This window comes from Kocuria sp. KD4 (assembly GCF_011769905.1).
GTDB lineage: Bacteria > Actinomycetota > Actinomycetes > Actinomycetales > Micrococcaceae > Kocuria > Kocuria marina.
The window spans coordinates 284,211-398,850 of the sequence record NZ_CP050449.1; the positions used below are offsets into that span (position 1 = coordinate 284,211).

102 protein-coding genes, 3 tRNA genes, 1 other RNA gene, 1 pseudogene and 3 riboswitches (2 of these 110 only partly in view) are annotated in these 114,640 nt (G+C 68.7%); of the genes and pseudogenes, 45 read left to right on the top strand and 62 right to left on the bottom strand.

Annotated elements, in window-relative coordinates; translation table 11 throughout:
* Positions 1–61: the 3' end of a 3-hydroxybutyrate dehydrogenase gene (locus HBK84_RS01275; RefSeq protein WP_131332202.1), read on the top strand. It extends 689 nt beyond the left edge of the window; the window shows 61 of its 750 coding nt (coding positions 690–750); its start codon lies beyond the left edge, outside the window; it ends in the stop codon at positions 59–61.
* 212 nt (positions 62–273) lie between these two features.
* Here the strand turns inward: HBK84_RS01275 and HBK84_RS01280 are convergent, their stop codons facing one another.
* On the bottom strand, positions 274–1,077 hold the full coding sequence (locus HBK84_RS01280; protein WP_085107962.1) for an IclR family transcriptional regulator: 804 nt from the start codon (positions 1,075–1,077) through the stop codon (positions 274–276).
* A 152-nt stretch (positions 1,078–1,229) separates the two neighbouring features.
* On the opposite strand from HBK84_RS01280, the gene HBK84_RS01285 reads away from it, so the two are divergent.
* The 6 genes from HBK84_RS01285 to HBK84_RS01310 all read left to right on the top strand — a co-directional run bounded on the left by HBK84_RS01285 (position 1,230) and on the right by HBK84_RS01310 (position 6,832).
* Positions 1,230–2,024: a CoA transferase subunit A gene (locus HBK84_RS01285; protein ID WP_085107960.1), complete on the top strand. Its 795-nt coding sequence runs from the start codon at positions 1,230–1,232 to the stop codon at positions 2,022–2,024.
* Positions 2,021–2,698 carry a CoA transferase subunit B gene (locus HBK84_RS01290; protein ID WP_085107957.1) on the top strand — a complete coding sequence of 226 codons (678 nt, stop codon included), beginning with the start codon at positions 2,021–2,023 and terminating at the stop codon, positions 2,696–2,698. Before HBK84_RS01285 ends, HBK84_RS01290 begins: the two co-directional genes overlap by 4 nt.
* On the top strand, positions 2,695–3,885 hold the full coding sequence (locus tag HBK84_RS01295) for an acetyl-CoA C-acetyltransferase (protein WP_085107954.1): 1,191 nt from the start codon (positions 2,695–2,697) through the stop codon (positions 3,883–3,885). Before HBK84_RS01290 ends, HBK84_RS01295 begins: the two co-directional genes overlap by 4 nt.
* A gap of 150 nt (positions 3,886–4,035) precedes the next feature.
* Positions 4,036–4,560, top strand: a complete 525-nt coding sequence (locus tag HBK84_RS01300; protein ID WP_085107952.1) for a DUF2243 domain-containing protein — start codon at positions 4,036–4,038, stop codon at positions 4,558–4,560.
* Entirely contained in the window at positions 4,560–5,441 is an 882-nt protein-coding gene (locus tag HBK84_RS01305; RefSeq protein ID WP_085107949.1) for a cytochrome c oxidase assembly protein, read from the top strand. Before HBK84_RS01300 ends, HBK84_RS01305 begins: the two co-directional genes overlap by 1 nt.
* Entirely contained in the window at positions 5,438–6,832 is a 1,395-nt protein-coding gene (locus HBK84_RS01310) for a short-chain fatty acid transporter (RefSeq protein ID WP_167317995.1), read from the top strand. The genes HBK84_RS01305 and HBK84_RS01310 overlap by 4 nt, the downstream gene beginning before the upstream one ends.
* A gap of 79 nt (positions 6,833–6,911) precedes the next feature.
* Here the strand turns inward: HBK84_RS01310 and mmsB are convergent, their stop codons facing one another.
* Positions 6,912–7,832, bottom strand: a complete 921-nt coding sequence (gene mmsB / locus HBK84_RS01315; protein ID WP_167317996.1) for a 3-hydroxyisobutyrate dehydrogenase — start codon at positions 7,830–7,832, stop codon at positions 6,912–6,914.
* A gap of 55 nt (positions 7,833–7,887) precedes the next feature.
* On the bottom strand, positions 7,888–9,288 hold the full coding sequence (locus tag HBK84_RS01320; protein ID WP_167317997.1) for an MFS transporter: 1,401 nt from the start codon (positions 9,286–9,288) through the stop codon (positions 7,888–7,890).
* A gap of 158 nt (positions 9,289–9,446) precedes the next feature.
* On the opposite strand from HBK84_RS01320, the gene HBK84_RS12770 reads away from it, so the two are divergent.
* Together HBK84_RS12770 and HBK84_RS01325 are read left to right on the top strand one after the other, a co-directional pair.
* A complete protein-coding gene (locus tag HBK84_RS12770; RefSeq protein ID WP_240919047.1) occupies positions 9,447–9,641 on the top strand; it encodes a LysR family transcriptional regulator in 195 nt (64 codons plus the stop codon).
* Between the two features lie 3 nt (positions 9,642–9,644).
* Complete coding sequence (locus tag HBK84_RS01325; protein ID WP_240919048.1) at positions 9,645–10,409, top strand: LysR substrate-binding domain-containing protein; 765 nt, start codon at positions 9,645–9,647, stop codon at positions 10,407–10,409.
* Here the strand turns inward: HBK84_RS01325 and HBK84_RS01330 are convergent.
* Both HBK84_RS01330 and HBK84_RS01335 read right to left on the bottom strand, forming a co-directional pair.
* On the bottom strand, positions 10,406–10,900 hold the full coding sequence (locus HBK84_RS01330; protein WP_144997074.1) for a GNAT family N-acetyltransferase: 495 nt from the start codon (positions 10,898–10,900) through the stop codon (positions 10,406–10,408). The two genes, HBK84_RS01325 and HBK84_RS01330, sit on opposite strands and share 4 nt — an antisense overlap.
* Positions 10,897–11,526 (bottom strand): TetR/AcrR family transcriptional regulator C-terminal domain-containing protein, encoded by a 630-nt coding sequence (locus HBK84_RS01335; RefSeq protein ID WP_167317998.1) that lies wholly within the window; start codon positions 11,524–11,526, stop codon positions 10,897–10,899. Before HBK84_RS01335 ends, HBK84_RS01330 begins: the two co-directional genes overlap by 4 nt.
* A gap of 117 nt (positions 11,527–11,643) precedes the next feature.
* Here HBK84_RS01335 and bioB point away from each other — a divergent pair, with 117 nt between their 5' ends.
* From bioB to bioD, 4 genes are all read left to right on the top strand, one after another.
* Positions 11,644–13,041 carry a biotin synthase BioB gene (gene bioB / locus HBK84_RS01340; protein ID WP_144997078.1) on the top strand — a complete coding sequence of 466 codons (1,398 nt, stop codon included), beginning with the start codon at positions 11,644–11,646 and terminating at the stop codon, positions 13,039–13,041.
* Between the two features lie 76 nt (positions 13,042–13,117).
* A complete protein-coding gene (bioA, locus tag HBK84_RS01345; RefSeq protein ID WP_240919049.1) occupies positions 13,118–14,485 on the top strand; it encodes an adenosylmethionine--8-amino-7-oxononanoate transaminase in 1,368 nt (455 codons plus the stop codon).
* On the top strand, positions 14,482–15,492 hold the full coding sequence (locus tag HBK84_RS01350) for an 8-amino-7-oxononanoate synthase (protein ID WP_370520565.1): 1,011 nt from the start codon (positions 14,482–14,484) through the stop codon (positions 15,490–15,492). The genes bioA and HBK84_RS01350 overlap by 4 nt, the downstream gene beginning before the upstream one ends.
* Positions 15,493–15,750: 258 nt before the next feature.
* Positions 15,751–16,467, top strand: coding sequence for a dethiobiotin synthase (gene bioD, locus HBK84_RS01355; protein WP_167317999.1), 717 nt, complete (start codon positions 15,751–15,753; stop codon positions 16,465–16,467).
* 20 nt (positions 16,468–16,487) lie between these two features.
* On the opposite strand, the gene HBK84_RS01360 is transcribed toward bioD, so the two are convergent.
* The gene (locus tag HBK84_RS01360; protein ID WP_167318000.1) at positions 16,488–18,014 is read right to left on the bottom strand and encodes a gluconokinase; all 1,527 of its coding nucleotides are present in this window, start codon (positions 18,012–18,014) and stop codon (positions 16,488–16,490) included.
* Between the two features lie 265 nt (positions 18,015–18,279).
* Here HBK84_RS01360 and ilvD point away from each other — a divergent pair, with 265 nt between their 5' ends.
* The 3 genes from ilvD to HBK84_RS01375 all read left to right on the top strand — a co-directional run bounded on the left by ilvD (position 18,280) and on the right by HBK84_RS01375 (position 23,444).
* The gene (gene ilvD, locus HBK84_RS01365; RefSeq protein ID WP_167318001.1) at positions 18,280–20,118 is read left to right on the top strand and encodes a dihydroxy-acid dehydratase; all 1,839 of its coding nucleotides are present in this window, start codon (positions 18,280–18,282) and stop codon (positions 20,116–20,118) included.
* A gap of 40 nt (positions 20,119–20,158) precedes the next feature.
* Complete coding sequence (locus HBK84_RS01370) at positions 20,159–21,823, top strand: amino acid permease (protein ID WP_167318002.1); 1,665 nt, start codon at positions 20,159–20,161, stop codon at positions 21,821–21,823.
* 130 nt (positions 21,824–21,953) lie between these two features.
* A complete protein-coding gene (locus HBK84_RS01375) occupies positions 21,954–23,444 on the top strand; it encodes a sodium:alanine symporter family protein (protein WP_167318003.1) in 1,491 nt (496 codons plus the stop codon).
* A gap of 138 nt (positions 23,445–23,582) precedes the next feature.
* Here HBK84_RS01375 and HBK84_RS01380 read toward each other — a convergent pair whose 3' ends face one another.
* The 10 genes from HBK84_RS01380 to HBK84_RS01425 form a co-directional block, all read right to left on the bottom strand.
* Positions 23,583–24,857: a hypothetical protein gene (locus HBK84_RS01380; protein ID WP_064846521.1), complete on the bottom strand. Its 1,275-nt coding sequence runs from the start codon at positions 24,855–24,857 to the stop codon at positions 23,583–23,585.
* Positions 24,858–25,146: 289 nt separating this feature from the next.
* On the bottom strand, positions 25,147–25,638 hold the full coding sequence (locus HBK84_RS01385) for a CoA-binding protein (RefSeq protein ID WP_167318004.1): 492 nt from the start codon (positions 25,636–25,638) through the stop codon (positions 25,147–25,149).
* The gene (locus HBK84_RS01390) at positions 25,635–27,059 is read right to left on the bottom strand and encodes an O-acetylhomoserine aminocarboxypropyltransferase/cysteine synthase family protein (RefSeq protein WP_167318005.1); all 1,425 of its coding nucleotides are present in this window, start codon (positions 27,057–27,059) and stop codon (positions 25,635–25,637) included. The genes HBK84_RS01385 and HBK84_RS01390 overlap by 4 nt, the downstream gene beginning before the upstream one ends.
* Positions 27,060–27,120: 61 nt before the next feature.
* Positions 27,121–27,218: riboswitch (SAM riboswitch) on the bottom strand.
* A gap of 370 nt (positions 27,219–27,588) precedes the next feature.
* On the bottom strand, positions 27,589–28,284 hold the full coding sequence (locus tag HBK84_RS01395) for a succinate dehydrogenase/fumarate reductase iron-sulfur subunit (protein ID WP_035960806.1): 696 nt from the start codon (positions 28,282–28,284) through the stop codon (positions 27,589–27,591).
* The gene (locus HBK84_RS01400) at positions 28,284–29,258 is read right to left on the bottom strand and encodes a succinate dehydrogenase cytochrome b subunit (protein WP_167319078.1); all 975 of its coding nucleotides are present in this window, start codon (positions 29,256–29,258) and stop codon (positions 28,284–28,286) included. Before HBK84_RS01400 ends, HBK84_RS01395 begins: the two co-directional genes overlap by 1 nt.
* Positions 29,259–29,403: 145 nt before the next feature.
* On the bottom strand, positions 29,404–29,922 hold the full coding sequence (locus HBK84_RS01405; RefSeq protein ID WP_064846526.1) for a DUF3995 domain-containing protein: 519 nt from the start codon (positions 29,920–29,922) through the stop codon (positions 29,404–29,406).
* A gap of 9 nt (positions 29,923–29,931) precedes the next feature.
* Positions 29,932–32,064, bottom strand: coding sequence for an AMP-binding protein (locus HBK84_RS01410; RefSeq protein ID WP_206069173.1), 2,133 nt, complete (start codon positions 32,062–32,064; stop codon positions 29,932–29,934).
* A gap of 112 nt (positions 32,065–32,176) precedes the next feature.
* Positions 32,177–33,142 (bottom strand): ABC transporter permease, encoded by a 966-nt coding sequence (locus HBK84_RS01415; RefSeq protein ID WP_240919050.1) that lies wholly within the window; start codon positions 33,140–33,142, stop codon positions 32,177–32,179.
* On the bottom strand, positions 33,139–34,188 hold the full coding sequence (locus tag HBK84_RS01420) for an aliphatic sulfonate ABC transporter substrate-binding protein (protein WP_167318006.1): 1,050 nt from the start codon (positions 34,186–34,188) through the stop codon (positions 33,139–33,141). Before HBK84_RS01420 ends, HBK84_RS01415 begins: the two co-directional genes overlap by 4 nt.
* A gap of 4 nt (positions 34,189–34,192) precedes the next feature.
* Positions 34,193–34,996: an ABC transporter ATP-binding protein gene (locus HBK84_RS01425; RefSeq protein ID WP_167318007.1), complete on the bottom strand. Its 804-nt coding sequence runs from the start codon at positions 34,994–34,996 to the stop codon at positions 34,193–34,195.
* A 7-nt stretch (positions 34,997–35,003) separates the two neighbouring features.
* A riboswitch (SAM riboswitch) is annotated at positions 35,004–35,095 on the bottom strand.
* 128 nt (positions 35,096–35,223) lie between these two features.
* Positions 35,224–35,338: riboswitch (SAM riboswitch) on the top strand.
* Positions 35,339–35,415: 77 nt separating this feature from the next.
* Between HBK84_RS01425 and HBK84_RS01430 the strand changes: the two genes are divergently transcribed.
* Together HBK84_RS01430 and HBK84_RS01435 are read left to right on the top strand one after the other, a co-directional pair.
* Positions 35,416–36,843, top strand: coding sequence for an LLM class flavin-dependent oxidoreductase (locus tag HBK84_RS01430; RefSeq protein ID WP_167319081.1), 1,428 nt, complete (start codon positions 35,416–35,418; stop codon positions 36,841–36,843).
* Positions 36,844–36,945: 102 nt separating this feature from the next.
* Entirely contained in the window at positions 36,946–37,584 is a 639-nt protein-coding gene (locus HBK84_RS01435; protein ID WP_206069174.1) for a class I SAM-dependent methyltransferase, read from the top strand.
* 12 nt (positions 37,585–37,596) lie between these two features.
* On the opposite strand, the gene HBK84_RS01440 is transcribed toward HBK84_RS01435, so the two are convergent.
* Positions 37,597–38,169, bottom strand: a complete 573-nt coding sequence (locus HBK84_RS01440) for a DinB family protein (protein ID WP_167318008.1) — start codon at positions 38,167–38,169, stop codon at positions 37,597–37,599.
* Between the two features lie 81 nt (positions 38,170–38,250).
* Between HBK84_RS01440 and HBK84_RS01445 the strand changes: the two genes are divergently transcribed.
* On the top strand, positions 38,251–38,643 hold the full coding sequence (locus HBK84_RS01445) for an SdpI family protein (protein WP_035960800.1): 393 nt from the start codon (positions 38,251–38,253) through the stop codon (positions 38,641–38,643).
* A gap of 123 nt (positions 38,644–38,766) precedes the next feature.
* Here HBK84_RS01445 and HBK84_RS01450 read toward each other — a convergent pair whose 3' ends face one another.
* Entirely contained in the window at positions 38,767–39,012 is a 246-nt protein-coding gene (locus tag HBK84_RS01450; protein ID WP_370520566.1) for a multidrug efflux SMR transporter, read from the bottom strand.
* A gap of 286 nt (positions 39,013–39,298) precedes the next feature.
* Between HBK84_RS01450 and HBK84_RS01455 the strand changes: the two genes are divergently transcribed.
* Positions 39,299–40,363: an alcohol dehydrogenase gene (locus HBK84_RS01455; RefSeq protein ID WP_098053518.1), complete on the top strand. Its 1,065-nt coding sequence runs from the start codon at positions 39,299–39,301 to the stop codon at positions 40,361–40,363.
* 181 nt (positions 40,364–40,544) lie between these two features.
* On the opposite strand, the gene cls is transcribed toward HBK84_RS01455, so the two are convergent.
* The 5 genes from cls to purS all read right to left on the bottom strand — a co-directional run bounded on the left by cls (position 40,545) and on the right by purS (position 46,113).
* Positions 40,545–42,035, bottom strand: coding sequence for a cardiolipin synthase (gene cls / locus HBK84_RS01460; RefSeq protein WP_167318009.1), 1,491 nt, complete (start codon positions 42,033–42,035; stop codon positions 40,545–40,547).
* Between the two features lie 13 nt (positions 42,036–42,048).
* Entirely contained in the window at positions 42,049–42,564 is a 516-nt protein-coding gene (locus tag HBK84_RS01465; protein ID WP_167318010.1) for a GNAT family N-acetyltransferase, read from the bottom strand.
* Positions 42,565–42,603: 39 nt separating this feature from the next.
* On the bottom strand, positions 42,604–44,901 hold the full coding sequence (gene purL, locus HBK84_RS01470; RefSeq protein WP_167318011.1) for a phosphoribosylformylglycinamidine synthase subunit PurL: 2,298 nt from the start codon (positions 44,899–44,901) through the stop codon (positions 42,604–42,606).
* 160 nt (positions 44,902–45,061) lie between these two features.
* Complete coding sequence (purQ, locus tag HBK84_RS01475; protein ID WP_064846534.1) at positions 45,062–45,853, bottom strand: phosphoribosylformylglycinamidine synthase subunit PurQ; 792 nt, start codon at positions 45,851–45,853, stop codon at positions 45,062–45,064.
* A 2-nt stretch (positions 45,854–45,855) separates the two neighbouring features.
* On the bottom strand, positions 45,856–46,113 hold the full coding sequence (gene purS, locus HBK84_RS01480) for a phosphoribosylformylglycinamidine synthase subunit PurS (RefSeq protein WP_035960791.1): 258 nt from the start codon (positions 46,111–46,113) through the stop codon (positions 45,856–45,858).
* A 234-nt stretch (positions 46,114–46,347) separates the two neighbouring features.
* Here purS and HBK84_RS01485 point away from each other — a divergent pair, with 234 nt between their 5' ends.
* Both HBK84_RS01485 and HBK84_RS01490 read left to right on the top strand, forming a co-directional pair.
* Complete coding sequence (locus tag HBK84_RS01485) at positions 46,348–47,190, top strand: SDR family oxidoreductase (RefSeq protein ID WP_064846535.1); 843 nt, start codon at positions 46,348–46,350, stop codon at positions 47,188–47,190.
* 104 nt (positions 47,191–47,294) lie between these two features.
* Positions 47,295–49,112: a glycoside hydrolase family 15 protein gene (locus HBK84_RS01490; RefSeq protein ID WP_240919051.1), complete on the top strand. Its 1,818-nt coding sequence runs from the start codon at positions 47,295–47,297 to the stop codon at positions 49,110–49,112.
* Between the two features lie 39 nt (positions 49,113–49,151).
* Here HBK84_RS01490 and HBK84_RS01495 read toward each other — a convergent pair whose 3' ends face one another.
* The 9 genes and pseudogenes from HBK84_RS01495 to HBK84_RS12780 all read right to left on the bottom strand — a co-directional run bounded on the left by HBK84_RS01495 (position 49,152) and on the right by HBK84_RS12780 (position 58,085).
* Positions 49,152–49,523 carry a Rieske 2Fe-2S domain-containing protein gene (locus tag HBK84_RS01495; RefSeq protein ID WP_085107873.1) on the bottom strand — a complete coding sequence of 124 codons (372 nt, stop codon included), beginning with the start codon at positions 49,521–49,523 and terminating at the stop codon, positions 49,152–49,154.
* 173 nt (positions 49,524–49,696) lie between these two features.
* Positions 49,697–50,593 (bottom strand): annotated as a pseudogene (locus HBK84_RS01500) (3-methyladenine DNA glycosylase); the annotation flags it as partial.
* The gene (locus HBK84_RS01505; RefSeq protein WP_206069175.1) at positions 50,586–51,107 is read right to left on the bottom strand and encodes a MarR family winged helix-turn-helix transcriptional regulator; all 522 of its coding nucleotides are present in this window, start codon (positions 51,105–51,107) and stop codon (positions 50,586–50,588) included. The pseudogene HBK84_RS01500 and the gene HBK84_RS01505, both read right to left, overlap by 8 nt.
* A gap of 14 nt (positions 51,108–51,121) precedes the next feature.
* Positions 51,122–52,408 (bottom strand): aspartate kinase, encoded by a 1,287-nt coding sequence (locus HBK84_RS01510; RefSeq protein WP_144997114.1) that lies wholly within the window; start codon positions 52,406–52,408, stop codon positions 51,122–51,124.
* Between the two features lie 143 nt (positions 52,409–52,551).
* On the bottom strand, positions 52,552–53,157 hold the full coding sequence (gene recR / locus HBK84_RS01515) for a recombination mediator RecR (RefSeq protein ID WP_064846538.1): 606 nt from the start codon (positions 53,155–53,157) through the stop codon (positions 52,552–52,554).
* 48 nt (positions 53,158–53,205) lie between these two features.
* A complete protein-coding gene (locus tag HBK84_RS01520) occupies positions 53,206–56,844 on the bottom strand; it encodes a DNA polymerase III subunit gamma and tau (protein ID WP_167318013.1) in 3,639 nt (1,212 codons plus the stop codon).
* Between the two features lie 64 nt (positions 56,845–56,908).
* Positions 56,909–57,005: signal recognition particle sRNA small type (gene ffs / locus HBK84_RS01525), an RNA gene on the bottom strand.
* Between the two features lie 12 nt (positions 57,006–57,017).
* Positions 57,018–57,668, bottom strand: a complete 651-nt coding sequence (locus tag HBK84_RS12775) for a LacI family DNA-binding transcriptional regulator (protein ID WP_370520567.1) — start codon at positions 57,666–57,668, stop codon at positions 57,018–57,020.
* The gene (locus HBK84_RS12780; protein WP_240919053.1) at positions 57,669–58,085 is read right to left on the bottom strand and encodes a LacI family DNA-binding transcriptional regulator; all 417 of its coding nucleotides are present in this window, start codon (positions 58,083–58,085) and stop codon (positions 57,669–57,671) included. It lies immediately after the preceding gene.
* A gap of 374 nt (positions 58,086–58,459) precedes the next feature.
* On the opposite strand from HBK84_RS12780, the gene HBK84_RS01535 reads away from it, so the two are divergent.
* The 5 genes from HBK84_RS01535 (at position 58,460) to HBK84_RS01555 (ending at position 63,680) form a co-directional block, all read left to right on the top strand.
* Positions 58,460–59,626: an ABC transporter ATP-binding protein gene (locus HBK84_RS01535; protein ID WP_167318014.1), complete on the top strand. Its 1,167-nt coding sequence runs from the start codon at positions 58,460–58,462 to the stop codon at positions 59,624–59,626.
* 62 nt (positions 59,627–59,688) lie between these two features.
* Positions 59,689–60,921 (top strand): extracellular solute-binding protein, encoded by a 1,233-nt coding sequence (locus tag HBK84_RS01540; RefSeq protein WP_167318015.1) that lies wholly within the window; start codon positions 59,689–59,691, stop codon positions 60,919–60,921.
* A gap of 110 nt (positions 60,922–61,031) precedes the next feature.
* Complete coding sequence (locus HBK84_RS01545) at positions 61,032–62,549, top strand: ABC transporter permease subunit (protein WP_240919054.1); 1,518 nt, start codon at positions 61,032–61,034, stop codon at positions 62,547–62,549.
* 100 nt (positions 62,550–62,649) lie between these two features.
* Positions 62,650–63,465: a sugar ABC transporter permease gene (locus HBK84_RS01550; RefSeq protein ID WP_167318016.1), complete on the top strand. Its 816-nt coding sequence runs from the start codon at positions 62,650–62,652 to the stop codon at positions 63,463–63,465.
* 130 nt (positions 63,466–63,595) lie between these two features.
* Positions 63,596–63,680: transfer RNA gene (locus HBK84_RS01555), tRNA-Ser, on the top strand.
* A gap of 204 nt (positions 63,681–63,884) precedes the next feature.
* Here the strand turns inward: HBK84_RS01555 and HBK84_RS01560 are convergent.
* The 7 genes from HBK84_RS01560 to HBK84_RS01590 form a co-directional block, all read right to left on the bottom strand.
* Positions 63,885–64,277, bottom strand: a complete 393-nt coding sequence (locus tag HBK84_RS01560; protein WP_167318017.1) for a hypothetical protein — start codon at positions 64,275–64,277, stop codon at positions 63,885–63,887.
* A 98-nt stretch (positions 64,278–64,375) separates the two neighbouring features.
* Complete coding sequence (locus HBK84_RS01565) at positions 64,376–64,819, bottom strand: hypothetical protein (protein ID WP_167318018.1); 444 nt, start codon at positions 64,817–64,819, stop codon at positions 64,376–64,378.
* 63 nt (positions 64,820–64,882) lie between these two features.
* Positions 64,883–66,703: an ExeM/NucH family extracellular endonuclease gene (locus HBK84_RS01570; protein WP_240919055.1), complete on the bottom strand. Its 1,821-nt coding sequence runs from the start codon at positions 66,701–66,703 to the stop codon at positions 64,883–64,885.
* Between the two features lie 313 nt (positions 66,704–67,016).
* Positions 67,017–68,270, bottom strand: coding sequence for an endonuclease/exonuclease/phosphatase family protein (locus tag HBK84_RS01575; RefSeq protein WP_206069176.1), 1,254 nt, complete (start codon positions 68,268–68,270; stop codon positions 67,017–67,019).
* A gap of 126 nt (positions 68,271–68,396) precedes the next feature.
* Complete coding sequence (locus HBK84_RS01580) at positions 68,397–68,690, bottom strand: type II toxin-antitoxin system VapB family antitoxin (protein WP_098053504.1); 294 nt, start codon at positions 68,688–68,690, stop codon at positions 68,397–68,399.
* Between the two features lie 153 nt (positions 68,691–68,843).
* Entirely contained in the window at positions 68,844–69,509 is a 666-nt protein-coding gene (locus HBK84_RS01585) for a TetR/AcrR family transcriptional regulator (protein WP_064846550.1), read from the bottom strand.
* Positions 69,510–69,660: 151 nt separating this feature from the next.
* Positions 69,661–70,488: a hydroxymethylpyrimidine/phosphomethylpyrimidine kinase gene (locus HBK84_RS01590; RefSeq protein ID WP_144932425.1), complete on the bottom strand. Its 828-nt coding sequence runs from the start codon at positions 70,486–70,488 to the stop codon at positions 69,661–69,663.
* A 121-nt stretch (positions 70,489–70,609) separates the two neighbouring features.
* On the opposite strand from HBK84_RS01590, the gene HBK84_RS01595 reads away from it, so the two are divergent.
* The gene (locus HBK84_RS01595; RefSeq protein WP_370520568.1) at positions 70,610–71,356 is read left to right on the top strand and encodes a queuosine precursor transporter; all 747 of its coding nucleotides are present in this window, start codon (positions 70,610–70,612) and stop codon (positions 71,354–71,356) included.
* Between the two features lie 64 nt (positions 71,357–71,420).
* Here the strand turns inward: HBK84_RS01595 and HBK84_RS01600 are convergent, their stop codons facing one another.
* Both HBK84_RS01600 and tgt read right to left on the bottom strand, forming a co-directional pair.
* Entirely contained in the window at positions 71,421–72,281 is an 861-nt protein-coding gene (locus HBK84_RS01600) for an MBL fold metallo-hydrolase (protein ID WP_085108765.1), read from the bottom strand.
* Positions 72,278–73,588, bottom strand: coding sequence for a tRNA guanosine(34) transglycosylase Tgt (tgt, locus tag HBK84_RS01605; protein ID WP_167318019.1), 1,311 nt, complete (start codon positions 73,586–73,588; stop codon positions 72,278–72,280). The genes HBK84_RS01600 and tgt overlap by 4 nt, the downstream gene beginning before the upstream one ends.
* 57 nt (positions 73,589–73,645) lie before the next feature.
* On the opposite strand from tgt, the gene HBK84_RS01610 reads away from it, so the two are divergent.
* The gene (locus HBK84_RS01610; protein WP_167318020.1) at positions 73,646–74,038 is read left to right on the top strand and encodes a hypothetical protein; all 393 of its coding nucleotides are present in this window, start codon (positions 73,646–73,648) and stop codon (positions 74,036–74,038) included.
* A 26-nt stretch (positions 74,039–74,064) separates the two neighbouring features.
* Here the strand turns inward: HBK84_RS01610 and HBK84_RS01615 are convergent, their stop codons facing one another.
* The 3 genes from HBK84_RS01615 to HBK84_RS01625 form a co-directional block, all read right to left on the bottom strand.
* A complete protein-coding gene (locus HBK84_RS01615; RefSeq protein ID WP_085108758.1) occupies positions 74,065–74,607 on the bottom strand; it encodes an NUDIX hydrolase family protein in 543 nt (180 codons plus the stop codon).
* 62 nt (positions 74,608–74,669) lie between these two features.
* Positions 74,670–75,848, bottom strand: a complete 1,179-nt coding sequence (locus HBK84_RS01620; RefSeq protein ID WP_167318021.1) for a glycoside hydrolase family 76 protein — start codon at positions 75,846–75,848, stop codon at positions 74,670–74,672.
* A gap of 190 nt (positions 75,849–76,038) precedes the next feature.
* The gene (locus tag HBK84_RS01625) at positions 76,039–76,617 is read right to left on the bottom strand and encodes a GNAT family N-acetyltransferase (protein ID WP_206069178.1); all 579 of its coding nucleotides are present in this window, start codon (positions 76,615–76,617) and stop codon (positions 76,039–76,041) included.
* Positions 76,618–77,492: 875 nt separating this feature from the next.
* On the opposite strand from HBK84_RS01625, the gene HBK84_RS01630 reads away from it, so the two are divergent.
* Positions 77,493–77,891, top strand: coding sequence for a hypothetical protein (locus tag HBK84_RS01630; RefSeq protein ID WP_167318022.1), 399 nt, complete (start codon positions 77,493–77,495; stop codon positions 77,889–77,891).
* A gap of 7 nt (positions 77,892–77,898) precedes the next feature.
* The gene (locus HBK84_RS13105) at positions 77,899–78,366 is read left to right on the top strand and encodes a HEPN domain-containing protein (protein ID WP_370520626.1); all 468 of its coding nucleotides are present in this window, start codon (positions 77,899–77,901) and stop codon (positions 78,364–78,366) included.
* Positions 78,367–78,376: 10 nt separating this feature from the next.
* Here the strand turns inward: HBK84_RS13105 and idi are convergent, their stop codons facing one another.
* Positions 78,377–78,919, bottom strand: coding sequence for an isopentenyl-diphosphate Delta-isomerase (gene idi, locus HBK84_RS01635; RefSeq protein WP_167318023.1), 543 nt, complete (start codon positions 78,917–78,919; stop codon positions 78,377–78,379).
* Between the two features lie 74 nt (positions 78,920–78,993).
* On the opposite strand from idi, the gene HBK84_RS01640 reads away from it, so the two are divergent.
* Positions 78,994–79,980 (top strand): pseudouridine synthase, encoded by a 987-nt coding sequence (locus tag HBK84_RS01640; protein ID WP_240919056.1) that lies wholly within the window; start codon positions 78,994–78,996, stop codon positions 79,978–79,980.
* A 274-nt stretch (positions 79,981–80,254) separates the two neighbouring features.
* Positions 80,255–81,283 (top strand): CAP domain-containing protein, encoded by a 1,029-nt coding sequence (locus HBK84_RS01645; RefSeq protein ID WP_144931797.1) that lies wholly within the window; start codon positions 80,255–80,257, stop codon positions 81,281–81,283.
* 110 nt (positions 81,284–81,393) lie between these two features.
* Here the strand turns inward: HBK84_RS01645 and HBK84_RS01650 are convergent, their stop codons facing one another.
* The 9 genes from HBK84_RS01650 to HBK84_RS01690 form a co-directional block, all read right to left on the bottom strand.
* Entirely contained in the window at positions 81,394–82,500 is a 1,107-nt protein-coding gene (locus tag HBK84_RS01650) for a DNA-formamidopyrimidine glycosylase family protein (protein ID WP_167318024.1), read from the bottom strand.
* Between the two features lie 220 nt (positions 82,501–82,720).
* Complete coding sequence (locus HBK84_RS01655; protein WP_167318025.1) at positions 82,721–82,924, bottom strand: CopG family transcriptional regulator; 204 nt, start codon at positions 82,922–82,924, stop codon at positions 82,721–82,723.
* Positions 82,925–82,948: 24 nt separating this feature from the next.
* Positions 82,949–87,949: a DEAD/DEAH box helicase gene (locus HBK84_RS01660; protein ID WP_167318026.1), complete on the bottom strand. Its 5,001-nt coding sequence runs from the start codon at positions 87,947–87,949 to the stop codon at positions 82,949–82,951.
* Positions 87,939–88,769 (bottom strand): DUF4232 domain-containing protein, encoded by an 831-nt coding sequence (locus HBK84_RS01665; RefSeq protein ID WP_167318027.1) that lies wholly within the window; start codon positions 88,767–88,769, stop codon positions 87,939–87,941. The genes HBK84_RS01660 and HBK84_RS01665 overlap by 11 nt, the downstream gene beginning before the upstream one ends.
* Positions 88,770–88,781: 12 nt before the next feature.
* Positions 88,782–91,658, bottom strand: coding sequence for an FAD-binding and (Fe-S)-binding domain-containing protein (locus HBK84_RS01670; protein WP_167318028.1), 2,877 nt, complete (start codon positions 91,656–91,658; stop codon positions 88,782–88,784).
* 124 nt (positions 91,659–91,782) lie between these two features.
* Positions 91,783–92,109 (bottom strand): 2Fe-2S iron-sulfur cluster-binding protein, encoded by a 327-nt coding sequence (locus tag HBK84_RS01675; protein WP_085106094.1) that lies wholly within the window; start codon positions 92,107–92,109, stop codon positions 91,783–91,785.
* Between the two features lie 200 nt (positions 92,110–92,309).
* Positions 92,310–93,131 carry a thioesterase family protein gene (locus tag HBK84_RS01680; RefSeq protein WP_144997147.1) on the bottom strand — a complete coding sequence of 274 codons (822 nt, stop codon included), beginning with the start codon at positions 93,129–93,131 and terminating at the stop codon, positions 92,310–92,312.
* 331 nt (positions 93,132–93,462) lie between these two features.
* Positions 93,463–94,581: an acyl-CoA desaturase gene (locus HBK84_RS01685; protein ID WP_144997149.1), complete on the bottom strand. Its 1,119-nt coding sequence runs from the start codon at positions 94,579–94,581 to the stop codon at positions 93,463–93,465.
* A gap of 118 nt (positions 94,582–94,699) precedes the next feature.
* Entirely contained in the window at positions 94,700–95,752 is a 1,053-nt protein-coding gene (locus HBK84_RS01690; protein WP_144997151.1) for a flavin reductase family protein, read from the bottom strand.
* 284 nt (positions 95,753–96,036) lie between these two features.
* On the opposite strand from HBK84_RS01690, the gene HBK84_RS01695 reads away from it, so the two are divergent.
* Positions 96,037–97,641 carry a fatty acyl-CoA synthetase gene (locus tag HBK84_RS01695; protein ID WP_167318029.1) on the top strand — a complete coding sequence of 535 codons (1,605 nt, stop codon included), beginning with the start codon at positions 96,037–96,039 and terminating at the stop codon, positions 97,639–97,641.
* Between the two features lie 14 nt (positions 97,642–97,655).
* Positions 97,656–98,429 (top strand): enoyl-CoA hydratase/isomerase family protein, encoded by a 774-nt coding sequence (locus HBK84_RS01700; protein WP_240919057.1) that lies wholly within the window; start codon positions 97,656–97,658, stop codon positions 98,427–98,429.
* 67 nt (positions 98,430–98,496) lie between these two features.
* On the opposite strand, the gene HBK84_RS01705 is transcribed toward HBK84_RS01700, so the two are convergent.
* From HBK84_RS01705 to HBK84_RS01725, 5 genes are all read right to left on the bottom strand, one after another.
* Positions 98,497–98,586 (bottom strand) — tRNA-Ser (locus HBK84_RS01705).
* A 63-nt stretch (positions 98,587–98,649) separates the two neighbouring features.
* Complete coding sequence (gene tadA, locus HBK84_RS01710; RefSeq protein WP_370520569.1) at positions 98,650–99,132, bottom strand: tRNA adenosine(34) deaminase TadA; 483 nt, start codon at positions 99,130–99,132, stop codon at positions 98,650–98,652.
* Positions 99,133–99,138: 6 nt separating this feature from the next.
* A complete protein-coding gene (locus HBK84_RS01715; protein WP_167318031.1) occupies positions 99,139–99,807 on the bottom strand; it encodes a hypothetical protein in 669 nt (222 codons plus the stop codon).
* A gap of 55 nt (positions 99,808–99,862) precedes the next feature.
* Positions 99,863–101,146, bottom strand: a complete 1,284-nt coding sequence (locus tag HBK84_RS01720) for an ABC transporter permease (protein WP_167318032.1) — start codon at positions 101,144–101,146, stop codon at positions 99,863–99,865.
* Positions 101,143–102,072: an ABC transporter ATP-binding protein gene (locus HBK84_RS01725; protein ID WP_144997159.1), complete on the bottom strand. Its 930-nt coding sequence runs from the start codon at positions 102,070–102,072 to the stop codon at positions 101,143–101,145. The genes HBK84_RS01720 and HBK84_RS01725 overlap by 4 nt, the downstream gene beginning before the upstream one ends.
* Positions 102,073–102,228: 156 nt before the next feature.
* Between HBK84_RS01725 and upp the strand changes: the two genes are divergently transcribed.
* The 3 genes from upp to HBK84_RS01740 all read left to right on the top strand — a co-directional run bounded on the left by upp (position 102,229) and on the right by HBK84_RS01740 (position 104,512).
* Positions 102,229–102,864 carry a uracil phosphoribosyltransferase gene (gene upp, locus HBK84_RS01730; RefSeq protein WP_064845136.1) on the top strand — a complete coding sequence of 212 codons (636 nt, stop codon included), beginning with the start codon at positions 102,229–102,231 and terminating at the stop codon, positions 102,862–102,864.
* 232 nt (positions 102,865–103,096) lie between these two features.
* Entirely contained in the window at positions 103,097–103,897 is an 801-nt protein-coding gene (locus tag HBK84_RS01735) for a winged helix-turn-helix domain-containing protein (protein ID WP_144997161.1), read from the top strand.
* 93 nt (positions 103,898–103,990) lie between these two features.
* Complete coding sequence (locus HBK84_RS01740; protein ID WP_167318033.1) at positions 103,991–104,512, top strand: histidine phosphatase family protein; 522 nt, start codon at positions 103,991–103,993, stop codon at positions 104,510–104,512.
* Between the two features lie 80 nt (positions 104,513–104,592).
* Here the strand turns inward: HBK84_RS01740 and HBK84_RS01745 are convergent, their stop codons facing one another.
* Together HBK84_RS01745 and HBK84_RS01750 are read right to left on the bottom strand one after the other, a co-directional pair.
* Positions 104,593–105,762 (bottom strand): DUF1524 domain-containing protein, encoded by a 1,170-nt coding sequence (locus HBK84_RS01745; protein WP_144997165.1) that lies wholly within the window; start codon positions 105,760–105,762, stop codon positions 104,593–104,595.
* Positions 105,763–105,858: 96 nt separating this feature from the next.
* Positions 105,859–105,931: transfer RNA gene (locus HBK84_RS01750), tRNA-Arg, on the bottom strand.
* 314 nt (positions 105,932–106,245) lie between these two features.
* Here HBK84_RS01750 and HBK84_RS01755 point away from each other — a divergent pair.
* The 3 genes from HBK84_RS01755 to HBK84_RS01765 all read left to right on the top strand — a co-directional run bounded on the left by HBK84_RS01755 (position 106,246) and on the right by HBK84_RS01765 (position 109,974).
* A complete protein-coding gene (locus tag HBK84_RS01755; protein ID WP_167318034.1) occupies positions 106,246–108,111 on the top strand; it encodes a phosphoenolpyruvate carboxykinase (GTP) in 1,866 nt (621 codons plus the stop codon).
* A 127-nt stretch (positions 108,112–108,238) separates the two neighbouring features.
* Positions 108,239–108,727, top strand: coding sequence for an Rrf2 family transcriptional regulator (locus tag HBK84_RS01760; RefSeq protein WP_085106107.1), 489 nt, complete (start codon positions 108,239–108,241; stop codon positions 108,725–108,727).
* A 56-nt stretch (positions 108,728–108,783) separates the two neighbouring features.
* Positions 108,784–109,974, top strand: a complete 1,191-nt coding sequence (locus HBK84_RS01765; protein WP_167318035.1) for a globin domain-containing protein — start codon at positions 108,784–108,786, stop codon at positions 109,972–109,974.
* Between the two features lie 153 nt (positions 109,975–110,127).
* Here HBK84_RS01765 and HBK84_RS01770 read toward each other — a convergent pair whose 3' ends face one another.
* The gene (locus tag HBK84_RS01770; protein WP_167318036.1) at positions 110,128–111,537 is read right to left on the bottom strand and encodes a phosphomannomutase/phosphoglucomutase; all 1,410 of its coding nucleotides are present in this window, start codon (positions 111,535–111,537) and stop codon (positions 110,128–110,130) included.
* A 79-nt stretch (positions 111,538–111,616) separates the two neighbouring features.
* On the opposite strand from HBK84_RS01770, the gene manA reads away from it, so the two are divergent.
* The 4 genes from manA to HBK84_RS01790 all read left to right on the top strand — a co-directional run.
* Positions 111,617–112,816: a mannose-6-phosphate isomerase, class I gene (gene manA / locus HBK84_RS01775; RefSeq protein ID WP_167318037.1), complete on the top strand. Its 1,200-nt coding sequence runs from the start codon at positions 111,617–111,619 to the stop codon at positions 112,814–112,816.
* A 54-nt stretch (positions 112,817–112,870) separates the two neighbouring features.
* Positions 112,871–113,464 (top strand): TetR/AcrR family transcriptional regulator, encoded by a 594-nt coding sequence (locus HBK84_RS01780; RefSeq protein ID WP_240919058.1) that lies wholly within the window; start codon positions 112,871–112,873, stop codon positions 113,462–113,464.
* A gap of 199 nt (positions 113,465–113,663) precedes the next feature.
* Positions 113,664–114,326 (top strand): SDR family oxidoreductase, encoded by a 663-nt coding sequence (locus tag HBK84_RS01785; protein ID WP_167318038.1) that lies wholly within the window; start codon positions 113,664–113,666, stop codon positions 114,324–114,326.
* A gap of 241 nt (positions 114,327–114,567) precedes the next feature.
* A protein-coding gene (locus HBK84_RS01790; protein WP_167318039.1) for an acylphosphatase crosses the window boundary here: on the top strand, positions 114,568–114,640 show its 5' portion. It continues 266 nt past the right edge of the window; 73 of the gene's 339 nt are visible here — the first part of the coding sequence; its start codon is at positions 114,568–114,570; its stop codon lies beyond the right edge, outside the window.

Sequence of the window (114,640 nt, forward strand, 5' to 3'; positions counted from 1 at the left end):
GTCCGCGGGCATGGTCACGGGTGCGTCCTACGCGATGGACGGTGGCTGGACGGCGTCCTGAGTGCGGGGCGACGTCGCCGCGTCCACCCTCGCTGCCGTTCGGTGTCGAGGCAATGGCCCGCGTTCCACGGCCCCTCTCCGGCCAAGGGCCCGAACATCTGCGTCCCGAAAAAACACCCGCAGTCGCACAACGCGTGCGGTATCGGGGCACAGATGTTCCGGGGTGCGAGGACGCGGGGTCTGACGGTACGGGACGACGCCGCTGCGTCCGGTTCACACGGTCGTGGCCCCCGCGCGCAGCGCCGTGGAGAGCCTGTGGGCCTGGTCCAGCAAAGCCGCCCCGAGGCGGGGTCTGCGTTCCGTGGTGAACCGGGGTTCGATCCCCGTCAGGGAGAGCGCGTAGCGGGGTTGGCCGGTCGCGTCGAACACCGCGGCCGCCATGCCCCACGAGCCCTCCACAATACGTCCGGGGTTCAGGGACCAGCCGTCCTCCCGGACCTGGGCGACGAGGCGGCGGACGTGAGCGTCGTCGTGCTGTGGACCGAGGCGCGTCCGCTCCTCCCGGGTGTCCGCGAGGGCGGTCTCCAATTGGTCCGGGGGTAGGTGACCGAGGATCGCGAGTCCCGCGGAGGCCACGCCCAGGGGCAACCGCAGGCCCTCGTAGAGCACGTGCGAGCGCACCGGGAACGCCCCCTCCACCCGGGCCAGGCAGATGACCTCGTTGCCGCGGCGAGCGGAGAAGAACGCGGACTCGCCCGTGGCCTCGGCGAGCCGCTGCAGGCACGGGGTCGCGAGGTCCTGGGCGGGATAACGTTGGGCGGCCACCGTGCCCAGGATGTGCAGTTCGGGACCCAGGGCCCAGTTGCCGTCCTCCGTGCGGTCCACGAGCCCCTCGGCGGCGAGCGCTGCGAGCAATCGGTGCGCGGTGGGCCGGGTCAGCCCCGTGCGGTGGGCGATGGCCGCGGTGGATCCGGTTGACTCCCCGGATGCCACGGCCTGCAGGATCGCGGCGATCCGGGAGACCACCTGCGTGCCCTGCGGGGAGGGCTGCGGGTTCCGGGATTTCTGCGGGGTCATACACGCTCCTGCGTCGGGACGTTCACAATATGGACAGACTAGCGACAGTTTTTCAGATTGTGATCCCTTCATCGACGATTACGGGTGAAGCATTGACCAAGATGTGGTCACTTTCTAGCCTGAGAGGCAGATCACGCACTGGAGGGGTGACCATGTCCAAACTCAGGGACAACGTGGCCGAGTTGCTCGCCGAGACGCTGCGGGACGGGATGACCGTGGCGGTGGGCGGTTTCGGACTGTCCGGGATCCCGCGGGACCTCATCGAAGCGGTCCGGGACAACGGAGCCAAGGACCTGACCGTGGTGTCCAACAACATGGGCGTGGACGGCAAGGGGCTCGGTCTGCTGCTGGAGAACAAGCAGGTGAGTAAGGTGCTGTCCTCGTACGTGGGGGAGAACAAGGAGTTCGCCCGCCAGTACCTGGAGGGTGAGCTCGAGGTCGAGTTCAACCCGCAGGGCACGCTCGCCGAACGGCTGCGCGCGGGCGGTGCGGGGATCCCCGCGTTCTACACCGCCACCGGTGTGGGCACGCGCGTGGCGGAGGGGAAGCCCACCGCGGAGTTCGACGGGCGCACCTACATCCTGGAACGCGGGATCGTCGCGGACATCGCCCTGGTGCACGCGTGGCGAGGGGACACGGACGGCAACCTGATCTACCGGAGGACCTCGCGCAACTTCAACCCGGTGTGCGCCACGGCCGCGCGGATCACGTTCGCGGAGGTCGAGGAGGTCGTGGCCCCGGGTGAGCTGGACCCGGACCACATCGTGACCCCCGGGGTCTTCGTGCAGCACGTGGTGCAGTACTCGGGGGCGCCCAAGGAGATCGAGCAGCGCACCACGCGACCGAGGCCCGCGGCGTCGTCGTCGGAGGGCGGGACGGACGTGCGGACCGGCGGTGGTGCCGCCCGGGGCGCGGGCAACGGCGGAGCGGAAGGAGCGGTGGCATGAGCTGGACGCGTGATGAGATGGCGGCCATCGCGGCGTCGGAACTGACCGACGGCGACTACGTGAACTTGGGCATCGGGATCCCGACACTCGTGGCGAACAACCTGCCCGAGGGCGTGAGCGTGGTGCTGCAGACCGAGAACGGGGCGCTGGGCATGGGCCCGTTCCCGTACGAGGGGGACGAGGACCCGGACCTGATCAACGCCGGGAAGCAGACGATCACCCTGCAGCCGGGGGCCGCGATCTTCGACTCCGCGATGTCCTTCGCGATGATCCGCGGTGGACACGTGAAGATGGCGATCCTGGGGGCCATGCAGGTCTCGCAGCGCGGCGACCTGGCCAACTGGATGATTCCCGGCAAGATGGTCAAGGGAATGGGCGGGGCCATGGACCTTGTGACCGGAGCACCTCGTGTGCTGGTCTTGACGGAACACGTCGCCAAGGACGGCTCCGCCAAGCTCAAGCGGGAGTGCGATCTGCCCCTGACCGGTGTCGGGGTCGTGGACCGCATCATCACCGACCTGTGCGTCTTCGACGTGGAGGAACACGGGCTGGTGTTGCGGACCCTCGCCCCGGGTGTGACCGAAGAAGAAGTAGCAGCCAAAACCGAGGCCGAATACCGGGTTGAGCTCGTGGACGTCACCCCGGACTCCGTGCCCGTACAGGAGGAGAAATGACAGAGAACGCCAATGACGTGGTGATCGTCAACGGAGCACGCACACCCCAGGGCAAACTGCTGGGCGCGCTCGCGGACCTAAGCGCCGTGGACCTGGGCGCGCACGCGATCAAGCACGCCGTGCAGCGCGCGGGGGTCTCCCCCGAGGACGTGGATTACGTCTACATGGGCAACGTGGTGCAGGCGGGTACCGGGCAGAACCCGGCCAAGCAGGCCGCGGTGAAGGCCGGACTTCCTAAGACCGTCCCGGCGGCTGCCCTGAACAAGGTGTGCCTGTCCGGTCTGGTGGCCGTCACGGAAGCGACACGAATGCTGCGCCTGGGTGAGGCGGACGTCGTCGTGGCCGGCGGGATGGAATCCATGACCAACGCGCCACACCTGGCCCTGGGCGCCCGCAAGGGCAAGTCCTACGGGGACATGCGGCTCGCGGACTCGCTCGCCCACGACGGGCTCGTGGACGTCGAGAAGGGCGTGCCCATGGGTGAGCTCACCGAGTCCGGCAACGGCGAGCGTCAGATCGACCGCGCCGAGCAGGACGCGGTGGCCGCGCGCAGCCACCAGCTCGCGGGCAAGGCCCAGCAGGACGGGATCTTCGCGGACGAGATCGCGCCCATCGAGGTGCCCCAGCGCAAGGGCGATCCGATCACGGTGTCCGAGGACCAGGGCGTGCGCCCGGATTCCACCGCGGAGGGCCTCGGCAAGCTGCGCCCCGCCTTCACGAAGGACGGCGCCATCACCGCGGGCAACTCGTCCCCCATTTCCGACGGCGCTGCGGCCCTCGTGCTGACCACGCGCGGTTACGCGGAGGAGCACGGACTCGAGTGGCTCGCCGTGGTGGGCAAGCCCGGTCAGGTGGCCGGCCCGGATACCTCCCTGCACTCCCAGCCCTCCCGGGCCATCGAGCACGCGCTCTCGCGGTCCGACTGGACCCTGGAGGATCTGGACTTCATCGAGATCAACGAGGCGTTCGCGGCCGTGGCCGTGCAGTCGGTGCGCGACCTGGGCGTGGACCCCGAGAAGGTCAACATCCACGGTGGTGCGATCGCCCTGGGCCACCCCGTGGGGGCCTCGGGCGCGCGGATCGCGCTGCATGCCGCTTTGGAACTGGCGCGGCGCGGCTCCGGCAAGGCCGCCGTGTCCCTGTGCGGTGGCGGCGGTCAGGGTGAGGCGTTGTTGTTGAGCCGTTGAGCCTTTGAGCCTTGCAGGTGGGTCACGCCCGTCCCGGACCCGGGGTGGGCGTGACCCACACCAGGGGCGGCCCGGCTCGAGCCGGCTGACCGACCCGGGTGCTAGCCGGGGGCGGGCGGCCGGGTTGATCGAATGGATTCAGGAGGAACCATGGCGCACACGGCATCCACACCGGACTCGACATCGTCGGAGGGCCCTGGATCAGGGGGCGGGCCTGTCCCGGACTCCCGGCGCACCCGCAAGCGGGCGGCGCTGTCCGGGTTCCTGTTCGGATGCGGTATCGCCGCCTCCATGATCGACTTGTTCATCTTCCACCTGGGCCTGCAGTGGCACCACTTCTACGACCTTTCCACGCATGAGGTGGCCCTCGTGACGGACGGGTTCTTCCACGCCTTCGGGTGGTTCATCACCATCTGGGGTCTGTTCCTGCTCGCTGACGTGCGCCGACGGGGTGGGGTGCACTGGCCCCACTGGATCGGGGCCGTGATCCTGGGCGTGGGGACCTTCCAGCTCTTCGATGGCATCGTGGACCACAAGCTGCTGGGCATCCACCAGATCCGCTACGGGGTGGACATCCTGCCGTACGACCTCGTGTGGAACGGCACCGCGGTGATCCTCATGCTCATCGGGTTCGTGGTGCTGCGGCGCGGCGCGCGGGCCTATCGGACCCGCTGATGTCCTCGGACCACGCCCACCATGCGGATCACACCCACCACGCGGAGACCGCCGCTGCTGTCGGATGGCCTGTGTTCGAGTGGCTGGTCGCGGCGGTGCTGGTGCTCGCTGCCGCGGGGTACGGGTGGTTGTTGTGGTCGGGCCGTCACAGGACGGGCCCGAGTCCGTGGCGTCCCGTGAGTTTCTACGTCGGCCTGCTGGGCGTGGGGGTGGGCCTCGTGGGGCCCCTCGCCCACGCCGGGCACACCAGCTTCACCGCTCACATGGTGGGGCACCTGTTGGTGGGGATGCTCGGACCCCTGCTGCTCGTACTGGGCGCGCCCGTGCGGGTGGCGCTGCGCGGGCTGTCCACCGCCGGGGCGCGCCGGGTCTCGCGGGTGCTGCGGTTCCCGGTCGTCCGCTGGGTCACGCACCCCGTGGTGGCCGCGATCCTCAATGCCGGCGGGTTGTGGTTGCTCTACACCACCGCGCTGTTCCACTGGATGCACGCCTCCGCGTGGGGCCACGCGCTCGTCCACACCCACATTTTCCTGGCCGGCTACGTGTTCACGGCGGCCATCGCCGGACCGGACCCCGATCCGCATCGTTCGTCCTTCCGGGCGCGCGCCGTGGTCCTGGTGCTCTTCATCGCGGCGCACTCGGTCCTGGCCAAGTGGCTCTACGCGCATCCGCCCGCGGGAGTCGCGCCCCACGACGCTCACGTGGGCGCGCAGGTCATGTACTACGGCGGCGACGTCGTGGACGTCCTGCTGATCGTCCTGCTGTTCCTGGGCCACCACCGGGCCACGCGCCCGCGCCCGGCAACCGATCGCATGTACCCAACCCTGATCCAGATCGGAGAACCACCCGTGTCCCGCCACCACCGAGAGCCGTTGTCATGAGCACCCCGGGAACCCCGCAGGCCACCGCCGCCCGGTGCGAACCGCCGCTGGCCCGCGTGATGCGGCCGCTCAACACCGCCGTGGAGAGGTTCATCCCCTCGGCGCTGATCTTCGCCATAGTCCTCACCGTCCTGGTGGCCCTCATGGCCCTGCTGCTGACCGATTCCGGGCCCGTGGCCGTGATCCAGGGATGGGGCACGGGACTGTCCGGGCTGCTGGAGTTCATGACCCAGATGGCGCTGGTGCTGTTGCTCGGTCATGCCCTGGCCAGTACCCGGCCCGTGCGCGCCGGTCTCGGCAAGTTGGCCTCGGTGCCCCGCTCACCCCTGCGCGCCTACGTCTTCGTGTTCGTCATCGCTGCGGTGGCCTCGCTCATCACATGGGGTTTCGGCCTGGTGGTCGGCGGTCTGCTCGCCCGGGAGGTCGCCGCGGAGTTCGCGCGCAGGCGCCAGGCCGTGAGCTTCCCGATGCTCGTGGCGTCCGGGTTCTCCGGGTTCGTGGTGTGGCACATGGGGTATTCGGGCTCCGGCCCACTGACCGCCGCGACCCCGGGCTCGTTCATCGAGAAGCAGGTGGGTCACATCATTCCCATCAGGGAGACCATTTTCTCGTGGTGGAACATCAGCGCGATCGTCGTCACCCTGATCCTGGTGGCCCTGGCGCTCTGGCTCGTGGCACCGCGCAGCGTTCCCGAGTCCCACACGGTCACGGCCGAGGCGCTCGCCCAGTCCGAACAGGAGATCGAGCGTCCGGTCATAGAGGCCCCGGCCGACCGGTTGGATGCCTCCCGCATCCCCACGACTCTCGTGGGCCTGGCACTGGTGGCCTACCTGGTCATCCACTTCGCCGGGGGTGGAACGGTCACCCTGAACATCGTGAACTGGATGTTCCTGGGGCTGATCTTCCTGTTGTCCCGCAACACGTTCGAGGTCATGGGCCTGGTCAAGAACGCCGCGTCGAACGTGGGGGACATCCTGCTGCAGTTCCCTCTGTACGCCGGGATCATGGGCATCATGACCGCCACGGGGCTGATCCAGGTGCTCTCCGACTCGATCGTCGCCGTGGCATCGCCCCAGACGCTGGGCCTGCTGGCCTTCCTGTCTGCAGGGTTGGTCAACTTCTTCGTCCCGTCCGGCGGCGGGCAGGTGGCCATCCAGGCACCCATCCTGTTGGACGCCGCCGCCCGCCTGGACGTGGACCCCGCCGTGGTGATCATGGCCGTGTCCTACGGCGATCAATGGACGAACATGATCCAGCCGTTCTGGGCCCTGCCGTTGCTGGCCATCGCGGGACTGAAGATCCGGGACATCCTGGGCTACACGACCGTGGTGTTGTTGGTCTCCGGGATCGTCTTCGCCGCCACCATGCTGGTCGTGGGCGCGGGGGTCTGAGCTCGTGTCGTGCTCCGGGCGCACCGCGGTCTCGGAGCACGACGGCGCTCGACGTCACCTCGCTGAGGTGGCCGGGGTGTCAGACCTCGTCCGGGTTCCAGCCCTGGACCTTGCCGTCCGGGGCCGCGTACTTCACGATCAGGCTGCAGTCCAGATCCCCGTACCCCTCGTCGATCAGGCGCTGGAAGCGCTGGGCCGCGAGTTCGGCCGCGGGGAGGTCCACGCCCGTCTGCTCACCGGCGGACAGCGCGAGCCCCACGTCCTTGGCGGCCAGGACCGCGGAGAACGTGGACTCGAAATTGTTGTTGGCGGCGGCCGAGGGGACGATGTCCGGGACGGGGTACCACGTCCGCAGGGCCCAGGAATCGCCGGAGGACACCGACGCGATGTCCCAGAACACCCGCGGGTCCAAACCCAGTCGTTCGGCCAGGACGGAACCCTCCGCACACGCTTCGAGATTGATGAAGAGCATCATGTTGTTCACGATCTTGGCCGATTGCCCCATGCCCGGCCCGCCGGTGTGCACGATCCGACCCGCCATGGGAGTGATGACCTGCTCGGCCCGGGCCACGGTGTCCTTGTCGCCCCCGATCATGAACGTGAGTGTTCCCGCCGCAGCACCGCTGATTCCGCCCGAGACCGGGGCGTCCACGAACGCGAAACCCTTCTCCGCCGCGGCCTTGTGCAGCTCCAGGGCGGTTTCCACGTCGATCGTGGAACTGTCGATGAGGAGGGCGTCCTTCGGGGCGAGCGCCAGGACGCCCTGGTCGCCGAGGTAGACGGCGCGGGAGTGCTCGCCCTTGGGCAGCATGGTGAACACCACCTCCGCACCCTCGAGGGCTTCGGCCATGGAGGAGAACGTCTCCACACCGCCGTCCCGCGCGGTGGCCATGGCCCGCTCGTCGAGGTCGAAGCCGCGCACGGTGTGACCCGCTTCGACCAAGTTCGCGGACATCGGGGATCCCATGTGGCCCAGTCCAATCCAGCTGATGACGGTCATGATGTCGATCCTTTCGTCGTGCCCCGAGGGTGTCGTCGGTCGTGCGTCGCGGGGTTCAGGCACCGTGGTGCGCGGCGCGTTCTTCGTCCAGGCGGCGGCGATCGGCGTCGTCGACCGACTGCAGGGAAATCCCGCGGGTCTCACGCAGCGTGATCACGGCGAAGAGCGTGATCACGCACGCGATGGAGATGTAGATGGAGATGGGGACCCACGAGTCGAACTGGCGCAGCAGCGTCGTCGCGATGATGGGCGCAAGGGAACCCGCGATGATCGAGGTGACCTGGTAGCCCAGGGAGACGCCGGAGTAGCGCATGCGGGTGGGGAACATCTCGGCCATGATCGCGGGCTGACCGGCGTACATGAACGCATGGATCACGAGACCCACCACGATCGTGCCCAGGATGATCCACTCGTTGCGGGTGTTGAACAGCGGGAAGGCCGCGAATGCCCAGACGATGCCCAGCGCGGCCCCGGTGGCGTATACGGGACGCCGCCCGGCTTTGTCGGAGAGCCGACCCACGAGCGGGACCACGATCGCATGGACGACGTGCCCCACCAACAAGAGCAACAGGATGTTTGAGGTGTTCATCTTCAACTGCGTGGACAGGTAGGTGATGGAGAACGTGACGACGATGTAGTAGAGAATGTTCTCCGCGAAGCGCAGGCCCATGGCGCCGAGCACACCGCGGGGGTAGCGGCGGAACACCTCCGCCACGCCGTACGCCGCGCCCTTGGCCTCGATGATCTCCTGTTGGGTCTCCTTGAAGATCGCGGCATCCGTGACGTGGGTGCGGATGTAGTAGCCCACGGCCACGATCACCACGGAGAGCCAGAAGCCCACGCGCCAGCCCCACGACAGGAACTGTTCGTCCGAGAGCGTGCGGGACAGCACCAGGAGCACGACGGTGGCCAGGAGGTTGCCCAGGGGGACCGCGGCCTGGGGCCAGCTGGCCCAGAACCCGCGTTCCCTGTTGGGTGAGTGCTCGGCCACGAGCAGGACGGCGCCGCCCCATTCGCCACCCACGGCGAATCCCTGCGCGAACCGCAGGAAGACGAGCAGTGCCGGGGCCAGGTAGCCCACCTGGTGGAACGTGGGCAGGCAGCCCATGAGGAAGGTCGTGGCACCCACCAGGACGATGGCGACCTGCAGCAGGTGCTTGCGGCCGTACTTGTCACCGTAGTGACCGAAGACGATGCCGCCGAGCGGGCGGGCGATGAAGCCCACCGCGTAGACCAGGAACGCCTTGATGATGCCGTCCAGCGGGTTGCCGGTGTCTACGAAGAACAGGGGACCGAAGACCAGGGTCGAGGCGGTCGCGAACAGGAAGAATTCGTACCACTCGACCACCGTGCCGGCCATCGACGCCGCGACCACCTTCTTGAGGCCCCCGCGGGTCTGCTCGTTCGCGGCGGGTCCGGTGCCCGGCGGTGGGGTGGTCTGGTCCGGGGTGCTCATGGGGGTCTCCTTCTGCTTTGCCCGATGTGATGATAGTCACAGCGCGGTGCCACCAACCTACTGGGCGGTGATCGTGTGCTCAATGGCCAAAACGTGGCCGGGGACGTGCAAAAATGCACAGACGGCTGGCCGACGCACGGCTCCGCACGGAGGGTCTGATGACGCGCGAAGTGGACAACCTGCTCCTGCTCCTGTCCGTGGTGCGGCACGGTTCCTACTCGGGTGCCGCTGCCACTCAGGGGATCAGCCACACCACGGTGTCCCGCAGGATCGCGGCCCTCGAGAAGTCCGCGGGAGCCCGCCTGCTGGTCCGCTCGGACGGGGCGTGGGAGCCCACGGATCTGGGTCGATAGTTCGTGAGTGCCGCCGAGGGCATCGAGACGGCCCTGGATTCCCTCGCCCTGGAATCGGGCGGTGCGGGAGGCGGGGTGAAGGGGCTCGTGCGGGTCTTGGCCCCGGACGGCCTGGGCGGGATCGCCGTGGGTGAGGCCATGCGCAGGCTGTCCGAGACCCACCCCGGTGTGCGGCTCGAGATGATCAACGCTGCGCGCCGCCCGAGCGCCAACCTCGTGGGGATCGACGTCGCGGTGGTCGTGGGGCGCCCAGAGGTCTCCCGGAACGAGTCGTTCCACTTGGCGGACTACTTCCTGGGGCTCTACGCGTCCGCGGCGTACGTGGAACGCCACCCGGCCATCGAGTCCCCCGCCCAACTGCAGGAGCACCCTCTGCTCTACTTCATCGAGTCCATGCAGGACGTCCCGGAGCTAATCGATCCCGTGCGGCATCTGCCGCGGATGCACCAGTCGATCGGGGCCACGTCCTCCATGGTGCACGTGGAGTTGACCCGGTCCGGGGCGGGTATCGGCCTGCTGCCGTGCTACCTGGCCGATCGCGCCGGGGACCTCGTGCGGCTCTTCCCCGAGGAGTTCGCGTTCCGTGCGTCCTACTGGGCGGTCTCGCGCCCGGACCTGTTGAAGCGCCCCGCGGTGAAGGCCGTGATGGACGCGCTCCGGGCGGCGGTCGAGGACATGAAGGACCAATTGGCCGCTTCAGCCGGCACCGGTCGTGCGCGGCCCCGCGGCGAGCGCCGGGGTCCGCGCGCCAACGCACTCGCTCGCTAGCGCACCATCCTGAGCTCGCGCAGGTCCGACAGTCGCGGGTCCACCGTCTCGGTCCCATCCGCGCGGAAGCCATTGCGCTCGTAGAACCGGATGGCGCGCGCATTGGCCGCGGCGACCCACAGCTGCGCGGGCTCGGCCCCCAGTGCGGTGTCCAGCAGCGCCTGTCCCGCTCCGCCGCCGTGGTGCTCGCGCAGAACGTACACCATGCGCAGCGCGGTCTCCCGCGCCGGTTGCGCCTCCTCCGGTGCACCGACCGCGGCGAAGCCCACGATCCGTCCGGCCACCTCCGCGACGCGCACCGCCCTCCGGCCGGCTTCATCGCGCAGGAGTCCGTCCCACATGGTGCGACGACGCCGCTGCGCCGTCTCGTCATAGAAGCGCTCCGGGAGCATGCCCGCGTACGTCTCACGCCAGGAACGCACGTGGACGGCCGCGAGGGCGGGAGCGTCGTCGGGCTCGGGGAGACGGATGGTGAAGGCGGGCCGTGTCATGGGTCGGACCTCTCGAGGGGCGCTGCCTCACGACCGAGGATCAGGGCCAGTCCGGCCTCGAACCGCGGAGCGCTGTCAGTGGTGGGCAGCCCCATGGCCTCGCGGGTCTGCTGAGCGGTGACGGAGCCCAGTGTGAACCGGACCAGGGTCAGGGCCGTGTTCTCGGCGGTCCGCTGCGTGAGACCCGTGGCGGACAGGGCCGCGACGAGTAGCGGAACCGGCGGCAGGTCGAGCGGATCGAGGGCGTGGGCCACGCCGACGACCTCCGCGCCGTCGCGCACCGCGAGGATCAGCCGACGGAACTCCGCGGCCACCCGAGCGGGGTCGAGGTGGCCGGGCTCGGTGCGGCCGTCATCGGAGTGCCCCGGACCCGCCCCGTCGTGACCGGCCGAGCGGACGGCGTGGGGAGCGGCGTCGTCGTGCACCGCGCGGTCGGCGGCGAGCGGTGCGACCATGCGCTGGGCGAGCACCGCCAGCAACTCCTGCTTGTTGGCCACGTGCCAGTAGAGGGCGCCGGGCTGGACCTCGAGCTCCTTGGCGAGGCGGCGCATGGAGAGATCACCCAGGCCGTAGCTCTGCAGGATGTGCCACGCGGCATCCACCACGTCATCGCGGTTCAGGGCCACGGTGCTCCTCTCGGGGTGCTCGGTCGGGTGCTGCGTGTGACTCTACCGATCGGCCGGTGCGGCGCGGGGCGGGCGTTGGAGAATTGACTTTCTTGAACGGCGTTCAATAATTGAACGATGTTCAAGAACCCTGCCGAGCTGGCCGAGCGCGTCCTCGCCGGCGACCCCGTGACCCCGGACGAAGCCCTCGAGCTGCTGCACACCGACGACCCCGGCATGCTGGACCTCGTGGCCGCCGCCGCACGGCTGCGCCGCGAGCACTTCGGGATGACCGTGAAGGTGAATTACCTGGTCAACCTGAAGTCCGGGTTGTGCGCCGAGGACTGCGGCTACTGCTCCCAGCGCCTGAACGCCGGGACAGACATCCTCAAGTACTCGTGGCTGAGCCCCGAAAAGGCGGTGGAGCAGGCCGAGTACGGTATCCGCGGTGGTGCGAGCCGCGTGTGCCTCGTGGCGAGCGGTCGCGGCCCGTCCAACCGTGAGGTGGGCAACGTGACCCGCACGGTCGAGGCGCTGAAGGAGCAGCACCCGGATGTGGAGGTCTGCGCATGCCTGGGCCTGCTCAAGGACGGCCAGGCGGAGACACTGAGCGGCGCGGGCGTGGACGCCTACAACCACAACCTCAACACCGCCGAGTCCCACTACGAGTCCATCTGCTCCACCCACACCTACCAGGACCGCGTGGACACCGTGGAGCGCGCGAAGGACGCCGGGCTCTCCCCGTGCTCCGGGCTGATCGTGGGCATGCGGGAGACGGACGAGCAGCTCGTTGAGGCGCTCTTCGCGCTGCGGGACCTGGGCTCGGACTCCGTGCCGGTGAACTTCCTCATGCCCTTCGACGGCACGCCCCTGGCAGGCACGTGGCAGCTGAGCCCGCAGAAGTGCCTGAAGATCCTTTCCGTGGTGCGCTTCGTGTGCCCGGACAAGGAGATCCGCATGGCCGGTGGCCGCGAGATGCACTTGCGTTCGCTGCAGCCGCTCGCCCTGCACGTGGTCAACTCCCTGTTCCTGGGCGACTACCTCACCTCCGAAGGGCAGGCGGCCCAGGCGGACCTGGACATGATCGCGGACGCCGGCTTCACCGTCCTTGGTGCGGGGCCAGACCTTTCCCGTGAGCACGACGCCGCGGCGCCCGCCCACGCCTCGAGCGGTACGGCTCCCGAGCAGGCTGCGGCGGGCCAGGCAGGTCAGACGGGCTCGGCAGGCCCGGCGAGCACGCCCTGCGGGTCCACGTGCGGAACCGGTGGAGCTGCCGGTCCCGATGCCACCTCGGGCGGCGGTCCGGCCCCCTTCGACCCCGTCTTTTCCGATCAGGGTGACGACGCCGCGCTGCCCTCGACCGCCCAGGGCCCGGTCCCTGCTCGGTCAGCTGCCCCGGTCTCCGCGGCGCTCGCCGCCCTGTTGAGCTCGGGCGACGGGCCCGAACGCGACGAGAACGACACCCGGGTGAGGATCGAGCTGAGCCCGACCGTGCGGCGTCGTGGTGCGGGGACCTCGGTGGCGCCGAATGCCTGAACCGGCACCGCAGATCACGCACGGCACCGCGCCCGCCGAGGGCAGCGGGGAGGCTTCTTGCCCCGCCGCGGGTGCCGTGGCAGAGACGGCAGAACAGGGTGACGACGCCGTGGAGCCCACCCGCCTCGCCGCTCGTGACCGCGGGCTGCTCTGGCACCCCTACGCACCGCTGGACGGACCCGCACCCCACGCGGTGCTGGCCGCGGAGGGCGTGACCCTGACCCTGGAGACTCCTGAGGGGGACCGGATCCGGGCAATCGATGGCATGGCCTCGTGGTGGTGCGCCGTGCACGGCTACCGCAACCCGGAACTGGACCGCGCCGCCGTGGACCAGATCACCGAGTTCTCCCACGTGATGTTCGGGGGGCTCACGCACCGCCCGGCCGTAGAACTCGCGGAGCTGCTGGTGGAGGTCACCCCGCCCGAGCTGCAGCACGTGTTCTTCGCAGACTCGGGCTCCGTGAGCGTGGAGGTCGCGCTAAAGCTCGCAGTGCAGTACCAGGCGGCGCGCGGCCGGCCGCAGCGTCGGCGCATCCTCACGGTGCGCGGCGGCTACCACGGGGACACCACCGGGGCCATGAGCGTGTGCGATCCCGAGGGCGGGATGCACGCGGAGTTCTCGGGTCTCGTGGCGGAGCAGCTCTTCGTGGCACCGCCGCCCGCGGCGTCGTCGTCGGGGGAGGATCACGAGTGGGTGGGGTCGGACGAGGACGTCGCGCGGTGGATCGCGGACGTGCGCGCCACGGCCCGGGCGCACCGGGACGAGCTCGCGGGCGTCATCGTGGAGCCCGTTCTGCAGGGAGCCGGCGGGATGCGCACGTACGACCCGCGCTGTCTGCGAGCCCTGCGGGAGATCGCGGACGAGCTGGACCTCGTGCTCATCGCGGACGAGATCGCCACGGGGTTCGGACGCACCGGGCGGTGGTTCGCGTGCGAGTGGGCCGGGGTGGTCCCGGACGTGATGTGCGTGGGCAAGGCCCTGACCGGCGGATACATGACCCTCGCCGCTGTGCTGGTGTCCGGATCCGTGGGAACGGTCATCACGGCGTCACCGCAGCGTGCGCTCATGCACGGGCCCACGTTCATGGCCAACCCGCTCGCGTGCGCGGTGGCCCTGCAGTCCGTGCGGATGCTCCGGGACACGTGGCGCCGGGACATCACCCGACTGGAAACCGCCTTCCGGGAGATCCTCCCCGCGGCCGCCGAACTCGACGCGGTAGAGGACGTGCGGGTGATCGGCGGGGTGGGTGTCGTGGAATTCCACCGGGCCCCGGACAATGCACGGTTGACGCGCGCAGCCCTCGAGCACGGGGTGTGGCTGCGGCCCTTCGGTCGGTTGCTCTACGCGATGCCGCCCTACATCTGTTCGGACGACGACGCCCGCCGCATCGCCCACGCCGTGGTGCACGCGGCCCGGGACGTGACAAGGGAGGTCGGAGCATGAACGCGCACACGGAAGCGGCCGCGGCCGGAACCGCCGCGGGACCCCTTGACGATTGGCTTCACGACCGGGCGCGGGAACGCGATGAACTGGGACTGCGGCGTGAACTGCGGCCCATGCGCGGGCCGTGTGTGGACCTCGCGTCCAACGACTACCTGGGCCTGTCGCGGGACCCCCGCGTCGTGGCCGCGGCGCACCGCGCACTGGACGAGTACGGGACCGGTTCACGGGCGTCGCGGCTCGTCACGGGCACATTGCCCGTGCACGAGGAGCTCGAGCGCGCCCTGTGCGAGCTCACGGGTCAGCCCGCGGCCCTGGTCTTCTCGAGCGGGTACGCGGCGAACACGGGTGTGCTCACGGCGTTGGGAGATCTGGACACCCTCATCGTCTCCGACGCCCACGCGCACGCCTCCCTCGTGGACGGTTCCCGGTTGTCCCGCTCGCCCGTGCGGATCGCGCGGCACTCGGACGTGGCCCACGTGGAGCAGCTGCTGGCGGAGCGGTCGCAGTCGCGGGCGATCGTCGTCGTCGAATCCTTGTACTCGGTGTGGGGGGATCACGCACCGCTCGAGGCGCTGGCGCGGGTGTGTTGCGCGCACGATGCGTTGTTACTCGTGGACGAGGCCCATGGGATCGGGGTCGCTGGCCGTGGTCGCGGGCTCGTGCACGAACTCGGTCTCGCGGGCGCGCCGCACGTGGTCCTGACCGTGACGCTGTCCAAGGCGCTCGGCGCGCAGGGCGGGGCGGTGCTCGGGTCCGAGCTGCTGCGCGACCACCTGCTCAACCGTGCGCGCCCGTTCGTGTACGACACCGCCCTCGCACCGGCGAGTGCCGCGGCCGCCGCGGAGGCCGCCCGGATCGTCCTCGGGCGGCCCAAGCTTGCGGACCGGTTGCACGAGCGCGCGGCCTTCGTGGCCCGCGCGCTGGACGTGCCTCTCGCGCGCTGCGGTGCAGTCGGTGCCCGTGGGATCGGCGGAACTCGCCGTGGACGCCGCCCGGACCCTGCGTGAGCGTGGGGTGGCGGTGGGATGCTTCCGCCCGCCGTCGGTGCCGGACGGCATCAGCAGGCTGCGTCTCACGGCGCGCGCGAACATGGAATTACAAGAATTGTCGGAGGCGGTGAATCGGGTGCGGGAGGTTCTGCGCGCTCTGGAGCCGTCCACGCCGGGAATGGGCGCCGGCCTCGGCCGGATCGCGCCGTCGCGACCCGTTCCGGCCCCGGGTTCCGGCGCCGATAGAGGTACGCCATCCGTCCAGGAGGTCACCGCATGACTCACAACCCACTCGCCCACGTGCCCCTTCCCCGTATCACCATCGTCACGGGGACGGACACGGACGTGGGCAAGACCTACACGACCGCGGCGCTCGCGGTGGCCGCATGGTCCTCTGGAGTCCAACGGATCGCGGTCTACAAGCCCCAACAGACCGGCGTGCGCGGGGACGATCCGGGGGACGTTGACGACGTCGCTCGGCTGGCTCATACCGTCGGCGTGCCGTCCGCGGCGCTCACCGTGGCGGAGGGACAGCGGCTCACCGAGCCCATGGCCCCGCCTCCCGCGGCGGCGATCGACGGGGTGGACCTTCTGTCGATCACCGCGCACGTGGAGCGGGTCATGGAATTACAGGAATCCCACGACCTCGTGCTGGTGGAGGGTAGCGGGGGAGTGCTCGTGGAGCTGGACGGGCAGCAGCATACGATCGCGGATCTGGCGCGGGAGCTGCAAGGCCGCGCGGGGGAGGACGTCGGGACGGTCGTGGTGACCCGCCCGGACCTGGGAACCCTGAACCACACCCTGCTGACCCTGGAGGCCCTGCACCACCGGGGCGTGCGGGTGTCGGGGGTCGTGCTGGGATCCTGGCCGGCTCACCCCGATCCGGTGCAGGAATCCAATCGGGACTACCTGGCGGACCTGCCGGATGTGAGCGGCCACCACATCCCCCTACTGGGCGCGGTCCCCGCGGGATGGAACGTCGGCGTGAGTTGAAGACGGCACATGGACGGGGCTCACGAGCCCTCCACCGCCGCCCCGTAGAGCCGCTCGAAACGGTCGTGGACACCCCGGTAGTACTCCTGCGCGGAATCGCGAGGGGTGTACGTCCCCGCGGGTTCCGGGGAGGAGCACTCCACGTCCGGCGCGAGTGACTCCAGCATGAGCAGGGCATTGCCGCGGCACGTGGACCGCTTGATGGTCTGGTGGATCACGGGGGTGCCCAGGTAGTCGCCCAGGATCTGCAACCAGGACGGCAACTCCTGGGTGACTCGGCCCGCCGCCACGATCCGCTCCACGTCCGTGGCGGCCCGTTCCAGCTCGTCCGACACCCTCCGGTAGGAACCAGCGATCCCCTCCAGCATCCCGCGTGCCATCGCGGAGGCATCCGTGGACGCTGAAACATCCGCGAACACCGCCCGCGCACTGCCCGCCCACCCGGTGGAGCGTTCGCCGGTCAGGAAGGGGAGCACCCCGGGGGTGTCGGGGGAGGGATCCGCGGCGGCGATCTCGTCGAGTACGACGCCGTCGAGCGCGAGGGTGTCGAGCAACCAGCTCACGGCGCGGCCCACGTCGTTGAGGGCGCCGCCCAGCAGGCACCGGGAGGAGTCAATGCGGTAGCACCACAGCCCCGGCGGGATGTCCTGGGGGCGGTGGTGCAGCAGGACCCGCATGGCGCCGGAGGTCGCCGCAGACGCGACGATCGTGTGCTCGTCCGATCCGCCCACCCCCAGGTTGGCGCACAGCCCGTCCGCCACGGGCGCGAACCACTGCGCGTCCGCGAGCCCCTGCCAACGCGCGGTGCGATCGGGATCCACGTCCGGCAGCGGCTCGTGGGGTTCGAGGACCGGGGAGAGCACGTCCGCGGTGATGCCGGCGGCCTTGAGCATCCGCCGATCCCAGTTGCCCGAACGGCGGTTGAGCAGCCCCGTCCACGCGGCGGTCGCGGTACCCGCGGCGGTGGTGCCGAGCAGACGCAACCACACGTACTCGCCGATGCTCAGCCAGCGCTCTGCGGCCTCGAAGTCCTCGGGGCGCGTTTCCGCGAGCCACCGGAACCGCGGGGCCAGGTAGCTCGTGTGCAGGCGCGCGCCCACGGTCTGCTGGACCTGCCGTTCGTCGAGTTCCTCGCGCATTTGTTTCAGCTGCGGCGCGCACCGTGAGTCGGCGTACGTGAAGCACTCGGTCACGGGGTCACCCTTCGCGTCCACACCCACCAGGGAGGACGCGAAGGAGTCCAGGCCGACGCCGCGCACCCGCCCCGCGAGCTCCTTCCGGTCGCACACCACGTCCAGGATCTCGCGGATCTCGTCCACCACCTGGTCCGGGTCGATCACGGAGGTGCCGTCCGCCGCGGTGGTGAACGCGTGGGGGATCTTGTGGCGGTACCCGCGCACGGGTGTCCCTGTGGCGTCATGCACGGAGCCGCGCGTGGCGGTGGAGCCGATGTCCAGGGTCATCACCAGGGGGTCCTGCGCCCGGTCCAGTTCCACGGCGAAGTCCACGCCGTCGTCCGTGCACGGTGTGTTCTTGTGCTTGCCCATCTGCGTCTTGCTCCCTCGCGGTTGTGCCGTCCTCCCAGTCTAGGGACGGGCCCGGTGTGCGCTCGGCGGACGACGGCGCCGGGGTCCGGGGCGCGCGGGACGGACGGCGGCGTCGTCGTCCTCTCGTTCCGAATGGTGAGACGGCTGTCTGCTATGTGAAAACTGTGTCGGGGTCACGCGTATCCTGGAGGGAACACTTTTTGCCGGGAGAACGGCGCATTTCGCGCCGTCCACGTCCCGGTCCAGCCTTCGGGAAGGGGTCACAGTGCCGCAGCTACGTTCAGCAACGTCCACCACCGGTCGGAACATGGCGGGTGCCCGCGCCCTCTGGCGCGCCACCGGCATGGGCAGCGAGGACTTCGGCAAGCCGATCATCGCGATCGCGAACTCCTTCACGCAATTCGTCCCCGGTCACGTGCACCTGAAGAACATGGGGGAGCTCGTGGCCTCCGCGGTGCGCGAGGCCGGAGGCGTGGCCAAGGAGTTCAACACCATCGCCGTGGACGACGGCATCGCCATGGGCCACGACGGCATGCTGTATTCCCTGCCCTCCCGGGACATCATCGCCGACTCCGTGGAGTACATGGTTAACGCGCACTGCGCGGACGCCCTGGTGTGCATCTCCAACTGTGACAAGATCACCCCCGGCATGCTTATGGCCGCGCTGCGCCTGAACATCCCCGTGGTCTTCGTCTCCGGCGGCCCCATGGAATCCGGCGAGGGCGTGGAGGGCGTGGTGGAGCACCGCGTGGACCTCGTGGACGCCATGGCCCTGGCCGTGGACGAGTCCGTCACGGACGCGCAGCTGGCCCAGATCGAGGAGAACGCGTGCCCCACGTGCGGTTCGTGCTCCGGGATGTTCACCGCCAACTCCATGAACTGCCTGACCGAGGCGCTGGGTCTGTCCCTGCCCGGCAACGGCACCACGCTGGCCACGCACGTGAACCGCAAGCGGTTGTTCCTGGAGGCCGGGCGGCGGATCGTGGAATCCGCCAAGCGCTACTACGAGCACGACGACGACTCCGTGCTGCCTCGCAACATCGCGACCAAGGCGGCGTTCCGCAACGCCATGGCCCTGGACGTCGCCATGGGTGGCTCCACCAACACGGTCCTGCACATCCTGGCCGCCGCGCAGGAAGCCGAGGTGGACTTCAATCTCTCGGACATCGACGCGCTGTCCCGGAAGGTCCCGTGCCTGGCCAAGGTGGCGCCGAACTCCACCAAGTATCACATCGAGCACGTCCACCGGGCCGGCGGCATCCCCGCGATCCTGGGTGAACTGCGGCGCGGCGGGCTGCTGAACGAGGACGTCCACACCGTGCACTCGCAGACCATGGGCGAGTGGCTGGACGAGTGGGACATCCGCTCGGGCAAGGCATCCGACGCCGCCAAGGAGTTCTTCCTGGCGGCACCGGGCGGCGTGCGCACCACCCAGGCGTTCTCGCAGGCCAACGAGTACGAGGACCACGACGTGGACGCCGCCGAGGGCTGCATCCGCTCCGTGGAGCACGCCTACACCAAGGAGGGTGGGCTCTGCGTGCTGTTCGGCAACATCGCCGAGGACGGCGCGGTGATCAAGACCGCCGGGATCGACCCCGACCTGTTCCACTTCACCGGCCGGGCCTTCGTGGTGGAGTCCCAGGACGAGGCCGTGCACGAGATCCTCTCCAAGAACGTGAAGGAGGGGGACATCGTCGTCATTGCCTACGAGGGACCCAAGGGCGGACCGGGCATGCAGGAGATGCTGTACCCCACGAGCTACCTCAAGGGCCTGGGGCTCGGGAAGAAGTGCGCGCTCATCACGGACGGCCGCTTCTCCGGGGGCACCTCCGGGATCTCGATCGGCCACATCTCCCCGGAGGCCGCGGCCGGCGGTGCCGTGGGTCTCATCGAGCACGGTGACGAGATCGAGATCGACGTGGAGAACCGCGTGCTGCGGGTCAACGTGGACGACGCCGAGCTCGCGCGCCGTCGCCAGGAGAAGGGTGACGCCCCCTGGAAGCCCACCAAGCCGCGTGAACGTCGCGTGTCCAAGGCGCTGCGGGCGTACGCTTCCATGGTGACCTCCGCGGACAAGGGCGCAGTGCGCGTCGTGGAGGACTGAGGACGGTCCGACCCGGGCGGTCAGGACGAAGGGAACAGGTATGTCCCAGAACGGCCCGCGGTTGACCGAGGCCCAGGAGAAACACGTCCTGCGGCGGCGCTTCGAGGACGAGACGGCGGGGTTCCACAAGGGGCTGGGCGCCCGCCAGTTGCAGATGATCGCGATCGGCAGCGCGATCGGGACCGGGCTGTTCCTGGGAGCCGGTGGCCGTTTGGAGCAGGCCGGTCCGTCCCTGTTCCTGCTGTACGCGGTGTGCGGTTTCTTCGGCTACCTGATCCTGCGCTCACTGGGCGAACTCGTGGTGCACCGGCCGTCCTCCGGTTCGTTCGTCTCCTACGCCCGTGAGTTCTACGGCGAGAAGGCCGCGTACGTCTCCGGGTGGTTGTACTGGCTGAACTGGGCCATGACGGCGGTCGCGGATGCCACGGCCATCGCGATCTACATCAAGTGGTTCGGTCAGTACAGCGCGTTCGTGGCGGGGATCCCGCAGTGGATCCTCGCATTGATCGTGGTGGTCCTAGTGGTGTCGCTGAACCTGGTCTCGGTCAAGGTGTTCGGCGAGCTGGAGTTCTGGTTCTCTCTGATTAAGGTCCTGGCCCTGGTGGTCTTCCTGGTCATCGGCACGTTCTTCGTGCTGTTTGGCACGCCCACCGGTTCCGAGGTGGGGTTCTCCCTGGTCCGGGACAACGGGGGCCTCTTTCCGTCCGGCGTGCTGCCGGCGCTCATCGTGGTGCAGGGTGTGGTGTTCGCGTACGCCGGCATCGAGCTCGTGGGCACCACGTCCGGGGAGACCCGCAACGCGGAGAAGGTCATCCCCCGGGCCATCAACACGGTGATCCTGCGGATCGCGGTGTTCTACGTGGGCTCCGTCCTGCTGTTGTGCCTGCTGTTGCCCTACACCGCCTACAGCGCCACCGAGAGCCCGTTCGTCACGTTCTTCTCGTCCATTGGCGTGGACGCGGCGGGGCCCATCATGCAGCTCGTGGTGATCACCGCGGCGCTGTCCTCGCTCAACGCAGGCCTCTATTCCACCGGGCGCATCGTCCATTCCATGGCGCAGGCCGGTTCCGCCCCGAGGTTCACGGGCAAGCTGTCCGCGTCCGGTGTGCCCTACGGCGGCATCCTGTTGACCGCCGGGGTGGCCGTGCTCGGCGTGGGGCTGAACTTCGTGGTCCCGGAGCAGGCGTTCGAGATCGTGCTGAACCTCGCGGCACTGGGCACCATGGCGGGCTGGGCCGCGATCTCGCTGTCCCACCAGCGATACGTCTCCCTGGCGCGGAAGGGTTTCTACAACCGCCCGACCTACCGGGCACCGCTGGCGCCGTTCACCAACTGGCTGACCATGTTCTTCCTCGCGGGGGTCCTTGTGCTGATGGCCGTGGACTACCCCGTGGGCACCTTCACCCTGGCGTCCTCCCTGGTGCTGATCCCGGTCCTGGTGATCGGGTGGTTCATGGTGCGGGGCAGGGTGCGCGAGATCGCCGCCGAACGCGAGGGCTTCACGGGGGCGTTCCCGGTGCTCGCGGAGCGGCCCGCGGTGGGCGCGTTCCGCCCGGTGGGCCGGGAGAACTCCACGGGTTCCGGGTCCACCACGTCCACGGCGTCCCTGCATCGGGCCCCGGGGCCGGGTTCCACCGACGGTGCCCCGACGCCGCCCCCGGGGCACCAGGGCCCGGGGCACCAGGGCCCTGACACGTCCCGCTGACACTCACACGGGGCCCTGTTTCCGCTACTGTGACCTAGATCAGTGCAACAGCACACGTCAGTCACCCGGTTCCCCGCTGCCCATCGCGCAGCGGCCGGAACCGTCTTGAGGCAGAATTCCGGGGAATCACATGGATGCGTTGACAGAACTCGTGGGAACGCTGGGCGGTTACATCTGGTACGTCGTCTTCGCGATCCTGATTGGTGTGGGGTTGTACCTGACCATCCGCACCAAGGCCATTCAACTACGCGGGATCCCCGAGATGTTCAGGGTGCTCACCGATCCGCCCGGTGATGCCGAGAACGGCCGGAAGGGCATCTCCTCGTTCCGCGCGTTCACGGTCTCCGCGGCCGCTCGCGTGGGCACGGGCAACATCGCCGGTGTGGCCATCGCCATCAGCCTGGGTGGGCCCGGCGCGGTGTTCTGGATGTGGGTCATCGCCGCGATCGGTGCGGCCAGCGCGTTCGTGGAGTCCCTGCTGGGGCAGCTGTACAAGGTCAAGACCGGCGACGGCTACGTGGGCGGTCCCGCGTACTACATGGAGCGCGGGCTCAACAAGCGCTGGATGGGTCTGCTGTTCGCGGTCATCATCACCGTGACCTACGGTTTCGTGTTCAACTCCGTGCAGTCCAATTCCATCGTGGACGCCGTGAGCGGGTCCTTCGACGTGGACATCACCAACGGCCAGGGCATGTGGATGCGTGTGGTCCTGGGTCTCGCGCTCGTGGTCATCACCGCGGCCGTGATCTTCGGCGGCATCCGCTCCATCTCCTCCGTGACGCAGATCCTGGTCCCCGTCATGGCCGTGCTGTACCTGGTCTTGGGGCTGCTCGTGGTGGTCCTGAACATCACCGCGGTCCCCGGCATGCTGCTCATGATCGTGGAGGGTGCGTTCGGCATCCGTGAGTTCGTTACGGGCAGCGTGCTCGGTGTGATCATCCAGGGCATGAAGCGCGGTCTGTTCTCCAACGAGGCCGGCATGGGTTCCGCGCCCAACGCCGGTGCGACCGCGTCCATCTCCCACCCGGCCAAGCAGGGCTTCGTGCAGTCCCTGGGGGTGTTCTTCGACACCATGCTCGTGTGCTCGATCACCGCGTTCATCGTGCTGCTCTCCAACCCCACGTTCGGCGACGAGCGCCAGGGTGCCTCCCTCACGCAGAGCGCCCTGGGCATGCAGCTGGGTGACTGGGCCGTGCACTTCCTGACCGTGGCGATCTTCCTGTTCGCGTGGTCCTCGGTGATCGGCAACTACTACTACGGCGAGTCCAACATCCGCTTCATGACCACGTCCCGTGCGGCCATGAACATCTACCGCTTCGCCGTGCTCGTGTGCGTGTTCCTGGGCGCCATACTCGCGCTGGACCTCGTGTGGTCCCTCGCGGACCTGTTCATGGCCCTCATGGCCACGCTGAACCTCATCGCGCTGTGCATGCTCGCGGGTGTCGCCGCCAAGGTGCTGGCCAACTACATGGAACAGCGCAAGGCCGGGGTGGAGCCCGTGTTCAAGGCCGGGGACGTCCCCGGGATCACCGGTCTCTCCGCCTGGGACGGCACGGACACCGTCACACTCCCCGTGTTCTGGGAACAGCGCGCCAACCAGAAGAACGGGGCGCGCCGCTGAGAGCGACCCGTACGCGGCGTCGTCGTCCCCGGCTCTTTGCAGGGGCGACGACGCCGCTGTCGTCCCCGCGCGCAGGTCGTCGTCTGTGCGCGGCGCGCGCGGACGACGCCGCTCGCGGGGACCGCTCGACGGCTGCGCTCAGCCGCGCTCGGGCGAGGGGCTCGGGGAATCGCCCGAGCCGTCCGCGAGATCCTGCTGGACCTGGGTGTCGATCGCGCCGGTGAGGGCGTCGTCGTCCGCGGGGGAATCGTGGGCCGCGTCCCGGAGCTGGTGCTCGTTGAACTCGGAGAACTCCTTGTCCTGCGCGCGACGCTTGGTCAGCAGGGCGCGGATTCGGTTGCGGCGCCCGGCCTCCACGCTGATGTCCTCGCGGTGACGGAACCACCACCACAGCATGACGACCACCAGGACCATGCCCACGTACCCGATGATCGGGTAGACCACGCTCATCAGGGTGCCGAAGCCCACGAGGCTCACCACGTAACCCACCGCGCACAGGCCCAGGAAAATCGGGACGTAGCGGTGGCGGTGGTTCACGGTGACCCGGCGACCCAGGGCGTAGAACATGCTGATGGTCGTGTTGTAGATCATCACGAACGTCACCACAACCATCCCGAGTGCGGCCCAGGGGTGCATGGTCTGGAAGAGCTGGAGCATGGGCACCTCGGAGCCGCCCACGGCATCGAAGTTCACGAGTAGGGCGAAGGCGTTCATGGCCAGAAGAACGGTGTAGACCACGCCGCCCAGCAGCCCGCCCCAGCCGGCATCGCGCGGGTTGAGGGCGTTGCCGCCGATCACCAGGGACATGGACACGCCCAGCATCAGGGCCATGCACGTGTAGTTGATCGCGGACAGCCACCACGGGCTCACGGGGGAGCCCGCCTGCACCGCGAGCTCGTGCAGCGATCCGAGATCCACGGGGAGCTTGGTCAGGGTGTAACCGAACGCCACGATCACGGCCACGAAGATCGCCGGGGTGACCGCCGAGATGATGTTGGTGACCTTGTTGACGTTGAGCAGCCCCGTGACCATCACGAGCACCACCATGATGGCCGAACCGATCCACGCGGGCAGCCCGAACTGTTGTTCCAGTGTGGAACCCGCGCCGGCGAGCATCACGATGCCCATGGCCAGCAGGGTCAGACTCACCGCGATGTCCAGGAACCGGGACACCACGGGAGATGACACGGACCGGAAGACCCGGCGGTGCTCGTCCGCCAGGAAGTAGCTGCCGATGTGGATGATCACGGCACCCGCGGCGATCATCAGGATCCCCGAGACCACCGCGCCGGCCAGCCCCCAGACACCGAACGAGATGAAGTACTGGATGACTTCTTGACCGGTGGCGAAACCGGCACCCACCAGCAGGCCCACGAAGGCCAGGGTGACTTGCAGGGTTTTCTTGGCGGACACGGGAGCAACTCCTCGGGGGTCGGACGGTTCTCATGTGGCTCGGACCACATTCCGGGCCTTCTCCACCGGTCAAGCATAGGGAGTGGGCTCGTCCGCGCCACGTGGCAGCGGCCTGCCCGTGACGTGATGATGCCGACACCTCCCGACTCAGGGGTCGGCGGAATACGCGGAGGTGGAGCATTCGACGAAGGGCGCACCCCGTGACGCAGCAGTGGCAGGTAGATCTCGAGAGCTGGGTGGCCGGTCAGCGGCGTCGGCAGCCGCGCGCCGGCGCCGTCGCGCCCCGGTCTCAGGCCAGGACCTGGCGCTTCGAGGAGATCACTCCGGTGTTGAACCCGGCCAGGTGGAGACCGCCGTGGAAGCGCGCGTGCTCGATCTTCACGCACTGGTCCATCACCACGTCCAGCCCGGCGTCCTCCGCGATGGCCGCCGCTTCCTCGTTCCACGAGCCCAGCTGCAGCCACAGGGTCTTGGCGCCCACGGCCACGGCCTCCCGAGCCACGCCGGGCAGGTCCGCGTCCTTGCGGAACACGTCCACGAGGTCCGGGACCTCGGGCAGCTCCGCGAGCGACGGGTAGGCCTTCTGGCCCAGCACCTCGTCCAGCACGGGGTTCACGAAGTACACGCGGTACGGGCTCGACGACTGCAGGTACGTGGCCACGAAGTAGCTCGCACGGGACGGCTTGTTGGACATCCCCACGATCGCGATCGAGCGCGTGCCTCGGAGGATGCCGAGCCGTTCGGGGGCGCTGGGGCCCACCCAGGTGCGTTGCGTGCTCATGCCTGTTCTCCTTCGTCTCCGGGCAGCGCGCAGGCCGCCGCACTGTTGCCCTGGTCCAGGGTGGTGCGCGCCGCGCCCGTGAGCGCGGCGGAGGGGGCGACGACGCCGCCCTCCCGGTCCCTGCCGCTGGCTGCGCTCAGTGCCTGGTCCAGGTCCCACAGGATGTCCGCGGTGTCCTCGAGACCCACGGAGATCCGGATCAGGTCCTCTTTGACCCCGCCCGCGGCGAGCTGTTCGGAGCTCAACTGCTGGTGGGTCGTGGACGCGGGGTGCAGCACGAGGGTGCGGGCGTCCCCGATGTTGGCCAGGTGTGAGGCCAGTTGCAGGCTCCCGATGAATCGGGCGCCCACCTCACGGCCGCTCAACTCGTCCGTGCCAGCCACACCGAAGGCGAAGACGGATCCGATGCCGTGGGGCAGGTACTTCTGCGCGCGTTCGTGGTGGGGGTGGTCCTCGAGTCCCGCGTAATTGACGTAGGAGATGCGTGGATCCGTGGCGAGCCACTGCACGACCTCCTGCGCGTTGGCCACGTGGGCGTCCATGCGCTGGGGGAGGGTCTCCACACCCTGCAGCAGGTTCCACGCGGCCTGCGGGGTCAGGGACGCCCCGATGTCGCGCAGCTGCTCGGAACGGAGCTTGGTCAGGAATCCGTACTCACCGAAGTTCCCCCACCACGTCACGTTGTTGTACGAGGGAACCGGTTCGGTCATGGCCGGGAACTTCCCGTTGCCCCAGTCGAAGCGGCCGGATTCGACCACCACGCCGCCCAGAGTGTTACCGTGCCCGCCCAGGAACTTGGTGATCGAGTGGATCACGATGTCCGCGCCGTGCTCGAACGGGCGGCACAGGTACGGGGTGTTGAGGGTCGCGTCCACGATCAGCGGGACACCCGCCTCGCGGGCCACCGCGGCGAGCCCCTCCAGATCGGCGATCTCGCCGGACGGGTTGGCCACGAGTTCGGTGTACACGGCCTTGGTGTGCTCGGTGATCGCAGCCTTGTAGTCCGCCGGGTCGGTCCCGGGGACGAAGGTGGTTTCCACACCGAAGCGACGCAGGGTCACGTCCAGCTGGGTGACCGTTCCGCCGTAGAGCTGGGACGAGGCCACCACGTGGTCACCCTGGCCACACAGCGCGGCGAACGTGATGAACTCGGCGGCCATCCCGGAGGACGTGGCGACCGCCCCGATCCCGCCCTCGAGGGAGGCGATGCGCTCTTCCAGGGCCGCCACGGTGGGGTTGCCGATGCGCGAGTAAATGTTGCCGTACTTCTGCAGCGCGAACAGGTTGGCGGCGTCGTCGGCGTCCTTGAAGACGAACGAGCTGGTCTGGTAGATGGGCACGGAGCGGGCGCCGTGCTCGGCGTCCGGGGTGCCGCCGGCGTGCAGGGCGCGGGTGCGGAAACCGAACTGGTGCTCGGCCATGGATGTCCTCCTCGTCGGCCGGGTACGGCTCCCGTCCGACAGCTGCCCGGGGCCGCGCAGCACTCCATCGGTCCTGGCGGTAGCACCGTGCAGTTGGCCGAGCACTGCGGGTTGCTGCGGCGTCATGGATCCAGGTCTCTCGGCCGCTCGGGATGGTGCGTCTATTGTGTCGCGCGCGTGGGTGACGGACCAAACCGTGCGGATCGCAGCCACCCGAAAGCGGGTGCGATTGATTCAGAGGGCGCGCGCCACGGGTGCCCCGCCGCGAAGGTCACGCTACAGAACAGGTTCCAGCGTTCTCTGGCCCGCAGGATCTCGGATGCCACGGTGGTCGAGGACTCACGCTCGGCGGCCCGCACCACCGCGCGTCCCGCCGGGCCGTTGCGGCTGCCCTTTCCCCGGTGGCGCAAGGGCTGACCCGCCCGTCCGCGGTTCGGCCCCCGGTCGGTGGGGCCCGCGGTGAAAGCGGTGAACTTCCCGCCTGCGGGGTCGCCGACTGCTGGTGAGCTCGCTGGCTTCGGGGCGGAACTCAGCCGTACTTCTCGGGGTCCTTCCGGCGCAGGTTCTCCCGCGCCACCGCGGTGAGGTTCTCGAGTGGCAGCCCCGCCGGGCAGACCTCCGTGCAATCGCCCAGAAGGGAGCACGGGCCGAACTCGTGCTCGGCGGCGTCGAGCACCTTGCTCGAGCGCTCGTCGCGTTCCTCGGGCGTCTTGGCGAGCGGCGGCAGTTCCTTGAGCAGCGTGCCCACGTAGAGCTGGCCCGAGCCGTTGGGGCACGCGGCCACGCACGCGCCGCAGCTGATGCACCCAGCGGTGTTCAATGCCTTCATCGCGACCGGGAACTTGGCCTCCTTGGCCACGCGCCGCAGGGCCTTCTTGTCCACGGACAGGTCCTTCTTGACCGGGAACGCTCCCGCGCGCAGGGGCTCGATGAAGATCTCGTCCCCGTCCCGGTAGGCCCTGAGCGACTGAGTGCACGAGGCCCGGTTCTTCTCCGGCCCGTGGGCCACGCCGTCCACGGTCACGCCGCACTTACCGCAGATGCCCTCGCGACAGCCGTCGTCGAAGCTCACCGGCTCTGCACCCTGGCGCTCGAGCGTCTCGTTGACGGCATCGAGCAATTCGAGCACGCTCATCTCCTCGCGGGCCTGCACGGGGTGGGCGGTCTCGAAGCCACCGGGCTCGTCCTCGCCCGCCTGGCGCCACACGTGAACGGTCAACAGCATCAGCGCACCACCTTGGTCAGTACGGCCACGGGAATGCTCACGTTCCCCAGGGCGACGACGCCGCCCACGGCCTTAGCGATCGTGTCCACCTGTCGTACCCGTCGCGCGGTTCCGGTCACCCCGGTGTCCATCGCGGCGGTCCGCAAGCCGTGGATCATGTGTCCGGCGAGCGCGGCCATCGAGGCCGTGTAGAACACCGCCACGGACGGCCGGGACAGGCTCGCCACCAGGTTGCCGTACGCGTCACCGTGGGTGTGGCTTACGGAAGCAGCAGGCCGGGCGCCCGCCGTCAGGTCCAGCACGTGGTACACCGTGAACAGTCCGAGCACCGCGCCCGTGGAGCGCATCGAGCGGGCGATGATTCGGGGGACGGAGCGGCGTCGGCCTCGGGGACGCTGACGTGGCGCGTGGCGGTCGAAGTGGCTGGCCAGGAAGGCTCCGTCGAACGCCGCTTTCCGGTACCGTTGCGTCCCGCTCGGGGCAGGCGCGGTGGGGAAACCGTTCCGTATCTTCTGAGCGGCGGCGCCCACCCGCCACGTGATGGGTCGGAGCGCATCAGCGACCGTGCGGCCCTCGGCGCTCATGGCCCGCAGCGTGAGCTCGGTTCCGGCCAACACGTGGGTCGCAGCACTTCCGGTCAACCCGATACGCACGACCCACAGCACGGAGTTGCGGGGCAGCACCGGCGCGCCCACCGTGCGAATGAACTCGGCGTATTCGTTGTAGTGGTCCCGGCCTAGGTAGACCTGCATGTTCCCGGCCATGTGCCCCACAGTGAACACGCTCAACACGGTGCCCGAGGCGGCCATGGCGAGCTTGAGGTCGGAGCTGTGGGTGTCCCCGAACATGCGCTGCCAGGCATCGCCGGCCACGGCAGCAATCCCGGCAGTGACGGACGCGTCCGCGGGGGCGGTGGCCGTGCGGGTAGTGCCGGTGACGGGTCGCTCGGTCGAGGGCTGCGCGGCGGAATTCATCACTGAGCCATCCTAGAAGTTCCTTCGGGGCATAACAGTTCGCGGGGTCACACGCGGTCATGCCCGCAGATCGGGAAGAAGCCTGGGGGGTGGTCATCCGCAGTTGGCGGCGTGGGTTCCCCGGTCGTCTCCTTCGTGCGGATGTTCACCTCCCGATAAGTGACTCACGTGTGCCGTGCGGGCGCGTCCGCGCCGGCCGGGACCGCCACAGATGGATCAGCAGCGCGGCACCCCAGACCAGGAACAGTGGATCCCACAACCATGCGTGACCGATCATGGCTAGTCGCTCGTATCCGGTGGCGGGGCGGATGAGCCCGATGAGCACGGCATTGCTGATCACCGTGTTGGTCCCGCCGTAGACCACCAGGACCACGGCACCCACCCAACTTATGGCCCGCCAGAACCGTCGCCAGGGCACCCTGTCGTAGGCTTCCGCCACTGGGATGACGGCCGCCATGAGCTTGAAAAGCGAAACCATGCCCAGCCCCAGCCCGGCGGCCAGGGGTGCCTCGTAGGACAGCCGTACCGTCCACTGCCCCACGGTGTCCAGCAACCAGTGCCCGCCCAAAGCCCAGTAGAGGCTGAATCCGGCATGCACGACTCCGGCCGCACACGCCAACCAGACCCAGCCGCGACCGCCGTGGGATCGGGGCAACAAGCTCATGTGGTCAAGCTAAGCACGCCCTGCCAAGACCTCCGCGATCGCGTTTAGCGCTTCCTCGTTCTGCAGCGAGGAACGGTCGCCCAGCTGCTCGCCCTCGTAGAGCTGGGTCAGCAGGCGGCGCGTGATCTTCCCCGAACGGGTCTTGGGCAGATCCGGAACCACGATGACCTCGCGCGGTTTGGCGATGGGGCCGATCTCCCGGGCCACGTGTGCGCGCAGCTCCTCGCGGACCTCGTCCGCGGACAGCGATTGCGCATCCGCCGTGAGCACCACGCACGCCAAAATGGCGTGGCCCGTTACCGCGTCGCGGATCGGGGTGGCCCCGGCCTCCACTACGTGGGGGTGGGTCACCAGGGCGGATTCGATCTCGATCGTCGACAACCGGTGCCCGCTCACGTTGATCACGTCGTCCACCCGCCCCAGGATGTAGAGGTCGCCCTCGTCATCGGTGCGTGCGCCGTCGCCGGCCCGGAACCAACCGCGCTCGCCGTAGGCCGCCCAGTAGGAGGACAGGTAGCGCTGCGGATCGCCCCATACCGTGCGGGCCATGGACGGGCCGATCTTGTCGATCACGGCATAGCCCTGCAGGTTGGGGCCCACTTCCTCACCGGCCTCGTCCAGCACCCGCACAGATACGCCGGGGACCGCACGCGTAGCGCAACCCGGCTTGAGGGAGGTGTGTGCTGCGGCCTCGTCGAACGTGCCGGGAGGGGCGAACTGCGGATCGTGCGGGCGCGGGGATGCGACGCAGGAGCCCGTCTCGGACTGCCACCACGTGTCCACGAAGGGCACCTCGTCGCGGCCGACCTGGGCGCGCAACCAGCGCCACGCCTCCGGGTTGATGGACTCGCCCACGGAGCCGAGCAACCGGATCGAGGAGAGGTTGTAGACCGGGGGCAGCCCCTTGGGGAACGCGCCCATGAGCGAGCGGATCAGGGTGGGTGCCGTGTAGTAGTTGGTCACGCCGTAGCGCTCGATGATCTCGAAGTGGCGGCCGTAATCCGGGGTGTTGGGCGTGCCCTCGTAGATCACCTGGGATACGCCGTTGACCAGCGGGCCGTAGATCTCGTAGGTGTGCGCAGTGACCCACGCGAGGTCCGCGGTGCACCAGTGCACGGTGGAGTCCACCTTGGCGGGGTCGTTCACGGCGGACAGCTCCTCCGGGCGCAGCACCCCGGACGCGTCGGGCACGTCCGGGAGCAGGTCGAACAGCAGGGCGTGGGTGTATGCCGTCTGCACCATGTATCCGCCCATCGTGTGGACCAGGCCCTTGGGGCTCCCCGTGGTGCCGGACGTGTAGATGATGAACAGGGGCGTCTCCGCGTCGAACGCCTCGGGCTCGTGGACGTCCGAGACGCCCGCGGTGAGCTCGTGCCACCACACGTCACGCCCGGGGGTCCACGGCACGAGTTCCTCGTCCTTGGAATGCAGGCCCCGGGTGCCGCGCGGCAGATCGGTGCGCCCGGGCCGGGACGTGCGGCGCACCACGATCACGTGCTCGATGCTGTTCTCACCGCTGCAGGCCTCGTCGGCATTGGTCTTCACGGGGACGACGGCGCCGCGCCGGTTCTGCCCGTCCGTGGTCACCAGGACCTTGGCTCCGGTGTCCTCGACCCGGAACTTGAGGGCTTCTGCGGAGAACCCGCCGAACACGAGCGAGTGGATCGCCCCGATGCGCGCGCACGCGAGCGTGATGATCACGGTCTCCGGGATGACCGGGAGGTAGATGACCACGCGGTCGCCCTTCTCCACGCCCAGTTGGAGCAGGGCGTTGGCGGCCCTGGATACCTCACGCTGCAGGTCCGCGTAGGTATAGACCAGGCGGTCCCCGGGTTCACCCTCGAAGTACAGGGCCACGTGCTGACCACGCCCGGCTGCCACATGGCGGTCCACGCAGTTGTACGAGACGTTGAGTTTCCCGCCTTCGAACCACGCGATCTCGGGCACGGTGTAAGTGGGGTTGCCGTCGTGGTCCTCACCCGTGCGCTGCGGCTTCTCGAACCGGTGAGCCGTGTGCCATGGCTGCGCCCAGTCCAGCCGCCCGGCCTGCTCGACCCAGAACTGCACCCGGGCGTCGTCGGAGATCAACGCCGGGTTCGGTGTGGGGTGAGCGGGGTCTGAGTATGAGTGCGTGCCGGTCACGAGTCCTCCTGTGATGTCGATCCGAACGGTCGGTGTCTGCAACGGCCGGGCCCCCGGTGGAACGACCGGGCCGCGGTGGAACGGCGGGCGCCGGCGGGAACCGGGCGGGTTGTCACCTGGTTCCGGCCACGCTCCAGCGCCGCTGCGTCCACCGCTCGAAGATGCCGAGCAGGGCGTCCGTGAGCTTGCCCAGCACGGCCAGCAACACGATCGCGAGCAGCAACCGGTCCGTGCGGCCGTTGTTCTGCGAATCGGTGAGCAGGAATCCCAGGCCCATGGAGGAACCCAGCAGTTCCGCGGCCACCAGGAACAACCACGCCTGGGCCAGGGCCAGGCGCAGCCCGGAGATCACGGAGGGCAGCACCGCGGGCAACTGCACGGTGGTGAAGAGCTTGACCCCGCGCAGCCCGAAGGACCGTGCGGCTTCGATCAGGTGCCGGTCCACGTGGCGCAGCGCGGCGGACACCGTGGTGTACACCGGGAAGAAGGCGCCGATTGCCACCAGGGTCACCTTGGAGTTCTCCCCGATCCCGATCCACAGCAACAGCAGCGGCACCCACGCGAGGGACGGCACGGCGCGCAGCGCGCCGATCGTGGGCGAGCCGATGGCCCGCGCCCACGGGGAGAGCCCCAGCAACGCGCCGAGCAACAGCCCGAGCCCACTGCCGATCAGGAAGCCCACGATCACGCGCTGCGTGGAGATCCCCACGTGCAACCACAGGTCACCGCTGCGCAGCAGCTCCCATCCCGCGGCGAGCACCGCAGACGGGCGCGGCAACTGCACGGGGGAGAAGGTCCCGTTCGTGGAGAGGGCGTGCCACACGAGCACCAGCAGCACGGGCAGGACGATCCCGATCAGCCCCAGGGCCCAAGGATTGCGCAGCGCGCTGGGACGCGTGCGGGAATCCGCCGCGGCAGGGGTGTCTGATGGGGGTGCGACGTCGCCGGGTGCCACCGCGCCCGCCTCGTGGCGTCCGTTGTCGTCGGACAGTGTGGCCACCGCAGTGACGCCAGCTGCTTCGGAGGACGCGCCGTCCGAGGACCGCGGTGCGGCGGAGGAGGTGTCGTGAGTGCTCATGAGGACTGCTTCCCTTCGATCACCTGGGCCACGGCGGCCGCATCGGCGTGTTGTGCGTAGTGCTGCTCCACGATGTTCGCGAGCGCCTCGTCCACGTCCTGCTGCGAGGAGACGTCCCCGGATTCCACCAGGATGGGCCCGACCCTCTCGAGCACCGCGAGCTGTTCGGGGCCCGGAACGGGGTCGATGTCCAGGTGGGTGCGCTGCCAGACCCGCCGGGCGGTGTCGCGATCGATGCTCGCGCCTTCCGCGAGGGTCGCGATCCCCTCCTCCGGGTGCTGCAGCGCCCACTGCCGCGCGTAGGCGTACGTGTTCACCACGTCCTGCGCACCCGTGGGATTCAAATGCAGGAACACCTCCCGCGCGTTGAGGAACCCGTACGTGTTGAACTCCAACTGCCGGTGGAACAGCACGTCCCCCGCCTTCTCCGCGGCGGCCATCACGGGGTCCAGCCCGGACCATGCGGCCACCTGACCGGTGTCCAGCGCGGTGCGCCCGTCCGCGTGCTGCAGGTTCACCACGGTGACGTCCTGTGCGCTCATGCCCGCCGCGCCGAGGGACTGCAGGAGGAAGAAGTACGGATCCGTGCCCTTTGTCGCGGCCACGGACGTGCCCGCGAGGTCCGCCACGGTGCGCACGGGGGAGTCCGGGGTGCGCACGAGCGCGGACCACTCGGGCTGTGAGAACAGGTCGATCGTCCTGATCGGCGAGCGGTTGGCACGTGCGAGCAGTGCGGCGGAACCTGCCGTGGAGCCCACGTCCACGACCCCGGCGCGTAGCGACTCGTTGGCCTTGTTGGAACCGGCCGAGTACACCCACGTCACGGTCTGGCCGTGGGCCCCGGCGACCTTCTCGAGCCAGCCCTTGGCCTTGATGATCAGGGACAGCGGGTTGTAGGTCGCGTAGTCCAGGTAGATCTCGTGCGCGGAACCGCCGGCCACACCGCGGCCCGGACCTTCGCCCTCCATGACGCATCCGCTCAGGGGCAGCGCCAGCGCGGACAGGCCGAGTGCCTGCAGTGCGCGGCGTCGGGACAACTGCGCCATGCGCTCAGCGCTCCACGCCGAGCAGGGCCAACAGGTGGGCGCGCAGCGCGGTGATCTCACTGTCCTCGCGGGAGCGCGGGCGGGCCAGCTCGGGGGAGATGATCTCGGCGATGGTCGCGGGGCCCGTGGCCGTTTCCCGCGCGAGCACCACCACGTGATCGGAGAGCACCAGGGCTTCCTCGACGTCGTGGGTGACCATGAGCACGGTCGTGGGATCGGCGCGGTGCACGTCCAGCAGCAGATCCTGCATCCTGATCCGGGTCAGGGCGTCCAGGGCCCCGAAGGGCTCGTCCAACAGCAGGACCCGCGGGTTCCGTGCCAGGGCCCGGGCGAGGGATGCGCGCTGTGCCATGCCCCCGGAGATCTCCGAGGGACGGTGATTCGCGTGGTGGGACAGGCCGACGAGCTCCAACAGCTGCGCCACCCGCCGCTTCCCCTCCTGGGCGGGAGTCCCGTGGGGCAGACCCAGTGCCACGTTGCGCGCCACGCTGCGCCACGGCAGCAACCGCGGTTCCTGGAAGCCGACGGCGCAGCGCGGGTCGATCTCGCGCACCACCGAGTCATCGATCCGGACTTCGCCCTCGCTCGCCGTGCCGAGCCCAGCCACCGCGCGTAGCAGGGTGGACTTGCCGCACCCCGAGGGGCCCAGGACGGAGACGATCTCGCCCGGACGCACCGTGAAGGTCACGTCCCTCAGGACCTCGTGGACATGCGCTCCGTGGTGTGCGGGGAAGGACTTGCCGACCCGGTCGAAGGTGACCGCCGCGGCGTCGACAGCGGAGTGCGGGCGCGTGAGGACATGACTCAATTCATCAACTCCATCGTTCCTGGCATTAGCACCTTGCCCGCGTGGGGCCGGTTGCTGCGACGTCAACGAGCCAGGTCTCTCAGCCGCTCCGGATGGGAACCCCACCATTGAACGGGCCGGGCGCCCGCGGGTGCAAATCGTGTGACGCGCCGGGGCGCCGTCGTGACGGCCCGTGACCCGGGGCGTTTCCGCGGACCGGTGATCCCCGTTAGGATCGGTGCCACAACGATCACGAGTTCCGACGTTCAGCCCTGGCTTGTCGGACGGCAACCCTCTCCCGTAGCGGGGTGCCCCAGGTGAGGATCGGGCCGCATGGCACACCGCATGCGGCAAGTACGGCGCCACACAAGCGCGCTGGACCCGCAAGGTAGGCCGCCGTAGGTGGTGCACGGGGCGCGGGTCGTGTTCCTGCTGAGGGGCTGACCGAGATGAGCAAACGGATTTCCGTCAACGCGTTCGACATGACCTGCGTGGATCACCAGAGCTTCGGGTTGTGGCGCCACCCGCGGTCCCGGGCCACCGAGTACAACACCATCGAGTACTGGACGGAGCTGGCCAAGCTGCTGGAGCGGGGCAAGTTCGACGCCCTGTTCCTTGCGGACGTGGTGGGCATCTACGACATCTACAAGAACTCCGCGGCTCCGGCCGTGCGTGACGGGGCCCAGGTCCCGGTCAACGACCCGTTCATGCAGGTCTCGGCCATGGCCGCCGTGACCGAGCACCTGGGCTTCGGCGTGACGAGCGCGGTGACCTACGAGCAGCCCTACACCCTGGCCCGCAAGTACGCCACACTGGATCACCTCACCAAGGGCCGCGTGGGATTCAACGTGGTGACCTCCTACCTTCCGTCCGCTGCGGAGAACCAGGGCCTGCCGCGCCAGATTGAGCACGATACGCGTTACGAGATCGCGGAGGAGTTCCTGGACGTGTGCTACAAGCTTTGGGAGGGCTCGTGGGAGGAGGACGCTGTGGTTCAGAACCGTGAGACGGGTGTCTACGCGGATCCCACCAAGGTCCATCCCATCCGGCACAGCGGGGAGCACTTCACGGTTCCCGGAGCGGGGCTCACGGCACCGTCCCCGCAGCGCACACCGCTGATCTTCCAGGCCGGCGCGTCCTCGCGCGGGCAGGCGTTCGCGGGTAAGCACGCGGAAGCCGTGTTCATCGGCGGGTTGCGCCCGGACCTCACGCGTTTCGTGACCGACAAGATCCGCGCCCGGGCCCAGGCCGAGGGTCGCAGCCGTGACGACGTCAAGATCTACGCGATGCTCTCCGTGGTCGTCGCGGACACGGACGAGGAGGCCCAGGAGAAGTACCGCGACTACCTGCAGTACGTGGACCTGGAGGCATCCCAGGCGATCATCGGCGGGTGGTCCGGCGTGGACCTGTCCCAGTTCGACGAGGACGAGGCCCTGAACTACATCAAGACCGACTCCATCCAGTCCTTCCTGACCCCGTTCACGCTGCAGTCCAAGGACAAGCAGTGGACGCGCGAGGAGATCGCCAAGCACTGCGCCCTGGGTGGGATGGGTGCGGTCCTCGTGGGCTCCGCGCAGACCGTCGCGGATCAGCTCGAGACCTGGGTGGACGAGGGCGGCCTGGACGGCATCAACCTGGCGTACCACGTGAGTCCCGGTTCCTTCGAGGACTTCGTGGAGTACGTGGTCCCCGAGTTGCAGAAGCGCGGGCGTTACCGCACCGAGTACGAGGGCAACACCCTGCGAGAGTCCCTCTACGGCGAGGGCCAGCCGCGGGTCAAGGACACCCACCCCGCCGCGAAGTACCGCGGCGCGTTCGTGGGCGAGCCCTCCGTCGCGGACACGCCGTCCCGCGAGTTGGTGGGCTGACACCTCCCTCCGACGACGACGCCGCTCGCGCTCGGTCCCGCAGGTCCGGCAGGGCGGCGTCGTCGTCGGCTTCCCCGCCCGTTGCCAGGGCGGGACCCCCGTGTGAGAGTGGAACGCGTGCAACCCGGCTACGACCACTTGGCGAACGACTACGACAGGGCTTTTCCCGCTCCCTTCCAGACGGCGCTCGAACGGCGCGCGGTGGAGGCCTTCGCGGATCACGTCATCGCGGCAGGGGTGCCCGGCCCCGTGGTGGATGTGGGGTGCGGCACGGGGCACGTCACGGCCGCGCTGTCCGAGCGGGGTCTGCACGTGGTGGGGGTGGACCCGTCCGAATCCATGCTGGGCATCGCGCGCGGATCTCACCCGGAGGTCACCTTCGAAGCCGGCGATGCGAATCCCACGTCGTGGGGTGGTGCGGTGGGGCCCGACCGCCGCGTGGCCGGCGTTCTTGCACGGTTCAGTCTCATCCACGTCCCACCCGCGCAGGTTCCCGGCATCCTGGACTCCTGGGCGGACATGATGGCACCCGGAGGGGTGGTCATGGTGGCGTTCCAAGCACTCGACGGAGGGCGAGCCGTGGTCTCGTTCGATCACGCCGTGGCCCCGGCGTGGCGTTGGCACCCGGACGTGATGGCGGATCACATGAAGCACGCCGGGTTCACGGAGGCCTGGCGCACCGTCAGTCGCCCGGACGTAGAACATCGCTTCCCCGAGTGCCACCTCTTGGCGACACGGTGACCTGATGGGCGGTCATTCCCCCACGGAACCGTCGATGCTCTCGCGCAACAGGTCGGCGTGGCCGCAGTGCCGCGCATATTCCTCGATCATGTGCGTCAGGACCCAGCGGGCGTTCATGTCCCCTCGAGTCCAGCGGGCATCCGGGTCCTCGGCCGTGGAACGAGTGACCATCCCGTCCAGCGGATGATCCGTGCGGGCGGCGAACCTGTCCCACTGCTCACGGGACGTCTCCACGGCGGAGGCCCACATGGACCGCAGTTCCTCGGGGCTGTTCGCAGCGGCCGAGTTCCAATCCCAGTCGGGGTCGTCGGCCCAGTCGATGTCATTCCACGGGGCGCACGGCTCCTGGCCCAGGAGGACGTAGCAGAACCAGTAGTCCTCGACGAACGCCAAGTGCTTCAGCAACCCGCCCAGGGTCATGGTCGAGGGCAGAGGTCGACGCTGCAGCTCAGCACTCGTCAAGCCGTCCGTCTTCCACGCGACCGTGGCGCGCAAGAAATCCAGGAAGCCCATGAGGGTCGTGACCTCATCAGCATGCTGGGGCGGCTCGGGCCTGGCGTCTTCTTCGGGCGTGAGTGAGCTCATGGCCAGAACACTAGTGGGCCCGGGGGGGGGTGCACATGCCCGTCGTATGGTGGAGGAAATGCCCGTGACCCGGAGGGAACCGTGGACGAGGACCTGCTCGGAGTGATCATGCTGTCGTTCAGCACGGTCCTGGTGTGCGTCGTGACCGTGGTGACCGTCAGGGCGGCGGCCGCCGGCTCGCTCGATCGCAACGGGGCGGTGGGCATCCGGACCCGGTACACGCGCGCGTCCGACGCCGCGTGGTCCGCGGGTCACGCCGCGGCCCTTCCGAGGGTGCGGTGGTCCGTTCCCCTGGCCGTGTGTGCCGTGGTGGCGACGATCGTATTGCTCGTTCTGGGGCGGCCCGAATGGGGCATCGTCGCCGGGCTGGTGGGCGTGCTGCTGCAGGTCGCGGTGCTGGTGTCCGCCGTGGGGCCGGCCAACCGCGCCGCTCGGCGGGCCGCGCAAGAGTCGGCTCCAGAACCCCGCGCCTGAGATCGGGGCGCGTCAGCGGCGTCGTCGACGGCGCGGCAGGCGTGAGGAGGGCTCACGACGGGGCGCTCGCGGGAGGCCTTCGCCGGAACGGAGAGCGGCCGGTGCGGGCGGCCAGGTTGCGGGTCAGTGACTCGCTTCGAGCTCCACGAGCAGGACACCGGCGGCGGCCCAGATCCCATAGGCGACCCCCAGGGGCATCCCGCGGCGCAGTACCAGCGTGAGACACGTGAAGGCCCCGGCGTACCCCAGCACCACCACGGCGTACAGGGCGGGTTGTCCCAGGGCCGCCTTGATGCTGAGCGTCGCGGTGACCTCCAGGAGGACGGCCCCGGCCAGGAAGAACCAGGCCATGACGTTGCCCTGCCTCATGACACCCGGTCTCGGCGGTTGCGAACACCGGCGACGGCACGGTCGGGCGCTGTGGCGCTACTCGGGCAGGAGATCAACGCCGGTGAGCCTATCGCGGCGGCACCCGGAGCCATGCCCTGTGACCGAAGTCGGGCGGCGGCTGCCGTTGACCGCGCGGGTGCGCGCGAGCGTCGTCGTCCCTCGAACCGACGGGAGCGAGCCCGTGGACAATTCACCCCGGCGGCCTAGAGTGGTGACACAGCTTACATGGTAAGGCGACTTCCACACACGCTACGAAGGAGTAAACATGAAGGTTTTCGCGCACACGGAGCCGGGTGGAGCAGCCCAGGAACTCGAGGTGGAACGGCCCGAACTGGAAGGCTCCGCGGTCATGATCCGCGTGACCAACTCGGGGGTCTGCCACTCGGACGTGCACTGCCAGGACGGGTACTTCGACCTCGGCAACGCCGGGCGCTACGAACTGACCGCGGCGGGCGCGCAGTACCCCGTGGTGCTCGGGCACGAGATCGTGGGGGAGGTCGTGGCCGCGGGACCGGACGCCACGGTGACGCCCGGGGACACCAAGTACATCGTGTTCCCGTGGATCGGTTGCGGCGAGTGCCAGGCCTGTTCGGAGGACCGCGAGAACTACTGCAGCGGGAAGAAGCGCAACCTCTCGGTGCAGCGCCGCGGCGGCTACGCGGAGGAGGTCCACGTGCCGGACGAGCGCTACCTGGTGCCGCTGGGCGACATCGACCCGTCCTTCGGCGCCACGCTCGCCTGCTCCGGCCTGACCTCCTACTCAGCGGTCAAGAAGATCATGCCGCTGCCCGCGGATAAGCCCGTGGCCGTGATCGGCGCGGGCGGTGTAGGGCTGATGACCGTTGCGGTGCTCAAGGCCCTGGGTCACGAGAACATCGTGGCCGTGGACATGAGCGAGGCCGCGCTGAAGAACGCCCAGGCGGTGGGCGCGTCCGCCACGGTGGCCGTGGGCGGCGAGGACCTCGTGGGCGACATCGTCCGGGCCGGCGGGGAGAAGATTGCCGCGGCCATCGACCTCGTCAACAACGGGGACACCTCCAACGCCGCGCTCTTCGCCATGGCCAACGGCGGGACCCTGGTCAGCGTGGGCCTGTTCGGGGGCCAGTACCAGTTCCCCACCGCGCTCACCGCGTTCAACCTGCTGAACATTCGCGGCAACTTCGTGGGCAGCCTGCCCGAGCTCAAGGAGCTCGTGAAGCTCGCCCAGGACACGGATCTGCCCAAGCCGCCGATCACGGAGCTCCCGCTCACCGCACAGGAGGTCAACTCCGCGCTGGACGGCCTGCGCAACCGCACGTTCAACGGCCGCGCGGTGCTCGTAGCGGGCTGATCCGCACCGGGCCCCGTGCCCACCGTGCACGACGACGCCGTCGCCACCCCGATCTCTGCGGGCGGCGACGGCGTTCGCGCACCCGGGCGAGGAACGGACACTCGCGCCCGCCCCGGGTGGGCGGCACCGAGGGGACGGACGACGCCGCGCCCGGCCCCGCGGCGTCGTCGTCCGGGGCGCGTCAGAGCAGGCCGGAAGTAAGGCGGCAGACGTTCTCCACGAACTTGCGCCCCAGCGAGCGTTTCTCCCAGGCGTCCAGGTCCAAGAGGGTGGAGTTGGCGCGGAACTGCCCCACGACGTCCTCCATCCGGGTGCGGAACGACTCGTCCACGATCAGGACGGAGACCTCAAGGTCCAGCGCGAAGGAACGCTCGTCCATGTTGGAGGAACCGATCACGGAGACGATGTCGTCCACGAGCACGAACTTGGCGTGCAGCACGGTGGGGGAGCTGTAGCGGTAGATCTCCACCCCGGCGCGCGCGAGTTCGGAGTAGTACGAGTTCTGGGCGTGCTGCGCGAGGAACTGGTCCGAGGTCTCACCCACGAACAACTGCACCCGTACGCCCGCCTGGGCCTCCGTGGTGATGGCGTGGAGCAGGGACTCGTCCGGGACGAAGTACGGGCTGGAGATCACTACGCGGTGATTGGCGTTGTAGATCAGGTGGTTGAACAGGCGCAGGTTGTTCTCGGTCTCGAACCCGGGCCCGGACGGCACCACCTGGGCGTACATGGGCTCGGCCGTGTGCTCAAGCGCGGCGGGGGTCTCGTCCAGCAGGAGGTCGTCAGTTTCCGAGTACCAGTCCGAGACGAACACCGCGTTCAACTCGGTGACTACGGATCCCGTGCCCCGGACCATGAGGTCCTTCCACTCGAGGCCCTTCCGCAGGTTCTTCTTCTTGTTGTAGGAGCGGTGGATGATGTTCTGTGAGCCCGTGTAGGCCACCTGGCCGTCCACCACCAGGATCTTGCGGTGGTTGCGCAGGTCCGGGCGCTGCCACTCACCGCGCCACGGGCGGATGGGAAGCATGCGCCGCCACGGCACCCCGGAACGGTTGAACTGGCGGACCAGTTCCGCGTACCCCGGGTAACCCAGGGACCCCACGTGGTCGATCAGGATCCGCACGCGCACACCTCGTTCGTGGGCGTGGATCAGGGCATTGAGCAGCTCTCGGGAGACCTGGTCCACGGCCACGATGTAGAACTCGAAGTGCACGTAGTCCGTGGCGCGGTCCACGTCCCGGGCCATCCGGGCCATGGAATCGTGATTGTCGGTGAGGATCTCGAAGTCGTTACCGCCCACCATGGGCAGGGCACCCAGGTTCTGGTTCAGCTCCGCGGTGGTGCGCACCCATTCCGGGTACTCGGCGAGCTCGGGCCCCAGCGGGAGGCGCTCGGGGGTGTTCTCCTGGATCACGTGGTTCATCCGGGCCTGCTTGGCCATGCGTTTACGCGGTAACCGGGTGGAACCGATCACCACGAACAACAGGAGCCCCGCGTACGGCATCAGGAAGATGGCGAGCAACCACGCGAGCGCCACGGACGGACGGCGTTGATGGGGGATCCAGCCCAGGGCCAGGATCTTCAGGAGCAGGTCCAGGACCGCCAGGATGATGAGGATCCACTCCGGCAGGGTGTCCGCGGGGAGCAGGTCGAAGGGTATCCAGGGGTACATCCGTGACCGTTCGTCAGGGGCGTCGCAGGTAGTAGGTGTCCTCCGAGCCCTCGGAGGGTCGTTTCACGAACCCGCAGCGCACGAGCACCCGGCGTGCCGGTTCGTGGTCGGCCGGGACGGAGCCGTGCACCGCACGGATCCCGGGGTCCTCGAATGCGCGGTCCACGAGCGCGCGCAAGGCCTCGGTGGCCAGCCCCTGGTTCTGGTGCTCCGGGACGATGGCCCCCTTGACCTCCAGTTCGTGGTCCATGGCGGGTCCCGCGAACCCCGCGGCGCCAATGACCTGCCCCGAGCTGAGCCGGATCACGACGAGCAGGGCGCAGTCGCTCTCCGTGAAGAAGTGCTCACCGGCCTCGATCGCCTCCCGGGCCCAGTCCTCGTTCTCGGGGGTGGGGAAACCCGGCGCGAACTCGGGCAGTCGTGAGCCCCCGGCCACGGCCTCGAGTTCGTCCGGTGTGAACGCGCGCAGCTCCAACCGCTGCGTGCGCAACGGCTGCGGCGGAACCGGCCGCGGCATATCGTCCAACATGGCTCCCTCCGAGGGTTCTCGTGCTCTGGACCCGGCCCGTCAGCCGAAGTGACGGGGCAGGGTTGATGCGTGGGCGGTCTTCAGCTCGTCCAGCGCCACCGTGAACTCGCCCTGGAAGTCCAGGGCCCCGGCCTCGGTGTCCACCACGCCGATCCGCGCGAACGGGTAGCGGCGCACGGTGCACATGTCCTGGAAGCGCACCTCCTCCGAGCGCGGCACGGCCACGACGGCGCGGCCCTGCGTCTCGGAGAACAACAGCGTGAACAGGTCCACGCCGTCCCGCTCGGCGACCTCACCGAGGCCGATCCGGGCGCCCACGCCGAAGCGCAACGCCATCTCGGCGAGCGTGGCCCCGAGGCCGCCTTCCGCGACGTCGTGCGCGGCGTCGATCATGCCGTCCCGGGACATGTTGATGAGCATGTCACCCAGGACGCGCTCGCGGTCCAGGTCCACGCGCGGGGGCAACCCACCCAGGTGGCCGCGCACGCGCGCCCACTCGGAGCCGTCCAGCTCGTCCGCGGTCTCGCCGAGCAGGTAGATCGCCTGGCCATCCTCACTCCAGCCCGAGGGCGTGCGGCGCGTGACGTCGTCGAACACGCCCATCATGGCAATCACCGGGGTGGGGTTGATGGCCACGCCGCCGGTCTGGTTGTAGAGGGAGACGTTACCGCCGGTCACGGGCACACCCACGGTCTGGCACCCGTCCGAGAGGCCGCGCACGGCCTCCGCGAACTGCCACATGATGTCCGGGTCCTCGGGGGAACCGAAGTTCAGGCAGTCGGACACGGCCACGGGGCGCGCGCCCGCGGTGGCCACGTTGCGGTAAGCCTGGGCGAGCGCCAACTGGGCGCCCTGGTACGGGTTCAGGCGGGTGTAGCGGCCGTTCGAGTCCGTGGAAAGGGCCACGCCCAGGTTGGTGCGCTCGTCCACGCGGATCACGCCGGCGTCATCCGGCATGGCCATGGCGGTGTTGCCCTGAACGTAGCGGTCGTACTGGTCGGTGACCCAGTCCTTGGAGCACAGGTTCGGGGAGGCCATCAGTTCCACGAGCGCAGGGCCGAGCTCCGCGCCGGACGGGCGGGCGGCGTCCTCCGGGGAGCCCGTGAAGTGGGCTGCCTGCAGGGCGTCCTGGGATTCGGGGCGCGCGTAGGGGCGTTCGTACACGGGACCGTCGTGGGCCACGGTGCGGGGGTCCACGTCCACGATGACCTCACCCTGGTAGTCGATGACCAGGCGGCCGGTGTCCGTGACCTCGCCGATCCACGAGTACTCCACGTCCCACTTGGCCATCACGGCCTCGAAGCCCGCGACCTTCTCGGGGGTGACCACGGCCATCATGCGTTCCTGCGACTCGGACATCAGGATCTCGCCCGGGGTCAGGGACGGATCGCGCAGCAGGACCTCGGTGAGGTCCACGCGCATGCCGCCGTCACCGTTGGACGCGAGCTCGGACGTGGCACACGAGATGCCCGCCGCACCGAGGTCCTGGATGCCCTCCACGAGCGAGCCCTTGAACAGTTCCAGGCAGCACTCGATGAGCACCTTCTCCGCGAAGGGGTCACCCACCTGCACCGCGGGGCGTTTGGAGGGCTTGGAGTCGTCGAAGGACTCGGACGCGAGCACCGAGGCGCCGCCGATCCCGTCCCCGCCGGTGCGCGCGCCGAAGAGCACCACCTTGTTGCCCGTCCCGGACGCGTTCGCCAAGTGGATGTCCTCGTGGCGCATCACGCCCACGGCGAGCGCGTTGACCAGGGGGTTGCCCTGGTAGCACGGGTCGAACTCCACCTCTCCGCCGATGTTCGGCAACCCCAGCGAATTGCCGTAGCCGCCCACGCCGGCCACGATCCCATGCACCACACGCTGGGTGTCCGGGTGGTCGATCGCGCCGAAACGCAACGGGTCCATCACGGCCACCGGGCGGGCACCCATGGAGATGATGTCCCGCACGATCCCGCCCACGCCCGTGGCCGCACCCTGATAGGGCTCCACGTAGGACGGGTGATTATGGGACTCGATCTTGAAGGTCACGGCCCAACCGTCCCCGATGTCCGTGACGCCGGCGTTCTCACCGATGCCCACCATGAGGTTCTTGCGCATCTCGTCCGTGACCTTGTCCCCGAACTGGCGCAGGTGCACCTTGGAGGACTTGTACGAGCAGTGCTCAGACCACATCACGGAGTACATGGCCAGTTCCGCCGCGGTGGGGCGGCGGCCCAGGATCTCCTTGATGCGCTCGAACTCGGTCTCGTTCAGCCCCAGTTCCGCCCAGGGCAGCTCGGTGTCCGGGGTGGAGGCGGCGTGCTCCACGGTGTCCAGGTTGAAGTGGGTTTCGCTCATGACGACTACTAGATCCCTTTGCGAACGATGGGGCGTGCGGTGCCGGGCGGGCGCTCACGCGGAGGCATGGTGTGGGCCGGGTGCGGTTCCCCGAACTGGCCCGATGACGAACGGATGGGACGCCGCGGTCCTCGCTGCGGGCGAGCGCGGCGTGGACGGGTCAGCGCAATAGGTGTTCCAGGGCGGAGACGAAGACGTCCAGCCCGTCTGTTCCCTGGCGCATCTGGACCGGACCGGAGCCGGAAAGATCGGCGCCGAAGCCCGGTTCCACGGCGTGCTCGGGGTGGGGCATGAGTCCCACCACGTTGCCCCGCGCGTTGGTGATCCCGGCGATGTCGTTGCGGGAACCGTTGGGGTTGCCGCCCGCGTAGCGGAAGACCACCCGGTGCTCGGCCTCTAACTCGTCCAGGGTGCGCTGATCCGCGACGTACTGCCCGTCCTGGTTCTTCAGCGGCACCACGATGGTCTGGCCCTGCTCGAATCGCCCGGTCCACGCAGTGTCCGTGTTCTCCACGCGCAGCGCCTGGTCCCGACAGATGAACTTGAGCTGTTCGTTCTTGATCATGGACCCCGGCAGCAGGTGGGCCTCGGTGAGTACCTGAAAACCGTTGCAGATCCCCAGCACCGGCATGCCCTCCCGGGCATTGGCAGCGTCCACGATCCTGTCCATGAGGGGGGCGAAGCGGGCGATCGCACCGGCGCGCAGGTAGTCCCCGTAGGAGAAGCCACCGGGCAGGATCACGGCGTCCACACCGTTGAGGTCCTTGTCTGCGTACCACAGCGGCACCGCGGTGCCGCCGGCGATCTCGACGGCGCGAGCGGCGTCGCGGTCGTCGAGCGTGCCCGGGAAGGTCACGACACCCACCCGCACGTCCGCGAGTCGAGAATCGGTGGCGGGTTCGGAGAGGTCCGCCACGAGGGGCGTCTGCTCGGCCGTGAGGTTCTGGGCCACGCTCAGTCCTCCTCGGGGGCCACGGAGACGTTCACGACGTCCTCGATCACCGGGTTGGACAGTAGCTTCTCCGCGGCTTCGCGGGCCTGGGCGAGCACCTGCTCGTCCGCTTCGCCCTCGACCGTGAGTTCGAACCGGCGGCCCTGGCGCACCTCCGTGAAACCGCTGAGCCCGATCCGGGGCAACTCATTCGCGATCGCCTTGCCCTGCGGGTCAAGGATTTCCGGTTTGGGCATGACGTCAACGACGATACGGGCCATTTCCACTACTCCTGCGCTTACGGGCCAATCCTCGCCCATCCTATCGGCCCGCGGGTGGGCCGCGGGCAGACGGCAGAGCTGCCGTGCGCGGCCCGCAGGGGATGTTTCCGGACACGGGCGTCCCCTACGATGGAAAGTGTGCTGAGCGTCGGCCCGCCCGGGAGTCCTCCCGGTCACCGGGTCGGCGAAGCGCGAGAGCTCGCCCGGACCCGCTCCACCAGAGAGGACACTGTCATGGGATTCCCTGAACAACAGCAAGAGGCCCCCGGACTGCAGGCCGAGATGAACCCTGTCCCCGATTGCGGTGAGGACAGCTACCGCGGATCGGGCAAGCTCGAGGGCAAGGCCGCGGTTGTCACCGGTGGTGACTCCGGGATCGGCCGAGCGGTGGCTATCGCCTACGCCCGCGAGGGCGCGGACGTGCTGATCACCTACCTGCCCGAGGAGGAACGGGACGCCCGCGACGTCGCCCGCTACATCGAGGAGGCGGGACGCAAGGCCGTCCTGGTCCCCGGGGACCTGTCCGAAGCGGCGCACTGTCGTGCCGTGATCGCGAAGGCCGTGGAGGAGTTCGGCAAGGTGGACGTGCTCGTGAGCAACGCCGCCTACCAGATGACGCGCGAGAGCCTCGAGGAGATCCCCGACGAGGAGTGGGAGCACACCTTCAAGCTCAACGTGGGGGCGTACTTCTACCTGGCCAAGGCCGCCGTGCCGCACATGGCGCCGGGATCGGCGATCATCGGCAGTTCGTCGGTCAATTCGGACATGCCGGTTCCCACCCTGGCGCCGTACGCGGCGACCAAGGCGGCGATCGCCAACTTCTCGGCCAGTCTCGCGCAGTTGCTCGGAGAGCGCGGGATCCGCGTCAATAGCGTGGCCCCCGGGCCCGTCTGGACACCGTTGATCCCTTCGACCATTCCCGCGGAGCAGCTCGAGAGTTTCGGGGACGCGGAGCCCCTCGGGCGCGCCGGCCAGCCCGCAGAACTGGCCCCGGTGTACGTGTTGCTCGCGTCCGACGACGGTAGTTACGTTTCCGGGGCGAGGATCGCCGTCACCGGCGGCAGCCCGATCCTGTGACCCGGCCGCGCTGACGTCAGCGAGTCCTCCGGATGGCGGGTCGTGCCGTTCCTGCGGCGCGATCCGCCGTCCTCCCGTCCCGCCCCACGAGAGAAACGAGCCCCGTGAACGCAACCCCCGACCGCGCCGAGCCCCTGAACAAGGTGTCCCGGCGCCGGGACGGCTACGTGGACCTGCGTTCCTACGCAGCCCTGGGTAACGGGCGCACCGTGGCGCTGGTGGCCCAGGACGGATCCGTGGACTGGTACCCCGTCCCGGACCTGGACTCCGCGCCGCCGTTCGCCAAGCTGCTCGACGCCGAGCACGGCGGGTGCATCGAGCTGCGCCCGGAGGAGGAGTTCGAGGTCACCCGGGAGTACGTCCCCGGGACCAACATCCTGACCACCACGTTCTCCACGACCTCGGGGACTGTGCGGGTCACCGATTCCCTCAACATGGGGTCCACGGGGCAATTGCCGTGGAACGAACTGGCCCGCTCGGTGGACGGTGTGACCGGGAACGTGGCCATGGTGTGGCGGGTGGCCCCGGGCACCATGTTCAACACCGTCTCCCCGTGGGTCGAGATGATCGCGGGGGAGCCCGTGCTGCGCACGAACCGGGTGGGCATGGGGGTCCGCACCGACGACGCGGGGGAACCGCAGGTGGGGACCCAGCAGATCTCCGGGCGGTTCACCACGCGCCCCGATTCCGAGCACCTGCTCGCGGTGGTCGCCACGCACGGTGAGCCCTTGCGCCTGCCCTCGCCCCGTGAGATCCGCAAGAACGTGGCCATGACCCGGGACATGTGGCGCCGATGGCGTGATCTGCTCGACTATGACGGCCCCTACCGCGCGGAGGTCGAACGTAGCGCCCTCGCGCTCAAACTGCTCAGCCACAGCCCGTCGGGGTCCGTGGCGGCCGCGGCGACCACGTCCCTTCCCGAGAACAGGGAGGGCACCAAGAACTTCGATTATCGCTTCGCGTGGATCCGTGACGCCACCTACACCCTGCACTCGCTGTTGCGACTGGGCGAGCAGGAGGACGTGCACGCGCAGGTGTCCACGATCCTGCGCCGAGCCCGCGCACAGACCCCCGACCTGCACGTCCTCAACCGCTTCGACGGCGAGGTCCCCGCCTCCGAGATGACCGAGTACGACGCCCCCGGGTGGCGGGGGATCGGCCCCGTGGTCTCGGGCAACGATGCCGCGGACCAGTTGCAGTTGGGCGTGTACGGGGACGTCTTCGACATCGCGCACCTCTACGTGGGCGGCGGCAACGTGTTGGACACCGCCACCGCCCGGATGTTCGCCGACCTCGCGGACGCGGTGTGCGACCTGTGGCGCCGCCCCGACTCCGGGATGTGGGAACTGCCTGAGCACCGGCACTACACGAGCTCCAAGCTGGGGTGCTGGCACGGCCTGGACCGGGCCGTGAAACTGGCCGAGGCCGGTCACATCCCCGGGTGCGTGGACCGGTGGCGCTCGGAACGGGAACGGATCCGGGAGTGGATCGAGACCGAGGGCTGGAGCGAGGAACGGGGCGCGTACGTCTGGTACCCGGGAACCGACGAGCTGGACGTGTCCGTGTTGCTGCACGCGATGACCGGGTTCGATCGTGGTCCCCGCATGTCCTCGACCATCGACGCCGTTCGGGAGGAGCTGGGCCGCGGTCCGCTCATGTACCGCTACAGCGGCATGGAGAAGGAGGAGGGAGCGTTCGTGGCGTGCTCGTTCTGGACCGTGGCGGCGCTGGCCACGGTGGGCCGCCGCGAGGAGGCCGTGGACCTCATGGACGAGATGCTCCCTCTCGCCAATGACGTGGGGTTGTTCACCGAGATGATCGACCCCGAGGACAACTCGTTTCTGGGCAACTTCCCGCAGGCCCTCAGCCACCTGGCCCTGCTCAACGCCGCCGTGGCACTCGAGCAGGCGGCGCTCGAGTAGGACGCGCTGCAGCAGGGGACGACGAACGCCGAGGTCCGCTCAGTCGAAGCGCGCCACCACCCAGCCGTCCACTACATCCACGGCGGCCGCGGGGAGGTCCTTGGCCGGGTCGTGCGGCAGCTGCCGACCGGCGGCCATGGCCAGTCGCGAGCCCAGGAACCGGCCGTCCGGGCCGAACACCCAGTAGTGGTTGGGACACTCGAAGCTCTCGGCGCGCCCCGCGGCCTCCCGGCACACCGTGGCCTGCTGGTGTGGGCACGTGTTGGACAGCACGTGCAGCGCCCCGTCGGCATCCCGGGTCACGAGCACCGGGCCCGCGCTCGAGCGGGCCGTCACGAAGTCGAGGGGTTCCGCCACCGCGGAGACCACGGTGATCCGTTCCCATCCGTGGGCGGTTTCCCCGGGCCTCATGAACGGTCTCCGCGGGTCCGAGCGGTTCGGCCCTGCATGACGACGCCGCTCGCGCCGTCCCGTCCGACTGCTCCGGTCTGCGCCATAGCGCCGATGTGCCCGCCCGCTCCGGACTGCCTCGTCGCGCCATCATGCCCGGCCGCGCGGACGGGCACCGCGGCGTCGTCGACCCCGTCCAGGAGCCGCTCGACGGCCGCCGCCAAGCGCTCTCGTAGCCGATTACCCCGCTGCGCGAAGGCGCGCTGGCGCCGGACGTACTCGGCCTTGCCCTCGGGTGTCTCGATCCGCACGGGCTCGTACCCCCATTCCGTGAGGTCGTAGGGGGAGGCCTCCATGTCGGTCACGCGCACGTCCCACGCGAGGTCGAAGCAGTCCGCGAGCAGGTCCGAATCCACCGCGGGCAACAACTTGTAGGCCCACTTGTACAGGTCCATGCTCGCGTGCAGGCACCCCGGCTGTTCCATGCGGCGCTGTGACTCGCGCGTGGGCTGCAGCTCGTTGCGTTCCACGGCCTGGGGCTGGAAGAAACGGAACGCGTCGAAGTGCGAGCAGCGGATCCGGTGGGCCTCCACCACGTCGTCCGTCCCGGACGCCCCCAACCGCAACGGCGCGTCCTCGTGGCGCACACCGTTGCTCTGCGCGCGGTAGGCCATGGCCCACTCATGCAGCCCGAAGCAGTCGAACGTCCCGCTCCTGGCCAGGGTGTTCGCGAGGATCTCGCGGGTGAACCGCACCGCGGTGCCCCGCTCGGCCACGAATTCCTCCACTGCGACGACGACGCCGCTCACGCCCTCCCCCACGCCCGCCGCCTCGAGCTCCGCGGTCGTCGCGGGACGGTAGTGCTTCCAGCCCTCGCGCTCCGAGGCATCCAAGAGGATGACGCCGGGCCCAGGGTGCCACCGCGTGAACTGGGCCGGGGACAGCGTGTAGTACGTGAACAGGAAGTCCTCCACGGGGTGCTTTTCCCCGCGGGACCGCCGGTCCAGGAACGGCCGGGTGTGGGGCGCTACCCGCTCCGCGTGCGCGTGCGCCCGGCGTGACCACTCCTCCCGGGTCAGCGCCTCATGCACTCTCGGCGTCCTGGGTGTTGTCGATCAACCGCTGCATCCCGCAGTTCAGCAACCGGACCTGTTGAGGGGACAATCGCAACCGGCGCATCATCTCCGGTTGCACGGCCTGCGCCCCGTCCTGCAGACGCGCGCCTTCCTCCGTGAGAGTTACGGCCAGGGCCCGCTCGTTGTGCGGATCGCGTTCCCGCGTGAGGTAACCGCGGGCCTCCAAGCGTTTGAGCAGGGGCGAGAGCGTTGCCGAATCTTGCATGAGCTGCTCGCCCAGGTCCTTCACCGTGCGCGGGTTGGTATCCCACAGCGCAAGCATCACGAGGTACTGGGGCAGCGTCAGTCCCAGGGGCTCCAGCACGGGGCGGTAGCTGTGCGCGACCCTGCGTGACGCCACGGACAGCGAGAAGCACAGCTGGTCCGCCAGGGACAGCGGATCCTCGACGGCGGATTCGTCCGAACCACCCAGGAAGTCGATGATCTCGGCGAGCCGGGGATCCTCGGACGGGTCCGAATCGGAACTCATGGATGAAGCCGGGGTCAGCGTCCCGTACCCCCGTACACCGTGGCGGTCTCGTCCGAGTCCAGACCGAACGCCGTGTGCACGGCCCGGACGGCCTCGTCGAGCTTGGCGATGGACGTGATGATCGAGATCCGGACCTCGGACGTGGAGATCATGTCCACGTTGATGTCGCTCTCCGCGAGCGCCTCGAAGAACGTGAACGCCACGCCGGTGTTGGTCTTCATACCGGCGCCCACGAGGGAGAGCTTGCCCACCTCGTCGTCGTAGTCCAGGTTCGCATAGCCGATCTTCTCTTCGGCGGCACGCAGCAGGTTCATGGCCAGGTCACCCTGGGACTCGGCCAGGGTGAAGGACACATCGGTGAGCGGGTTCTCGCCGGTGGAGACGTTCTGGACGATCATGTCCACGTCCACCTTGGAGTCGGCCAGCAACCGGAAGATCCGCGCGGCGATCCCGGGGCGGTCGGGGACCCCCACGATGGTGATCTTGGCCTGGCTGCGATCATGAGCGATACCGGCGATCAGCGGCTGTTCCAAGGGGATCTCCTTCTGCGGCGTGAGGTTCTCGTGCGGGCTGGGGATGACCATGGTGCCCTCGTTGTGACTGAAAGACGAACGGACGTGCAACGGCACGTTGAAGCGGCGGGCGTACTCCACGCAGCGCAGGTGCAGGATCTTGGCGCCGTTGGCGGCGAGCTCGAGCATCTCCTCGGAGGAGACCCGGTCCAGTTTCTGGGCGGTGGGGACGATGCGGGGGTCCGCGGTGTAGACGCCGTCCACGTCCGAGTAGATCTCACACACGTCCGCGTCCAGGGCGGCGGCGAGCGCCACGGCGGTGGTGTCCGAACCGCCGCGGCCCAGCGTGGTGATGTCCTTGGAGGAGCGGTTGACGCCCTGGAACCCGGCAATGATCGCGACGTTGCCGTGGTCGAGCGCCTCACGCACTCGGAGGGGGCTGACCTCCACGAGCTTGGCCGCACCGTGGGCGCCGTCCGTGATCATTCCGGCCTGGGATCCGGTGAAGGACTGCGCGGGAACGCCGAGGTCGGAGATGGCCATGGCCAACAGGGCCATGGAGATGCGTTCCCCGGAGGTCAACAGCATGTCCAACTCGCGAGCCGGTGGTTTGCGGGCCACCTCACCGGCGAGGTCCAGGAGGTCGTCCGTGGTGTCACCCATCGCGGAGACGACCACGACCACCTGGTGGCCGGCGTTCCTGGTCTCGGCTACTCGCCGGGCGACCCGGCGGACACCGTCGGCATCGGCGACCGATGAACCGCCGAACTTCTGGACAATGAGGCTCATACATTCCTCTCACAGGCAGGCACCCGGCCCGAACGCACGGGCGGTCTCGCGGGATCAGTGATCCATGCTATCCGCTCACCCGCAGCCGCACGGAGTCGAGCGGGCATTCGTGGACACAAAGAGGGACGCGAATGTTACGGGCCTCAGCGGGCCTCGGAGACCACCGTGCGTCCCTCGAAGGCCCTGCCCAGCGTGACTTCGTCGGCGTATTCGAGGTCACCGCCCACGGGCAGCCCCGAGGCCAGCCGGGTGACCCGGATACCCAGCGTTTTCAACATCCTGGTGAGGTACGTGGAGGTGGCCTCGCCCTCCAGGTTGGGGTCCATGGCCAGCACGATCTCCTGAACTGTCTCGTCCGACAACCGGGTCATCAGTTCGCGGATGCGCAGCTGATCCGGTCCCACACCCTGCAGCGGCGAGATCGCGCCGCCCAGCACGTGGTACAACCCCCGGTAGCTGCGGGTGCGTTCGATGGCCATGACGTCCTTGGACTCCTCCACCACGCAGATCACGCTGCGGTCCCGGCGGGCGTCCCGGCAGATCGCACACTCCTCCTGCTCTGTGACGTTGCCGCAGATCACGCAGAACGACACCGAGGTCTTCACCGTGGTGATGGCCTCCACGAGCTGCTGGACCTCGTCCTTGTCCGCGTCCAATAGGTGGAATGCGATGCGCTGCGCGGACTTGGGGCCGATACCCGGCAACCTCCCCAGCTCATCGATGAGGTCCTGGACCGGTCCTTCGTACACCGTGCTCCTTCATTGTCGTGTTCGTGATCAGCCGGGCGATGGGCCCGGTCACTGATCCGTTCCGTGGGCGTGCTCGTCGATGAGCATGCCGCCCAGGATGCGCTCGATGGCCGCCCGCCCGTACAGGGACGAGTCCTCGAGGGATTCGTCGTCCGCGCCCGGGACGAAGTTCTCGTCCTCCATGCCGGGGCTGCGCGAGGTCGGGGGCGCGATGTCGGTGGAGCGCCGTTCCGCCGCGGCAATCGCTTCCGCGTGGCGCTCTCGCCAGCTCGGGCGGTTCCCGCCGGGGCGGGTGTCGCCGTTCTCGCGAGGGACGACGCCGCCGGGGCGGGTGTTCCCGCGCCCATCGTGGTCGGGACCGGGACCCGCCGGGTTGTCGCCGCCGGGGCCGTTCCCGCCCTGGGCCCTACGATCCCTCGCGGGCGACGGCGCTCGGGGCACGGGTTCGTCGTACATGTCCGCCGGGGGGTCATCCTCCGGTGGGGGCGGCGGTTCCTCCGGGCTCCAGTACTCCGGGCCGCGATCCCGCGGCTGCGGGGCACGGAAGGAAGGAGCACCGGATGCGGGATCCTCGGGCACGGAGCCGTCGCGCACGGAACCATCCCGCATGGAACCGTCACGCATGGACAGATCGGGTCCGCTCGTCCCGGCCCCGGAATCGTGGGACTTGAACGCCGCGGAGTCATCGGAAGCGGGAACATCCGACCCGGGGCCATCCGACGCGGGGGCACCGGGGGTCCACGAGGTCGCGCCGACGTCCGCGGAGTCACTGTCACTGCCCAAGCCCTCACGAGACGGAACCGAGGTGGAATCGCCGGTGCCAGCGCGGTCGTCCGCCGGGGAATCCGTCGCTCGGTGGGCATCGTCCCTGGAGGAGTCGCCCACGGAGCTATCGGACGTGTCCGGATTCTGGTCCGAATCATCACGCGTGGGCGCCGCATTGGCGGTGTTCGACGTGGAATCCCCGCCGCTCGGTGCGGCGAAACCCGGTTGGGGAATGGAGGCCACGGACCACGAGGTGACGGGTTCGTCGTCGTCCGGGGCGGATGCGGGCGCCGAGTGCGACGAGGAAGCAGGCACGGAGGACCGGTCAGTGCCGGATGTGGAACGAGAGGCGGAATCGGGCATGGACCGCGACTCGCGTTCCGGTGTCGGTTCACGGTCGGGCGCGGGAGGATTGCCCCGACGACGATTGACCCCGAAGCCCTCCGGCTCGCGGAAATAGTCCGGTTGGTCGGAGGATCCGGCCTGGCCCGAGGCGTTCAGCCTGGTGTCCCGCCCGGTGGGTCCATCGCCGCGAGATGCACCGGTGTCTCGCCGTGAGCCGGATCCGTACCCGGCATCAGCGCCGTCATGCGAGTCCGAGCCCTGACGGGGTCCGGGGCCGTACGGTTGGCCGTGCTCCGAGGCGGAATCGTCGCGTTGATAACTCCGGTCCTGCTGCGATCCGCGGTCCTGCCGGGATCCTTGAGCGTTCTGGGGCCCGCCGCCCCGGGGCGCGGGGCGATCTCCCCGGTAACCCTGTCCACCGCCGCCGTCCCGCCCGGGGCCGGGCCCGGTGCCACGGCCGGCGTTCGACGGCGGACCACCCGCACCCGGGGTGTCCTGCCGGCCGCGTGTGTCACCGGGGCGCACTGCTTCCACTGCACAATCCAACCCCACCACGCTCTGGATGGCATTACGGACGTCCGCCTCGAAGCGGGGGAAGTTCAGGAGGTCGCCGTCGTTCTCGAACGCGATCCGCAGAGTGCGGTTCTCGAACGAGATGGGCGTTCCTCGCACGGTGATGGCCCAGGCCACGCGGCGGATCTCCGCGAGCGCGGACACGATCTCGGGCCACGAGGAACGCAGCAGTTCCAGTTCACCGCTGGTGACGTCTCTCGGGGCGGCCTGCTCCTCGGACGCCTGCGGGGTTTGCGGCTGGTGGTCATCGTGTGGCGCGACGTCACGGCGAGGCTCCCCCTGCGCGTACTGGCGGGATGTGTCGTCTTCAGGCCGCTGGGACCCGTACTGGTTCGACGTCTCCCGTTGCTGCATGCGTGCCGAGACATCGGCTCTCGCGTCCTGTGACGCGGGGGAGCGGGTGTCGGTCGTGCCGTCCGCGGGCGGGTGCTGGGCGTCGGGGCTGCGCTCGCCTTCCGGAACGGGATCCGCAGCGGCGGGGTGGCTGCTGCCCTCGGGCTGTTCGGACTCGTCCTGCGGGTCCGTGGGTTCCTGGACATCCGGGGTCTCCTCCGCGGGGCGACCCGTTGCGGAACCGTCCGCGCCGTCCGCGGCGGACCCGTCCGGGCCCACGGGCTGCGACGGGGCAACGGAGTCCTTTGCGGCGGCGTCGAGCTCGGGGGGTATCGGGGAAGGTACCCCGGCGGATTCCGGTGCGGGGGCGTCGTACGACGCGGGTGCCGGCGCGGCGGTGCCGGATTGCTCCGGAGATGTGGGCTCCTGGCTTCCGCGTGCGGTCGGTTCCACCGCGGGGGACGACGACGCGGCGTCGTGCGCCGTCGTACGAATTCCGGTGCCCCGAGGAATGCTCAGGCGGCGTTCCAAACGGTCCACCCGGGACGTGATGCCGCGCGTTGTGTGGTCCGCCGAGGGCAGTAGGATGCGGGCGCACAGCAGTTCCAGGTGCAACTGCGGGGAGGTGGCCCCGGTCATCTCGTTGAGGGCCTCGTTGGTGATGTCCGCGGAGCGGGAGAGCTCGGCCGCGCCCAGCTGGGTGGCCTGGTTCCGCAACCGGTTGATCTGGTCCGTGGGCATCCCGTGCAGGATGTTCGCGGCGGAATCGGGGACCGAGTTGACCACCACCAGGTCGCGGAAGCGTTCGAGCAGGTCCTCCACGAAACGGCGGGGGTCCTGCCCGGTTTGGATGACGCGGTCCACGGACGCGAAGACCGTGGCGGCGTCGCCGGCGGCGAAGGCGTCCACGACGTCGTCGAGCAGGGCCGCGTGCGTGTAGCCCAGCAGGGCGACCGCGAGATCGTAGGTGATGCCGCCGTCGTCGGAGCCGGCCATGAGCTGATCCAGGACGGAGAGCGAATCACGCACCGAGCCGCCGCCGGCGCGCACCACGAGGGACAGGACGCCCGGTTCGGTGGTGACGCCCTCCTCCTGGCACAGCTGCTCGAGGTAGCGCATGAGCGGTTCCGGGGGAACGAGGCGGAAGGGGTAGTGGTGCGTGCGGGAGCGGATGGTGGTGAGCACCTTGGAGGGCTCGGTGGTGGCGAAGATGAACTTCACGTGCTCCGGCGGTTCCTCCACGATCTTCAGCAGGGCGTTGAAGCCCTCCCGCGTGACCATGTGGGCCTCGTCGATGATGAAGATCTTGTAGCGGTCCCGGACGGGGGCGAACGTGGCGCGTTCCCGCAGGTCACGGGCATGATCCACGCCGCCGTGGGAGGCCGCGTCCATCTCGATGACGTCCAGTGAGCCGGCACCGTCCCGGGCCAGATCCTGGCAGGACTCGCAGTGACCGCACGGTGTGGCCGTGGGCCCTTCCGCGCAGTTGAGGCAGCGGGCCAGGATGCGCGCGGACGTGGTCTTACCGCAGCCGCGCGGACCGGAGAAGAGATAGGCGTGATTGACCCTGTTCTTGCGCAGCGCGGTCATCAGGGGCTCGGTCACGTGTTCCTGACCGATGACATCCTGAAAGGTCTCCGGGCGATAGCGGCGGTACAGGGCGGTAGTCACGTATGAAACCTTAGCCGGGGACCCGGACGCGCACAGCGCGCTCGCGGGGGTGGGGAGCCGGGTACGAGAAGACCCCCCGTGCACCCGCCAGAGCCCATATACCCTTGCTACCTTCCGGTCCTGGGGGAGTTTTACGAGATGACGCCACACGAGGGGCTGCCCCATACTTTAGCTCAAGCCGGCGAGGAGTTCGAACCGGGCGGTGCCGTCGAGGATCGTGCGATGAAGTGGGCCCGATGCAGTTCGTGGTCGCCGTGACCGGTTCCCCGGCTAACTAACTGGCGCAGGAGCAGTTGCGCGGCGTGGGTGCCCCGGCGGCGGGCTCGCCGGTCGATGGTAGTCAGCCCGAAAGTCCCACCAATGGGATGGGCGTCGATGCCGATGGCTGACAGGTCCCGAGGGACATCGAGACCCAGGTCCCTCGCCGCGAGAATGGCACCGGTCGCCATTTCGTCGCTCGCGGCGAAAACGGCAGTGGGTCGTTGCTCCGGCTCGGCGAGCAAATTCTTGATCCGCTGATAGGCGCCCAGGAACGTGAAGTCCGAAACGAGTTGGTTCCGCTCGTGGATCGGCAGCCTCGCAGTTGACATCGCTCGTTCGAAACCGCGGCGTCGATCACTGGACATGGGGAACGAACGGCCGGCCTCGGCAGGCCCCCCGACAAAGGCGATACGGCAGTGTCCCAACTGGATCAAGTGATTGGTCGCGCGCAGTCCCGCATCCAGATCGTCCACGCTGATCGTGGGGGCACCCTCGAGGGAACCCCCGATCCCTACCAAAGGAATACCGGCGGAGAACAAGTGTTCGGTTTCCCCGGGCGTCAATCACAGCGAGACCACGGCGGCAGCGGCTAAGCGTTTGCGGAGCAGGAAGTCGATGAGCACGCTCTGGCGGGAGGTCTCGCCCTGCAAGTTGTACAGGGCGGCGTCGTACCCGGCTGCTGTCAGTGTGCTCGCGATGCCGTCGAGGATTGTGGCGAAGAACCATCGATCCACGTAGGGCAGGACGACGCCGATATTCCGGCTGCGCCCGCTCGCGAGACTCGATGCGTGATAGGACGCCACGAACCCGAGTTCTTTGGCGGCGGCCTCAATGCGGCGTTTCGTCCCCGGGGAGACGGGCCTCCGGCCCGTGAGTGCGCGCGAGAGGGTCGCCGTGGATATCCCCACCTTGGGAGCCACGCCCTGCAAGCGGGGTGGCCCCTGCTGCCGACGCGGTGCCGACAGTTCTCGGGCGATCATGGGCGTGCCTCCGCATCGAGGGGCGAGTACCAGCGTGGTTCCTCATGGAGCACGTGGTGGGGCGGTGGATGAGCTGCGATGCGAGCCGCCACCGCCGCATGCGCCAATTATGGCCCGAAAACCCTCCACGGTGGACGGGTCTCGGACCAACGTGTGGTCCCTCCCTACCTGCGGTCCTGGCCAGTCTTTTTGGGAACGCTTGCTCCTGCCTTCCGACATGTCATCGCAACAAAACGCTGATCACCACCCCTGTGAATGTAATCGCTTATATTGGTGAGGTCCGTCACTATCGCATACTGGTGGTGACGCCCGACAGTCTCCTCGTGACATGTCGGAACTCCCCGAGACGGGGACTCTGAAAGGAATCTCAGCCCATGGCCGCCGTAACCTTCGACCACATCACGTGTCAGTACCCGGGCGCCGAGCGCCCCTCCGTGACCGATCTGAACCTCGATGTCGCGGACGGGGAGTTCCTGGTCCTGGTCGGCCCCTCCGGATGCGGCAAATCGACGACCCTGCGCATGCTGGCCGGACTCGAGGAGGTCACGGACGGCACGATCCTGATCGGTGACCGTGATGTTACGGATGTCCCGTCCCGTGATCGAGACATCGCCATGGTCTTCCAGAACTACGCCCTCTATCCGCACATGACGGTGGCGGAGAACATGGGCTTCGCGCTCAAGATCGCCAAGGTGAGTCCCGAGGAACGGCATCGTCGGGTCGAAGAGGCCGCGAAGATCCTGGACCTGACGCAGTATCTCGATCGCAAACCGAAAGCGCTCTCCGGCGGCCAGCGGCAGCGCGTCGCCATGGGACGCGCGATCGTCCGTTCACCGCAGGTGTTCTTGATGGACGAACCACTGTCCAATCTGGACGCCAAGTTGCGGGTCCAGACCCGGACCCAGATCGCGGCTCTGACCCGCCGGCTGGGTGTGACCACCGTTTACGTGACCCACGATCAGGTGGAGGCCATGACCATGGGTGACCGGGTGGCTGTACTCAAGGACGGAGTGCTCATGCAAGTGGACACCCCTCGCAACCTGTACGACCGACCGAACAGCGAATTCGTGGCGGGCTTCATCGGGTCCCCGGCCATGAACCTGTTCCGAGCCCCGGTTTCCGCCGGTCATGTGGAGTTGGGCACGCTTTCTCTGCAGTTGTCCTCCGCCCAGCAGGAGGCGGTGACCGATCATCAGGTCACCGTCGGAATCCGCCCGGAGGACCTGTCACCCGCAGCGGAAGGGACGGGGGTCCCGATCACGGTGGAGGTCGTTGAGGAACTCGGCGCCGATGCATACGTGTACGGCCAACTCGCCCCGCTGACAGCCGCCACGTCGGTGGTACGGGTGGATCCGTCCGCACACGCCGCGGACCACTCCATCGATTCCGAGGAGGAAGGGGCCGATGGGGGCGCCAGCCCCATCGTGGTTCGGACGGACGGCCGCACGCCGCCGAGCGCCGGGAGCACCCTGTGGGTCGCTCCCGATCCCGAGCGCATCCACCTTTTCGATGCCGCGACCGGAAACCGGTTGCCCTCGTGAGCCCCGTGCGACCCGGTGGGCGTGCCGGACGACGGACCCGAACGAGAGATGAGGACAAGCCCATGAGACGCACGCGGTGGGCAGCCGCTCTGGCTGGTTGCGCTCTGCTACTGGCCGGGTGTTCGAGCGTACCCACAACAGGGGTGGCGGGGCTGGGCGGAGGGCCGGGGGAGGTCACCATCCAGGCCGGTGACGACGAGATCCCCGCGCTGCGTGAGATCGCGCAGGAATACACGGCCGACACGGGTGTGAACGTCCGGTTCATCGAGCGCGAGATCAACGCCCAGGCCATCTCGAACTTCATCTCCCAGAGCCCCACGGGTCAAGCTCCGGACATCATCGTGTCACCGCACGACAACCTCGGACAGTTGGCGGCCAACGGGGTGGTCGCCCCCGCGGAGCTGGGGGACCGGGGTGAGGAATTCACGAAGAACGCGCGGGACGCCGTCGTCTACAACGGAGTCAGCTACGGGGTGCCCTACGCCGTGGAAAGCGTGGCCCTGGTGCGCAACAATGCCTTGACCACTGATGATCCCGCGACCTTCGACGAACTGCGCGCCGAGGGCCATCGGCTCATGGACGAACGCGGCATCAAATACCCCTTCACGGTGAGCCAGTCACCCGATGCCGGGGATCCCTATCACCTCTACCCCCTTCAGACCTCGTTCGGTGTGGAAGTGTTCCAGCGGGGCGCGGACGGTGAGTACTCGAACGAGCTGGCCATGGGTGGACAAAATGGTCACGAGTTCGCCCGCTACCTGGCGGAGCTGGGGCGCAGCGGTGACCTCAGGACGTCCATGACACCGGACATCGCAAAAGAATCCTTCATCTCCGGGCAATCCGCCTTCCACATCGCGGGCCCGTGGGAGCTCGGCGGCATCGAAGCCGCGGGTATGGACGTGACCGTTCTTCCCGTCCCGTCCGCGGGTGGGAAGGAAGCACGCCCGTTCGCCGGAGTCCAGGCGTTCTTCGTCAATGCGAACGCGGCGAATCCCGTGGCCGCGCAGGACTTCGCGACCAACTACCTGACACGCTCGGAATCACAGACTGCGCTCTACAAGAGCACGGGGCGGCCACCGGCCAGCAAAGTGGCCATTGACGGTATGCGGGGTGACCCGCTGCGTTCCGCCTACGCAGAGAACGCCACCAAGGCACTGCCCATGCCCGCCATCCCCGCGATGGGCGCAGTGTGGTCCTTCTGGGGAACCACCGAGAACGGAATCGTCAACGGCAACGGGGACCCGATCGAGCTGTGGGATCGCATGATCGCCAATATCGAAGGACAGATCCAATGAGCACGACCCCCGCCCGTCCAGTGATCTCTCCGACGGAGAGGGACTCAGCAGGTGACGGCCGGCCGGAGTCACCTCCGAGCATCCGGCATTCCCACTCGCGCGGCTTCGGCATGGGGTTCGTGATCAAGCTCGTGCTCATGGCCCTGATCAACGCCTTCGGGCTGTTCGGCATCCTGTCCGCATGGGCGGCCGAGAGCTGGGGCATCCTGGTGTTCCTGCTCCTGGCCCTGATCGCGGCGGACCTCGTGTACTTCCTACCGACCCGCAGGATGCTCCCGGCTAAGTACCTCTATCCCGGGCTGATCTTCCTACTGGTCTTCCAGATCTTCGTGGTCCTCTATACCGCGGCCACCGCGTTCACCAATTACGGTGATGGTCACAATTCCACGAAACAAGCGGCCGTCAATCAGCTGACCCGTACGTACGAACAGCGGGTGGCGGGTGGTCAGGAATATCCGGTCTCGGTGCTCAATGCGGACGGTGACCTGGCTTTGGCGACCGTGCAGGACGGCCGGGTTCTCGTCGGCTCCGCACACCAGGCGCTCAGCCCGGTCGAGGGTGCGACCGTGACGAACGGTGCCATCGATGCGGTCCCCGGTTACGACATCCTCGATTACGGGCAGGTCACCGCGGCGCACGAAGCGGTCATGGACCTGCGAGTCCCGGTCTCCGATGATCCGGCCGTCGGCGCGCTGCGCACCGATGACGGCCGCACTGCGTATCCCTATACGCCCACGTTGGTCTACGACGAGCAGGCCAATGCCATGGTCTCGGACGACGGGACCGTGTACGCGGACAACGGGCAGGGAGCCTTCGTCAGCCCGGCGGGAGAAGAACTGCGTCCCGGGTGGCGGGTTTTCGTGGGGCTGGACAACTTCGCGGCCATTTTCGATCCCGCCATCCTTGGCGGGCCGTTCGTTTCCGTCACCCTCTGGACCTTCGCTTTCGCGATCCTCTCGGTGGCCCTGACGTTCTTCCTCGGTCTGCTTCTGGCCATGCTGTTCAACGACAAGAACCTCAAGTTCCGTAACGTCTACCGGGCCATCATCTTCCTGCCTTACGCGTTTCCCGCATTCCTCTCCATCTTGATCTGGGCGGGGTTACTCAACGCCGACTTCGGTTACATCAACCAGGTGCTGCTGGGCGGGACGAACATCCCGTGGTTGGACAATCCGTGGCTGGCCAAGGTCTCGCTGTTGCTGGTGAACCTGTGGTTGGGGTTCCCCTACATGTTTTTGGTAACTACCGGCGCGCTCCAGTCCATCCCGTCGGAACTCTATGAATCCGCAGACATGGACGGTGCGGGAGCCGTTCAGAAGTTCCGCTCGATCACTCTGCCGATGCTCATGGTGGCTGTGGGGCCCCTTCTGATCGCTTCCTTCGCCATGAACTTCAACAATTTCAACGTCATCTATCTGCTTACCGGCGGCGGGCCCCAGGACTTAGAATCCACGACGGGAGTGGGGGCCACGGACATCCTGATCTCGTTCGTCTACAAGATCGCCTTCGCCGGCGGTGCCAACGACTACGGAGTTGCCTCCGCGCTGTCGATCCTCATCTTCATCATGGTGGCGGTGGTCTCGGCACTGACCTTCCGCCGCAGCAGGGCACTCGAGGAGATCAACTGACATGTCCACATCACGAGTCTCGAACGTCGCCTCCAGGAAGCCAGGGTCCCGGTCACGGCTCAGTGTCGGACAACGGTTCGCCCGTGGGGGATGGAAACACGTGGCCGCAGTCATCGCGTGCGTCTTCGCCCTGTTCCCCCTGGTCTACGCGCTATCGGCCTCGTTGTCGCCCACGGGGTCCTTGTTGGGATCCAATGACCTCTTCGCGGAGATCACCGGCGCCAACTACCGAAACCTTCTTAACGATCCACAGAACCCGTTCTTGACATGGTTCGGAAACTCCATGTTGATCTCGTCCATCACGGCTGTGGGCACGGTTCTCATGGGCGCGGCAGCTGCATACGCCTTCTCCCGGTTCAGGTTTAGGTTCCGCAGGGGCGGTCTGATGTCCCTGTTGATCATTCAGATGTTCCCGCAGTTGCTGGCCTTCGTGGCAATCTTCTTGTTGCTCTTCAGTATTTCCGAGGTGTATCCGTTCCTGGGGCTCAATTCCCGCATGGGTCTGGTCGCGGTCTACCTGGGGGGCGCGTTGGGGGCGAACACCTTCTTGATGTACGGCTTCTTCAACACCATTCCGCGTGACCTGGACGAAGCCGCGACACTGGACGGCGCGTCACACTCCCAGATCTACTGGACGATCATCCTTCCCCTGGTCACACCCATCCTCGTGGTCGTGGGCATGCTGTCGTTCATCGCGTCCTTCTCGGACTTCCTGTTGGCTCAAATCGTGTTGCAGGACCCGCAGAAGTACACCTTGGCCGTGGGCTTGTACCAATTCGTCTCCGTACAGTTCGGTGAGAACTGGGGAGTGTTCACCGCCGGCGCCATCCTGTCGGCGATCCCCGTGGTGCTGCTGTTCCTTTTCCTGCAGCGCTACATCGTCTCCGGTCTCACCGGAGGGGCCGTGAAGGGCTAGTTCGGGGGCTCACGACGTCGCTGTGCCCGCCGCGGGCGGCTCACTTACTTCCTCGATTCGCGTCCGCCCGCCCAGTTCCGTTATGCTGATGGCCGCACGTTACCCACGTATGTGGGGCTCGTGCTTGCTTGGAGGATTCGCCTAGCGGCCTATGGCGCACGCCTGGAACGCGTGTTGGGTTAACGCCCTCGGGGGTTCAAATCCCCCATCCTCCGCGCTGTGATCGACGAAATGCGCCCCGTGTCAGCACGGGGCGCATTTCTCGTTTGTGCACTCTGGCCTGTGGGGGTGGGCCCCCCGTCGAACCTCGTGTCGAATTGCTCGTGGAGTAAGAGCAGCCTCGCGTGCGCCAGGCTGCTCTTACTCCACTTAATTTTCACCATCGGAGGTGGGGAGAGAGGGTCCCACCACCCGAGGCGTCAGCGCTTCGGCGTGAACGACGTGGAGCACTTCCACGTGGTCTTGCCCGAGGTGGCGACGACGTCCACAACCACCTTGCGGTTCAGGGTGGCCCGGCCGATCGAGTAGGTCGTCACGGCGGTGCCCTTGGTCGAGGCGACCGCGCTCTTCTTGGTCGTGGTGGTCTTGTACTTGGCCGTGGTGGTGACGTTGGCGCGTGCGCCCACCTGGGAGACTTTCACGGAGGTCTTGGTGTACTGGCGGGGCTGCGTCACGGACATGCTGGCCTTGCACGGCTTGACCACGGCGGCCTCCGCCGGTGCGGAGGAGCCCACGGCAACGGTGCCGGAGGCGAGGAACAATGCGATGAGCCCGGTCGTGACAGAGCGGCGGATGGAGGTTGCGGCGGACATGCGCGGATCCTTCGTTAAGGGTGAGGAAGCCCGTGGCGGGCGTGTGATGACAGCTCCGCCGGCCTGTGCGGTACTCACCGATCAAGGGGGTGAGCACATCATAGGAACAGGAATGACCCCTGAGTAATATCCGCCGAATAATTACGATCGCACATGCCTACGCGGATCCGTCTCCGGTTCGCGAGGCCCCGGCACTGGTTGGTCAGCCCGGTCATCTTGCCCTCGACCGTTTGCATGGGGTCGTTGCCGTTCTCGAAGTTGCGCAGCACCTGCTCCATGCCGCGCAGGTTACCGCTGAGCTCCTGCGGTGCCGCCGAGCGCAGCTGCGCCACGGCCTCGCGGGCACCCGCGAGATCGTTGCTCACGTTGCCCGGCATGTTGGCCCGGAACGCGTCGATGTGCTCGCACGTCTCGGCGGCCGTGAGCGAACCGGTCACCGCGGCCATCCCGCCGAAGGGGTCGCTGCTGTCCGCGGAGTTCCCCAATCCACCCGTGGCGGCCGGGGAGTCCCGCGCCTCCGAGATCGCAGGGGCTGGCAGCATGACGCCGCCCGGCCGCGTTCGTGCGCAACGGGCCGGGCGGCGTCGTCGTACCGGAAGGGAGGGCTACTTCGTGCCCGCCCGGAACCCGGCGATGAACGGGTCGTGGTCGGAGGAGGCGACCTCATTCGGGACGTAGTAGTCCAGGGCCGTGGTGCGGTACTGGGCGTACTGCAGCAAGGGCGACTGGCCCGAGTTGATGTTCCACGCGGCCGCGCCGGTCATGCGCTTGGCGAGCGACGGCGAGATCAGCATGTGGTCGAGCGAACCCACCTGGCCCCCGAACACGTACGTGTAGTCGTCCTCGGCCGCCCGTGCGTACCCGGCGCGGTAGAACTCCTGCAGGGGGTCCTCCTGCGCGTACGAGTTGAAGTCGCCGAGCACGGCCACGTCCTGGGAGCCCGCGGCGGCCGTGAGTTCGGGGATCCAGTCGACGACGGCGCTCGCCTGCGCCACGCGCGACGCGTTCCAGGCACCCTGGCCGTCACCGGTGTCCCGGTTGGGACCGGTGCGGGGAGCGGAGCCCTTGGACTTGAAGTGGTTGACCACCACCGTGGTGGGTGCTGCGCCGTGCTTGCCGCCGCCCTTGGTCGCGGTGAACGTGGCCGCGATCGGGGTGCGCGCGTTCTCGAAGGCGCCGCCGGCCACGGCCTCGGAGCCGAGGGCCCGGGCCCGACCCACCTGCGTGACCTCGCGGGGCTGGTAGATGATCGCGTTGGTGATGAAGTCCTGCTCTGCGACCGGCTGCAGCTCGGAATCCGCCACGGGGACGTGGGCCCACTTGGTGTAGCCGGCCGCCTTGTTCAGCGCCTTGACCAGGGAGGCGAGCGCCTCGTCCTTGGGCTCGCCGAGCTTCGCGGAGTTCTCGACCTCCATGAGCCCGACCACGGAGGCATCCACCTTGTTGATCGCCGAGACCGTCTTGGCCTGCTGGCGCTCGAAGTCCGCGCGGTCGTAGGCCCCGCGCGCGTCACAGCCCTGCGCCACGTTGTACGTGCCGTCCGTGGAGTAGTTCCCGCCGCGGCAGCCCTTGTCCTGCCCCACGGTGGTGAAGTAGTTCAGCACGTTGAAGGACGCGATCCGCACCTGTCCACCCACCCCCGGCTTGGGGTCCGCCGAGCCGGAGAACCGGGCCGGTTCCTTGCCCGGGACCACCGGGGCGGTGGGCTGCAGGCGCCACTTGTCAAAGCGGAAGTCCACGATCACCGGGGCGGTGATCCGCGCGGTGTCGCCCACGGCCACGGGGTTCTCGGGGGTCAGGTACGGGACCTGGCGGGGTTCCTGGGTGGGCGAGACCGCGAAGCCCCGGTTGGTGCCGTCATCCAATGTGACCGAGATGGCGTCATTGCGCTGTGCCTGGGCGCGCGCCTCGGGGCTGTTCGGGCGTGCCACCTGAGTGGGGTGGGCGGGCAGCTCCTTGCCCGCGGACAGGCCCAGCTCACCGTAGCGGCCCACGCCGTAGGTGTCCGAGACCCGGAACTTCTCCTTGGGCAGGTAGAGCATGGATTCGAGGTTCTCGCGGTTCGCGGCGGTGGACGCCCAGTTGTTCGTCACGGGCTTCACTGCGGGGAGCTTGTCGCGCACCGGAGTGACCTCCACGTTGCCCGCGAGCTGGGTCAGGCCCTTGAACTCCCCGGCCACACCCGTGACCTGCACGCGGTCACCCACGGACACCGTGGACTGGGTGGCTCCCGTGTACACGAACACGGCGTTCGAGGCCCGGGAGGTGTCCACGTGCCCACCGGTTCCGGGGGTCTGGATCACGAATCCGCCCAGGGTCCCCGGATCACCCGGGTACACGGCGGTGACGACGGAGGGCTCGGTGGTGACCGTCTGGCCCTTCAGGGGCGTCTCGTCCCCGGTGCCCTGGATCTGAGCGATCGACACGGTCCCGGTGGAACCGGAAGGCGCGGGGGGTGGCCATCGCGGGTGTTGCGGCCAGGCCGCCGCACAGCAGGAGCGCGCCGGAGGACACGGTCGCGATGCGGGTCCGCAGGCTGAACAGGGGTGATGTCACGGGCATGAGGGGTCTCCAGTCGAGGGTTTGTCGGGTGGGGGATCGGGATCGCACGCCCCGGGGCGGGGTTACGCAAACAGAGGATGCGAAAACAGGGGGGCGGGAACAGGGGGTGCGTGACAGACGGTGACGGAAGCGGGCGGCGCTTCACACGAAGACCCGCGACGCGCCGTCGTGCGGGGATCAGCGCCTGCCCGGGACCTTGACGTCCACCCACACGAGGCGGTGGTCGGAAGTCGGGAACGGGTAGTCACCGGTCAGCTCGGAACCGGGCCGGCCCGGAGCGGGCCAGAAGACACCGGCGTCGAGCAGGGGCAGGTTCTTGGACGGCAACGCGTAGTCCACCCGCAGGTTCCCGGGGGCGGGATCGTCCGAGAAGTCCGCGGTGTCGAGTGCCGGGCGCGTCACGTGCGTCCGGTTGGCGCCGCCCTGGCGCGCGCTCGCCACCACGGCGCCCGTGGACGTGGGCTGCGGATCGCGCACCCGGGAGTTGTCGAGCAGCTGCCGCGCGGCACCCGGGAAGGAATCGCCGTCGTTCGGGTCCGAGTTGTAGTCGCCCACGATCACGAAGCGCTCGCCGCGGGGCAGACCGCCGCGCCGCCCGGCGTCGTCGTAGATGTAGCGCGCCGACTTGGTGCCCGTGACGTAATCGGCCCAGAACCGGATCTCGTCGTAGTTCCGGCGCCCGTTACGGTCCTCGGGGCCGTCGAAGCTGGGCGGCGTGGGGTGCGCGGCCAGCACGTGCACGGTCTTGTGGCCCACGCGCACGGGGACGTCCCAGTGGGACTTGGAGGACAGCCGCAGCTGCGCAGCCTGCTCCGGCGTGTAGTAGTCGGTGGGCAGGTGGTTGCCGGGCATGTCCTGCCACCGGAAGTGCTGGAACGTGCGGACCCGATCCCGGGCGATCGGGTACTTGGAGTAGATCACCATGCCGTACTGGCCCGGGAACAGCCCGAAGCCCCAGGCGTCGTCCGGTCCGTCCACCGTGCCGTCCTGGTTGAGGTCCAGACCGGACGGCACGCCCGTGTTCACCGGTGCCACGTAGTGGTAGGGGTAGTCCACGGGCGCGTGGCCGTTCTGGCTCACCGCCAGGTAGTTGTCGCGGAACGCCCGCGCGGCGCGTCCGCCCGGGACGTAGTCGAACTCGTTGAGCAGCACGATATCCGGGTCGTTGATCTGGATGATCTCGGCGATGTTCCGGGCCTGCTGGTTGTCCGGTGTGGACAGGTCCCGCAGCAATTGCCCCTGCTCGCCCCGGTTCAGGGACGCGTTGTACGTGGCCACGCGCAGTCCGTGCTTGTCCCGGCTTTCGTTTCCTTTGGACGACGACGCCGCTCGCGGGCCTTCCCCCGCCGCGGCCGGTGCCACGGTGGTCACGGCGAGGACTCCGGCCAGTGCCGCGGCCGAGACAACAGCGGTACGAGAACGCAGACGCATGGCAAACCTCCAGGTCAGAACGAGATGACCCGAGGGTAGGGAGGCCGAACGACCAGGTCGTGGCGGGAAAGTGAAGATTTGGTGGTCCGTGCTACGTGCGCCGCGAAGGCTCGTGCGACGGCGCGGTCAGAGCTCCAGGACCCGCGCATGGATCACGGAACGGTGGTGCAGGGCCGTGCGCAGGGCCCGGTGCACACCGTCCTCGAGGTAAAGGGTTCCCCGCCAGGACACCACGTGGGGGAAGAGGTCCCCGTAGAAGGTGCAGTCCGAGTCCAGGAGGGTGGCCAGGTTCAGGGTGGAGGTCGTGGTCACCAGATCCCCCAGGCGGACCTGCTGCGGGGCCACCTTGGACCAGTCGGAGGGCGTGACCAGACCGTGGTCCGGATAGGGGCGATCGTCTCCCACGGCCTTGAAAATCATGGATTCACCCTAAAGCCGTACGCCCCGGTCCGCAGAACCGGGGCGTACGTGGCGGGTAGGTGTCGTCGGCCGGGCTGAAGGCTCCCCGTGCTGCAGCAGGCGGCAGGCGTCTGGACAAGTCGACCGGACCCGACGGAGGGGCCGGGCTCGGGATCAGGAGACCGCGCTCAGCGCGGGCGGCTGCGAGGGCAGGCGCACGGGGCGGGAGTCGGCGTCGAACTGGGCGCCCAGACCCCGCTGGATGAACCGGACCGTGGCCAGGGTGCGTTCGCGCTGGGCGCGCTCGCTCTGCACCGACTTGCTGCGATCCGCGGTGGAGGTGAGGGAGCCATGGACCAGGTCGGACAGCTCGTCGGTGTCGCCCTCCGGGAGGTAGCCCTCGTCCATGGCGCGCTGCAGGATGGACGCGAGGAGGGACTGCAGTTGCTGCACGTGCTCGCCGAGCTTGGCGAAGTCCTCCGGGGACAACACGGTGCGCATGGCCTGGCCGGGAGGCAGGTGCCGGCGGCTGAGGTCCTCGATCTGGAACCGCACGTACACGCCCAACTGGTCTACGGGGTTTTCCACCGCGGCGAGTTCTCGATGCAGGTCCGAGACGAAGCGCTCGGTCTTGTCCAGGGCGTAGGCCACGAGCAGTTCGCCCATGTCCGCGAAGTAGTTGTACACCGCGGTGCGCCCCACCCCGGCGGTCTTGGCCACCTGGGTCATGGTCAGATCGGTGAGCCCGTTGCTGTACAGCAGGTCCCCGAAAGCGTCGAGAACGGCACGCTGCGTGCGCTCGCGCTGGGCGGCATTACTGGAAGCGGTGATGCGGGGCATGACGACACCTTACCTGATTCTGTCAGCAAAAGGACGGGGCGCTGACGGGCCGTGTGTGTTCTTCCCCCATTCCACCGCATGACCGCGGGGAATGCCCCTTACTTCAGGGCATTCCCCGCGGGCTTTCAGGAACTTCGTCGCTGGTGTTCGGTCAGGCCTCGGCAGCGAGCCCGCCCTGCCACAGGGAGTCGAACGGCAGGTGGGATCCCAGCCGGTGCCGGATGCCTGCGGAGACGAAACTCTTGGCGGTGCGGGCGGCCTCGAGCGGGGAGGCGCCCTTGGCCAGCTCCGCGGTGACGGCCGCGGCCAACGAGCAGCCGGCGCCCGAGACCGGGACCTCGCCCACCTTGGGTTCGGACAGCACCTCAAGCGTGGAGCCGTCGTAGAACACGTCCACGGCGTCCGGGCCGGAGAGCCGCACGCCACCCTTCGCGAGCACGGTGGCCCCGGAGGAGTCGTGGATGCGCTGGGCCGCCTCCTTGAGGTCCTCCACGTCGTTGATCTCCTCCATCCCGGATAGGGACAGGGACTCGAAGTGGTTGGGGGTCACGAACGTGGCCAGGGGCAGCATCTGTGCCTTGAGCGCCTGATCGGTGTCCAGCGCGGCGCCCGGTTCCTGGCCCTTGCAGATCAGCACCGGGTCCAGCACCAGGTGGCGGGGCGCGAGGTCCTTCATGGCCGTGGCGACCGTGTGGATCGTGTCCGGGGAACCCAGCATGCCGATCTTCACGGCGTCCAGGTCGTACGCCGCGGAAATGGTCTGCAGCTGGTTCGCCAGGGTCTGCTGGTCCACGGGCGTGAGGCGGTGGCCCCAGTCGTTCTCGGGATCGAACGCCACGATGCACGTCAGCGCGAGCGATCCGAAGACTCCCAGGGACGTGAAGGTCTTGATGTCTGCGAGCGCCCCGGCGCCGCCGGTGGCCTCGGAGCCCGCGACGGTCATGGCAACGGGCGGTTGGTTACGTGTGGTTTCGCTCATGCACGCTATTGTGCTCCCGCACGGGACGTGCCCGCGACTCGGCGCACTACCCCATTACACTGGGCTCGACGCCGGGTGGCAGACGACGTCCCTGACCCTTCCGTACATCCCAAGGACACCCGTGTCTGACGCCACCCCGCCCCACACTTCCTCCTCCCGCACCGCCGCGCTCGCGCAGGGCGAACGGCAGTCCCTCTTCGCGCGCCGCCCCCGGACGTACTTCGACGTGATCCTGGCCGCGTACTGCGTGATCCTGGTGCTCTCCAACATCGGCGCGACCAAGGGCGTGCAGTTCGGCCCCATCATCACGGACGGCGGGTTCTTCCTGTTCCCACTGGCCTACGTGTTGGGGGACGTGGTCTCCGAGGTCTACGGTTTCCGGGCCGCACGCAAGGCGATCATCACGTCCTTCTTCTTCGGGGCGTTCTCCTCCCTGGTGTTCTGGATCGTGATCATCCTGCCGCCGGCGCCCTTCTACGAGAACCAGAGCGCGTTCGAGACGGTGCTGGGCCCGGTCCCGCTGATCGTGGCGGGTTCCCTGCTGGGTTACCTGGTGGGTCAGCTGCTCAACGCATACGTGATGGTCAAGGTCAAGGAACGCACCAAGGAGAAGCACCTGTGGGCGCGGCTGATCTCCTCCACCATGGTGGGCGAACTCGTGGACACCGTGATCTTCTGCTCGATCGCCGCTCCCATCATCGGGATCGACTCGTGGTCCGCGTTCTTCAACTACGTCCTGGTGGGCTATGTCTACAAGGTCCTCGTGGAGGTCGTGATCATGCCGGTCACGTACGCGGTGATCGGCTGGATCAAGCGCCGCGAACCCGGCTACGACACGCGCGCCCTCGAGGAGGCGAACGCGCGGTAGCGGGGCGCGAGCGGCGTCGTCGTGCCCCCGGCTCGGGAGCCCACGTAGGCGAGGTGCCCCCGGGTCAGTACCCCAGGTAGGCGAGCTGCGCGGCGATGGAGCGCTCCGCGGCGCGCCGTACCCCGGCGGGGACGTCGGCGTAGACGGCGTCCGTGATCGCCTCGACGCTCGCGTCGCGGCCGAGTCCGGCGACGATCTCCCGTACCTGATCCAGGCGTTCGAGCCGGTGCTCCGTGAGTTCCTCGCACACCTCCTGCAGATCCGGCAGGGGTGCGCCGTGAGCGGGTAGCACCGTGGCGCCCGAGCGTTGCCCGAGCAGTTCGAGGGAGCGCAGGTAGTCGCCCAGGGAACCGTCCGGGTGGTCGATCATGGTGGAACCGCGCCCCAGCACGGTGTCCCCGGTAATGACCGTCTCCGGCTCGTCGTGGGGCAACCGGAAGCACACGGAGTCGGAGGTGTGCCCGGGGGTGGCCAGCACGCGGATGCTCACGCCCGCGGCCAGGATGCAGTCGCCGTCCCGCAGGGGCTCGCCGCTGTCCCGGCAGAACTCGGGCAGGGCCGCACGCACGGGCGCACCGGTGATCTCGTGGAGTCGGTCGATGCCGTCCGTGTGATCCCCGTGGCGGTGCGTCACGAGGATCAGCACCACGGTCCCGGTCGCCGCGACCGCCTGCAGGTGCGCCTCGTCCAGGGGCCCGGGATCCACGACGACGACGTCCGGTCCGGGCCACTCGCCCCGGCCCTGCGCGGACGGGTGGTGGCCGTAGTTCGGGTGCTCCGGGCCGTCCCCCGGGGCGGAGAGGATCCACGTGTTGGTGCCGTCGAGGGTCATGGGCCCGGGATTGGGCGCGAGCACCACGCCGGCGCACGCGCTCACGCGGCGCAGGACACCTGGGGTGGCGTGCACGGGCTTGGGGTCGCTCATCGCGGGCCTCCCGTTTCGGAAGGAACAGTGGAGGTCGACGGCGCGCCGTAGTACCTCGCCAGGAAATCGTCACGGTAGTCGAAGTACGTCCCCGCGTCGATGGCGTCCCGCGCGCCGGAGACGAGGTCCAGGATGAAGCGCTCGTTGTGGATGGACGCGAGTGTTGCGGCGTTGCGCTCCTTGGCCTTGAACAGGTGACGCAGGTACGCGCGGGTGTAGTGGGCGCACGTGTAGCACGGGCACGTGTCCGAGATGGGCGTGAAGTCGCGTTTGAAGCGGATGTTCGTGAGGTTGAACCGGCCATCGGGGGAGTAGACGGCCGACGAGCGGGCCACGCGAGTGGGGGAGACGCAGTCGAAGGTGTCCACGCCATTGTCGATCGCGGTGAAGATGTCGTCCGGTTCGGAGATGCCCAGCAGGTGCTTGGGGGTCTCCTCGGGCAGTTCTTCCGTGCACCACCGCACAATGGTCCCCAGCTGACGTTTCTCCAGGGCACCCCCGATCCCGAACCCGTCGAAGCCCATCTCGGCCAGGTCCCGGCAGGCCATGCGCCGTAGGTCTTCGTACTGGGCGCCCTGGATCACCCCGAACAGCGCCTGGTAGGGCTTGTCCGGGCGGGCCTCGGTGAGTCGGCAGTGTTCGGCCACGCAGCGCAGGGCCCACTTGCGGGTGCGTTCCAGGGCGTCCTCCTGGTACTCGCGGGAATCGTGGAGCGTCGTGAGCTCGTCGAACGCGAACATGATGTCCGCGCCGATGTTGTGCTGCACCCGCATGGAGACCTCCGGCGTGAACCGGTGCAGGTCCCCGTTGAGGTAGGAACGGAACCACACGCCGTCGTCGTCCACGCGCGCCATGCGCTTGTGCCCGGGGGCGGGCTGTGCGCCCCCAGGGGACGGTGTGAGCGCGGACATGTCGATGACCTTGCCGAGCCCCGAACCCAGGGACATTACCTGGAACCCGCCCGAATCGGTGAACGTGGGGCCGGGCCAGTTCATGAAGGTGCCCAGCCCGCCGGCGGCGTCCAGGATGTCGTCGCCCGGCTCGAGGAACAGGTGGTACGCGTTGGCCAGCATCGCCTGGGCGCCCTCCGCCGCCATGGACTCCGGGAGCACGGCCTTCACGGCGGCCTGCGTGGCCACCGGGATGAACGCCGGGGTACGGATCGGGCCGTGCGGCGTGGTGATGGTGCCCGTGCGGGCCTGGAACTGGCCGCCATTGTCCCGGATGCGCTGCTGCGGAACGGGAGAATCACGCAGGCGCGTGTGGAGCCGGAAGGTGAACGGGGAGGGGGATTCGGTGCTGGACACCACACCATTGTGCCGGTTGCGCGAAAGCGAGAGACAATGCGGTGTCCCCTCCACCCGATGCCGAAAGAACGAGCGCAATACGGTGAGTCAGGTCACAGAATTCTTCAGGGCCCCGCCGTCCGTGCCTTCACCTCCATCTACGCGCGCAATGAGCCCATCCGCGCGCGGTTCACGCACCAGACCCAGGCGGGGGTTCTCATCACAGCATGCGTGATGCTCGGTGTGTTGCTGTCCAACCTGGGGGCGTCGGAACCGGTGATGCCCGTCCCGGAGCATCATGGGCTGACCACGGGACAGCTGCGGGCCCACGCCGGTCGGTTTTTCCTGGCCACGGGTGTGGCCGGCATCCTGGGCAGCCTCAGCGGGCTGTCCCACAGCTACTGGGCCATGGTCGCGGCGGACACCCAGGCGATCCCGCTCATGCGGCAAGCGGCCAACGGGGGCACGTGACGCCCTCCGGGCAGATCATCCGCTGTTCAGCGGCCCCATCCCGCGTGGGCGATCGCCTGGCGGATGAGGTCCTCGCGTCCGCCCTCGAACTCGTCCTGGACATCCGTGGACAGCGCCTCGTCCGGGGTCATCCACGACAACTGCAGGGCGTCCTGACGGGGCTCGCACTCACCGCGCACGGGGACGATGTAGCTCAGCGCCACCGCGTGCTGCCGGTCGTCGGTCAGCCCGGTCTCGGACGGGGACGGGAAGAACTCGGACACCGCGAACGGGACCGTGGTGGACGGCATCTGCGGCATGGCGAGCGGTCCCAGGTCCTTCTCGAGGTGACGCAGCAGCGCCGCGCGCACCGTCTCGCGGTACATCACGCGCCCCGAGACGAACGTGCGCACCATGCGGCCCTCGTCGTTGGGCGTGAGCAACAACCCGATCTCGGACAGGCAACCGAGCGGGTCCAGGCGCACGGGGATGGCCTGTACGTACACGATCGGCAGGGACGCGCGGGCACGATTGAGGTCGTCCTCGCTGAGCCAGCCAGGGTTGGGGTCCGGGGTGCGTACTGAACTCATGGTTCGTTTCTACCGTCGTGACGCCCCCGCAGGCCAGGAATCTGCGGCGTCAGCGGCCGAGTTCAGCGATCAGCCGAACGCGCGGCGGTTTCCAGTACGGTCCACGCCTGCACCTGCGTGCTGAGTTCCACAGGGGCGCCGGCCCGCTGCGCCTGGTTCGCGTGCTGCGCCGGTTCGGGGGAGAACACCGCGACCGTCTCGCCCACCGTTCGCACCGCGGCGGGCACCGTGAAGTCCTCGTTCGGATCGAATTCCCGACGCCCGTCCCACAGGGCGTCCGCGGTGTCGGTGACGAGCGCGCGGGCGGTGGCCCGAGCGTCGTCGTCCAGCAACGACGACGACGCGGCTTCGCCCAGGTAGCGCACCAGGATGCCCGTGAACAGCCCGGCGTCACCGCCGCCCTGGCCGCGCAACACGGGTGCACCGTGGGGGCCGGGGACCGTGAACTCCCGGGCCGCGCCGTGGACGAGCCGTGCCGCCCGGTCGAGCCACAGTGCGCGCTCGGCGGGGTCCGCGGTGACCTCCGCGAGCTCGAGGGCCGCACCGAGGGCCGGGCCGCTGTTGTAGGTGTAGACGTGCGGGTCCACGGACGTGATCTCCTTCCCGGAGCCCGCCGCGGCCATGCGGATGCCGTCCAGGAACACGCCGCGCTCGGCGTCGAAGAGGGTGTCGAACAACCACGTGAGCAGTGCGCGAGCCTCGGCAGTGCGGTGCATGCGTAGGAATGTCAGCGCCACCGGGGCGGTAGACGCCGTGTTCTTGTAGTCCCGTGTGGTGTTCCACCACGCACCGCCGCCCATGGTGTCGTCGCAACCGGAGGCGAGGCGCGTGGCCAGAGCAGCGCCGTCGTCCTGCACCGCGCGCGATGTGCGGCCCGTGGCGGCGAGGTTCTCGTCACGCAGGCGCCCCAGGGCGAGGGCCAGCCAAGCCATGTCGTCGAAGAACACGTTGTTGGTCACCCGCCCGCCGCTGTGCACGGCGATGCCCCGCAGCAACCGATGCGCGCGGGAGCGGGCCAGCTCAGCGGTGTCCTGGTTGCCGGCGTGGCGCTCGCGGGCCGCGGCGTCCACGAACGCGTCCAGCAAATGGGCCTGCCACCAGTAGTGCCACGGCCCCCGCCACGGGCGCGGGAATGCGACAGCCCCCAGGTACGTGCCCGGCATGCGCAGCGCCCGCGCACCGAACAGGTGGTCCACGGAGTGCGCGGCCTTCGCGGCGCGGTGGGCGGGGGATTCGGACATCGCGGGGCTCCTGGGAGGACGGGTGGGGTGTGTGAGGAGTTTATCGCCCGGTGCTGCTGCGGCTCGCCCGGTGCCCCCGCTGCCTTTTCTGAGTTATCGCAGCTTTTCCCCGTGGTGGGGTGCTTTTACTCCACTAGGAATTCGCGTCGGGGCGTGCGCGGATCCCTGAGCACCTCCCCATACACTCGCGTCATGGGCCCCATCGATTCCCCGACATCTCGCTCTCACCAACGCCGCCTGCCCCGTTGGTTGGTGGTGCTGATGTCCCCTGGGTGTGGTCCTGGTTCTCAGCGTGGCCTCGGCCTGTCGCGGGCAAGGCCCGGACCAGGATGAGCGTGGGGCCCGGCCATTCGAGGTCCTCGTGCTCTTCCAGGGGAAGGAAACCCATCCTGGTGTAGAAGGCCCGGGTCTGGGCATAGGGGGCGTTCTCGAAGGACGGCCCCACCGGGTGCACGGAGAGCAGCGTGCAGCCATCGGCGGACAGATCGTCCACCACCCGTTCCACGAGACGCCTGCCAATACCGGTCCCACGCACGTCCGGATGGACGGCCATGAGGTGGATCTCCGCGGATTCGGGGAAGTGGCGTCGGGTGAGAACGACTCCCACGGGCGCTCCGTCATCGAGGGCCATAGGACTTCCGTAGCTGTCATCCGCGGCGTCCGCGGCATAGCCGTCGATGGCTTCGGGAATTCCGAACCACTCCGGGAGTGCTTCGAGGATCCGGCGCACGGCGTTGCCGTCGCGGTGTTCGATGGTGTCGATGGCCACCGGCCAAGCATGGCAGGATGGGCCACCGGTGAACCTCCCTGGGTTAGCTTCCGGAGGTTAGACCGATACCAGCATCTGATTCCGGTTCTCATGGTAGGCCGCCTCCGCTCCTTCTGGTGTGGCGCAGTCCACGGCCTTGCGCAGACGCGCGTTGCCCCACACCGCACCCACTCCACCGTGGCCAGCATGACCGCTGAAACCGAGATATAGGTAGCTGTCGAATAGATCAACTCGGTCTTGCGCCACCTCTTGAGCGCCTCGACCATCGCATAACCGAGGAATTCACCCACCGTTCCTATTAAAGAAACCATTTCTTCGGACTGTACCCCACCATATTTTCGGATCCGCATCCGTTAGGCGTCTTTCCCGACACCTAACGGATAGCACAATGCCAACACCGCCGCGATACGCGAACACCTTCGGGCGGCCCTGTGGCCCAACGCCATCCGCACCGCGTGGTCGCTAAAGCTTCGAGAGTACACACTGGACGTGATCCTGATTCTTCTTAGTGAGTGGCAGGATTGGAATCAAACCCAGGATGGTTGACCGTGGAGCCGGCCTCGCACCTGTTGCGGGTACCCGCTCGGAGAAATGGCTGATAGGGGCATGAAAAGTCGGATGTGCTCGGCCACCGCCGGCCGGCAGGGACGACCGTCGGGCCCGAGTGCTCGGCATGGCCCCAGTAAATGCACGAGGAGTAATCGCTTGCGGGTGGACTAGGCGCGTGGTGCGCGAGCTCGTTTATGGCATCGACCCAGATCACCCCACTTTGCCTTTTCATGTATCTGAGCGGATTGGAGGCCTGGGCGCAAGCTCCGATCGCGTCCCTGGAGAGCACTTCTGACCAAGCTGAGGAACGGTAGGAGTTCTTCTCCTTGCTGCGCATGAAGCGGGCTGTGGTCGACCGGTACCGAGTGCGGATCGCCGGAGGGCCCGAGCGGCCGTTGGAGGTCGACGGTTGGATGGTTGAAGATCCCCTAGACGATCAACGTCATAACGGCATGGCCGCTCGGAGGGGCGAGTCTGACGTCGAGTTCATTGCTGCCTGGCTGGAACGACGTCCAGAACTGGGGCGGGCTCCTGAACTGAAAGCGGATGTTCTAGCTCGTGGCACGCATGGCGAACGGTTCGTGGACGCAGACTTCTCCACGATGGTCATGTCGCTGGAGGGGCTACACCGCAAGCTTCACTCTCGGAAAACCGGTGCCCTGACAAAAGCTCAAGAAAAAGGCCCGTCGCGCCAACGGGGACATCATCGCGAGGGCCAAGGATGAAGGGGAAATAGACGATCTCCTAGCCTCCACCCTGAAAAATCGTGTCCTCAATAGCCAGTTGGGAGAACCCACACTTGAGCAGCGTATCCAGGACATCTTGGACGATGTACAGCCACTGGTGCCGATAATCTGTGGGACGGCTGCCGGGGCACACGACCTGTGGAAGAGAGAAGTGAAGAGCCTGCGGAACAACTACGCCCATGGCCTGGAGAAGCAGACCCAGCTCAGGAAAAACCTTGTGCTTTCTACCTCGCTGACCGTCTTGGTGGCCTCCCGTTGCCTCGTGTATGTCGGGTACTCCCCGGAGAAGCATGTGGAGTCGATCCCACTCACCGAGGGCGGAGGTAATTTGGTGCACTGGGGAAGAACACTGATGCCAGATTTCTACGCCCCGAATGGCCCGAGGGACGATCCACACACAACGGCCAAAGGTGACCCGATCCAGGGTCAAAGGCGACCCGATCCAGGGTGGTGAACCTGGGCCCTCAGCCCAGCGCCTCCCGCAGCACGGGTTCGCGGATCTGGTCCGCGAGCCACGGGCTGAACGCGAACGGGGCGCTCTCCACCGCGGCCACGAGGTCGTGGGGGGCGGCCCACGAGTACTCGGCGACCTCGGACTCGGCGGGACGGGGATCGTCGTCGGCGACGGCAATGAACACCGGGCAGAACTCATTCTCAACGATCCCGGAGGCGTCCGTGGCCCGGTATCGGAACTCGGGCAGCACCACGGTGAGGTTGCGGATCTCCAGGCCGAGTTCCTGCTGGGCACGGCGGGCGACGGCGTCCTCGAAGGACTCGTCCGGTCCCGGGTGACCGCAGAAACTGTTGGACCATACGCCGGGCCACGTGCGCTTGCCGAGCGCGCGGCGGGTCACCAGGACCTGGCCGCGGGAGTTGAGCACGTGGCACGAGAACGCCAGGTGCAGGGGGGTGTCCTCGGTGTGAACCGTGGATTTCAGGGCCGTTCCGGTGGGTTGGTGTTGATCGTCCAGGAGCACCACGCGCTCCGGGCTGGTGTGCTCGCTCACGAGGCCGCCTCACGGTCATGTGTTAGGTTCCAGGCCATGGTAACCGCCGGATCGGACACGCAGTGAGACGACGCGTGAACCCTCCGCTACCCACGGTGCGCGGCGTGGGGCCCGCGCGGGTCCGGATGCCCGGCCCGGGTTCCCCGGACCCGGTCTTGCGGGCTCTGGACGGTCTCCCGACCACGGCCGCGGACTACGTCCAGCAGCGTTTCCCGGACGACGCCGCGTGGTTCGCCCACGAGGTCGCCGCCGGTCGTGTCCGCGGGGACAACGGCGCCGTCGTCACCCCGGCCACCCCTTACGAAGCGGGGGCTTCGGTATGGTTCCACCGCCCGGTCCCGGACGACGACGCCGCGCCCATCACCCTCGACGTGCTGTACGAGGACGAATGGATCCTGGCGGTGGACAAACCGCACGGGCTATGCAGCACACCGAAGGGCGAGAACGTCCGCCGCTCCGTGGTGGTGGCTGCGCGGTGCCAGTTCCACAACGACGAGATCTCCGCCTTGCACCGGCTGGACCGCTCCACGGGCGGGGTGCTGCTGCTGAGCAAGTACGCGGCGGACCGCGGGGTGTTCCACCGCATGTTCCAGGAGCGCACGGTGACCAAGACCTATTGGGCCGTGGCCCGCGTCAATGATCGGGTGGGGAAGGGGCCGGTGCGCGTGGAGTCCCGGATCCGCAAGATCCAGGGAGTTGTGCAGGCCTTCGAGGAACCGGGTGACGTCAACGCCGTCACGGACATCCGCCTGCTCGAACGCTTCACCGATGATGCGGGGCAGTGGGGTTGCTACGAGATCGCTCCGCTGACCGGGCGCACCCATCAGATCCGGGTGCACATGAACTCGTTGGGCCTCCCATTACGCGGGGACAAGTTGTACCCGGTACCGCTGGACGATTTCGACGTGGAGGACCCGGACAACCCCATGCAGTTGATCGCCCGCTCCCTGACCTTCACCCATCCCATGACGGGTGAGACGATCACCGTGAGCTCACGTCTGTCACCCAGCGCCCACACGGCTCGTCGATCCGGGGCGTCCAGCGAACTTCTGACACATTGACCTGCAAGGGCAAAGTTGAACATCCGTCGAAGGATGCCGAAACGTTCCGACCGAGTGTGATGTAACACACCAGAACCCGGCTACCCCGGGGTACCCTTATCAGCGGGTCTTCCCCCCTCAATGGGCCCGTACAGGGGTTGTCGTACACACAGCCCCGAGTCGGTTGGCACATGCCACCACGAGCTGTCCCCCCACAGCGCGTACGTCTGTCACACCCTCGTGGTGTCATGCCACGGAGGTGCGGGCGCGTGCGCCCAACGACGAAATGGTCCCCATGTCACATCACCGCATTCCTGCCATCGACGGGTACTCCCCGACCCGACGAGCCTTCTCGAACCTGGCCGCGACCATCACTGCGGCTCTCATGATCCTGAGCGGGGGCCTGTTCATCGGCACCCCCGCGCAGGCCGCACCCTCCGACATCGTGTCCGTGTCCAGCAGCACGCGGGCGGCGGACGCCCAGAAGCTCCTGAACCTGATCAACCAACACCGGGCATCCAAGGGCTTGGCCCCGGTGAAGTACTCCAAGTCGCTGTCCGGCATCGCCCAGAGCCAGTCCGACCGACTGGTCAAGGAAGAGGTCATCGACCACAGCAACCTGTTCCTCACGGACCGCCGGGCCGCCGGGTACAACGCGGCGGGGGAGATCCACGCGCTGTCGTGGCAGAACTCGGTTCCCGACCTCATGAACTGGTGGAAGGGCTCCCACGCGCACAACAAGGTCCTCACGGACCCCCGGATGCAGGTCGTGGGGATCGGACTGACCTACGTGGACGGCCGGTTGTCCGGCACGGGCGAGGGCTGGCGCCTGGTGGGCACCGTGGATTCCTACGGCTACCCGGCCGGCAGCGGTCCCTCGGACGTCACCCGCACGGTCACTGCGGCAGCGCCGCGCCCGCAGGCCGACACCGTGGCCCCCGTGGCCGCGAAGCGCGTGGCACCCCCGGCCTACACCGTCAAGGGCGGCATCAAGAGCCGGTACCAAGCACTGGGTGGGGCCGCCAAGTTCGGCTACCCGACCATGAACGAACGCGGCGGCCTGGTCAACGGCGGCGTCTACCAGAACTTCAGGGCCGCGGGCGGCGCCCAGTACAAGTTCATGTGGTCCCCGTCCTCCGGCGCGCACGTGATCAAGGAGACCGGCGCGATCGGTAAGCGCTGGAAGGCAGCCGGCTTCGAGCGCGGGTGGGGCTACCCCACCACCGAGGAATACCGCGTGGGCTCCGAGATGCGCCAGCGCTTCTCCAAGGGCTACACCGTCCATTGGTCCTCGGTCACGGGCAAGACCTGGGTCACCCGCTGACGCACCACGAACCGGAACGTCCGGATTCGCCGACGGCGCGCGCACGGGGTGCGTTCCGGTCCTGACGGGCCCGGGCGCACCCCGCAGCCGATCCCCTTTTCGTCAGCCCGTCACTCGCTCTGGCAGCGCGGGCACCACACGATCTTGCGCAGGTGCTGCACTGCGGTGCCCGGCGCCGTCGTGGTGCCGTCCGGCGCGGGGACGGTGAGCCGAGCGTCGTCGATCTCTCCGCGCCGCAGCACCGCGCCGCAGCGGCGACACGGTTGGCCGTCCTTGCCGTACGCCCAGAACAGGGGGCGACCCTGCGGTGCCTGCCCCACGGTCGAGCGCATCGAGCGGTCCTTGTTCAGGTGCAGCAGCTTGTGCGCGAGCGTCACGATCTCGCGCAGCTTGCCCTCCGGCAGGGAGCCGACCGTGGTCCATGGATTGGTGCGCGACATGAACAGCACCTCCACGCGGTACACGTTGCCGATCCCCGCGAGGTTGCGCTGATCCATGAGCGCGGTGCCGATCGCCCGGTCCGGTTGCGCACTCAGCCGCTCGAGGGCCTTCTCCAGGTCCCAGTCCGGTCCGAGGATGTCCGGGCCCAGGTACCCCACGAGTTGCTCGTCCTCCAGGCGGGTAGGCACCAGTCGGACGTCCTTGACGTCGAAACCCACGGCCTCGACGTCCTCGGTGCGCAGGATCGCGCGAATGGTGTGCGAGCCCTGCCCGATGGACACGTCCGCGCTGAGCCGGGTCCTCGCTTCTGCGCGTGAACGCACGCTGCCGCCCCGCCGGGCCTGCCCCCGCGGTCGGTAGGGACTCGCCCCGGGTCGGCTCGTGCGCATTCCGTTCCTTGCTCGTGACGACGACGCCGCTCGCCCGCTTCCGGCCGGAGCATCACCTTTGCTGCGTGCCGCTTGTGGTTCCCCGCCGGAGCCGGTTGTGGCGCCCCCCGCCGGTTCCCGGTCGAAGACCCGCCACGTGCCGTCCATCATGAGGTGGGAATGTAAGGTGAGGGGCTCGGCCCCGGATTTCAGCTCGGCCGCATCGGGGGCCTCGGAGAGTCGGATGAGGATGTGCTTCCCCCGCGGCACCACGGCCACGACCGTGCGCCCGGACACGTCCGATGTGGCGAGTGAGGGCACCCGGAAGTCCGAGCTCACGATCACGGACCCCTCCAGCGCCTCGCGCAGCATCTTGCACTGGCGGTAGACGGAATCACCTTCAGGCACCTGGGCCTCCTAGGTAGGGTGGGGTGTTCAGTGTCGAACGGGAGTGGGCTCGGCGGCAGTTCGCAGCTGTGGCGTCAGTGCCACCGTCGCAGCATTGCGGCGATATCAGGGAGATCGGCTCGGCCACTCGCCGTGGCCTCCAGCAACCCCACGTCGCGTAATGGGCCGACTCCGAGATCGTTGATCACCACGAGTAGGTCCTCGGTCGTGAGGTACCGCGTCACCGCCCGAGCCGGTCCAACACATCGGCATAGCGTGCACGTGCACGCGCCGACGCTTCGGTCACCTGCTGCTCGTGACCTCTCCGGGCCGCAACTTCGTGGATGGCTCGGATCGTGGCTTCCTGACGGCTGATGCCGTCCGCTTCGGCCAGGGCGGCGAGAGCGAGTTCGTCGTCCTCGGTCAGCCGCAAAGTCATCGCCATGACCCTCAAGGTATCAAAGTGGTATCAGCCGGACCTGCCCCCGCCCACGGGAGCCCGCATCCGCACGCTGCGCGGGGTCTGGTAGAAGCCGCCCGCCAGCAGACCGTCCCGGACCGCGGTCACGAGGTCCTCGGAGGAGAGCACCGAGTCGCCGTTGACCTTCTCGACCACGAGCGAGTCCATGGCCCTGCGCTGCACGAGCCCGGCCACGGCCTCCGCCGCGAGGCGCAGCAGGGCCGGGTCTGACACGAACGCGAGCGCGGTCTTCCCGCCACGTTCCAGGTAGAGGATCAGCGCCCCGTCCACGAGCACCACCACGGCACCGGCCTTGCGCCCCGGGCGGTGCTTGGTGCTGGATTCGAGAGCCACCGCTTCCGGCCAGTCCAGCGCGGCACCGTAGGGGTTCGCGGGGTCCGTGGCCGCGAGGGCGAGGACGCGGGGTTCGGCCTTGCGAGCGGCGTCGTCGTCCGTGAAACTGCGCAGCACGTCAACCGTCGCGGGTTGCGTGAACTGGGCGGCGCCGAGGCCCTCGATGAAGTACCCGCGCCGCGCGCGGCCCGCGTCCTCGAGGGCGCGCAGGACCTTGTAGACGGTGGAGAACCCGCCGGGGACGTCCTCCACCGCCACGGGACCGCGCGTGAGGATGCCGTAGCGGTCCAGCAACAGCTCCGCTTGGGCCTGCGCCCGCACGGTGGGGTTGAGCGGTTCGGGGCGCAGCACGGACCAGCGCCCGGCCGTGACACGGTCCTCACCGCCCCCCGCGGCGCGAACGACGCGAGCGCCGTCGCCGGACGCGGACGCCGCCGGATCCACACCTCCGGGGCCGCGGGACGCGGCCCGCAACCGCGCGGCGCCGCGCCGCCCGGCCGTACGGGAACGGCCCGGGCGCTTGGGCGTCTTGTGCGCGGAGTGCCCGCCCGAGACGAGTGCGCGCACCGGGGCGTAGGTGTCATTGGTGATGAGCCCCGCCCACAGCAGGTTCCACAGCGCAGTGCGCAGCTGGGCCATGTCCACGGACACGCCCGCCTCGGCGAGCGGCTGGATGAGCTGCCACGCGAAGTACGCCCCACCGGCCCGCAGCACGGCGAGCAGTTCACGTTCCAGCGTGGAGTCCAGGGCCTCGGCGGCGGCCTCGAGCTGCGGCACGGGCGGCAGGGACAGCTCCGCGGACTCGGCCAGGTGGAACGCGACCCACCCGTCCTCACCGCCCAGGGACCCCGCGCCCGAAAAGAGCACCTCGCCCGCGGCCATGAGCTCGTCCAGCATCGCGGGCCGGTAGTCCACCACGCGCTGCGCGAGCACGAGCGGTTCCCACGCGGACGCGGGCACGGGCACCCCGGCCAACTGGTCGATCACCGTGAGCACCCCGTCCAACCCGCGCAACTGGTGCCCCGGGACGGCGTGCTGCCACGCGGGCAGGAAGGTGGCGTATACCTGCGGGTCCACGGGTTCCACGTCCGCGCGCAGGGCGGCCAGGGAACGGCGGCGCAGGGTCCGCAGCACCTCCACGTCGCACCATTCCGACTCCGACGCCGCGGGGTCCCCGCTCGGGCGGAACGCCCCCTCGCTCACGCGCCGCTGCGTGGCGAGCGAGCGCAGCGCGGTCTCGACCACGGCGGGCCCCAGGCTCAGGGCCTGCGCGGCCTCCGCCACGCTGAACGGGCCGTGGGTGCGCGCGTACCGGGACACGAGGTCCCCCACGGGATCCGCGACCGGTTCCAGGAACGCCAGGGGCACACCCATGGGCAAGGGCTGGCCCAGGGCGTCCCGCATCCGCGCGGCGTCCTCCACCGCGCAGTAGACCTCGCGCCCGCCCACGCGCAGGACGATCGCCCGGTTCGTGGACACCAGGGTGTCCAGCAGCTCGCGGGCGGCGTCCGCGCTGATGGGTTGGTACTCGGGGGCCACGTCCTCGGCCGCGTCGACATCCTCGGTGTCGTCGGTTTCCGGGGCATCGGGGGTCTCCGGCGCGCTCTGCGCGGGGGGCGACGCCGCTGCGGTGCCTTCCGCGCGCAAGCGCAGTGCGGCGTCGTCGGCCGTCATGGGACCGAGCAGGCGCAGGAGGTCCGCCGCGCCCTCCACGCCGCGCAACCGACGGTCCGGCGCGAGGCGCTGCAACTGCAGGACCGTGGTCTCGATGACCTCGAGATCCAGCAGCTCGCGCAGCTCGGCGCGACCGAGCAGCTCGTTGAGCAGGGAGGGGTCCAGGGACAGGGCCGCGGCCTTGCGCTCGGCCAGGGGCGAATCGCCCTCATACAGGAACTGGGCCACGTACCCGAACAGCAGGGTGCGCGCGAAGGGGGAGGGGGTGTCCGTGGTGGTCTCGACCATGCGCAGTTTGCGCCCGGCCAGATCGCGCTGCAATTGCAGCAGCGCGGGGACGTCGTACACGTCCTGCAGGCATTCGCGCACGGTCTCGAGGATCACCGGGAACTGCGGGTACTTGCGGGCTACGTCCAGCAACTGGGCGGAGCGCTGACGCTGCTGCCACAGGGGCGTGCGCTTGCCGGGATCCGCCCGCGGCAGCAGCAGGGCACGCGCGGCGTTCTCCCGGAACCGGGACGCGAACAGCGCCGAGCCGCCCACCTCCTCGGTCACGGTGCGCTCGAGCTCGTCCGGGTCGAAGAGGAACAGCTCCGCCCCGGGCGGTTCCTCGTCCGTGGCGGGGACGCGCAGCACGATGCCGTCGTCCGCGGCCTGGGCACTGGCATCCAGACCCCAGCGCTCGTCCAACCGGGCGCGCACCGCGAGCGCCCACGGGCCGTGCACGGGGGTGCCGAACGGGCTGTGCAACACCACGCGCCAGTCCCCGAGTTCGTCCCGGAACCGCTCGACCACGAGCGTGCGATCGTCCGGGACGTGTTCCGTGGCCTCCCGCTGTTCGGAGAGGTAGGCCATGAGGTTGTCCCGGGCCCATTCGTCCAAGCCGGAGGCGGCCAGGCGCTCGCGGGCCTCGGTGTCCTGGGCACCGGCGAGTTCACGGGTGAACCGACCCGTGGCGCGGCCCAATTCCACGGGCCGGCCCAGACCGTCCCCGTGCCAGAACGGGAGCTTGCCGGGCACGCCCGGGGCCGGGGCCACGACCACCCGGTTGTGCGTGATCTCCTCGATGCGCCAACTCGAGGCACCCAGGGCGATGATGTCCCCCACGCGGGACTCGTAGACCATCTCCTCGTCCAGCTCACCCACGCGCTTGGGGGACTTGCTGTCCTGCTCGCCCACGAGGAACACGGGGAACAGACCGCGGTCCGGGATGGTGCCACCGCTCGTGACTGCGAGCCGCAGGGCACCGGGGCGGGCCTGCAGGGTCCCGGTCTCGCGGTCCCACACCAGCCGGGGCCGCAACTGGGCGAACTCGTCGGACGGGTACCGCCCGGCGAGCAGGTCCAGCACGGCGTCGTACGCGGAGCGCGGCAGCGAACGGAACGGGGCGCTGCGGCGCAGGGTGTCGTACCAGCTCTCCACGTCCACGTCCTCCGCGGCAACCGCCGAGACCGTCTGCTGGGCCAGGATGTCCAGGGGGTTGGTGGGCACGGACAGCGGTTCCAGGTGCCCCGCGAGCATCTGCTCAGCGATCACCGCCGCGTCCCGCACGTCCCCGCGGTGCTTGGGGTAGATCCGCCCGATCGAGACCTCGCCCACCTGGTGGCCCGCGCGGCCCACGCGCTGCAAACCGGACGCCGCCGAAGGCGGGGACTCGATCTGGATCACCAGGTCCACGTGGCCCATGTCGATCCCGAGCTCCAGGGAGGAGGTGGCCACCACGCACCGCAACCGCCCGGTCTTCAGGTCCTCCTCGATCAGGCCGCGCTGGTCCTTGGACACCGAGCCGTGGTGGGCGCGCGCGAGCACCGGGGACGCGCCCTCGTGGCGGTTGTGCTGGCGGGGGATGTCCGCGGGGGCGGAGTCGCGGGCCCGAGAAGTGCTGACCGCGCCCTCGCTGCGCGCGGCGTCGTCGGCCTGCGCGGCGGCGCCGTCCAGGAGGTCGGAGAGCGCATCACCCAGCGCCACGGGATCGCCACCGTCCAAATCCGCGGGGCTCTCTTCCGCGGCGTTGGCGAGCCGGAACTCGTGGATCTCGTTGAGTCGCGCGGTGAGTTTCTCCGAGAGGCCACGCGAGTTCGCGAACACGATTGTGGAACGGTGCGCCTCCACGAGGTCCACGATCCGTTCCTCCACGTGGGGCCAGATGGACGCGGTGGCCTGGTAGTCGGACGCCTCCAGGTTGCCGTCCAGGTCCCCGGACGACGGCGACGCCGCCGCCCCGCCCAACACGGTCATGTCCGGGATGGGCACGGACACCGTGAGGTCCCAGTCCTTCTCGGACGGTGGGCGCACCACGTCCACGGGCTGGGAGCCGCCCAGGAACCCGGCCACGGTGTCCACGGGTTCCACGGTCGCGGAGAGCCCAATCCGTTGCGCGGGACGTTCCAGGAGGTCGTCGAGGCGTTCGAGGCTCACCGCAAGGTGCGCCCCGCGTTTGGTCCCGGCCACCGCGTGCACCTCGTCGATGATCACGGTGTTCACGTGGCGCAGGGTCTCCCGCGCCTTGGACGTGAGCATGAGGTACAGCGATTCCGGGGTCGTGATGAGCACGTCCGGGGGATGCGCCAACAGGGCGCGGCGGATCGCCTGCGGGGTGTCACCTGAGCGCACACCCACCGAGATCTCCGGGGGCTCCCCGCCGGCGGCCTTGGCGGCCTGGGTGATCCCGATCAGCGGTGCGCGCAGGTTGCGTTCCACGTCCACGCCCAGGGCCTTGAGCGGGGAGATGTAGAGCACCGAGGTGCGGTCCTCCGCGTCGTCGGACCCGTCCGCCTTCTTGTCGGTCAGCAAGCGGTCGATCGACCACAGGAACGCCGCGAGCGTCTTACCGGAACCGGTGGGGGCCACCACGAGAGCGTGGCGGCCCGCCGAGATGGCCTCCCACGCGCCGCGCTGGGCCGCCGTGGGCCCGCTGAACGCGGCGTCGAACCACTGCGCGGTCGCGGGGGAGAAGAGGTTCAGGACGGGGTCAGGACCCAAAACCCTTGACCTGCAACTGGGAGACCTTGGGGTTGCCGCACGCTTGACCCGAGTAGGGCACCACGAGCGACTCGTAGCTGTCCGGCGGGTACACGCGCACGCCAGCGGCCTGGTGCGGGTTGCACACCTGACCGATCACACCGGGCTGGGTGATCCGCACCCCGGCGCTCGCGGACGCGCCGGGCTGTAGGGTCACGGTGCCCGCACCCGAGGCGTCCCGGGAGGCCGGCGCACCCACGGGAGCACCGTTCGCGTCCACGAAGGACACACCCGGGTAGCCGCTCAGGGTGCACGGTGCGGAGCCGTTGTTGGTGAGCGTGAGGGACGCAATGACCGAACCCGCCGCGCCCTGCTGCGGCGTGAGCGATCCGGAGAGCTGCCCGGCACTGCACGTGCCGCCGGCGCGCTGGGCATCCGCCTTCGCCCGGTCGAACGGGCTCGCAGTGGGCATGCCCAGCTCGGGAGCGGACGCGAGACGATCGGGCTCGGCGGACGGCTGCGCCGACTCCGCGGCCTGCCCCTCCTGTCCACCGGACGCCGCGGCGTCTGTGGCTTCCGTGGCCTCGGTGGCCTCGGCGCTCGCGGACGGGCTCGCGGACCGGCTGGCCGACGGGCTCGGGGACATGGACGAGGCGCTCGGGGACGCCGTGGCGCTCGCGGAGACGGAGGCGCCGGCGGGTGCGGTGTTCTGCTCCTCGGACGAGGCGCCGTCCGAGGAACCGCAGGCCGAGAGGACCATGAGAGCGCTCAGCGCGGTGGCCGCGAGCAACGGACGGGTGGCGGTGTGGGTGCCCCGGGGGACGGGCAAGTGACTCCTCATGGCAACAGTGTGCTACTTTTCCGCGCGTAATGCGGCATACATCACCTGTGCCAGGTGAACTCCTTCCGCGTCGGTGCCCTGGGCGATCTGCGTGCGGCACGAGAAACCGTCCGCGAGCACGATCGAACCGGGCCCCGCGGCACGGATCGCGGGGAACAGGTTGCGTTCCCCGAGGGTCTGGGAGATCTCGTGGTGACCTGGTTCGAAGCCCCAGTTCCCGGCGAGACCGCAGCAGCCACCGCCCACCACGGCGGTGTCCACCCCGAGCTTCTCGAGCACGCGTAGTTCCGGCGTGAAGTCGCCCTGGGCCTTCTCGTGGCAGTGCACCTGGCACACCGCGGTGCCCGGTCCCGCGTGGGTCTCGAGCGTGTCGAACGGCCAGTCCCCGCCGTCCTCGGCGTGGCGCGCACTGAACTCACCGAGCGTGACCGTGAGGGCCCGGACCTTGTGGGCGCGCGGGTCATCCGGGAGCAGCTCGGTGATGTCGTGCTGGAGCATCACCGTGCAAGACGGTTCCAGCCCGATGATCGGGTAGCCAGCCTCGAGCAGCGGCTCCATCACGTCCAGGGTCTGCAGCAGGGTCCGGCGGGTCATGTCCAACTGCCCGGTGGAGTGCCACGTGAGTCCGCAGCACACGTTTCCCATGGGCATGAGCACGCGGTAGCCCATGGCCTCTAGCACCGCCACGGCGGCCTTGCCGGGCCCGTCCGCGGAGAAGTTCGTGAACGTGTCCGGCCACAGCACCACGGACGGTTTCTCCGCCGACGACGCCGCGCGGCCGCCTCCGCGCGCCACCGCGCCCTGTGGGGTGCGGGTCTTGAACCACGACGTGAGCGGGGTGTCGTTGAAGCGGATCATCCGCCGCTTCGGTTCGATGCCGCCGAGCTTCTTGGTCAGTTCCTCGATGGGACGGAAGCGTTCCAGGAAGTTCACCGCGCGCAGCGAACCGGGGACCCTGGTCACGAGCTTCATGAGCCACGGCATCCACCCCATGGTCAGGTGCGCCATGGGCCGGCGGTCCTTGCCGACGAACGAGCCCAGGCCCTGGCGGAAGTGGTGGTGCAGGAACTCGGCCTTGTAGGTGGCCATGTCCACGTTCACGGGGCACTCCGCGGCGCACGCCTTGCACGAGAGGCACAGGTCCAGGGCCTCGTAGGTCTCCTTGGACTTCCACCCGTCCGTGATGTGCTCGCCGCGCAGCATCTCGGCGAGGGACCGCATGCGCCCGCGGGTCGAGTGCACCTCGTCGTGGGTCGCGTGGAAGGACGGGCACATGGCCCCCGAGTCCGAGCGGCATGCGCCCACGCCCACGCAGCGGTTGATGGCCTGGCCGAACGAGCCGTCGTCCGCGGAGAACGCGTGGACCGGGGTCAGCTCGAACGTGCGCGCGCCGGGACCCGGGCGGATGCCCCGGTCGAGGGGTTCGGGATCCACCACGACCCCGGGGTTGAAGAAATTGTCGGGATCGAAGATCCGCTTGAATCGGGCGAAGGCGCCGCGTGCCTCGTCGGAGTAGATGGTGCTGAGCAGCTCCGAGCGGGCACGGCCGTCCCCGTGCTCCCCGGAGACCGAGCCGCCGTAGCGGTGCACGAGTTCCGCGGCCCGCTCGATGAACCGGCGGTAGTGGGCCACGCCCTCGTCCGTGTTGAAATCGAAGGAGATCCGAATGTGCACACAGCCCTCGCCGAAGTGGCCGAACGGGATACCGCGCAGGTCCATCTCGTCCAGCAGCGCGTAGAGGTCCTTGAGGTAGGCGCCCAGGTGCTGCGGGGGCACGGCGGAGTCCTCCCACCCGGGCCACGCCTCGCCGCCGTCCGGCAAGCGGGTCACGATCCCCGCACCGGCCTCGCGGATGCGCCACAGGGCGCGGGCCTCGGCGGGATCGCCCACGACCACGGAATCCACCACGGTCTCCTCGACGAGTCCCGGTAGTGCCCGGGCGGCCTCGAACGCGGCCTCCTGGGTGTCCGCGCCCACCTCGCAGTAGAGCCAGCCGCCGCCCTCGGGGAGCTCACGGCCCGCGTTCTCCTGACCGGGACGGGTGCGCAGGGCGTCCAGCAGGTCCGAGCCCATGCCCTCGATCGTGGTGACGCCCCGGACGCGGAACTTCGGGGCCGCGGTGGCCGCCGCGATCGCGTCCGTGAAACCCAGTACCGCGAGCGCTGTGAAGGGCGGCTTGGCCACGAGTTTCACGGTGAGCCGGGTGATGATCCCGCACGTGCCCTCGGTCCCGGCGAACGCCTTGGCCACGTCGAAACCGTTCTCGCTCAACAAGTAGTGCAGTCCGTACCCGGAGACCTGGCGGGGGAACTGGCCCAGTTCGGTGCGCAGCATGGCCAGGTGCCGGTCCCGCAACTGGGTGAGCTGGGAATCCAGTGCGGCGTCCGAGGTGCCGCCCGCGTCCAGGGTGACCTCGCGCCCGTCGGCGAGCATGACCGTGAGCGAGACGAGGTTCTGCGCACTCGTACCCCACGCGACCGAGTGGGAACCGCACGCGTTGTTGGCGACCATCCCGCCCACGGTGGCCCGCGAATGCGTGGAGGGGTCCGGTCCGTAGGTCAGGCCGAACTCGCTCGCGGCGTCCCGCAACTGATCGCAGATCACACCGGGTTCGATCGTGGCGGTGCGGGCGTGCGGATCGATCTCCAGGATGCGGTTGAAGTACCGGGAGGTGTCGATGACCAACCCGTCACCGATCGCGTTGCCCGCCACGGAGGTGCCACCACCGCGGGAGATCACAGGCCAGCCGTTCTCCCGGGCCGTGGCCAACAGCTCACGGATCTCCTCGACCGAGCGCGGTTCCGCGACCGCCGCCGGTAGCCGGCGATAGATCGAGGCGTCCGAGACGTAAGCGGCGCGTGTGGTGAGGTCATCCCGGAGAGCAGTCATGCTCCAACTTTCGCCCACGCGGCGCCGCGTTACCAACTCGTGTCACCGGTCACGAGGCCGCCGGTGACGACACCGCCGGGCCGGGGCGGCGGTGTCGTGCTGCCACCGCGTCAGCGGCGGACGATCACCACTCGGGGGCGATGGTGATCTCCGCGCCCGCGAGGTCCTCGGACCACTCCACCTGGCACGTGAGCCGGGAGTTGTCGTGGCGGGTGTCGTCCAGCATCTCCAGGAGGTCCTCCTCCTCCTCGTTGGTCCCGCCCGTCTTCACGAACGTGTCCTGGTCCAGGTACGAGTGGCACGTGGAGCACGAGGCGTTGCCGCCGCACGTGGCGAGGATCGGGAACTTGTGGCGGGTGAGGCACTCCATGAGCGTCTCGTAGTCCTTCCACTCGACGCCCTCGGTGCGCTCGCCCTCGCGGTTGGTCACATTGATCAGGATGCTGCTCACGCGGCTGGACCTCCTGGGGTTCTACCCCGTCCGGATGTTGCGGATTACTGGGAACTAGCGGCCATTCTATGATCGGGCGTCAACTCCGGGGACATCGCGTGGCGAAGTGTGATGAGACCCGCACCCGCCCGGCCCCTGCTCAACCCCCGGCGGAGCCGGGCGGTTCCGGCCCACTCAAGTCCTGGCGGGCCACCGGCTTCTCAGCTCGCCCGGCGCAGGGTCAGCGCCTGGGCCACCCGACCGATCGGACCGCGCTCGTCGAACAGCTCCGAATGAGTCAGGCCCACGCCGTCCCCGCCGAACTCCACCCGGGTGTCGAGTCCCACCCACGAGGACACCGGGGCGCGGAACATGTGGATGCTCAGGTCCACATTGGGGAACGCCCACGGTCCGATCTCCGCGCGCGGAGCGATCCCGTTGGCGGCGTCGACCGAGCTGATGAACCGGGCGGTGGGGGAGGAATCCTCGCCCTCGACCACCGACTTGGTGATCCGCAGCCAGCCCGCGCCGTTGCCGGGTCGGGGCCGCCGGGCGGTACGTGCCTCGACGGAGCTGATGAACCCGCCGCCCCACGCCTCGGACATATTGACCGGCTCGCACTGCTCCACGGGGGTCAGCGGCTCGATCTCCCCGCCGGCCACGTCCTGGGTGTCCGAGGTCTTCAGCCGCCACAGGCTCAACCGGATGCAGTCCCGCCCGCCGGCGCTCATGGTCGCCTCGACCAACTCGATGGTCCTGCCTGGGCGCAGCACGCGCGTGTGCACCTCGATCTCACCGCCGGGGATGACCCCCAGAATGTCGAAGGAGAAACGCACCGGCAGCACGTCCTCCCGCGGGTGGTTGCGTTCGATCTCGTGTACCAGCAGGCCGGACGACGCCGCCATGTGCTGTTCCAGGGGGCTCCACGCTCCCTGCGTGTACACCGTGGTGCGGAAACCGTGATCGCTCGTGCGCACGTAGTGGGCGTCCGGGACGTCCTCGCCGTTGGCGCCCAGGTGCCCGGGGGCTTCTTCGGTACTCATGCGTGCTCCTGCCTGTCCTGACCGCGGGCGGGGCCGCGTCCGGTTCCTGGAACATGGCCGCCCGCGATGCGAGTGTGTGCCGGAATACACCCTAGGGGAGCGCCGCGGGAACACCTATCGGACTTGCGACGCGTGCCGGGCAGGACGAGTTGCCCGCCCACCCGCGGGCTCACGACCCGCGCACCCGCCCGGCAACTACCCGCCCGGCCCTCCCAGCGGGTGGCTGCTCCAGTGGAGTAAAAGCAGAATCCGGGCACCCCGAGCTGCTTCTACTCCACTGGGAATTCGGAGCCGGTAGATGCGAGCGCCGGGGCCGCGAGCGGCGTCGTCGTCAGGGCAGCGCGAGCCGGCACACCTTGCGCCACGCCTGGAAGACCTGCCGGGGCAGGGGGCCGGAGGTGTAGCGGATGCCGTACTTACGGCAGATCTCCCGCACGCGGGGTGCGATGCGCGCCAGGTGGTTGGACGGCATGTCCGGAAAGAGGTGGTGTTCGATCTGGAAGGAGAGGTGCCCGCTCATGAAGTGCATGAGGCGTGAACCGTCGATGTTCGCCGAGCCCATGGCCTGGCGGCGGTACCAGTGCCCCCGAGTCTCGTCGCGCACGTCCTCCTCCGTGAAGGTCTCCGCGCCGTCCGGGAAGTGGCCGCAGAAGATGACCGTGTGCGCCCAGACGTTGCGGATCACGTTCGCCGCCAGGAACCCCTTAAGCGACGCCTTCCCCGAACCCGTGAGAGACGCCAGCAGCGGAGAGACCACGAAGTCCTTGGCGGACTGGCGGCCCAGCTTCTTCATCACGCGCTTGAAGTCCTCGAACGTGGCCCGCCCGGACTTCTTGCCGGTCAGGAACTGGTCCAGTTCGATGTCGTAGATCGCGATGCCCCACTCGAATGCCGGTGCCAGGCCCAGGTTGATCACCGGGTTCAGCAGGTTCACGGGCTTCCACGGCTGATCGGGGTCCATGCGCAGCACGTTGTACCCCACGTCCCGATCCTTGCCGAGCACGTTGGTCCACGTGTGGTGCGTCTCGTTGTGGGTTCGCTGCCAGCCCGCCGACGGCGCCACGAAGTCCCACTCCCACGTGGTCGAGTGGATCTCCTTGTCGTTCATCCAGTCCCACTGCCCGTGGAGCACGTTGTGGCCGATCTCCATGTTGTTCAGGATCTTGCCCACGCTCAGGCACCCCACACCGGCCCACCACAGGGGTTTGTGACGGGAGAAGAGCAGACAGGCCCGCCCCGTCATCTCCAGGCTGCGCTGCAGTACCACCACGCGGCGGATGTACTGGGCGTCGGACTGGCCGCGGCGGGAGAAGACCTCGTCCCGCACGGCGTCGAAATCGGCCGCGAGTTCCGCGAGCTCGGCCTCCGTGAGGCGCAGCGGATCGCGGCGCGGGGGTGAATTCGTCACGGCCGTGGTGGCCGTGTGGCGGGCGGCGGGTGCGAGTGTCATGGGGTTCCTTCGTGGGAGGGGGTTGCCGCCGGGTGGATCGTTCCCGGAGGGCGAGTCGGGTGGCGCCGGGTGTAGGTGCCGGAGGTTCGGTGTCGGCGCTCGGCGCCGGGTGTGGGCGTCAGGCGTCGAACGCGGCGTGGGGAGCGGGTCGGGTCACGCACGTCTGGACGGGACCGGGTTCACGGTGCAGCTCACCGGTGCGGATGTTGGTCACGGCCCCGTCCGTCAAGGGAACCAGACAACTGTGACAGATGCCCATACGGCATCCGTGGGGCAGCTGGTGTTGCGCGCGTTCGGCGGCCTCCAGGATGGTTTCGTCCGGGCCCACCTCCAGGGTCATCTCGGAACGGGTGAACCAAACTTCCCCGCGTTGGCCGCCGCTGAACTGCCTGGTGACATCGAAGCGTTCCACCACGGGGGGGCCGCCGTGGCTGCGCGAGAGGTCCTCCACGGCGCTGACGAACGAGTCCGGGCCGCTCGCGTACGTCACCCGGTCCGCGTGATCGGGACACAGCTCGGCCAGGGCATCGGCGTCGGAGGCGTCGAGGCGGCCGCGTTCCTCGGTGAACCAGAAGACCGGCCGCAGACCCGGGAACTGGTCCGCGAGTTCCAGGATCTCGTCGTGGAAGATGCACGACTCCCGGCTCCGGGACACGTAGACCAGCACGACGTCGTGGTCCGGCCTGCGCGGCATGAGGGTCCGCAGCATGGACATCACCGGGGTGATCCCGGAACCGGCCACCATGAACAGCAATTCTGTGGGGGTGTCCGGGAGCAGGAACTGTCCTTCGGGGCGTTCCAGGTAGAGCACGTTGCCCGGGGCGGTGCGCTCAACGATGTGTTCGGACACCAGGCCCTGCGCTTTGACGGTGATCGACGGGTCACCGTGTTCGGGGGCGCTGATGGAGTACGGACGCCAGATCCGCTTCCCGTCCACTTCCACGCCGATCCGCGCCCACTGCCCCGCCCGGTGCGGGATCCACCCCTCACCCGCGGTGAAGAACAGGGTCACGGTGTCGGGGGTCTCGCGCCGCACGTGCGTGATGCGGCCTCGTGTGTAATGTGCGCTCGTCAGGGAGCCGAAGACCTGCGCGAAGGACCGTGGGTCCTGGGGGTAGCTCAGGATTCCAGCGGCTGCACGAAAGAATCCCTTGATCCCGGGGTGGCCCATACCCCAGTTCTACCTATTAGTAAGTAAACGTGCAATATGCGTCCAGCATGTGGGCGCCCCCTGCACCCCTCTGCTTTTACTGAGTAGAAGCAGCATCCGAGCACCCCGAGCTGCTTTTGCTCCACTAGATATTCGAGGAGGGCGGATGTGGCGCGGAGCTGGCGTGATCTGGACAACACCCCCGCATTTGGGCACTGTGGCTACTACGCGCGCGGACCCGGGGAGCGCCGTCGTCCCCGGATCCGCGCCGACTCCGAGGACCCGACCATGAGGGGAACCCCGCCATGACCGATCCCGCACCACATACGCCGCCATCCACCGAGGACGAACCGCAGGGCGAGGCCCGCGCCGACACCGTGGGGGCTCTGCTGCAACGGGCCGTGTCGCGCAACGGCGGTGCCACCGCGTTGCTCTTCCAGGACCGGTGCTGGTCGTACCGGGAGCTGGGGGACGCGGTCCGGCGGGTCGCGCGCCGCCTGGCCGATGCGGGCCTGACCCCGGGGACGCGCGTCGCGGCGTTCGGCGTGAACTCGGACGTCTACGCGATCCTGTACCTCGCGTGCGCCCAAGCGGGGCTCGTGCACGTCCCCGTCAACTTCGCGCTGAAAGGGGACGAGCTCGCGTACGTTCTCGAGGACTCCGGGGCCACCACGGTGATTGCCGATCCCGAACTGTTGCCGCTCGTGGCGCAGGTCCGGGACTCCGGGAGAGCACGCGCCGTCGAACGCGTCCTGCCCATGCTGCCCGGCGGCGAGGACGACGACACCTCGCTTCAGGAGACCGCGCTCGATCCCCGGGCCGACGACGCTGCCGTCCGGGTGACGGTGCGCGGCCACGATCTGCTGCAGCTGCTTTACACCTCCGGCACCACGTCCGCGCCCAAGGGCGCCATGATGACGCACGCCTCTCTGTTGACCGAGTACACGTCCGCGATCATCGCGCTGGACCTGACCGCGCAGGACCGTCCGCTCGTGGCCATGCCGCTCTACCACTCGGCGGGCATGCACGTGTTCCTGCTGCCCTACCTCGCTCTGGGGGCGGCGGTGCGATTGACCCGGAAACCGGATATCGCCGAGATCCTGCAGCTGGTCGAGGAGGAGCACGTGGGTTCGCTGTTCCTGGCGCCCACCGTATGGGTGCCGCTGAGCAATCACCCCGACCTCGAGACTCGGGACCTGTCGTCGTTGCGCAAGGCGCAGTACGGCGCGTCCATCATGCCCGTCACGGTGCTGCAACGGTTGCGCTCCCGCTATCCGGGCATCGGGTTATACAACTGCTTCGGGCAGTCGGAACTCGGGCCCCTGTGCACCGTCCTGACACCCGCCGAGCACGACGCCCGTCCGGCGTCGTGTGGGCGTCCCGTGTTCAACGTGGAGGCGCGGGTGGTCACGTCCGAGGGTCGGGTCGCTCAACCCGGGGAGCCAGGGGAGATCCAGTACCGCTCCCCGCAGCTGCTGACCGGCTACTGGAACAAGCCGGAGGCCACGGCGGACGCGTTCGTGGACGGCTGGTTCCGTTCCGGGGACCAGGTGGTGCAGGACGAACAGGGGTACATTCAGGTGGTGGACCGGATCAAGGACGTGATCAACACCGGGGGTGTCCTGGTGGCTCCTCGCGAGATCGAGGACTGCATCTACGAGCTGCCCGACGTCGCCGAGGTCGCGGTGGTGGGGCTCCCGGACGAACGGTGGATCGAGGCCGTCACGGCGGTGATCGTCCCCAAGGAGGGATCGGAGCTCACCGCGGAGTCGGTGCGCTCCCATGTGAAGGCCCGCCTGGCCGATTACAAGGTGCCCAAGCGTGTGGACTTCGTCGCGGAGCTGCCCCGCAACCAGTCCGGCAAGTTGCTCAAGCGCGAACTGCGGGCGGAACGGACGAACCCGGTATGAGGCAGGAGGACACCGTGGAACACCCCGATGCCGTCCGGGTGGAGCACAGAGCCGGCGTGGTGCGGATCGTGTGGGACCGCGCGGCCACCGGCAACGCCGTGGACCTGGACCTCGCGCGCGAGACACTGTCCGCCCTGCGACGGGCGGAAGCCGATCCCACCGTCCACGTGCTGACCCTCACGGGTTCGGGGCGGTTCTTCAGCGCGGGCGGTGACGTCAAGGGCATGGCCGGTCGTCCGGCCACCGAGCGTCCCGAGTTCCTGCGGGAACTCGCCTCCGCGGCCCGGGATCTGGCCCTGGCCATGGTGCGCTCGCGGCTGCTCATCATCGCCGGGGTCAATGGCACGGCGGCCGGGGCCGGACTGGGGCTGATCCTCAACTCCGACTGGGCGCTCATCCGGGAGGACGCCACCGTGCTCGCCGCCTACGCCGCGATCGGCCTGACGCCGGACACCGGTGTGTCCTATCTGCTGCCCCGCGCAGTGGGTCATCAACGTTCGGTGGAACTGACCCTCGGGGGTCGCCGGCTCACCGGGACGGAAGCGGTCGAGTGGGGGATTGCTGCTGAATCCGTTTCGGCGGAGGAGTTCGCCGAGCGATTGACGGAGGTGGAGGACCGTTTCGTCGCGGGAACCGCCGGTTCCTACGGGTCCACGAAGCGCTTGCTGCGCCGCGGCGTCGTCGCGGAGTACGAGACCCACCTGGCGGAGGAGATCAGCGTGATCGCCGAGCGCTCCGGGACTCCGGAGTCCGTGGCCCTCGTGGACGGCTTCGCGGGCCGGGGGTGAACCGGCTCCGGTCATGAACGAGGCCCCTGCTCCCCCGGAAATTCGGGGAGGCAGGGGCCTCGAAAATTGGCGGTGACGGTGGGATTTGAACCCACGTTGGCTTTGACACCAAACATCATTTCGAGTGATGCACCTTCGGCCGCTCGGACACGTCACCAACTCCCAGCACTTTACAGCCCGGGGCGCAACCCCTCCAAACCAGGGCTGGGCGCGGCCCGGTTCAGGGGTTGCGGTGGCCCCGGAAGAACTCGTGCAGCAAGGCGGCGCACTCGGCCTCGCGAACCCCGCCCGTGACCTCCACCCAGTGGTTCAGGCGCGGATCACGCACGATGTCGAACACCGATCCGCACGCCCCCGCCTTGGGGTCCCATGCCCCGAACACCACGGTGGGCACCCGAGCCAGCACGATCGCCCCGGCGCACATGGCGCACGGTTCGAGCGTCACCACCAGGGTGCAGCCTTCCAGCCGCCAGGACCCCAGCGCGCGGGAAGCCTTCCGCAGGGCCAGGACCTCGGCGTGGGCGGTGGGATCGCCGTCGGCCTCGCGGCGGTTGTACCCGCGCCCGATGACCCGGCCGTCCGGGTCCAGGACGACGGCGCCGATCGGCACGTCCCCCGTGCCTTCCGTGGCGCGAGCCTCTGACAGAGCCAGGTCCATCCAGCCCGAGAGCTGGATGGACCTGGCGGTGTGCGGTAATGCCACGCTGTGTCAGCGCTGGACGCGGTTCTGGTTGAACCACGCGGAGGTAGGGGCGCGGAACGCGGTCACGATCCACAGGATGTCCACCACGACCTTCACGATCATCAGGATGGCCATGATGATGTTCCACGGCGCGGGGTAGATGAAGACACCGAACAGGCCGAAGATTCCGCTCAGGATGGCGATGGCCGCGAGGACGGTGCCCAGGATGCGAGCCCAGTTCTTGCCCTTCTTCAGGCCGTTGTAGACCAGGAAGTACAGCGCGAGTCCGATGATCAAGCTGATGATGCTGGCGACGGGACCGGTGGTCATGGCCATCTGGCTCGCACTCTGATCGGCCATTTCCGTGCTCAGGCCCATGTCGCGGTACATCTGGGTGTAGTCCACGCTGCTCGCCGCGATCAGGCCGATGATGCCGTTGAGGACGTAGAGCCCCAGGGACGCCAGGGTCAGCTTGAGCAGCTTGTCCACCGTGGAGGGGCGGCCCATGGTGCCGGTGTACTGGTTGGGGTTGTACTCCGAGGTGCCGTACTTGCCGCCGGTCATGCCGTACTGCTGCCCCTGGGGCGCGCCGTTGACTGCGCCCTGCCCGCGGGGCTGGGGCGGCACGGGCTGGGTCGCGCCCGGGTCACCGTACGGAGGGTTGTGCGGGTTGTTGTTGGGGGTGTCGTTGCTCATGAGGACTGTCCTTCCTGTGCATCGTGCGAGTGATACTGCGTGAGTGTGGGGGGGATTACTCGTATCGAAGGGCATTGATGGGATCCTGCCGGGCCGCCCGCATGGCGGGGATGGTCCCGGCGAGGAACGCGATGAACATCACCGCGAGGATGATGATCACGATCTTGAGCGGGTCGAACAAGAACAGACTCAGCCCGGGCAGCGAGGAAAGCAACCCGTTGGAGAGGACCCCGCTGAGGATGCTGCCGGTGGCCACGCCCACGGCGGCTCCGATCGCGGAGCCCAGGAAACCGATGAAGATGGCCTCGAGGGAGAACAGGCCGAAGACCTTGCCCCCGCTCATCCCCATGGCCTTCATGAGCCCGATCTCGCGGGTGCGTTCCTGGACGGACATGAGCAGCGTGTTCACGATGCCGAATCCGGCCGCGAGCAGCGCGATGATCGCGAAGGAGTTGAGGATCCACACGATCCCGTTGATCACGGCCCGGAACATCCCGAGCTGGTCCTCGACCGTTACGCCCAGCATGTCGTCGTCCGCGAGCTGGGACTTGATGGGGCCCACCTCGGCGTTGTCGCTCAGGTTGGCCGTGGCGGTGAAGTACGTGTTGGGCATCTCCCGGGGTGAGCCCGAGGTCTGGTACTCGTACAGCTTCCTGTTCAGCTCCGACGAGGGAATGGGGCTGGTGGACGCGCCCGCGAGGGAGGCCTGGCTGATGCCGGAGACCCGGACGTCGAAGGCTCGGGTCTCGCCGGCGGCGTTGCGCATGGCGATCGTCACGGTTTTGCCCACGGCGTCCTCATTGGAGTCGAAACCCAGGGGCGCCACCCAGGAGGCGGGCAGCAGGATCTCGTCCGCGGACCGGTCCGGGGTCTCACCGGCCTCCAGCTGCAGCCCTTCCGCTTCCGCCGGGGAGCCCAGGCTCAGCTGGAACTTCTTGCCGTCGGGGGCCGCCAGGTAGGTGGGCGTGACCATGTACATGGGGTCCACGGACTCCACGCCGTCGATATCCCTGATCTTGTCGATGTCGGCGTCCGTGAGCCCTGCGATCGAACCGAACCCCGTCTGCACATTGGCCCGCTCGGGGTCGTACTCGGTGGGCCCATCCTCTTGGCCGGAGCCGGGGGTGGAGGGCTCGGACACCTTCTGGACGTACAGGGCGTTCTGGTTACCGAACGCGGCTACGGTCTTGTCGATGTAGTCGTTGACGCCGGTGCCGATGCCCGAGGTCAGTGTGAGCGTGAAGGAACCGATGAAGATGGCGATCACGGTCAGGATGGTGCGGGCCTTGGACCGGAACGTGTTGGCGATCGCCGTGCGCAGCAGATCGAGGAATTTCACGCGGTGGCTCCTGGCTGGTCGGTCGGGCGGTGTGGGGTGTTGGTGGCCCAAGGGGCGGCGTGCTTGCCCGGCCGCACGGGTTCCTGGGCGGCGCGGGTGAGCTCGGCGGCGTCGGCCTCGCTGAGGGTGATCATCTCGCCGGTCGTGGGCTCGGTGATCCGGACGGTCCCGGTGGCGTCGTCGGCGCCCGCCGGGTGCGCGGCGCGGCGCGGCTGCCGATCGACGACGTCGTTCGTGGCCGCCTCCGGGGTCGGTACGATCTGCCCGTCCACGAGGTAGATCTGCCGGGAGCACCGCTGCGCGAGGTCCAGATCGTGGGTCACGACCACCAGGGTGATGCCCTTGTCCCGGTTGAGCCCGAAGAGGATATCCTCCACAACCCGGGACGTTGCCGAGTCCAGGTTCCCGGTGGGCTCGTCCGCGAAGATCACGGAGGGTTCGTTGATCAGGGCTCGCGCGATCACCACGCGCTGTTTCTGACCACCCGAAAGATCGGTGGCCTTGTTCTCGGCCTTGTCCGCCATGTCCAGTTGGTCGAGGACTTCCATGCCGCGGCGTTTGCGCTCACCGGCCGGAACACCCGCGATCTTCAGAGGGAGCGTGACGTTTTCCAACACGCTCTGATTGGGGGTCAGGAAGAACTGCTGGAACACGAAACCGAACGCGGAATTGCGCAGTTCGTTGAGTTCTTTGGCATTCAGGTCCCCGGTGGGCTTGCCCTCCAGGGCCACGACGCCGTGCGTGGGGGCGTCCAGCAACGCCAGCAGGTGCATGAGAGTGGATTTGCCCGAACCGGATTTTCCCACCACCGCAACGGACTCGCCCTTGCCGATCTCCAGGTTGATGCCCTTGAGGGCGTCGAAGCGGGTTTCTCCTCTGCCGTAGATCTTGACCAAATTCTCCGTTTCGAGAACCGGAGCCGTCATATTCAGGTGTCCCTTCCGAGGATTGCCGTGCGCAGAACCATGTCGGGTCTCCCGTATGACCCTATGGCACGTCCTCGTCCCCTCGGCTGATCTTCCCCGGCGTGTGATGAATCCGTGACGTCCGCGGGCCCTGCGGCGGCTGCTAGATTCTGAGGTATGCGAGTCACTGTCTTGGATCACCCCCTGGTCGCCCACAAACTGAGTGTGCTGCGCGACAAGGACACCTCCTCCCCGGTGTTCCGGTTGTTGGTGGAGGAACTGGTCACCCTGCTGGCGTACGAGGCGACCCGGGACGTGCGCGTGGAGCCGGTCACGGTACGGACCCCGGTGGCCGAGACCCAGGGCATCGCGCTCGCGTACCCGCGGCCGCTCGTCGTGCCCATCCTGCGCGCGGGGCTGGGCATGCTCGAGGGGATGACCCGGTTGATCCCCACCGCGGAGGTCGGGTTCCTGGGGATGGCGCGTGACGACACCACGCTGGACATCATCACGTACGCCGAACGGCTGCCGGACGATCTCACGGGCCGTCAGGTGTACGTGCTCGATCCCATGCTCGCCACGGGTGGCACGCTGAGCGAGGCCATCAAGTTCCTCTACCGCCGCGGTGCCGAACAGATCACGTGCGTGTGCTTGCTGGCGGCGCCCGAGGGCCTCGACCGGTTGACCCGGGAACTGGACGACAGCGAGGTCAATGTGGTGCTGGCGTCCGTGGACGAACGACTGGACGAGAACGCGTACATCGTTCCCGGCCTCGGGGATGCGGGCGACCGCCTGTACGGCGTCGCGCACTGAGGCCCCGCTCGTCGGCTCTCGGAAAGCATCTCGAGCAGGGAAGTAGCCCCTCATCTCGGCGAGAATGCAATCCATTTCGCCATGGGATCGCGTGAATCAAGAGTAGGTCTCACTATGTGAGAAAAAAACCCATATATTACTTGCCAGTCCAGCCGCGCGTCGCAGAACATGATGATAATGCCGTTTTCCAGGGAATTCATGGGAACGGGGGCATCACGAGGCAGGGGTTCGAATGTCAGGCGCACCGGGTTACGTCCACATCTCGCAGCGACACCGACTGGGTGGAGCCCAGTCCACGGCCCGACCCCGCGGGGCGCATCGCATGGTGGGGACCGCTGAGGATTTCCGACACCTGCGTTCCGTCGCCGCCGAACACGGTGCCGATTCACGCCTGGAACGTCAACCGGGCGCGGGGCAGCAGCCCACCGAGGCCCGCGGCTTCGTGATCTACGTGGGCGTGGACGAGCAAGCCGCCGCCGACCGCGGGATCAACCTCGTGCAGCTCGTGCAGGACGTCCGCCAGTTCATCAGCTCCGCGGTCCCCGAGTCCGATTCCTACGCCGCCGTGGCCCTCGCCCCGGTGCACGCGGAAGGTACGGACCTCGAAGTCGTGCGCAGCGCGTTGGGTGACCCCACGTTCTCGGACCCGGTGATCGAACCCATTGCGCCGCTGCCCGCGGCCGGTGCCGGGAGCGCGATTGACTGTCAGCGGGTGGGCGTGCTGATCGACCTCTCCCGCCGCGAAGTGTTCCTGGACGGGGAGCTGCTGAACCTGACCCACCGCGAGTTCGAACTGCTCAACTACCTCGTGGAGAACGGCACCCGCACCGTGGGTCGCACCGAGCTGCTCGACAGCCTGTGGGGCGACGCCGAGGAGGTCCCCTCCGAGCGCACGATCGACGTGCATGTGCGGCGGTTGCGTTCTAAGCTGGGTCGCTTGGCCAACACCGTGCGCACCGTTCGCGGTCAGGGGTACCGGTTCTACGACCACCCCGAGGTCGTCGTGTGGGCCGCGCCCGAGTACTCCATCTGATCCTCCTCAGTCGCGAGACCGCGCTCACCCGGGAGCGCGCCGTCGCGTTGCTTCCGTGACCGGGCTGCACCCCGCCGTGACACACTGGGGCCCATGGCACCCCACGATCTCAAGCACCTGGTGATCATGCGGCACGGGGAAGCGGACTTCCCGCGGGACGTCCCGGACCACGACCGCCCCCTGGCGCCGCGCGGTGCCCGTGAGGCCGCGGACGTGGGACGGTGGCTGGCCGAACATGCCGCGCCGGACATGATCCTGGTGTCCCCGGCGCTGCGCACCCGCCAGACCATCACGTGGGTGTGCCATGAACTCGGGGAGAAGGCCCCCACGCCGCAGTTGTGGGACGGGCTCTACGACGCCACCGACGCGCAGATCATCGCGGCCGTGAACCACGCCCCGGAAACCGTGCGCACCCTCATGGTGGTCGCCCACATGCCCGGGGTGCTGGACACCATCCTGCGCCTGGCCTCTCGTGACTCGGACCAGGACGCCATGATGGATGCCGCCACGGGTTTCCCGACCGGGGGCACCGCGGTGCTCGAGGTCCCCGGGGACTGGGCCGTGCTCGACGGCGCCGACGCCCGCCTCACGCGCTTCCACACCCCGGGGGTCTAGAACCCGCACGGTTCCATGCGCCGCGGGCATGGGGCTCATGCGGAGCCCCCTCGGGTGTGGAGTTCACCCCGAGCCGGTGCTCAGCTCCTGGACTCGCAGGCCACGCCGTCGCCGTCGCCGTCCAAGCCGGGACGGTACCCCGGCGTGCCGGCGTAGAGCGGGGCCATCCCCGCCGTGCGCGCCTCGGCGCACCGCGAGAAGTAGACGTCCGCACCCGGAACGCCCGGAGCTCCCGCACCGGGCGCCTCGGCCTCCGCGACGGCACCGTCCGCAGGATCGGATCCCGCGCCCGCACCGGGTGCGGCCGGAGCTGGTGCCACAGGAGCCGATGCCTCCGGAGTCGAGGGCGCCTCGGCGGCTGCCGCTTGCGCAGCCGGCGCCTCGGTCACGGGAGCCACGGGTGAGTCCGCGGGATCCGGGATGGGACGCGCTTCGGGCAGCGGCTGCTCGGGGCACGTGTCGAGCACGCGCACCATGGCGTTCTTCTCGGCGTCGGTGACCCACAATTCGTAGCGCTGCTTGACCGCGATCTGGGTGGCCACGTACTCGCAGCGCTCGCCGGTGCGCGGCGGCAGCCACGTGGCGGCGTCCGCGTCCGACTTGGTGTTGTTGCTCGGCCCGTCCACGGCGAGCAGGTTGAGCGGGTCGTTCGCGAGTTCGGTGCGCCGCGCGGCGTCGAGCTGCTGCGCGCCCTTCTGCCACGCGTCCGACAGTGCGACCACGTGATCGATCTGCACCTGTGAGCTCGTGGTCTGCCCGGCCACGAAGTCGATCGTCTCTCCGGTGTACGGGCTCTCGAGCGCCCCGGAGCTCACGTTGCACCCGTGCGTCCCCGGCTTGACGGCGATCCCCGTGAGGTCCCGGCGCAGGATGTCGTTGCGAGTGTCGCAGCCGTTGTGATCGGTGTCCGCCCAGCGCGGGCCGAACTGGTCCCGCGAGTAGTCGGTCTTGGGCGCGCGCCCCTTCACGGGCAGGTCCCCGAGCGCGGCCAGCGCGGTCCCGGCCGCCGCGTGATCGGTGGCGTCCTGCGGGGACGCCGCCGCCGCGGGGGACGTCGCGTCTTCCGCGCCCCGGGTGGGGGACGGTGACTGCGCGGCGGGCGTCGTCGTCGGGGCCGCAGCGCTCGTGGTCGCGGAGGCGGACGGGGAGGGTGCCGCCGAATCGGTGGGAGCCGCGCACCCCGTGAGGGCCAGCGCGAGCGCCGCGGCGCCCAGGGTGAGACGACGAACGGGGGTCGTGAGAGGGGACACGGCGGTACCTCGATCCTGGAGCCGATCCTGATACCGAGGCGCGGCGGTGAATGAGAAGGACCCCGCATCCTGGGGGATGCGGGGTCCGACAAGAAGTGCGCCCGATAGGATTCGAACCTACAACCTTCTGATCCGTAGTCAGATGCTCTATCCGTTGAGCTACAGGCGCTCCTGAAGCAACGACCGAGGCCCTTGCAACGGGTAATAACTTACACCCGCCGGTGCCCGGCGACAAATCGCGCCGGAGTGGTGCCCGCGCGGTGCCGGGGCGGCTGGGCGGTGCGAGCCGTATGGTCGGGGCCGCGATGTGGTGTAACTCGCGTTCCGGGAGGGCCCCCCGCGATAGACTCCAGGCACACCCGCGCGCAACCCCCTGCGAGGTCGGCCCCCGGAACCGTTCCACAGTGACGTGGCAAGCATGAACGGACGGCGCACCTCGGCGGGAAGCGGCACGTACGACGGCCTCAACGAGGAGACATGTCAATGGCTGACAACGGCACAGCAACCACCGGGACCACCGCCCTGAACCGCGAGGTCCAGCAGTCCCTGGACATTCCCCCCACGGATTACCGGGAGCTCGTGGACTGGGTGCGTGGGATCGCCGAGCTGGCCCAGCCGGATCACATCCACTGGGCAGACGGTTCGGAAGCCGAGTGGACCCGGCTCACCGACCTCATGGTGGAGGCGGGCACCCTGGTCCGGCTCTCGGACGAGAAGCTCCCCAATTCCTTCGCGGCGTTCTCGGACCCCGAGGACGTGGCCCGCGTGGAGGAGCGCACGTTCATCTGCACCAAGACCGAGAAGGGTGCCGGTCCCACCAACAACTGGGAAGACCCCACGGCCATGAAGGAGACGCTGACCAAGCGTTTCAACGGGGCCATGCGCGGTCGCACCATGTACGTGATCCCGTTCGTGATGGGCTCACTGGACGCTCAGAAGCCCCAGTACGGCGTAGAGATCACGGACTCGCCCTATGTAGTGTGCTCCATGCGGATCATGGCCACGATCGGCACGCCCGTCCTCGAGAAGATGTCCCGCGACAAGGCGGAGTTCGTGGAGTGCGTCCACTCCCTGGGTGCCCCGCTGCAGCCCGGCGAACAGGACGTGCCGTGGCCGTGCAACCCCGCCAAGTACATCGTGCAGTTCCCCGAGGACCGGGCCATCTGGTCCTTCGGCTCCGGTTACGGCGGCAACGCGCTGCTGGGCAAGAAGTGCTACGCGCTGCGCATCGCCTCGGCGATCGCCCATGACGAGGGCTGGCTGGCTGAGCACATGCTCATCCTCAAGATCACCGACCCGCAGGGGGAGTCCCACTACATCGCGGGGGCGTTCCCGTCCGCGTGCGGCAAGACCAACTTCGCGATGCTCGAGCCCACCATCGAGGGTTGGAAGGCCGAGATGGTCGGGGACGACATCGCCTGGATCCGCTTCGGCAAGGACCACACCCCGCGCGTGGTCAACCCCGAGGCCGGCCTGTTCGGTGTGGCACCCGGCACCGGGTGGTCCACCAACCCCAACGCCATGCGGGCGATCGAACGCGGCAACACCATCTTCACCAACGTGGCGCTGACCGACGACGGCGGCGTGTGGTGGGAGGGTATGACCGACGACATCCCCGAGCACCTCACGGACTGGAAGGGCAACGACTGGACTCCCCAGTCCGGCCGCCCCGCCGCGCACCCCAACTCCCGGTTCTGCACCCCCATCAAGCAGGTCGAGATCCTGGCCCCCGAGTACGACGACCCCGAGGGTGTGCCGCTGTCCGCGATCATCTTTGGTGGCCGCCGCAAGACGACCGTGCCTCTGGTCTCCGAGTCCTTCGGGTGGGAACACGGCGTCTTCCAGGGAGCCACGCTGTCCTCCGAGACCACCGCGGCCGCCAAGGGCGCCGTGGGCGTGGTGCGCCGTGACCCCATGGCCATGCTCCCGTTCATCGGCTACAACGCCAATGACTACCTGGAGCACTGGCTGGATACCGGCGCCCGCGTGGGCGAGGAGAACATGCCGCGGATCTACTACGTCAACTGGTTCCGCCGCACCCCGGAGGGCGGTTTCGCGTGGCCCGGCTTCGGGGAGAACTCCCGCGTGGTCAAGTGGATCGTCGAACGCCTCAAGGGCACCGCGGAGGGACACGAGACCCCCGTGGGTGTGGTCCCGGGCAAGGAGGACCTGGACCTGACCGGCCTGGACATCTCCGACGCCGATCTTGAGGCCGCGCTGCGCGTGGACAAGGACGAGTGGCTCAACGAACTGCCTGGGATCGACGAGTGGTTCGCGCGCCTCGGCGACGTGCCGGAGGTGATTCTCGAACAGCGCGCCGGGCTCGAGGACCGGTTGCGCAACAGCTGACGCCGGTCTCCCGATCCGCGTTGTCACGCGGCCGGGGCCATCCTGTATGATCACGCCGCGCGGCCAGACCGGCCGCGCGGCGTCGTCATCGGTGGGCTGAGGACGGGCCGGTGACGAAGGGACAACTGTGCGGCTGACAGCTTTTTCGGACATCGCGCTGCGGGTGCTGCTGCTCATGGGAGGGCTGCCCCCGGACACCATGATGTCCACGCAGCGCATCGCGGACGGCGTGGGGGCGCCGTACAACCACGTGGCCAAGACGGTGGCCAAACTGCGCGGGATGTCCCTGTTGTGCTCGCAACGCGGGCGCGCTGGCGGGGTCATACTCACGGACGAGGGCCGGGAGGCCAGTGTGGGCCAGGTGCTGCGGATCCTGGAGGCGGACACCGCGATCGTGGAGTGCGAGGCGGACGAGGTCGCGTGCCCGCTCAACCACGGCTGCCGGCTGCGCCGGGCCCTGGCCGGGGCGCGTGAGGCCTTCTACCGGGAACTGGACGGCATCACCATCGCGGACCTCGTGAACCCCCGCCAGGTGGGCCCCATCGCGGTGCAACTGGGGCTGCGTCCCCCGAGCGTGCGAACCCCCGCCACCAGGGATGGAGCGTCGGTTCTTTAACGTGCATTTCAAATGCTAAATTGACTCTCGTCACACCGCGATGAGAGGAAATCATCATGCTGTCCCAGAAGTCCCGCCCGGTCATCGAGCAAACCATCGGCGTGATCGCCGAGCGGATCCCCGCGATCACCCCCGAGTTCTACAAGTCCATGTTCAACGCCCGCCCCGACCTGCTGGACGGCATGTTCAGCCGTTCCAACCAGAAGAACGGCACCCAGCCGCAGGCGCTTGCCGGTTCCATTGCGGCCTTCGCCTCGCACCTGCTCAACCACCCGGACTCCTACCCGGACGAGGTGCTCTCGCGCGTGGCCCACAAGCACGCGTCCCTGGGGTTACTGCCCGAGGAGTACCCCACCGTCCACGAGCACCTGTTCGGGGCCATCGCCGCGGACCTGGGTGACGCCGCGACCCCCGAGGTCGTGGCCGCATGGGACGAGGTGTACTGGCTCATGGCGGATGCGCTGATCAAGCTCGAGAAGGGCCTCTACGGTCAGCAGGCCAATGACGTCATGTTCGCGCCCTTCAAACTCGTGTCCAAGGAGGACATCGCCGAAGGCGTGGTGGCGTTCGAGTTCGAACCCGCGGACGACACCCCGCTGACCCGCTCCATCCCCGGTCAGTACGTGACCATCCAGGTCAAGGTCAAGGACGGGATCCGCCAGCCCCGCCAGTTCACACTGGTGCCGTCCCAGGAGGGCCACCGCCGCGTGGTGATCCGCAAGGATCCCCACGGCGAGGTCACGCCCATCCTGCACGAGGACATCAACGAGGGCGACGTCCTGGAGATCTCCAACCCTTACGGTGACGTGGTGTTGGACGAGGGCCACGGCTCGCTCGTGCTGGCCTCGGCCGGCATCGGCACCACGCCCATCGTCGCGTTCCTGGACCGCCTGGCCAAGGAGGGTTCGCAGCGCAAGGTCACCGTGCTGCACGCGGATCATTCCAAGGAACGCTGGCCCGGCCGCCAGGTCATGGAGCGTCTCGTGGACAGCCTGCCCAACGCCACGATGATCACCTGGATGGAGACCCCCGGTGAGGGCGACCACGAGGGCTTCATGAACATCGCGGGCGTGGACCTGGACGTGGACGAGGACACCAACGCGTTCATGTGCGGCCCCCTGCCCTTCATGAAGGCGCTGCGCTCGCAGCTCATCGAGAAGGGTGTGCCGGGGCGCAACATCCACTACGAGATCTTCGGTCCCGACCAGTGGATGCTCCACGACGAGGCGCGCGCCGCGAACGCCTGAGCCTCCCTGACATGACGACGACGCCGCGTGGCCACCTGGGCCGCGCGGCGTCGTCGTGTTCTGCGGGCCGTCCCGGGCAGCCCGCGGCGGGTGCCCGGGGACGGCGTTTCGAGCGGGGGCGCCGCGGGTGGGACCCGCGGCGCCCGGGCGGGCTCAGTCCTGCCGGACGAGCTGCAGGACGGCGTCCCGCACCGACTCCATGGCGGCGGCGTCCGGGGCCTCTACGTTGAGCCGCAGGAACGGCTCGGTGTTGGACGGACGCAGGTTGAACCACCAGCCCTGCTCGGGGTGGGTGAACGTGGTGCCGTCCATGTCCTCGACCTGCACGGCGGGGTCCGTGGCTGCGAAGTGTGCCCGGACGCGGTCCACCGCGGCGGCCTTGTCCTCGATCTCGGAGTTGATCTCCCCGGAGGCCACGTAGGGGTCGTACGTGCGCATGAGATCGCTCAGCGGCGCGTCCTGTTCACCCAGCGCGGCCAGCACGTGCATCGCGGCGAGCATGCCCGTGTCCGCGTTGAAGAAGTCCTTGAAGTAGTAGTGCGCGGAGTGCTCACCGCCGAAGACGGCGCGCTCGGAGGCCATGACCGCCTTGATGAAGGAGTGGCCCACGCGCGTGCGCACGGCACGCCCGCCCGAGGCCTCGATCCGCTCGGGGACCGCCTTGGACGTGATGAGGTTGTGGATCACCACGGGCCGGTCCTCACCCGCGGCGCGGGCCCGGGTGATCTCGCGCTCGGCGACGATCGCGGCCACCGCGGACGGGGAGACGGGATCACCGTTCTGGTCCACCACGAAGCAGCGGTCGGCGTCGCCGTCGAACGCGAGCCCGATGTCCGCACCGTGCTCGCGCACGGCCCGCTGCAGGTCCTCGAGGTTGGCGGGCTCGAGTGGGTTGGCGGGGTGGTTGGGGAATGTGCCGTCCAGCTCGAAGTACAGCGGGACGATTTCGAGCGGCAGCGGGTCCAACAGTGCGTCCCCGAGCACCGCCGGAGTGGTCAGCCCGGCCATCCCGTTGCCCGCGTCCACCACGACCTTGAGGGGGCGGATCCCGGAGAGGTCCACCAGGCTGCGCAGGTAATGGGCGTAGTCACCCAGTACGTCCCGACGCGAGACCTGGCCGCGGTGCTCGGAGGCCGGGATCTCCCCGTCGTCCAGGTAGCGCTGCGCGACGTCGCGGATCTCGTACAGGCCGGTGTCCGAGGAGACGGGGACGGCTCCGGCCTTGGCCATCTTGATGCCGTTGTACTCGGCCGGGTTGTGGCTCGCGGTGAAGGTGACGCCGGCGCTGTCCAGGGTGCCGCACGCGAAGTACAGCTCGTCCGTGGAGATGCTGCCGATCACCGTGACGTCCGCACCGCGGCGAGTGGCGCCGGCCGCGAACGCCTCCACGAACTCGGGGGAAGAGGGGCGCATGTCGCCACCCACGACCACCCCGGAGCCGGCCAGGCCCAGGACGTCCACGAACGCGGCACCGGTGGCGCGCACGCTGTCCGCGGTGATGCTCTCGCCCACGATGCCGCGGACGTCGTACGCCTTGAATGATGAGGAAAGATCTGTGGTCACCGTCCCGATTCTACGTGAGCGGGATCGGTGAACCCCGGTAGTCCGGCGTTTTCCGGGGCGCTGTGGTTACATGTTCGACATGGCCGAGTTCTTGAGGATGACCAATCCGATCCAGCACTACGCGTGGGGATCGCGATCGGTCCTCGCCGGCATGCAGGGGCGCTCCACACCCACCGAGGAACCCGAGGCCGAGCTGTGGATGGGTGCCCACGCGAGCGCTCCGTCCCGGGTGACCCTCGACGGGGTCCAGCGCGGCCTGGACGAAGTGGCCCCCGACCTGCCGTTCCTCCTGAAGATCCTCGCGATCGCGGCGCCGCTGTCCATCCAGGTGCACCCGTCCGAGGAACAGGCCCGTGAGGGGTTTGCGCGGGAGAACGCCGCGGGCGTCGCGCGGGACTCCGCGCACCGTAATTACAAGGACGAGCGCGCCAAACCGGAGACGGTCGTGGCGCTGTCACCCATGTGGTTGCTCGCGGGTCAGCAGGATCGGGCCGACCTGAAGCGTCTCTCCCGGGAACTAAACCTCCCGTGGCTCGCGGACGCCGCGGCGTCCGAGTGTCCCGTGCAGTACGCGCTCGAGCTCGCCGACGACGCCGCTGCCGCCGCCGTGCGCGCGTGCGTTACCGCTGCGGATACCACCCCGGCCACCTCGCCCCGCGGCGAGGACGCGGACAAACCCCGGTTGTCCGCGGAGGCGGATCCCGTGGAACGCGCGACGCACCTGATCCGGTTGTTGACCCACCACTACCCGGGTGACCGGGGTCTGCTCGTGGCCCTGTGTATGAACATGGTGCACCTGGCCCCCGGCCAGGCCCTGTTCACCCCGGACCGACAGGTGCACGCGTACCTCAGCGGCACCGCGGTGGAGATCATGGGGTGCTCGGACAACGTGCTGCGCGCTGGTCTGACCGCCAAGCACGTGGACGTCCCGGAACTGCTGAGGGTCATGGCCACCGCCCAGCAACCCGTGAGCGTCCTGGAACCGCGCGAGGCCGAGGACGGCGTGGTGCGGTACACGCTGTGGGACCCCGCCCTCTCCCTGGCCGCGGTGCGCGTGAGCCCGCAGCGCCCCGTCACCCGGGAGCTCGCGGGGGTGTGCATGGTGCTCGTGACCGAGGGGGACGTGGAGGTCTCCGCGCGCTCTGCTGGTGACGCGGACGCGGAGGGTGCGCGAGCGACGTCGGGCGAGTCCCTGATCTGCCTGGAGACCCCGAGCACGGTGACCCTGAGCGGGGACGGGCGCGTGTTCCTCGTGGAGGCGGTTACGCCCGCGCGCTGAGGGTTTCGGGTCTCACCCTTTAGGTTGTCGCGTAATTTCCTGTTTGAGCGTTCAATGGATGGGCACCCTTTCTACGACCCTGACATTGGAGCGCACATGGACCGGCGGATCGAACGCACCCGTGCGGCCGTGGTGGAAGCCGCCGTCGAACTGGTCGCGCGCCGGGGCTCCCAGGTGGGGATGACCGAGATCGCGCAGGCCGCGGGGGTCAGCCGCAAGGCCGTGTACGAGAACTTCGGCTCGCGGGACCAGGTGCTGCTCGGCGCCACGCAATCCTTGCTGGCCCGCCTCCCCCTGGACCCGAGCGCCCTGCAGAACCGCGAGGCCAGTCCGCTGGACCTGGTCCTGCCCCCGCTCGTGGCGCACCTGGACGAGCACCAGGAGTTCTACCGGGCCATGCTGTGCGGGCCCGGTCCCTCCCTGGCACGTGGGGCGGTCGCGGAACACGCCATGACGGGTCTGCGCAGCCTCCGGGAGGATCGCGAGAGCGGGGAGGACCGCGGCGTCGTCGAGATCCGGGACCGGTTCGTGGTCCACGGCCTACTGGGCGTGCTCGCGGACGCACTCGCCGAACAGCAGGAGGCAGACCTGTCGACCCTCGCCCGGGTGCTCAACGCGAGCCTCGCCAACGGCGGCCTCGAGAACTGAGGTCCCGCAGGGTGTGACGGGCCCGTGAGGCCGAGGCGTTCCGGCCCCGCCGGGCGCGGCGGACCCCCATATCGCGCGGCGGCAGGGGGACCGGGTGGGCCTCGGGGATTCGGAATAATCCGCCGCTGACGCATGCTGTACTGGATGTCGGGGGCACGCGCTGTCCCCGCGACACCCGTTCCGACAGGAAGGACCCGCAATGTCCGAGATCACGATCATCGGTGGCCACGGCAAGGTGGCGCTGCAGCTGAGCCGATTGCTGTCCACGCAGGGGGACACCGTCAACGCGGTGATCCGCAAGCGGGAGCAGAGCCAGGACGTGGAGAACACCGGGGCAACACCGGTCGTCGCGGACGTCCAGGAGTTGGACGTTGAGGCCATGACGGAGCTGTTCTCCGGCCAGGACGCCGTCGTGTGGTCCGCGGGCGCGGGCGGGGGCGACCCCGAGCGCACGTATGCCGTGGACCGGGACGCCGCGATCCGTTCCATGGATGCCGCGCAGGCCGCCGGCGTCACGCACTACGTCATGGTGTCCTACATGGGCGCCGGGCAGGACCACGGGGTCCCTGAGGACAACGACTTCTACTCCTACGCGCAGTCCAAGGCGGACGCGGACGACCACTTGCGCGCGAGCTCCCTCGAGTGGACCATCCTGGGCCCCGGGGCGCTCACCGACGACGACCCCTCGGGGGAGATCACGCTGGGCCGCGCCGGCAGCGACGACGAGAAGAAGACGGCACGCGGCAACGTGGCCCTCGTGGCCGCCCGGGTGCTCGCCGATCCGCGGGGTACCGCCAGGAAGTTCATCGAGTTCTCCGACGGTGACACCCCGATCGCACAGGCGCTCGAGAACCTGGGCTGATCTGCAGCCTTTGTCAGTCGTGATCGCCCGGTCCGTGGCGGGCCCCACCGGGGTCCGCGTGGGCCGGGCGATTTTTCACGCCCGGTCGCGGCAGATCGGGCCCCGCGAATCAGGCCCTGATGGTTCGGGCTCCGGCAGCTCGGCCCGACAGTCGGCCCCGGTGCCCGGTCCTGATAGCCGCTCCCGACCTGCGGGCCCTGTCTGCCGGGTGGCTGCGACCGGGGTCTTCTAGGCTGGGGGCATGGAGATGCCGTCGATTCATCCCGCCGCGTCAACCGGCCGCAATCAGGACAAGCTGGACCTAAACGGGACCA

What these genes read in the sequence shown, in the direction of transcription:
- HBK84_RS01280 (WP_085107962.1), bottom strand. Translation starts at nt 1,077, where the DNA reads ATGACCCCGCAGAAATCCCGGAACCCGCAGCCCTCCCCGCAGGGCACG.
- HBK84_RS01285 (WP_085107960.1), top strand. Translation starts at nt 1,230, where the DNA reads ATGTCCAAACTCAGGGACAACGTGGCCGAGTTGCTCGCCGAGACGCTG.
- HBK84_RS01290 (WP_085107957.1), top strand. Translation starts at nt 2,021, where the DNA reads ATGAGCTGGACGCGTGATGAGATGGCGGCCATCGCGGCGTCGGAACTG.
- HBK84_RS01295 (WP_085107954.1), top strand. Translation starts at nt 2,695, where the DNA reads ATGACAGAGAACGCCAATGACGTGGTGATCGTCAACGGAGCACGCACA.
- HBK84_RS01300 (WP_085107952.1), top strand. Translation starts at nt 4,036, where the DNA reads ATGGCGCACACGGCATCCACACCGGACTCGACATCGTCGGAGGGCCCT.
- HBK84_RS01305 (WP_085107949.1), top strand. Translation starts at nt 4,560, where the DNA reads ATGTCCTCGGACCACGCCCACCATGCGGATCACACCCACCACGCGGAG.
- HBK84_RS01310 (WP_167317995.1), top strand. Translation starts at nt 5,438, where the DNA reads ATGAGCACCCCGGGAACCCCGCAGGCCACCGCCGCCCGGTGCGAACCG.
- mmsB (WP_167317996.1), bottom strand. Translation starts at nt 7,832, where the DNA reads ATGACCGTCATCAGCTGGATTGGACTGGGCCACATGGGATCCCCGATG.
- HBK84_RS01320 (WP_167317997.1), bottom strand. Translation starts at nt 9,288, where the DNA reads ATGAGCACCCCGGACCAGACCACCCCACCGCCGGGCACCGGACCCGCC.
- HBK84_RS12770 (WP_240919047.1), top strand. Translation starts at nt 9,447, where the DNA reads ATGACGCGCGAAGTGGACAACCTGCTCCTGCTCCTGTCCGTGGTGCGG.
- HBK84_RS01330 (WP_144997074.1), bottom strand. Translation starts at nt 10,900, where the DNA reads ATGACACGGCCCGCCTTCACCATCCGTCTCCCCGAGCCCGACGACGCT.
- bioB (WP_144997078.1), top strand. Translation starts at nt 11,644, where the DNA reads ATGTTCAAGAACCCTGCCGAGCTGGCCGAGCGCGTCCTCGCCGGCGAC.
- HBK84_RS01350 (WP_370520565.1), top strand. Translation starts at nt 14,482, where the DNA reads ATGAACGCGCACACGGAAGCGGCCGCGGCCGGAACCGCCGCGGGACCC.
- bioD (WP_167317999.1), top strand. Translation starts at nt 15,751, where the DNA reads ATGACTCACAACCCACTCGCCCACGTGCCCCTTCCCCGTATCACCATC.
- HBK84_RS01360 (WP_167318000.1), bottom strand. Translation starts at nt 18,014, where the DNA reads ATGGGCAAGCACAAGAACACACCGTGCACGGACGACGGCGTGGACTTC.
- HBK84_RS01370 (WP_167318002.1), top strand. Translation starts at nt 20,159, where the DNA reads ATGTCCCAGAACGGCCCGCGGTTGACCGAGGCCCAGGAGAAACACGTC.
- HBK84_RS01375 (WP_167318003.1), top strand. Translation starts at nt 21,954, where the DNA reads ATGGATGCGTTGACAGAACTCGTGGGAACGCTGGGCGGTTACATCTGG.
- HBK84_RS01385 (WP_167318004.1), bottom strand. Translation starts at nt 25,638, where the DNA reads ATGAGCACGCAACGCACCTGGGTGGGCCCCAGCGCCCCCGAACGGCTC.
- HBK84_RS01390 (WP_167318005.1), bottom strand. Translation starts at nt 27,059, where the DNA reads ATGGCCGAGCACCAGTTCGGTTTCCGCACCCGCGCCCTGCACGCCGGC.
- HBK84_RS01395 (WP_035960806.1), bottom strand. Translation starts at nt 28,284, where the DNA reads ATGCTGTTGACCGTTCACGTGTGGCGCCAGGCGGGCGAGGACGAGCCC.
- HBK84_RS01400 (WP_167319078.1), bottom strand. Translation starts at nt 29,258, where the DNA reads ATGAATTCCGCCGCGCAGCCCTCGACCGAGCGACCCGTCACCGGCACT.
- HBK84_RS01405 (WP_064846526.1), bottom strand. Translation starts at nt 29,922, where the DNA reads ATGAGCTTGTTGCCCCGATCCCACGGCGGTCGCGGCTGGGTCTGGTTG.
- HBK84_RS01415 (WP_240919050.1), bottom strand. Translation starts at nt 33,142, where the DNA reads ATGAGCACTCACGACACCTCCTCCGCCGCACCGCGGTCCTCGGACGGC.
- HBK84_RS01420 (WP_167318006.1), bottom strand. Translation starts at nt 34,188, where the DNA reads ATGGCGCAGTTGTCCCGACGCCGCGCACTGCAGGCACTCGGCCTGTCC.
- HBK84_RS01440 (WP_167318008.1), bottom strand. Translation starts at nt 38,169, where the DNA reads ATGAGCTCACTCACGCCCGAAGAAGACGCCAGGCCCGAGCCGCCCCAG.
- HBK84_RS01450 (WP_370520566.1), bottom strand. Translation starts at nt 39,012, where the DNA reads ATGAGGCAGGGCAACGTCATGGCCTGGTTCTTCCTGGCCGGGGCCGTC.
- HBK84_RS01455 (WP_098053518.1), top strand. Translation starts at nt 39,299, where the DNA reads ATGAAGGTTTTCGCGCACACGGAGCCGGGTGGAGCAGCCCAGGAACTC.
- cls (WP_167318009.1), bottom strand. Translation starts at nt 42,035, where the DNA reads ATGTACCCCTGGATACCCTTCGACCTGCTCCCCGCGGACACCCTGCCG.
- HBK84_RS01465 (WP_167318010.1), bottom strand. Translation starts at nt 42,564, where the DNA reads ATGTTGGACGATATGCCGCGGCCGGTTCCGCCGCAGCCGTTGCGCACG.
- purL (WP_167318011.1), bottom strand. Translation starts at nt 44,901, where the DNA reads ATGAGCGAAACCCACTTCAACCTGGACACCGTGGAGCACGCCGCCTCC.
- purS (WP_035960791.1), bottom strand. Translation starts at nt 46,113, where the DNA reads ATGGCCCGTATCGTCGTTGACGTCATGCCCAAACCGGAAATCCTTGAC.
- HBK84_RS01485 (WP_064846535.1), top strand. Translation starts at nt 46,348, where the DNA reads ATGGGATTCCCTGAACAACAGCAAGAGGCCCCCGGACTGCAGGCCGAG.
- HBK84_RS01495 (WP_085107873.1), bottom strand. Translation starts at nt 49,523, where the DNA reads ATGAGGCCCGGGGAAACCGCCCACGGATGGGAACGGATCACCGTGGTC.
- HBK84_RS01505 (WP_206069175.1), bottom strand. Translation starts at nt 51,107, where the DNA reads ATGAGTTCCGATTCGGACCCGTCCGAGGATCCCCGGCTCGCCGAGATC.
- HBK84_RS01510 (WP_144997114.1), bottom strand. Translation starts at nt 52,408, where the DNA reads ATGAGCCTCATTGTCCAGAAGTTCGGCGGTTCATCGGTCGCCGATGCC.
- HBK84_RS12780 (WP_240919053.1), bottom strand. Translation starts at nt 58,085, where the DNA reads ATGATCGCCCGAGAACTGTCGGCACCGCGTCGGCAGCAGGGGCCACCC.
- HBK84_RS01535 (WP_167318014.1), top strand. Translation starts at nt 58,460, where the DNA reads ATGGCCGCCGTAACCTTCGACCACATCACGTGTCAGTACCCGGGCGCC.
- HBK84_RS01540 (WP_167318015.1), top strand. Translation starts at nt 59,689, where the DNA reads ATGAGACGCACGCGGTGGGCAGCCGCTCTGGCTGGTTGCGCTCTGCTA.
- HBK84_RS01545 (WP_240919054.1), top strand. Translation starts at nt 61,032, where the DNA reads ATGGGGTTCGTGATCAAGCTCGTGCTCATGGCCCTGATCAACGCCTTC.
- HBK84_RS01560 (WP_167318017.1), bottom strand. Translation starts at nt 64,277, where the DNA reads ATGTCCGCCGCAACCTCCATCCGCCGCTCTGTCACGACCGGGCTCATC.
- HBK84_RS01565 (WP_167318018.1), bottom strand. Translation starts at nt 64,819, where the DNA reads ATGCTGCCAGCCCCTGCGATCTCGGAGGCGCGGGACTCCCCGGCCGCC.
- HBK84_RS01575 (WP_206069176.1), bottom strand. Translation starts at nt 68,270, where the DNA reads ATGCGTCTGCGTTCTCGTACCGCTGTTGTCTCGGCCGCGGCACTGGCC.
- HBK84_RS01580 (WP_098053504.1), bottom strand. Translation starts at nt 68,690, where the DNA reads ATGATTTTCAAGGCCGTGGGAGACGATCGCCCCTATCCGGACCACGGT.
- HBK84_RS01585 (WP_064846550.1), bottom strand. Translation starts at nt 69,509, where the DNA reads ATGCCCCGCATCACCGCTTCCAGTAATGCCGCCCAGCGCGAGCGCACG.
- HBK84_RS01590 (WP_144932425.1), bottom strand. Translation starts at nt 70,488, where the DNA reads ATGAGCGAAACCACACGTAACCAACCGCCCGTTGCCATGACCGTCGCG.
- HBK84_RS01600 (WP_085108765.1), bottom strand. Translation starts at nt 72,281, where the DNA reads ATGAGCGACCCCAAGCCCGTGCACGCCACCCCAGGTGTCCTGCGCCGC.
- HBK84_RS01610 (WP_167318020.1), top strand. Translation starts at nt 73,646, where the DNA reads ATGCCGAAAGAACGAGCGCAATACGGTGAGTCAGGTCACAGAATTCTT.
- HBK84_RS01615 (WP_085108758.1), bottom strand. Translation starts at nt 74,607, where the DNA reads ATGAGTTCAGTACGCACCCCGGACCCCAACCCTGGCTGGCTCAGCGAG.
- HBK84_RS01620 (WP_167318021.1), bottom strand. Translation starts at nt 75,848, where the DNA reads ATGTCCGAATCCCCCGCCCACCGCGCCGCGAAGGCCGCGCACTCCGTG.
- HBK84_RS01645 (WP_144931797.1), top strand. Translation starts at nt 80,255, where the DNA reads ATGTCACATCACCGCATTCCTGCCATCGACGGGTACTCCCCGACCCGA.
- HBK84_RS01655 (WP_167318025.1), bottom strand. Translation starts at nt 82,924, where the DNA reads ATGGCGATGACTTTGCGGCTGACCGAGGACGACGAACTCGCTCTCGCC.
- HBK84_RS01665 (WP_167318027.1), bottom strand. Translation starts at nt 88,769, where the DNA reads ATGAGGAGTCACTTGCCCGTCCCCCGGGGCACCCACACCGCCACCCGT.
- HBK84_RS01670 (WP_167318028.1), bottom strand. Translation starts at nt 91,658, where the DNA reads ATGACTGCTCTCCGGGATGACCTCACCACACGCGCCGCTTACGTCTCG.
- HBK84_RS01680 (WP_144997147.1), bottom strand. Translation starts at nt 93,131, where the DNA reads ATGAGTACCGAAGAAGCCCCCGGGCACCTGGGCGCCAACGGCGAGGAC.
- HBK84_RS01685 (WP_144997149.1), bottom strand. Translation starts at nt 94,581, where the DNA reads ATGACACTCGCACCCGCCGCCCGCCACACGGCCACCACGGCCGTGACG.
- HBK84_RS01690 (WP_144997151.1), bottom strand. Translation starts at nt 95,752, where the DNA reads ATGGGCCACCCCGGGATCAAGGGATTCTTTCGTGCAGCCGCTGGAATC.
- HBK84_RS01695 (WP_167318029.1), top strand. Translation starts at nt 96,037, where the DNA reads ATGACCGATCCCGCACCACATACGCCGCCATCCACCGAGGACGAACCG.
- HBK84_RS01715 (WP_167318031.1), bottom strand. Translation starts at nt 99,807, where the DNA reads ATGAGCAACGACACCCCCAACAACAACCCGCACAACCCTCCGTACGGT.
- HBK84_RS01725 (WP_144997159.1), bottom strand. Translation starts at nt 102,072, where the DNA reads ATGACGGCTCCGGTTCTCGAAACGGAGAATTTGGTCAAGATCTACGGC.
- upp (WP_064845136.1), top strand. Translation starts at nt 102,229, where the DNA reads ATGCGAGTCACTGTCTTGGATCACCCCCTGGTCGCCCACAAACTGAGT.
- HBK84_RS01735 (WP_144997161.1), top strand. Translation starts at nt 103,097, where the DNA reads ATGTCAGGCGCACCGGGTTACGTCCACATCTCGCAGCGACACCGACTG.
- HBK84_RS01740 (WP_167318033.1), top strand. Translation starts at nt 103,991, where the DNA reads ATGGCACCCCACGATCTCAAGCACCTGGTGATCATGCGGCACGGGGAA.
- HBK84_RS01755 (WP_167318034.1), top strand. Translation starts at nt 106,246, where the DNA reads ATGGCTGACAACGGCACAGCAACCACCGGGACCACCGCCCTGAACCGC.
- HBK84_RS01765 (WP_167318035.1), top strand. Translation starts at nt 108,784, where the DNA reads ATGCTGTCCCAGAAGTCCCGCCCGGTCATCGAGCAAACCATCGGCGTG.
- manA (WP_167318037.1), top strand. Translation starts at nt 111,617, where the DNA reads ATGGCCGAGTTCTTGAGGATGACCAATCCGATCCAGCACTACGCGTGG.
- HBK84_RS01780 (WP_240919058.1), top strand. Translation starts at nt 112,871, where the DNA reads ATGGATGGGCACCCTTTCTACGACCCTGACATTGGAGCGCACATGGAC.
- HBK84_RS01785 (WP_167318038.1), top strand. Translation starts at nt 113,664, where the DNA reads ATGTCCGAGATCACGATCATCGGTGGCCACGGCAAGGTGGCGCTGCAG.